The 110,419-nt window shown below is 53.8% G+C and carries 109 protein-coding genes and 2 tRNA genes; 61 read left to right on the forward strand and 50 right to left on the reverse strand.

The window, feature by feature from the left end; all coding sequences use genetic code 11:
• From EJE49_RS06945 to EJE49_RS06965, 4 genes are all read right to left on the reverse strand, one after another.
• On the reverse strand, window positions 1-1,104 hold a 1,104-nt coding region (locus EJE49_RS06945; protein WP_133313957.1), incomplete at its 3' end, for a pyridoxal-phosphate-dependent aminotransferase family protein.
• 86 nt (window positions 1,105-1,190) lie between these two features.
• Window positions 1,191-2,534 carry a UDP-N-acetylmuramate:L-alanyl-gamma-D-glutamyl-meso-diaminopimelate ligase gene (gene mpl, locus EJE49_RS06950; RefSeq protein ID WP_124949675.1) on the reverse strand — a complete coding sequence of 448 codons (1,344 nt, stop codon included), beginning with the start codon at window positions 2,532-2,534 and terminating at the stop codon, window positions 1,191-1,193.
• 46 nt (window positions 2,535-2,580) lie between these two features.
• Window positions 2,581-3,015, reverse strand: coding sequence for a hypothetical protein (locus tag EJE49_RS06955; RefSeq protein ID WP_124949676.1), 435 nt, complete (start codon window positions 3,013-3,015; stop codon window positions 2,581-2,583).
• Window positions 3,016-3,246: 231 nt separating this feature from the next.
• Entirely contained in the window at window positions 3,247-4,194 is a 948-nt protein-coding gene (locus EJE49_RS06965) for an AEC family transporter (RefSeq protein ID WP_124949678.1), read from the reverse strand.
• Window positions 4,195-4,330: 136 nt separating this feature from the next.
• Here EJE49_RS06965 and EJE49_RS06970 point away from each other — a divergent pair, with 136 nt between their 5' ends.
• Window positions 4,331-4,711 carry a hypothetical protein gene (locus EJE49_RS06970; RefSeq protein WP_124949679.1) on the forward strand — a complete coding sequence of 127 codons (381 nt, stop codon included), beginning with the start codon at window positions 4,331-4,333 and terminating at the stop codon, window positions 4,709-4,711.
• Window positions 4,712-4,725: 14 nt separating this feature from the next.
• On the opposite strand, the gene EJE49_RS06975 is transcribed toward EJE49_RS06970, so the two are convergent.
• The 6 genes from EJE49_RS06975 to EJE49_RS07000 are packed head-to-tail and all read right to left on the reverse strand — an operon-like array spanning window position 4,726 to window position 13,413.
• The gene (locus EJE49_RS06975; protein ID WP_124949680.1) at window positions 4,726-6,006 is read right to left on the reverse strand and encodes a nucleotide sugar dehydrogenase; all 1,281 of its coding nucleotides are present in this window, start codon (window positions 6,004-6,006) and stop codon (window positions 4,726-4,728) included.
• Between the two features lie 10 nt (window positions 6,007-6,016).
• On the reverse strand, window positions 6,017-7,084 hold the full coding sequence (locus EJE49_RS06980) for an endo-1,4-beta-xylanase (RefSeq protein ID WP_124949681.1): 1,068 nt from the start codon (window positions 7,082-7,084) through the stop codon (window positions 6,017-6,019).
• Complete coding sequence (locus tag EJE49_RS06985) at window positions 7,084-8,169, reverse strand: polysaccharide deacetylase family protein (protein WP_124949682.1); 1,086 nt, start codon at window positions 8,167-8,169, stop codon at window positions 7,084-7,086. Before EJE49_RS06985 ends, EJE49_RS06980 begins: the two co-directional genes overlap by 1 nt.
• Window positions 8,170-8,184: 15 nt before the next feature.
• Window positions 8,185-11,049, reverse strand: coding sequence for a tetratricopeptide repeat protein (locus EJE49_RS06990; protein ID WP_124949683.1), 2,865 nt, complete (start codon window positions 11,047-11,049; stop codon window positions 8,185-8,187).
• A complete protein-coding gene (locus EJE49_RS06995; protein ID WP_124949684.1) occupies window positions 11,016-12,407 on the reverse strand; it encodes a glycosyltransferase family 2 protein in 1,392 nt (463 codons plus the stop codon). The genes EJE49_RS06990 and EJE49_RS06995 overlap by 34 nt, the downstream gene beginning before the upstream one ends.
• A gap of 7 nt (window positions 12,408-12,414) precedes the next feature.
• Window positions 12,415-13,413: an NAD-dependent epimerase/dehydratase family protein gene (locus tag EJE49_RS07000; protein WP_124949685.1), complete on the reverse strand. Its 999-nt coding sequence runs from the start codon at window positions 13,411-13,413 to the stop codon at window positions 12,415-12,417.
• A 261-nt stretch (window positions 13,414-13,674) separates the two neighbouring features.
• Here EJE49_RS07000 and EJE49_RS07005 point away from each other — a divergent pair, with 261 nt between their 5' ends.
• The 4 genes from EJE49_RS07005 to EJE49_RS07020 all read left to right on the forward strand — a co-directional run bounded on the left by EJE49_RS07005 (window position 13,675) and on the right by EJE49_RS07020 (window position 17,397).
• Window positions 13,675-14,346: an NUDIX hydrolase gene (locus tag EJE49_RS07005; protein ID WP_124949686.1), complete on the forward strand. Its 672-nt coding sequence runs from the start codon at window positions 13,675-13,677 to the stop codon at window positions 14,344-14,346.
• Window positions 14,347-14,356: 10 nt separating this feature from the next.
• On the forward strand, window positions 14,357-15,400 hold the full coding sequence (gene nadA / locus EJE49_RS07010) for a quinolinate synthase NadA (protein WP_370685819.1): 1,044 nt from the start codon (window positions 14,357-14,359) through the stop codon (window positions 15,398-15,400).
• A gap of 25 nt (window positions 15,401-15,425) precedes the next feature.
• Window positions 15,426-16,925 carry an apolipoprotein N-acyltransferase gene (lnt, locus tag EJE49_RS07015; RefSeq protein ID WP_124949795.1) on the forward strand — a complete coding sequence of 500 codons (1,500 nt, stop codon included), beginning with the start codon at window positions 15,426-15,428 and terminating at the stop codon, window positions 16,923-16,925.
• 79 nt (window positions 16,926-17,004) lie between these two features.
• On the forward strand, window positions 17,005-17,397 hold the full coding sequence (locus EJE49_RS07020) for a PilZ domain-containing protein (RefSeq protein WP_124949687.1): 393 nt from the start codon (window positions 17,005-17,007) through the stop codon (window positions 17,395-17,397).
• Here EJE49_RS07020 and dut read toward each other — a convergent pair whose 3' ends face one another.
• Both dut and coaBC read right to left on the reverse strand, forming a co-directional pair.
• The gene (gene dut / locus EJE49_RS07025; RefSeq protein ID WP_124949688.1) at window positions 17,398-17,847 is read right to left on the reverse strand and encodes a dUTP diphosphatase; all 450 of its coding nucleotides are present in this window, start codon (window positions 17,845-17,847) and stop codon (window positions 17,398-17,400) included.
• Window positions 17,848-17,855: 8 nt separating this feature from the next.
• Window positions 17,856-19,049 carry a bifunctional phosphopantothenoylcysteine decarboxylase/phosphopantothenate--cysteine ligase CoaBC gene (coaBC, locus tag EJE49_RS07030; RefSeq protein WP_124949689.1) on the reverse strand — a complete coding sequence of 398 codons (1,194 nt, stop codon included), beginning with the start codon at window positions 19,047-19,049 and terminating at the stop codon, window positions 17,856-17,858.
• An 89-nt stretch (window positions 19,050-19,138) separates the two neighbouring features.
• On the opposite strand from coaBC, the gene radC reads away from it, so the two are divergent.
• The 3 genes from radC to rpmG are packed head-to-tail and all read left to right on the forward strand — an operon-like array spanning window position 19,139 to window position 20,286.
• The gene (gene radC / locus EJE49_RS07035) at window positions 19,139-19,813 is read left to right on the forward strand and encodes a RadC family protein (protein ID WP_124949690.1); all 675 of its coding nucleotides are present in this window, start codon (window positions 19,139-19,141) and stop codon (window positions 19,811-19,813) included.
• 58 nt (window positions 19,814-19,871) lie between these two features.
• Window positions 19,872-20,108: a 50S ribosomal protein L28 gene (gene rpmB / locus EJE49_RS07040; RefSeq protein ID WP_124949691.1), complete on the forward strand. Its 237-nt coding sequence runs from the start codon at window positions 19,872-19,874 to the stop codon at window positions 20,106-20,108.
• 10 nt (window positions 20,109-20,118) lie between these two features.
• On the forward strand, window positions 20,119-20,286 hold the full coding sequence (gene rpmG / locus EJE49_RS07045; protein WP_087445827.1) for a 50S ribosomal protein L33: 168 nt from the start codon (window positions 20,119-20,121) through the stop codon (window positions 20,284-20,286).
• A gap of 113 nt (window positions 20,287-20,399) precedes the next feature.
• On the opposite strand, the gene argB is transcribed toward rpmG, so the two are convergent.
• Window positions 20,400-21,287 carry an acetylglutamate kinase gene (gene argB, locus EJE49_RS07050; protein ID WP_124949692.1) on the reverse strand — a complete coding sequence of 296 codons (888 nt, stop codon included), beginning with the start codon at window positions 21,285-21,287 and terminating at the stop codon, window positions 20,400-20,402.
• 122 nt (window positions 21,288-21,409) lie between these two features.
• On the opposite strand from argB, the gene purE reads away from it, so the two are divergent.
• Both purE and EJE49_RS07060 read left to right on the forward strand, forming a co-directional pair.
• On the forward strand, window positions 21,410-21,901 hold the full coding sequence (gene purE, locus EJE49_RS07055) for a 5-(carboxyamino)imidazole ribonucleotide mutase (protein ID WP_124949693.1): 492 nt from the start codon (window positions 21,410-21,412) through the stop codon (window positions 21,899-21,901).
• Window positions 21,902-21,919: 18 nt separating this feature from the next.
• Window positions 21,920-23,041: a 5-(carboxyamino)imidazole ribonucleotide synthase gene (locus EJE49_RS07060; protein WP_124949796.1), complete on the forward strand. Its 1,122-nt coding sequence runs from the start codon at window positions 21,920-21,922 to the stop codon at window positions 23,039-23,041.
• 12 nt (window positions 23,042-23,053) lie between these two features.
• Here EJE49_RS07060 and EJE49_RS07065 read toward each other — a convergent pair whose 3' ends face one another.
• Genes EJE49_RS07065 through EJE49_RS07095 form a run of 7 tightly spaced genes read right to left on the reverse strand, consistent with a single transcriptional unit; the run spans window position 23,054 to window position 31,729 of the window.
• A complete protein-coding gene (locus EJE49_RS07065) occupies window positions 23,054-24,112 on the reverse strand; it encodes a DUF3108 domain-containing protein (protein WP_124949694.1) in 1,059 nt (352 codons plus the stop codon).
• Window positions 24,113-24,745, reverse strand: coding sequence for a phosphoribosylglycinamide formyltransferase (purN, locus tag EJE49_RS07070; RefSeq protein ID WP_124949695.1), 633 nt, complete (start codon window positions 24,743-24,745; stop codon window positions 24,113-24,115). It lies immediately after the preceding gene.
• Window positions 24,745-26,340 carry an ABC-F family ATPase gene (locus tag EJE49_RS07075; RefSeq protein ID WP_124949696.1) on the reverse strand — a complete coding sequence of 532 codons (1,596 nt, stop codon included), beginning with the start codon at window positions 26,338-26,340 and terminating at the stop codon, window positions 24,745-24,747. Before EJE49_RS07075 ends, purN begins: the two co-directional genes overlap by 1 nt.
• Window positions 26,341-26,373: 33 nt before the next feature.
• Window positions 26,374-28,788: an EAL domain-containing protein gene (locus EJE49_RS07080; protein WP_124949697.1), complete on the reverse strand. Its 2,415-nt coding sequence runs from the start codon at window positions 28,786-28,788 to the stop codon at window positions 26,374-26,376.
• A complete protein-coding gene (locus tag EJE49_RS07085; RefSeq protein WP_124949698.1) occupies window positions 28,785-29,630 on the reverse strand; it encodes a phosphate/phosphite/phosphonate ABC transporter substrate-binding protein in 846 nt (281 codons plus the stop codon). Before EJE49_RS07085 ends, EJE49_RS07080 begins: the two co-directional genes overlap by 4 nt.
• A complete protein-coding gene (gene argA / locus EJE49_RS07090; protein WP_124949699.1) occupies window positions 29,627-30,946 on the reverse strand; it encodes an amino-acid N-acetyltransferase in 1,320 nt (439 codons plus the stop codon). The genes EJE49_RS07085 and argA overlap by 4 nt, the downstream gene beginning before the upstream one ends.
• A gap of 57 nt (window positions 30,947-31,003) precedes the next feature.
• Complete coding sequence (locus tag EJE49_RS07095; RefSeq protein ID WP_124949700.1) at window positions 31,004-31,729, reverse strand: 16S rRNA (uracil(1498)-N(3))-methyltransferase; 726 nt, start codon at window positions 31,727-31,729, stop codon at window positions 31,004-31,006.
• Between the two features lie 72 nt (window positions 31,730-31,801).
• On the opposite strand from EJE49_RS07095, the gene EJE49_RS07100 reads away from it, so the two are divergent.
• The 7 genes from EJE49_RS07100 to fba all read left to right on the forward strand — a co-directional run bounded on the left by EJE49_RS07100 (window position 31,802) and on the right by fba (window position 40,287).
• Entirely contained in the window at window positions 31,802-32,359 is a 558-nt protein-coding gene (locus tag EJE49_RS07100; RefSeq protein WP_124949701.1) for a thioredoxin family protein, read from the forward strand.
• A gap of 9 nt (window positions 32,360-32,368) precedes the next feature.
• Complete coding sequence (locus EJE49_RS07105; RefSeq protein ID WP_124949702.1) at window positions 32,369-33,172, forward strand: inositol monophosphatase family protein; 804 nt, start codon at window positions 32,369-32,371, stop codon at window positions 33,170-33,172.
• 136 nt (window positions 33,173-33,308) lie between these two features.
• Window positions 33,309-35,294 (forward strand): transketolase, encoded by a 1,986-nt coding sequence (gene tkt, locus EJE49_RS07110; protein WP_124949703.1) that lies wholly within the window; start codon window positions 33,309-33,311, stop codon window positions 35,292-35,294.
• Window positions 35,295-35,377: 83 nt separating this feature from the next.
• A complete protein-coding gene (gene gap, locus EJE49_RS07115; RefSeq protein WP_124949704.1) occupies window positions 35,378-36,376 on the forward strand; it encodes a type I glyceraldehyde-3-phosphate dehydrogenase in 999 nt (332 codons plus the stop codon).
• Window positions 36,377-36,504: 128 nt separating this feature from the next.
• On the forward strand, window positions 36,505-37,689 hold the full coding sequence (locus tag EJE49_RS07120) for a phosphoglycerate kinase (RefSeq protein ID WP_124949705.1): 1,185 nt from the start codon (window positions 36,505-36,507) through the stop codon (window positions 37,687-37,689).
• Between the two features lie 59 nt (window positions 37,690-37,748).
• Entirely contained in the window at window positions 37,749-39,191 is a 1,443-nt protein-coding gene (pyk, locus tag EJE49_RS07125; protein ID WP_124949706.1) for a pyruvate kinase, read from the forward strand.
• A 31-nt stretch (window positions 39,192-39,222) separates the two neighbouring features.
• Window positions 39,223-40,287: a class II fructose-bisphosphate aldolase gene (fba, locus tag EJE49_RS07130; protein ID WP_124949707.1), complete on the forward strand. Its 1,065-nt coding sequence runs from the start codon at window positions 39,223-39,225 to the stop codon at window positions 40,285-40,287.
• Window positions 40,288-40,346: 59 nt separating this feature from the next.
• Here fba and EJE49_RS07135 read toward each other — a convergent pair whose 3' ends face one another.
• The 5 genes from EJE49_RS07135 to EJE49_RS07155 form a co-directional block, all read right to left on the reverse strand.
• Window positions 40,347-41,180: a CorC family transporter gene (locus tag EJE49_RS07135; RefSeq protein ID WP_124949708.1), complete on the reverse strand. Its 834-nt coding sequence runs from the start codon at window positions 41,178-41,180 to the stop codon at window positions 40,347-40,349.
• Window positions 41,173-41,679, reverse strand: a complete 507-nt coding sequence (ybeY, locus tag EJE49_RS07140) for an rRNA maturation RNase YbeY (protein ID WP_124949709.1) — start codon at window positions 41,677-41,679, stop codon at window positions 41,173-41,175. The genes EJE49_RS07135 and ybeY overlap by 8 nt, the downstream gene beginning before the upstream one ends.
• Window positions 41,654-42,592, reverse strand: a complete 939-nt coding sequence (locus EJE49_RS07145; RefSeq protein WP_124949710.1) for a PhoH family protein — start codon at window positions 42,590-42,592, stop codon at window positions 41,654-41,656. The genes ybeY and EJE49_RS07145 overlap by 26 nt, the downstream gene beginning before the upstream one ends.
• Window positions 42,592-43,920, reverse strand: a complete 1,329-nt coding sequence (gene miaB / locus EJE49_RS07150; RefSeq protein WP_124949711.1) for a tRNA (N6-isopentenyl adenosine(37)-C2)-methylthiotransferase MiaB — start codon at window positions 43,918-43,920, stop codon at window positions 42,592-42,594. The genes EJE49_RS07145 and miaB overlap by 1 nt, the downstream gene beginning before the upstream one ends.
• Before the next feature lie 97 nt (window positions 43,921-44,017).
• Window positions 44,018-44,917 carry a LysR family transcriptional regulator gene (locus EJE49_RS07155; RefSeq protein WP_124949712.1) on the reverse strand — a complete coding sequence of 300 codons (900 nt, stop codon included), beginning with the start codon at window positions 44,915-44,917 and terminating at the stop codon, window positions 44,018-44,020.
• A 173-nt stretch (window positions 44,918-45,090) separates the two neighbouring features.
• Between EJE49_RS07155 and EJE49_RS07160 the strand changes: the two genes are divergently transcribed.
• The 3 genes from EJE49_RS07160 (at window position 45,091) to EJE49_RS07170 (ending at window position 46,892) form a co-directional block, all read left to right on the forward strand.
• The gene (locus EJE49_RS07160) at window positions 45,091-45,666 is read left to right on the forward strand and encodes a pyridoxamine 5'-phosphate oxidase family protein (protein ID WP_189941750.1); all 576 of its coding nucleotides are present in this window, start codon (window positions 45,091-45,093) and stop codon (window positions 45,664-45,666) included.
• Between the two features lie 38 nt (window positions 45,667-45,704).
• Window positions 45,705-46,319, forward strand: a complete 615-nt coding sequence (locus EJE49_RS07165) for a glutathione S-transferase family protein (RefSeq protein ID WP_124949713.1) — start codon at window positions 45,705-45,707, stop codon at window positions 46,317-46,319.
• 207 nt (window positions 46,320-46,526) lie between these two features.
• The gene (locus EJE49_RS07170; RefSeq protein ID WP_124949714.1) at window positions 46,527-46,892 is read left to right on the forward strand and encodes a cyclic nucleotide-binding domain-containing protein; all 366 of its coding nucleotides are present in this window, start codon (window positions 46,527-46,529) and stop codon (window positions 46,890-46,892) included.
• Here the strand turns inward: EJE49_RS07170 and EJE49_RS07175 are convergent.
• Window positions 46,889-47,443: a CDP-alcohol phosphatidyltransferase family protein gene (locus tag EJE49_RS07175; RefSeq protein ID WP_124949715.1), complete on the reverse strand. Its 555-nt coding sequence runs from the start codon at window positions 47,441-47,443 to the stop codon at window positions 46,889-46,891. The genes EJE49_RS07170 and EJE49_RS07175 overlap by 4 nt on opposite strands.
• A 68-nt stretch (window positions 47,444-47,511) precedes the next feature.
• Window positions 47,512-47,943 (reverse strand): copper chaperone PCu(A)C, encoded by a 432-nt coding sequence (locus EJE49_RS07180; protein ID WP_124949716.1) that lies wholly within the window; start codon window positions 47,941-47,943, stop codon window positions 47,512-47,514.
• 118 nt (window positions 47,944-48,061) lie between these two features.
• Here EJE49_RS07180 and EJE49_RS07185 point away from each other — a divergent pair, with 118 nt between their 5' ends.
• Together EJE49_RS07185 and EJE49_RS07190 are read left to right on the forward strand one after the other, a co-directional pair.
• On the forward strand, window positions 48,062-49,240 hold the full coding sequence (locus EJE49_RS07185; RefSeq protein WP_223246783.1) for a histidine kinase dimerization/phospho-acceptor domain-containing protein: 1,179 nt from the start codon (window positions 48,062-48,064) through the stop codon (window positions 49,238-49,240).
• On the forward strand, window positions 49,237-49,776 hold the full coding sequence (locus EJE49_RS07190; protein WP_124949717.1) for a response regulator transcription factor: 540 nt from the start codon (window positions 49,237-49,239) through the stop codon (window positions 49,774-49,776). Before EJE49_RS07185 ends, EJE49_RS07190 begins: the two co-directional genes overlap by 4 nt.
• Window positions 49,777-49,790: 14 nt before the next feature.
• On the opposite strand, the gene EJE49_RS07195 is transcribed toward EJE49_RS07190, so the two are convergent.
• The 3 genes from EJE49_RS07195 to purM form a co-directional block, all read right to left on the reverse strand.
• The gene (locus EJE49_RS07195) at window positions 49,791-50,117 is read right to left on the reverse strand and encodes a hypothetical protein (RefSeq protein WP_124949718.1); all 327 of its coding nucleotides are present in this window, start codon (window positions 50,115-50,117) and stop codon (window positions 49,791-49,793) included.
• A 225-nt stretch (window positions 50,118-50,342) separates the two neighbouring features.
• Window positions 50,343-50,615: an oxidative damage protection protein gene (locus EJE49_RS07200; protein ID WP_124949719.1), complete on the reverse strand. Its 273-nt coding sequence runs from the start codon at window positions 50,613-50,615 to the stop codon at window positions 50,343-50,345.
• Between the two features lie 22 nt (window positions 50,616-50,637).
• Window positions 50,638-51,699 (reverse strand): phosphoribosylformylglycinamidine cyclo-ligase, encoded by a 1,062-nt coding sequence (gene purM, locus EJE49_RS07205; RefSeq protein ID WP_124949720.1) that lies wholly within the window; start codon window positions 51,697-51,699, stop codon window positions 50,638-50,640.
• 45 nt (window positions 51,700-51,744) lie between these two features.
• Between purM and EJE49_RS07210 the strand changes: the two genes are divergently transcribed.
• Both EJE49_RS07210 and EJE49_RS07215 read left to right on the forward strand, forming a co-directional pair.
• On the forward strand, window positions 51,745-52,812 hold the full coding sequence (locus EJE49_RS07210) for an AI-2E family transporter (protein ID WP_124949721.1): 1,068 nt from the start codon (window positions 51,745-51,747) through the stop codon (window positions 52,810-52,812).
• A 31-nt stretch (window positions 52,813-52,843) separates the two neighbouring features.
• Window positions 52,844-53,725, forward strand: a complete 882-nt coding sequence (locus EJE49_RS07215; RefSeq protein WP_124949722.1) for a phosphoribosylaminoimidazolesuccinocarboxamide synthase — start codon at window positions 52,844-52,846, stop codon at window positions 53,723-53,725.
• Window positions 53,726-53,788: 63 nt separating this feature from the next.
• On the opposite strand, the gene ntrC is transcribed toward EJE49_RS07215, so the two are convergent.
• From ntrC to glnA, 4 genes are all read right to left on the reverse strand, one after another.
• The gene (gene ntrC / locus EJE49_RS07220; protein ID WP_124949723.1) at window positions 53,789-55,189 is read right to left on the reverse strand and encodes a nitrogen regulation protein NR(I); all 1,401 of its coding nucleotides are present in this window, start codon (window positions 55,187-55,189) and stop codon (window positions 53,789-53,791) included.
• A gap of 13 nt (window positions 55,190-55,202) precedes the next feature.
• On the reverse strand, window positions 55,203-56,258 hold the full coding sequence (gene glnL, locus EJE49_RS07225; RefSeq protein ID WP_223246784.1) for a nitrogen regulation protein NR(II): 1,056 nt from the start codon (window positions 56,256-56,258) through the stop codon (window positions 55,203-55,205).
• Between the two features lie 106 nt (window positions 56,259-56,364).
• A complete protein-coding gene (locus tag EJE49_RS07230; protein ID WP_124949724.1) occupies window positions 56,365-56,841 on the reverse strand; it encodes a DUF4124 domain-containing protein in 477 nt (158 codons plus the stop codon).
• Between the two features lie 108 nt (window positions 56,842-56,949).
• Window positions 56,950-58,359, reverse strand: a complete 1,410-nt coding sequence (gene glnA / locus EJE49_RS07235) for a glutamate--ammonia ligase (protein WP_124949725.1) — start codon at window positions 58,357-58,359, stop codon at window positions 56,950-56,952.
• Window positions 58,360-58,675: 316 nt separating this feature from the next.
• Here glnA and EJE49_RS07240 point away from each other — a divergent pair, with 316 nt between their 5' ends.
• From EJE49_RS07240 to EJE49_RS07255, 4 genes are all read left to right on the forward strand, one after another.
• Window positions 58,676-59,128, forward strand: a complete 453-nt coding sequence (locus EJE49_RS07240; RefSeq protein WP_124949726.1) for a rhodanese-like domain-containing protein — start codon at window positions 58,676-58,678, stop codon at window positions 59,126-59,128.
• A gap of 56 nt (window positions 59,129-59,184) precedes the next feature.
• A complete protein-coding gene (gene aroE, locus EJE49_RS07245) occupies window positions 59,185-60,000 on the forward strand; it encodes a shikimate dehydrogenase (protein WP_124949727.1) in 816 nt (271 codons plus the stop codon).
• On the forward strand, window positions 59,997-60,689 hold the full coding sequence (gene mtgA, locus EJE49_RS07250; protein ID WP_124949728.1) for a monofunctional biosynthetic peptidoglycan transglycosylase: 693 nt from the start codon (window positions 59,997-59,999) through the stop codon (window positions 60,687-60,689). The genes aroE and mtgA overlap by 4 nt, the downstream gene beginning before the upstream one ends.
• A 48-nt stretch (window positions 60,690-60,737) precedes the next feature.
• A tRNA-Phe gene (locus EJE49_RS07255) sits at window positions 60,738-60,813 on the forward strand.
• 62 nt (window positions 60,814-60,875) lie between these two features.
• On the opposite strand, the gene EJE49_RS07260 is transcribed toward EJE49_RS07255, so the two are convergent.
• Both EJE49_RS07260 and EJE49_RS07265 read right to left on the reverse strand, forming a co-directional pair.
• A complete protein-coding gene (locus EJE49_RS07260; protein WP_223246785.1) occupies window positions 60,876-61,250 on the reverse strand; it encodes a diacylglycerol kinase in 375 nt (124 codons plus the stop codon).
• Between the two features lie 121 nt (window positions 61,251-61,371).
• Window positions 61,372-61,448 (reverse strand) — tRNA-Met (locus tag EJE49_RS07265).
• A gap of 164 nt (window positions 61,449-61,612) precedes the next feature.
• On the opposite strand from EJE49_RS07265, the gene rpmE reads away from it, so the two are divergent.
• The 5 genes from rpmE to EJE49_RS07290 all read left to right on the forward strand — a co-directional run bounded on the left by rpmE (window position 61,613) and on the right by EJE49_RS07290 (window position 67,548).
• On the forward strand, window positions 61,613-61,816 hold the full coding sequence (gene rpmE, locus EJE49_RS07270; protein ID WP_087445706.1) for a 50S ribosomal protein L31: 204 nt from the start codon (window positions 61,613-61,615) through the stop codon (window positions 61,814-61,816).
• Window positions 61,817-61,915: 99 nt separating this feature from the next.
• Window positions 61,916-63,574 carry an ArnT family glycosyltransferase gene (locus tag EJE49_RS07275; RefSeq protein ID WP_124949729.1) on the forward strand — a complete coding sequence of 553 codons (1,659 nt, stop codon included), beginning with the start codon at window positions 61,916-61,918 and terminating at the stop codon, window positions 63,572-63,574.
• A complete protein-coding gene (mobA, locus tag EJE49_RS07280) occupies window positions 63,567-64,142 on the forward strand; it encodes a molybdenum cofactor guanylyltransferase MobA (RefSeq protein WP_124949730.1) in 576 nt (191 codons plus the stop codon). Before EJE49_RS07275 ends, mobA begins: the two co-directional genes overlap by 8 nt.
• Window positions 64,123-66,516 (forward strand): heavy metal translocating P-type ATPase, encoded by a 2,394-nt coding sequence (locus tag EJE49_RS07285; RefSeq protein WP_124949731.1) that lies wholly within the window; start codon window positions 64,123-64,125, stop codon window positions 66,514-66,516. The genes mobA and EJE49_RS07285 overlap by 20 nt, the downstream gene beginning before the upstream one ends.
• Window positions 66,517-66,588: 72 nt before the next feature.
• A complete protein-coding gene (locus EJE49_RS07290) occupies window positions 66,589-67,548 on the forward strand; it encodes a TonB-dependent receptor (protein ID WP_124949732.1) in 960 nt (319 codons plus the stop codon).
• Window positions 67,549-67,611: 63 nt separating this feature from the next.
• Here EJE49_RS07290 and EJE49_RS07295 read toward each other — a convergent pair whose 3' ends face one another.
• Entirely contained in the window at window positions 67,612-69,918 is a 2,307-nt protein-coding gene (locus EJE49_RS07295; RefSeq protein WP_124949733.1) for an efflux RND transporter permease subunit, read from the reverse strand.
• A gap of 142 nt (window positions 69,919-70,060) precedes the next feature.
• Window positions 70,061-70,972, reverse strand: coding sequence for a transcriptional activator NhaR (gene nhaR, locus EJE49_RS07300; RefSeq protein WP_124949734.1), 912 nt, complete (start codon window positions 70,970-70,972; stop codon window positions 70,061-70,063).
• A 108-nt stretch (window positions 70,973-71,080) separates the two neighbouring features.
• Between nhaR and htpX the strand changes: the two genes are divergently transcribed.
• The 13 genes from htpX to EJE49_RS07365 all read left to right on the forward strand — a co-directional run bounded on the left by htpX (window position 71,081) and on the right by EJE49_RS07365 (window position 87,208).
• Window positions 71,081-71,962, forward strand: coding sequence for a protease HtpX (htpX, locus tag EJE49_RS07305; RefSeq protein ID WP_124949735.1), 882 nt, complete (start codon window positions 71,081-71,083; stop codon window positions 71,960-71,962).
• Window positions 71,943-73,205, forward strand: a complete 1,263-nt coding sequence (locus tag EJE49_RS07310; protein WP_124949736.1) for a TolC family protein — start codon at window positions 71,943-71,945, stop codon at window positions 73,203-73,205. The genes htpX and EJE49_RS07310 overlap by 20 nt, the downstream gene beginning before the upstream one ends.
• Window positions 73,202-74,374, forward strand: a complete 1,173-nt coding sequence (locus tag EJE49_RS07315) for an efflux RND transporter periplasmic adaptor subunit (protein WP_145962015.1) — start codon at window positions 73,202-73,204, stop codon at window positions 74,372-74,374. The genes EJE49_RS07310 and EJE49_RS07315 overlap by 4 nt, the downstream gene beginning before the upstream one ends.
• Before the next feature lie 2 nt (window positions 74,375-74,376).
• Window positions 74,377-77,475: an efflux RND transporter permease subunit gene (locus EJE49_RS07320; RefSeq protein ID WP_124949737.1), complete on the forward strand. Its 3,099-nt coding sequence runs from the start codon at window positions 74,377-74,379 to the stop codon at window positions 77,473-77,475.
• Window positions 77,476-77,484: 9 nt separating this feature from the next.
• A complete protein-coding gene (locus EJE49_RS07325; protein WP_124949738.1) occupies window positions 77,485-77,862 on the forward strand; it encodes a P-II family nitrogen regulator in 378 nt (125 codons plus the stop codon).
• 591 nt (window positions 77,863-78,453) lie between these two features.
• On the forward strand, window positions 78,454-79,956 hold the full coding sequence (locus tag EJE49_RS07330) for an ABC transporter substrate-binding protein (RefSeq protein WP_223246786.1): 1,503 nt from the start codon (window positions 78,454-78,456) through the stop codon (window positions 79,954-79,956).
• Between the two features lie 62 nt (window positions 79,957-80,018).
• Window positions 80,019-80,972, forward strand: a complete 954-nt coding sequence (locus EJE49_RS07335; RefSeq protein ID WP_124949740.1) for an ABC transporter permease — start codon at window positions 80,019-80,021, stop codon at window positions 80,970-80,972.
• An 8-nt stretch (window positions 80,973-80,980) separates the two neighbouring features.
• On the forward strand, window positions 80,981-81,868 hold the full coding sequence (locus EJE49_RS07340) for an ABC transporter permease (RefSeq protein WP_189941752.1): 888 nt from the start codon (window positions 80,981-80,983) through the stop codon (window positions 81,866-81,868).
• Entirely contained in the window at window positions 81,865-82,917 is a 1,053-nt protein-coding gene (locus EJE49_RS07345) for an ABC transporter ATP-binding protein (RefSeq protein WP_124949742.1), read from the forward strand. Before EJE49_RS07340 ends, EJE49_RS07345 begins: the two co-directional genes overlap by 4 nt.
• Window positions 82,914-83,888, forward strand: coding sequence for an ABC transporter ATP-binding protein (locus tag EJE49_RS07350; protein WP_223246787.1), 975 nt, complete (start codon window positions 82,914-82,916; stop codon window positions 83,886-83,888). Before EJE49_RS07345 ends, EJE49_RS07350 begins: the two co-directional genes overlap by 4 nt.
• Window positions 83,885-84,583: a GntR family transcriptional regulator gene (locus EJE49_RS07355; protein WP_124949743.1), complete on the forward strand. Its 699-nt coding sequence runs from the start codon at window positions 83,885-83,887 to the stop codon at window positions 84,581-84,583. The genes EJE49_RS07350 and EJE49_RS07355 overlap by 4 nt, the downstream gene beginning before the upstream one ends.
• A 23-nt stretch (window positions 84,584-84,606) precedes the next feature.
• Window positions 84,607-86,196 carry a gamma-glutamyltransferase family protein gene (locus EJE49_RS07360; RefSeq protein WP_124949744.1) on the forward strand — a complete coding sequence of 530 codons (1,590 nt, stop codon included), beginning with the start codon at window positions 84,607-84,609 and terminating at the stop codon, window positions 86,194-86,196.
• 37 nt (window positions 86,197-86,233) lie between these two features.
• Window positions 86,234-87,208, forward strand: coding sequence for a bile acid:sodium symporter family protein (locus tag EJE49_RS07365; protein WP_124949745.1), 975 nt, complete (start codon window positions 86,234-86,236; stop codon window positions 87,206-87,208).
• A 543-nt stretch (window positions 87,209-87,751) separates the two neighbouring features.
• On the opposite strand, the gene EJE49_RS14100 is transcribed toward EJE49_RS07365, so the two are convergent.
• Complete coding sequence (locus tag EJE49_RS14100; RefSeq protein WP_189941754.1) at window positions 87,752-88,933, reverse strand: hypothetical protein; 1,182 nt, start codon at window positions 88,931-88,933, stop codon at window positions 87,752-87,754.
• Window positions 88,934-89,272: 339 nt separating this feature from the next.
• Here EJE49_RS14100 and trxA point away from each other — a divergent pair, with 339 nt between their 5' ends.
• A complete protein-coding gene (gene trxA / locus EJE49_RS07380) occupies window positions 89,273-89,653 on the forward strand; it encodes a thioredoxin (RefSeq protein ID WP_124949746.1) in 381 nt (126 codons plus the stop codon).
• A 66-nt stretch (window positions 89,654-89,719) separates the two neighbouring features.
• Here trxA and EJE49_RS07385 read toward each other — a convergent pair whose 3' ends face one another.
• The 5 genes from EJE49_RS07385 to lgt form a co-directional block, all read right to left on the reverse strand.
• Complete coding sequence (locus EJE49_RS07385; RefSeq protein ID WP_124949747.1) at window positions 89,720-90,871, reverse strand: FAD-dependent oxidoreductase; 1,152 nt, start codon at window positions 90,869-90,871, stop codon at window positions 89,720-89,722.
• A gap of 118 nt (window positions 90,872-90,989) precedes the next feature.
• Window positions 90,990-91,154 carry a rubredoxin gene (locus EJE49_RS07390; protein WP_124949748.1) on the reverse strand — a complete coding sequence of 55 codons (165 nt, stop codon included), beginning with the start codon at window positions 91,152-91,154 and terminating at the stop codon, window positions 90,990-90,992.
• Between the two features lie 30 nt (window positions 91,155-91,184).
• Window positions 91,185-91,664: a rubrerythrin family protein gene (locus EJE49_RS07395; RefSeq protein WP_223246788.1), complete on the reverse strand. Its 480-nt coding sequence runs from the start codon at window positions 91,662-91,664 to the stop codon at window positions 91,185-91,187.
• 169 nt (window positions 91,665-91,833) lie between these two features.
• Window positions 91,834-92,775 carry a hydrogen peroxide-inducible genes activator gene (locus EJE49_RS07400; RefSeq protein ID WP_124949749.1) on the reverse strand — a complete coding sequence of 314 codons (942 nt, stop codon included), beginning with the start codon at window positions 92,773-92,775 and terminating at the stop codon, window positions 91,834-91,836.
• 17 nt (window positions 92,776-92,792) lie between these two features.
• Window positions 92,793-93,587, reverse strand: coding sequence for a prolipoprotein diacylglyceryl transferase (gene lgt, locus EJE49_RS07405; protein WP_124949750.1), 795 nt, complete (start codon window positions 93,585-93,587; stop codon window positions 92,793-92,795).
• Between the two features lie 57 nt (window positions 93,588-93,644).
• Here lgt and ilvD point away from each other — a divergent pair, with 57 nt between their 5' ends.
• The 13 genes from ilvD (at window position 93,645) to EJE49_RS07470 (ending at window position 104,977) form a co-directional block, all read left to right on the forward strand.
• Window positions 93,645-95,501 carry a dihydroxy-acid dehydratase gene (gene ilvD, locus EJE49_RS07410; RefSeq protein WP_124949751.1) on the forward strand — a complete coding sequence of 619 codons (1,857 nt, stop codon included), beginning with the start codon at window positions 93,645-93,647 and terminating at the stop codon, window positions 95,499-95,501.
• Window positions 95,502-95,525: 24 nt separating this feature from the next.
• Window positions 95,526-96,143, forward strand: coding sequence for a nucleotide-binding protein (locus tag EJE49_RS07415; RefSeq protein ID WP_124949752.1), 618 nt, complete (start codon window positions 95,526-95,528; stop codon window positions 96,141-96,143).
• 94 nt (window positions 96,144-96,237) lie between these two features.
• Entirely contained in the window at window positions 96,238-96,561 is a 324-nt protein-coding gene (locus EJE49_RS07420; RefSeq protein ID WP_124949753.1) for a c-type cytochrome, read from the forward strand.
• Between the two features lie 139 nt (window positions 96,562-96,700).
• Window positions 96,701-97,852 carry a branched-chain amino acid ABC transporter substrate-binding protein gene (locus EJE49_RS07425; RefSeq protein ID WP_124949804.1) on the forward strand — a complete coding sequence of 384 codons (1,152 nt, stop codon included), beginning with the start codon at window positions 96,701-96,703 and terminating at the stop codon, window positions 97,850-97,852.
• A gap of 8 nt (window positions 97,853-97,860) precedes the next feature.
• The gene (locus tag EJE49_RS07430; protein WP_124949754.1) at window positions 97,861-98,790 is read left to right on the forward strand and encodes a branched-chain amino acid ABC transporter permease; all 930 of its coding nucleotides are present in this window, start codon (window positions 97,861-97,863) and stop codon (window positions 98,788-98,790) included.
• Entirely contained in the window at window positions 98,790-99,845 is a 1,056-nt protein-coding gene (locus EJE49_RS07435; protein WP_124949755.1) for an ABC transporter permease subunit, read from the forward strand. The genes EJE49_RS07430 and EJE49_RS07435 overlap by 1 nt, the downstream gene beginning before the upstream one ends.
• A complete protein-coding gene (locus tag EJE49_RS07440; protein WP_124949756.1) occupies window positions 99,835-100,605 on the forward strand; it encodes an ABC transporter ATP-binding protein in 771 nt (256 codons plus the stop codon). Before EJE49_RS07435 ends, EJE49_RS07440 begins: the two co-directional genes overlap by 11 nt.
• The gene (locus EJE49_RS07445; RefSeq protein WP_124949757.1) at window positions 100,602-101,315 is read left to right on the forward strand and encodes an ABC transporter ATP-binding protein; all 714 of its coding nucleotides are present in this window, start codon (window positions 100,602-100,604) and stop codon (window positions 101,313-101,315) included. The genes EJE49_RS07440 and EJE49_RS07445 overlap by 4 nt, the downstream gene beginning before the upstream one ends.
• A 216-nt stretch (window positions 101,316-101,531) precedes the next feature.
• Entirely contained in the window at window positions 101,532-101,681 is a 150-nt protein-coding gene (locus EJE49_RS07450) for a DUF3096 domain-containing protein (protein WP_124949758.1), read from the forward strand.
• Window positions 101,682-101,725: 44 nt separating this feature from the next.
• Complete coding sequence (locus EJE49_RS07455; RefSeq protein ID WP_124949759.1) at window positions 101,726-102,379, forward strand: YiaD family glycine zipper/OmpA-like lipoprotein; 654 nt, start codon at window positions 101,726-101,728, stop codon at window positions 102,377-102,379.
• A 19-nt stretch (window positions 102,380-102,398) separates the two neighbouring features.
• Entirely contained in the window at window positions 102,399-103,016 is a 618-nt protein-coding gene (gene trhA / locus EJE49_RS07460) for a PAQR family membrane homeostasis protein TrhA (protein ID WP_124949760.1), read from the forward strand.
• Between the two features lie 180 nt (window positions 103,017-103,196).
• Window positions 103,197-103,706: a hypothetical protein gene (locus EJE49_RS07465; protein WP_124949761.1), complete on the forward strand. Its 510-nt coding sequence runs from the start codon at window positions 103,197-103,199 to the stop codon at window positions 103,704-103,706.
• Between the two features lie 119 nt (window positions 103,707-103,825).
• Window positions 103,826-104,977, forward strand: a complete 1,152-nt coding sequence (locus tag EJE49_RS07470) for a TGL-type protein-glutamine gamma-glutamyltransferase (protein ID WP_189941756.1) — start codon at window positions 103,826-103,828, stop codon at window positions 104,975-104,977.
• Here the strand turns inward: EJE49_RS07470 and EJE49_RS07475 are convergent.
• The 5 genes from EJE49_RS07475 to lptM form a co-directional block, all read right to left on the reverse strand.
• Window positions 104,974-106,413, reverse strand: a complete 1,440-nt coding sequence (locus tag EJE49_RS07475) for a cryptochrome/photolyase family protein (RefSeq protein WP_124949762.1) — start codon at window positions 106,411-106,413, stop codon at window positions 104,974-104,976. The genes EJE49_RS07470 and EJE49_RS07475 overlap by 4 nt on opposite strands.
• Before the next feature lie 3 nt (window positions 106,414-106,416).
• Window positions 106,417-107,010: a protein-methionine-sulfoxide reductase heme-binding subunit MsrQ gene (msrQ, locus tag EJE49_RS07480; protein WP_124949763.1), complete on the reverse strand. Its 594-nt coding sequence runs from the start codon at window positions 107,008-107,010 to the stop codon at window positions 106,417-106,419.
• Window positions 107,010-107,942, reverse strand: a complete 933-nt coding sequence (gene msrP, locus EJE49_RS07485) for a protein-methionine-sulfoxide reductase catalytic subunit MsrP (protein WP_124949764.1) — start codon at window positions 107,940-107,942, stop codon at window positions 107,010-107,012. Before msrP ends, msrQ begins: the two co-directional genes overlap by 1 nt.
• 212 nt (window positions 107,943-108,154) lie before the next feature.
• Complete coding sequence (gene lysA / locus EJE49_RS07490) at window positions 108,155-109,387, reverse strand: diaminopimelate decarboxylase (RefSeq protein ID WP_124949765.1); 1,233 nt, start codon at window positions 109,385-109,387, stop codon at window positions 108,155-108,157.
• Entirely contained in the window at window positions 109,384-109,545 is a 162-nt protein-coding gene (gene lptM, locus EJE49_RS14420) for an LPS translocon maturation chaperone LptM (protein ID WP_370685820.1), read from the reverse strand. Before lptM ends, lysA begins: the two co-directional genes overlap by 4 nt.
• Window positions 109,546-109,572: 27 nt before the next feature.
• Here lptM and cyaY point away from each other — a divergent pair, with 27 nt between their 5' ends.
• Window positions 109,573-109,890 (forward strand): iron donor protein CyaY, encoded by a 318-nt coding sequence (gene cyaY / locus EJE49_RS07500; protein WP_124949767.1) that lies wholly within the window; start codon window positions 109,573-109,575, stop codon window positions 109,888-109,890.
• A gap of 317 nt (window positions 109,891-110,207) precedes the next feature.
• Here cyaY and EJE49_RS14210 read toward each other — a convergent pair.
• Window positions 110,208-110,419, reverse strand: a 212-nt coding sequence (locus EJE49_RS14210; RefSeq protein ID WP_223246789.1) for a hypothetical protein, incomplete at its 5' end; no start/stop codon positions are given.

Genomic DNA, 110,419 nt, shown 5'->3' on the forward strand with positions numbered 1-110,419 from the left:
CGACAGGCAGAAATCAATATTCTCCGGACGGCTGGAGTGGCCCATCAGACCGATACGCCATACCTTACCAGCCAGATCACCGAGACCGGCACCGATTTCCAGATCAAATTCGTTCAGCAGTCGCGCCCGCACCGCTGCATCGTCGACGCCTTCCGGGATGGTGACGGTATTCAGTTGCGGCAGGCGGTAATCCTTGTCCACCACAAACTGCAAGCCCAGCGCTTCCAGTCCGTCACGCAGCATTTCATGGTTGCGCGCATGACGGGCCCAGCTATTTTCCAGACCTTCTTCAGTCATTAATATCAGCGACTCGTGCAGGCCATACAGCGTATTGACCGGTGCGGTATGGTGATAAGTACGTTTACCGGCACTACCCCAGTAACCCAGTACCAGATTCAAATCCAGAAACCAGCTTTGCACGGGTGATTTACGTGATTTCAGTTTCGCGATGGCGCGCTCGTTGAAGGTCACGGGTGACAGACCCGGTGTGCAGGACAGACATTTCTGGCTGCCGGAATACACCGCATCCAGTTCCCATTCATCCACCAGCAGCGGAATGCCTGCCAGCGAAGTAACAGCATCCACGATCACCAGCGCGCCATGCTGATGCGCCAGCGCCGCCAGAAATTGCGCATCCGAACGTGCACCAGTTGAAGTTTCCGCATGCACAAAAGCCAGCACCTTGGTATCAGGATGCTGCTCAAAAGCTTCTGCAACTTTTTCCACACTCACCGGTGCACCCCAGGCATCTTCAATCACTATCGGAATACCACCGCAACGCTTGACGTTTTCCAGCATGCGCCCGCCAAACACGCCGTTTTTACACACGATGACTTTATCACCCGGCTCGACCAGATTCACAAAACACATCTCCATCCCGGCAGAACCTGGCGCAGAAACCGGCATCGTCAATGAATTCTCGGTCTGGAAAGCATAGCGCAGCAACACTTTCATTTCTTCCATCATATTGACGAAGGCAGGGTCAAGGTGGCCAATAGTCGGACGCGCCATCGCATCCAGTATGCGTTGTGGCACATCGGAAGGCCCCGGGCCCATTAATGTACGATGAGGTGGCATGAAAGAAGTGAAATTCGGCTTTTCCATAAGTATCCTGAGTGAGTAACGAAAAAAGATTTTAGCTTGGTTGCGCGCAAATAAATACCCTGACAAATACAGGGTTATTTATCACATTAAGACGCGGCTAACGCACGCAACAATTTGTCATGAATACCACCGAAGCCGCCATTGCTCATCACCAGGACCTGATCACCGGGACGCGCCTCGGCAACAATAGCGGCAACCAGTGCATCCAGATCCTCATGCACGTGTGCCACAGCGCCCATTTCGGCAAATACGGCATACGCATCCCAGCCCAGATTGGCGGCGTAGCAGAATACCGCATCGGCGTCACGCAAGCTGGCGGGCAAGGCGTTTTTCATCGCCCCCTGCTTCATGGTATTAGAGCGCGGCTCCAGTACAGCCAGTATCCGTGCTGCTCCGACCTTGCGCCGCAAACCACCTAGCGTAGTGGCAATCGCAGTCGGGTGATGGGCAAAGTCGTCATACACCGTGACGCCTTTCACCACGCCACGCACTTCCATGCGCCGCTTCACATTTTCAAATCGTCCCAGCGCCTCGCACGCTACCGCTGCCGATACACCGGCATGCCGTGCCGCAGCGATGGCCGCCAGCGCGTTATGCACGTTATGTGCGCCCATCAATGACCACGACACATCACCTTGCCTGACGCCGTTAAAATACACAGCAAATTCAGATTCACCACCCTGCGCAGTCCAGCCATCGCCCACCCCCAACCATTCCACCGGTGTCCAGCAGCCGCGCGCAATTACCCGCCGCAGACTGTCTTCGCTACCATTGGCAATCACCAGACCTTCGCCGGGCACGGTACGCACCAGATGATGAAACTGGGTTTCGATCGCCGACAGATCCGGGAAAATGTCGGCGTGATCAAATTCCAGATTATTCAGGATCGCCGTGCGCGGATGATAATGCACAAACTTGGAACGCTTATCGAAGAACGCCGTGTCGTATTCATCTGCTTCGATGACAAAGAATGGTAGCTCGGTCAGCCGCGCCGAAATACCGAAATTTTGCGGAATGCCACCCACCAGAAATCCTGGATGCAAACCCGCATCTTCCAGTATCCATGCCAGCATCGACGTCGTCGTGGTTTTGCCATGCGTACCCGCCACTGCCAGCACCCATTTATCATGCAACACGTTTTCCGCCAGCCATTGCGGGCCGGAGATATACGGCAAACCACGATTCAGGATCGCCTCCATCAGCGGATTGCCACGCGTCACCACGTTGCCGATAACAAAGACATCGGGCTTTAACTCAAGCTGCTCCGGGTCGAAACCTTCGATCAGCTCTATCCCCAACTCACGCAACTGATCGGACATGGGCGGGTAAACGTTGGCATCACACCCTGTCACCTTGTGCCCGGCTGCACGTGCAATCGCCGCAATGCCGCCCATGAAAGTGCCACAAATGCCTAAAATATGTAAATGCATAATATCGTCTACGGATGAATTGGAATGATGGTTATACGAACCCGGTTCAGTTAAATCCGGCTCCATCGCTGACCGTACCTTTGGCAAGGTCGACCAGAATATTGCGCCCCGGGATCAGTGTCGCGACCGCCAGCAGGAAAATCTCGATAAAGTCCTTACGCTCACTTTCGGGCAATGTGCTGGTGCGGTTAAACGTGCCAAACATGGAATCATGGAATGCCGCAATATAGAGTATCTGCTTCTTGATCTCGGGAATATTATTGGAATCAACCGTATCATCCAGCTTTGCAATAACCACTTCCCCGAGCTTTTCCTTGATCGATTTGTACAGATGATCAAGATACTCCGCCGCGCTGGGGCGGCCATTTTCATCCTGCAGCGTGTACTCCACGCTCACCATCTCGCCTACTTTGGTTTTCAGGGTAACGCGCTTGTCGACTGGCTCACTGGCTGCCGAATTAGGCTGAATAATCAGGCTCATGACTGGTTCCTTAAAATGATAGTCTGCTCAAAAACGGGGAATATCCGGATTCAACAATCCTCGGGCATAGAATACTGGCTTAACCGCGTGAAACCGCGAAATTTCCGCAGCGTTGAATTGTACACACATTTGGTCGGGCTTTTCGACTCCGGCCCCATGCCCGACACATAACGCCGGGTTGCGTACGCCGGGCCGCAGCGGAGAAAGCAATAACAGCAAAAACACGCGCCATCAAATAAGGATCAGCAACCACAACGGCAGGGTAAACAGAAACAGCACAGTACTCCAGGCAATAGTCAGCGCCACCATTTCCACATCCAGCTGGTAACGGTCAGCCACACTCAATGCCATCAGCATGGTGGGCACCCCAGTCTCGATCACCGCTGCAATTTGGGCATCGCGCAAGGTACCGAACCAGGACCAGGACACCAGCAGAGCGGTAAATGGCAATACCAGCAGCTTGAACATGGCCACGCTCAGCACGGCACGATTCGGCGCCAACCGGCTCCAGGGGATGGACAAGCCCAGCATCAGCAACATTACCGGTACGGTAGGCTGGCCAATAAAATGCGAGGCGCTGATAATCGGCTTGACTTCCCAGCCCATCAGGCTCACCACAATACCGGCCATGAACGACCATACCGGCGGCAGCATCAGCCATGCCTTGACCGGGTTACCCTGATGCGCGACCTGCCCGCCAAAACGTATCGCTATCCATACGCCGAGACTCCATAACAACGGTGTGGCTGCGCCCATATCGGCGAACGCCGCATAGCGGCCACCTTCGTCACCGAACAGAAAATGCAGCAAGGGAAAACCCATGAACAGCACATTGCCAAAAATGCCGCACAGCAACAGTCCGGCCCGGGTAGTCGCTGCCAGATTCGCGCCGATGCGGGTATGGAACAGCACAAAATACAGTACGCCAAACCCGAACAGGACACTCAGCCCCAGCAATAGCGGAACCGACAATAACTCTGTGGTGATATCCGCACTTGCCGCTGCTGCGAACAGCAACGCGGGTGCAAACAGATTGATGGTAATGGTCGAGATGTAACCGCGCACCAGTTTCACCCCATTTTCGCCCAGGCTACGTCGCCATGCAGCACCGGCTGCAACCAGCAAGACCATGGGCAACATCACTTCAAGCAGAAGTTTAATATAGTAGGCGAGAGACATGGAACGCAAACACAAATAAGGACAGTATGATAATAACGCAGATTCTCTCGTTCAGCGCAAAGCAATTCGCGCCAAACTTTGCCATTCACGCATTAAAACCAGTATCATTCCATGACACCAACCGAGGTATGCAATCATGGACTGGGCCCACACCATTACCCCCGAAATTCCCGTTGCCACCATCCTGCAGCAATGCACGCTGGAAAATCTGCCGCAACTGAGCGAAGACGTTTACAGCGTCGACCACATCTCTGCCGATGGCTCAACGGCGAACGCAGAATGTATGTGGGGCGTATTTGAAGTGGAGTGTCGTCCGGTCAGGAACGGCGTGCGCTATGCACTGACCAGCTGCCCTAACGCTTTTCAATGGACCATCACCAGCCGCCATGGCGAAACCGTCGTGCATGGCAGCATCAATCAAATGTCGCCAGACCCTGAATTTGCTGAATCCATTGAGGAATTCTTGCGCCATTTCTGTAGCGGGCTGGAACAGCCGCCCCACCCTCCAACAGCTTAATCAACAGCCGGCAATTACAAACGCCATACCGTCAAACCTTCAGCCTGCAAAGCCGTCGCGTCAAAGCGACACTTAACATCGATAAAGCAGCCATTGGGAACCAGTTTGGTAAGTAAATCGGACACGGGTTTGTCCAGAAACTGCTGATGGGCAACGGCCACCACCATCGCATCCGCAACCGGCAATTCATCCCATGCCAGCAAATTCAGCCCATATTTATGGACTGCGTCAACGCTATCAGCAACGGGATCATGCACAAAAACCTTCACCCCGAATGATTCCAACTCCCGAATCAGATCCATCACCTTGGAATTGCGCAAATCCGCTATATTTTCCTTGAAAGTCAGTCCCAGCACATTGACTTTCACCCCTCTCATGGGACTGCCATTTTTGATGAGCAGCTTGATGACCTGATCCGCAATAAACTTGCCCATGCCATCGTTAATGCGCCGCCCAGCCAGAATCACGTCCGGGTGATAACCCAGCATTTCTGCCTTGCTGGTCAGGTAATACGGATCCACCCCGATACAATGCCCACCCACCAATCCCGGCTGAAATGGCAGGAAATTCCATTTGGTGCCCGCAGCTTCCAGCACCTCCTGCGAATCGATACCGACCAGATGAAAAATGATCGCCAGTTCATTCATCAACGCGATATTCAAGTCGCGCTGCGTGTTCTCTATCACTTTTGCAGCTTCTGCCACCTTGATACAGGACACGCGATGCACGCCCACTGTGACGATAGAAGCATACAACCCAGCCACAAGCGCCAGAGTCGCTGCGCTGTCTCCGGAAACAATTTTGACTACGTTACTCAGCGTATGCCGCTTATCACCAGGATTAATACGTTCCGGCGAATAGCCGACGTGAAAATCATGCTGCCATTTCAAACCGGATGCCTGCTCAAGCTGAGGCACGCAAATCTCTTCCGTTGCCCCGGGATACACCGTAGATTCATAAATTACAATCGCACCACGTTTCATGTGCTGACCTACAGTACGGCTAGCATCAATGAGCGGAGTGAAATCAGGCTGATGGGCAGCATCCACGGGGGTAGGCACGGCAATAATAATAAAATCCGCCTCCGCCAGCAGCACCGGATCATCCGTAAATGTCAGTTGTTCAGCCGCACGCAATTCACTGCTTTCTACATCAGACCCCGCTACAACATAACGGCGAAAATCCTCCACCTTACTGCGGGTATGACTAAAACCTATCGTAGGCATGATCTTGCCGAACGCCACGGCAAGGGGCAGGCCAACATATCCCAGGCCAACGATTGCTACAGTACTCATATCCAACCTTTCAAGGCGATTTGATAGTAGAAGTGGACAATGCATCCATTAATGCACGGTATGACGGTTTGGGCTGCATCTGCTCATCAAATATCAGCGCCGCGCCGTTACCCGGAAAAAAAGTCGGTATCCACGAATGGCGGTCGGTAAACCCCCACAACGTAAAATGATGACAGTTCCTGGCGGATAAACATGTGTTCAATACATCGCGATATATATCAGCCTGCGCCTGCAGTTTGGCTGGCGTCACCGGAAGCTTGATCATGACATCCATTTCAGTGATAAAGACATTGAGCCCAAGGCTGTTTAATCGCGCCATATTTGCACTTACTGCCTGTATATCAGGCGCAGCCTCGACACTGGTATGCATTTGCAAACCGACTGCATTAACCGGAACACCTTGCGCACGCAACCCCTGCAACAGTTTATAGATGGCATCCGCCTTGGGGCCACCGCCCTCACCGCCATAATCGTTATACAGCAGCACAGCTTCAGGATCGGCCTCATGCGCCCATTGAAAAGCCAGCGCGATATAATCCGGGCCGATACCTTGTGACCAGAAAGTCTGCCGCATCGCGCCATTATCATCAATTGCCTCACTCACCACATCCCATATTTTGATGTGCTCGCGGTAATGCCCGACTACTCGAAAAATGTATTCGCGCAAAATCATGCGTAACTGCGCCTGCGTCCAGTGCCCATTGATCAGCCAGGCTGGCAACTGTTCATGCCAGACCAGAACATGGCCATGCACTTGCATATTATGCTGCTCGGCAAAATCAACCACCGCATCACCACCGGCAAACTCATAATGAAACGGCGCAGGATGCAAAGCGTCAAATTTCATGCTGTTTTCAGGAGTGAGGCTATTAAATTCGCGCGCGAGTGTGGCAGCGTATTCCGCATCATCCCGCAATGCATCTTCATCGACGCTCGCACCAATCTGTACGCCGCGCATCTGGGCTGATCCGCGCAAAGTGCCCGCCATCGATTCAAGGGCTGGCGCCGCACTTGCCGTCGCCACCCATGCAGAGAACAGTACAAAAACAAGCCGTCTGCAGATACGCTTCATCGTCATTAATAACCCTGGTAGGTGACTACCGGCAGACCGGCCAAGCCTCTGACGAACGGCGGCACTGCCTCATCTTTCTTTGTTGTCAGCCCAACGGAAAGCGCCCATTGATCAAGCCAGGAAAAACCTACCTGGCCAGCATACGTATTAAGCGAGGCATAGGCCTTGTCTTGCAAGGCGTCTGCCAAGGTAATGAACACATACCCACGCCGTTTCATCATTTCAACCAGCTCGCCAAAGTGATCGGCATTCAATGCATTGGCATGCAATAACAATACCTGCTTATTTTCGCGCCCGAAAATATCCACCGAGCGTTTCTCGGCATCTATAAAAACCTTTTCCATATAAGGAATATAGGCCTCTGCCACCCGCTGCATCCCTGCCTGATTACCCTGTTGCGCAGCCTTGTCATAAGCAGCAGCAAATACCCATTCGGCGTGATTGATCGTCACGGGCGCAACCGTGTAGCCATGCTCCGTAAGGAATTTTTCAAATGCTGATCGGCTGGCAGCATCATTACCAACCTGCAAATAGGGGTGGCGGAAATAGCGTAACTGCATGCCCCGCGCTGCCAGCAGCGGTTTCGTTACCGCTTCGCCGCGCAGCACATCCTGCTCGAACTGCTCCAGCGGTATACGGCTCAGCGATAGATGAGAAAAGGTGTGATTGCCCAACTCCAATCCGGCGTTCAGCCAGTCGTTGAGTATGGCCAGACTTTGCTCATTCAACTGCCCCTGCACGTAGAGCTTGGATTCATTTACGAACCCGACTGCCGGGATATGGTTGGCTGTGATCTGATGTAAAAGCTGATCCGACTTGCCGCGCAACACCGTCCAGTTATCGCTGTAGCCCGCCACAAAAGGAAGATCATCGAACGTCACGGCGACTTCGCGGTGCGGCATCTGCACAACAAATGTCTCCGCATGCGACACAGCGCCCGAAGTGCCAAACAGCACTCCGAGCAAGGCAAACCATTTCACCATTTTCTTCATCATTTTTCCCGGTTGCATTGTATGGATTAGGCGCTGCTGCGCCACTGCAGCAAACACATGCTGTAACGCATCATTCGCTGCCGTGCCATACCATGTCAACGAACCGTACCGGTATCAGAAACGCCGGGTCAGGATTAATTCAAACAACCTTGAACGGTAGGCACCCGTTGCACCGGCACCATAAGATGAAAGCGAGGCCCGTGCATCCAGCATCCAGTCGCGGTAAAGCCCGAACACGCCCTCCACAACCAGATCCCCGCCGGTACGGTAGCCATCCATGGTGTTATCCTTGTAAGGCCCGGCACTGGCAGTAACACTAATGCCGTTATCATCACTCAGCTTCCAGTAACTGTAAGCCGTCACCGAATAACGCCGATACATATTCGGCGCATAGTAGCCATTACCTGGATCTTCCTTGTAGCTGAACCAGCGTCCGCCTACGCCCAAATCCAGATTGAGATATTGACTGCGCACCACAGCACGCCGCGGTGCCAAATTAGCTTCCCAACGTGTATTTCCATCCGAGAACGTGTCATAAGATAACAAGCTGTCTACGGTATAACGTAAATCCGGCTGCCAACTGGCGGTTAGCGTATTGGCGCGCCGCTCTATGCCAAGTGAGGCTGCCCGCGGTGAAACCACAAACAAATCCTGTCGCCTGGACACACGCATACTGAGATTATCTTTAAGCTGCAAGTCCGCGCCCACTTCATAAATAAAATTCTGCGCACCTGAAGTCGTGCCACCACCTACTTGCGCATCCACCGATATTTTCGGGGTGAACAAATGGCGTGCGCCAATCCAGTTGCGGTTATATTCAGTACTTGTCTCGCCACTGACAGTCTCGTAACCACTGCCTGCCGCGGCATTCAGCCACTGTTTGTCAGATCCGGCAAACAATCGGGTTTCTGGCGATAGCACATACTCGCCATTCACACCCAATTGCTTGATCGTGATGTCATCCGAGCTGGCCATGTAACCGAACATAAAATTGATATTGGAACGCAGCGGCGTTTTAATAACACGCGTAGTGTCTGCCGTTTCTTTGCTGTCCGGCTCCAGACGGGTCAATTCGCTTAAACTTCCCACAGCCTCACGCGGGCGATGCGCCCCGGCCAGCGCTATTGTATGCGTAGTGGCCAGCTCATAATCGTTCGGCATAGTCGGGTGCAAACCATGCACAATAGCCAGCGACGGTGTAGGCCGTTCCGCCCAGGCCAGAACCCGCGCCTTCTGCTTCAGATAGGGTGCAGTTTCACCGTATTGCTGCCGATATTTTTCCAGCAGTTCCATTGCCAAAGCGTAGTTGCCCCGCTCGGCCTCAACCTCGATATATTCTATCCATACGACCTGAACTTGCGGATACTTGGCCAGATAGGCTTTGTAAGATTTTGCCGATTTGTCGGTATCGCCTTTCCAAGCCCGAATACGTGCTATGCCCAGCATCGCACCGGGATCGTCAGGCGCAATGGCCAATATGCGATCGTAGCTATCCAGTGCGGTCGCATAATCCGAACCCCATCCCGCCAGATCGGCACGGGCACGTAAAAACTCCAGGTTTTTCGGCTCCAGCTGCACCGCGCGCTCTATCGCTGCAGATGCATTTTTCACATCCTTGAGCTCAGGGTAGGTTTGCGATAAACGGTAGAACAGATTGGCATCGTTCTGGGCGAAGCGCGTCGCTTGCCGGATAGCCTCTGCCGAAGCCCGGTCGTCGCCTGCCAGAGCCTCGATATCGGCCATACGCAGCCAGTATTCCCTGCTTTCCCCAAAGCGCTGACGGTAAATCTCACCATACTCTTTGACGACAGCCGCATTGCCGCGCGTAGCTTCATCTTCCATGTACTCCATCATCGCAATTTTGTCCTGAGGATGCTTCTCAAGATAGGCGCGATAGAGCTTGATTGCTTTATCCGCATCACCTCTTTGTGAATAGGAATGCGCCAAGCCCAAGGTCGCCGCAGCATCATCGGGTGCTATTGCCAACACACGGGAGTAACTATCGCCAGCCATGACATAATCTGCATTCCATGTCGCCAGTACGCCACGGGCACGCAGATATTCAAGATTATTTGGCTCCAATTGCACCGCATGATTAATCGCCGTCAGCGCAGATTTGCCATCTTGAGTAACGGCATAGGTCTGAGAAAGACGAAGGTAGAGTTTGCCATCCGCTGGCGCATACTTTGTGGCCTGCTCCAGCGCGGCAGCAGCACCTTTAGGATTGCCCGCCGCCGCTTCTATATCTGACGTTTGCATCCAGGACCCCAAATCCGCGCCAAACCGCTGACGGGAGGTATTGAGCAGATCCAGCGCACTCTCATATTGCTTGCGCCTGGTTTCTACGTTGATATATTCCTTAAGCGCAGCCTGATCAGCGGGGTGTCCATCAACATAACGCTTGTAATTAGCGGCAGCCTGTTCCAGATTACCTTGCCACACCTGAGTACGCGCCATGCCTAATACCGCATCGGGTGAGTCGGGTGCAAGCGCCAGAATCCGGCTATAACTATCGGCTGATTTTGCGTAATCTTGCGCCCAGCTTGCCAGACTGGCTCGCGCCTGCAGGTATTTCAGATTTTTGGGTTCCAGCGCGACCGCCTGATCAATCGCAGCCAAAGCCGCTTTAGGATTCTTGGCAGCCGCATGCACCTCGGATAGCTTGGCGTAAAGGCCCGCATCCGCAGGCGCATAACGGGTAGCTTCATTCAGCGCAGCGGCGCTGGCTCCAAGATCGCCAAGACGCGCTTGAATATCGGCAATGCGTTGCCATAAATGGGGCTGATTCGGATTATTTTTAAGTGACTGCTGATAAATCTTAACTGCTTCCGTCCATTGCCCCTTACCCTCGGCGGCAATTCCTGCTTCGGGTATTTGTTCCGCACTCTGCGCCAATACGGGTACTGACAGGCATAATGCTGTCATGCCAACTGAAAGATACTTATTCATTTGCGCCACCGCCTGTTTCTGAAGATCCATAAATCTGCTGCAAAACGCACCATCGTGATGAGGTCAAACAAAATCACGGCGTAACGTAATGGCGTCACCAATATCGCTTTGAGGAAGTACTCAAGCCGCTGCCCCTTGGCAATGATCGTCAGGATACTGACTGACACCACACTTTCAGCCAGCAGAGTGATCGCCAACGGCTCCCACATCTTCAGGATGATCATGATAGTCAGGGCGGCAGGGAATGCTATTTTCTCGAGTGCCGACATCAACAACACCCAGCCAATCGGCCGGCCGTATTTGAGGGTGTAATCCATGCCAAACGGCTGGCGGTATTGTTCCAGAATTTTCCGCTTGGTTGCAATGTCCGCCCCCATGTCTTCCTGCTCTTTGCGATGATGCCAGTAACGCTTTAACGCCTTGAACGGGCTGCGCATCAACTCATCAAAATAATAGCAGCTTTGCAGGAATGACGATGACCACAGATACAGTTGATGCGGAACCTTGCTTACTTCCGGCTCTTGCGAGCGCGCATAGACGTCGGTTAGCTGAATATTTCTGAAGCCATTGTCGTTCAACGCAAAACCAATGAAGATATCTTCCGAGTTGGTCAGGTCATCACCTAACAACGGCTCATAATGATCGAAAATCATGGTTTTCAGCAAATCGCGGCGATAGGCCACGGCACAGCCTACCGGATTCAGAATACTGCCGAAAAACACCATCTGGCCGTGGTACACGAATTTTTGCAGGTAAAAATACAGCACATCGCGGTACAGGTTGGTAATGCCACGCTGCAGATGTCGCATCCACCCGACTTTCGGGTAAATGGATGCCTCTGGTTTTGCCGCCAGAAACTGCTGTAGCGGTGCGGTATCAATCATCGCGTGTCGGTCACGGTCACGCAGTGGCAAAATAGTGCCGCAGGCACTGGCGATCCCGGCACCTTTGTACAGCTCTTCTACGACCCGCTCGATGTAGTTATCGGACTCAAGCACCGTATCACCGTCCAGAATAAACTCGACATCCGAATCGAATTCGCGGGACTGGCGTTTCAGGGTCGGGGTTTTGCCGATAGGTTCTTTACGGTGAATGACGATTAATTCCATGCCATTCTGTTCGGCAAAGGTATTCGCATATTCTATGGTCTTGTCCGTGCTGCCATCATCGACAAGAATAATGCGCTTCGGTCGCTTGGTCTGCCGTGCTATCGAAGCCAGACAGATTGCAATATTGCTTTCCTCATTCAACGCCGGAATAACCACATCAACTGACGCCGTGTGCCAATCTTCGGCTGGGGTAGGCACCGTTTCATCGGGCCCATGAAGTAAGCCGATAATACTGAGCACAGTATTCGGACTTAATACGAAAAAGGGAGTTGTAGCCATAGCATCCTTACCCAGTAGTGGTTTCGTTAACCGGTATTTCGTGAGTGCGAGCCCGGAGGATTAAATCATCTATCGTATTTACCAATGTCCATTGCGGCTCAAAGCCGGTTAGTTCACGTAACTTCGTTAAATCCGGCCGACGATGGGATACATCTTCAAAGGCAACACCATAAGCCTCTTCGTAACTGAGAAAACGTATCGGCGATGCACTTTTCGCGCGATCAACAACCAATTGCGCCAAGTCTTTGATGGTAATTTCCTGATCATTGCCGACATTGACGATTTCGCCTCTGGCAGCAGGTGCGGAGGCCAACAGATCCAGTGCCGTTACCGTATCGCGTACATCACAGAATGATCGGGTTTGATTACCGTCGCCGTATACGGTAATGGATTGATGATTGACAGCCTGTTTGACGAACGTCGGGGCCACCATGCCATATTGCCCGATCTGACGCGGGCCAATGGTGTTGAATAAACGGGCAATTGTGATATTGAGCCCATATTTCTGGGCATAGGCATAGCCGAATGACTCATCCGCAAGTTTAGTCACGGCATAACACCATCGTAACCGGCTGCCAGAATGAAATACCACATCATCCGTTTCTGCAAAGCTGGATTTATCGTTAAAGCCGTACACCTCTGAACTTGAGGCAACCACTAACTGGGGGTTCCATTTTCCTTGATGCATCGCCCGCATTACCCGCTCGGTGCCTGCGATATTGGTGGCCATGACGCTTACCGGGTCTTCCAGCACTTTTTTCACACCGACCACAGCGGCCATATGATAAATACGATCAGCCCAGCCGACGGCTTTATCCAGACCCGCCCAGGTAACGATATCCGCCTCATCAAAACGAAACAAGGGATGCGCGAGCATGGGTTTGATATTGTTATACAAGCCTGTATTGAAGTTATCCACAACATGCACGCTATCGTTTCGCGCAAGATGATATTCAGCCAGATGCGAACCGATAAAACCCGCTCCACCTGTAATTAATATATGCATACCCCTCCCTGTTCACTATTGTTACTTATCTCGAGGCCAGCCAGTACATTGCGTACTTGTATATATTTTTATATGCAATTTCATCTTGGCAGAAAAATTTAAAAGTGCCAAGGTGTATTTTCTATTTCCTCTCAGTAGAGCATATCCGCAATCATTGCTATGAATCCAGCCTTAGATAATTGACTCTTTATTATCTCTGCCAGTTGACATAGTGTTCAACAAACACTATCGTACGAGTGTATCTTTTACACTTTAGAAATCATGGCAAAGTTTTGTTACGATTACCCACATCCGGCATTAACCACTGATATAGCGTTGTTCACCATACGCGATGAACAATTGGCCATACTATTGATACGCCGCGGCGGCGAGCCTTTTCAGGGCTGCTGGGCACTGCCCGGCGGATTCGTCGACCCGGATGAATGCCTGGAAGAGTGCGCCTTACGGGAGCTGGAAGAAGAAACCGGCATCACCGGCGTGTATCTGGAACAACTGTATACGTTTGGCAAACCCGATCGTGACCCGCGCGAGCGCATCATCAGCGTGGCCTATTACGCGCTGGCCCCATGCGAGGTACTCACCCCGGTTGCCGGATCTGACGCAGCCGAGGTGGACTGGTTCAATCTTGATGAACTGCCGGCACTGGCCTTTGATCACCAGGACATTATCCAGCTGGCCCAGCAACGCCTGCGTGCCAAACTCGATTACTCCACGGTGGCATTTGGCCTGATGGCCGAAACATTTACTCTGGGCGAGCTGCAAAAGGTTTATGAAACCATACGCGGCGAAGCACTGGATAAACGCAACTTTCGCAAGCATATACTGACACTGGACATACTGGCTGAAACAGGCGCCACGCGCCGCGTAGGCAACCATCGCCCTGCCAAACTCTATCGCGTCGCTCATCCCGGCGCAGTACACTACATCCGTTAACGAGGCCACCATGACCATACAGACCTTAGTTCACATGCCTGTCCTGCCTAAAATCATCGCCCCGCCGATGATTGAAGAAAGCCTGACCGATGCTGAGCGCAGCACTTTGCTTGCTCGCATCAAAACCCTGATGGCGCAGCAGAATGCTGTGCTGGTTGCCCACTATTACACTTCAGCCGATTTGCAGGATCTGGCTGAAGATACCGGCGGCTGCGTTTCGGATTCGCTGGAAATGGCACGTTTTGGTCATGCTCACCCGGCCAAAACCATCATTGTGGCCGGGGTCAAATTCATGGGCGAAACGGCAAAAATCCTTAATCCGGAAAAGCGTGTGCTGATGCCCGACCTGAATGCAAATTGCTCGCTGGACATGGCGTGCCCGGCTGATGCGTTTGCCGCATTCTGCGACCAGCATCCGGATCGCGTGGTCGTGGTATATGCAAACACCTCGGCAGCCGTCAAAGCACGTGCTGACTGGGTAGTCACTTCCGGCACTGCGGTTAAAATCGTCGAGCACTTGCATAAACAAGGCAAAAAAATCCTGTGGGCTCCCGATAAGCACCTGGGTGAATATGTACGCACCACCACCGGTGCCGACATGCTGTTATGGCAAGGTTCCTGCGTTGTGCACGAGGCATTCAAGGCAAAAGAGCTGGCTGCAATGAAACTCACACATCCGGATGCTGCCGTGCTGGTTCACCCCGAATCACCGGAGGAAGTCATCGCTCTGGCTGATGTGGTGGGCTCTACCACGCAGATTATCCGCGCCGCACAGAATCTGCCCAATCGTGAATTCATTGTGGCAACAGACAATGGCATTTTTCACAAGATGCGTGCTGCGGCACCCGGCAAAATATTCCTCGAAGCGCCTACCGCCGGCGTGGGCGCGACTTGCAAGAGCTGCGCCCACTGCCCATGGATGGCGATGAACGGCTTGCGTAATCTCCTGCATGTGCTGGAAACCGGCGCCAATGAAATTCTCATAGACGAACCGGTACGCCAACGCGCCGTGCTGTCGATCCAACGGATGCTGGATTTTGCCGCGCAACGATGATTTGTTGCGCCAGCCAGCATTATTAATGCTGGCTGCATTCGCCCTTGGCGCAGCCAGCGTACTCGGCTTCGCGCCATTTGGCTGGTTTGCAGTGCCGTTGTTCACCCTGGCCGGCCTGTTCTGGCTTTGGCACCGCCAGCCCGGTATCAGCGCCTGGTTAGCTTTCGCGTTTGGTTTAGGCTATTTTGGCGCGGGGGTGTCGTGGATCTATATCAGCCTGCATACTTATGGTGAAATGCCATGGCTGCTGGCCGCCACCGCGACCTTTCTGTTTGCCGCATTCCTCGCCTTGTTTCCTGCCGCTGTCGGCTATGTCTACCAGCGCAGCGGTCGCGTTGCCATCCTTGCCATACCCGCTGCCTGGATGCTGTCGGAATGGGTACGCGGCTGGATATTCACCGGCTTCCCCTGGCTGGCTGTCGGCTATTCACAAGCGCCCGTCAGCCCGCTGGCCGGTTATGCACCCATTGTTGGCGTGTTCGGCGTATCGCTGATACTGGCATGGTCCTCAGCCATATTGGCATGGCAACTACGGCGCTATGGCTGGCTAGTAGCCATCATCTGGATCGCAGGCGCAGGCTTGAAACAGGTCAGCTGGACGCAACCGCTAGGCGCTCCATTCAGCGTCAGTCTGATTCAGGGCAATATCAGCCAGTCCATTAAATGGCAACCGGAACAAGTACTGATTACGCTGCGCGAATACCTCAACATGGTGGCTAACAGCCATGCGCGCCTGACGGTATTACCGGAAACCGCAATACCGTTATTTTACGATCAGGTTCCGAAATCCTATTTCGACGATCTCGCCACTTATGCGCGTATCAATGGCGGTGATGTTTTATTCGGCATTCCTGAACGCCATGCTGATGGCAGTTATTACAACAGCGTGATGAATGTGGGCACAGCCGTTACCCAGTTTTACCGCAAATCGCACTTGGTGCCATTTGGTGAATACATCCCGCTCAAATCCGTATTCGCGCCCATCACCGAGGTGCTGCATATCCCGCTGTCCGACTTCTCGCGCGGCGCGCTGACACAAACGCCATTCAGCATTGCGGGGCAGCATGTCGCCGCCAATGTCTGCTATGAGGACGTATTCGGTGATGAAATCATCAGACCATTGCCTGCTGCCAGCATACTGGTCAACGTCACCAATGACGCATGGTTTGGCGACAGTATCGCACCCTGGCAACACCTGCAGATCTCGCAAATGCGAGCACTGGAAAGTGGCCGGCAAATGCTGCGCGCCACCAATACTGGCGCAACTGCCATCATCGGCATTAATGGTGTCGTACAACAAGTGCTGCCACTCTTCACCCGCGGCACGCTGAAGACCACAGCACAAGGTTATCAGGGCGCTACACCATTCAGCCACTGGGGCAACAACCTGACACTGCTGATAGCCGGAGGAATGTTATTAAGCGCCGCATGGCTCAGCAGAAAACGTGCATTACTTCACAAGCAAAGCAAAGCAAAGCTTGACAATCCATACAATTCGCTTAAATATACTCAAAAACAACAATAAAGAAACACTTCAACTACTTTAAAAAATAAACAGCATACAACCATAAACAATAGAGCTGCATATAGTTTGGAGTAAATCTATGTCCTCATCAGAAGCACTTAATCTGCTGAATGCACACGCCTGTGGCGCAGATCGTCGGCAGCACCCGCGCATCTATGTAAACTGGCGCACGGCGGTCATGTTTAAAACCGGCCATGAAACCGTACGCGTATTTGGCAGAACCCGGGATGCCTCAGCTTCCGGAGTCTGCATTGAATGTGAGCAGACTATCATCACTGCGGCACCGGTGGTCGTCATGATAGAACTCCCCTCCAAAGCCGCTCACGTGCCGTCCGACATTATTCAATTCAACGCACAGATTAGAAACTGCATACTGGCCAGCGACAAGTATCGAATGGGGCTGCAAATTATCGGGTTTCACGGCCATTCCGAGCAGAATATGCTTAGGCACCTGCGCACGATCGGTGCCTGATTACCGCCCGGTACTACCAAACCCGCCCTCACCACGCTCCGAAGCAGCGAAATCTTCCACCACATTAAACTGCACCTGCACCACCGGCACCATGACCAGTTGCGCAATGCGCTCCAGCGGATTGATGGTAAAACTGGCGTGGCCCCGATTCCACATGGAGACAAACAACTGCCCCTGATAATCGGAATCGATCAGACCCACCAGATTACCCAGCACAATGCCATGCTTATGCCCGAGCCCTGAACGCGGCAGGATCATCGCCGCCAGATCAGGCGTGCCGATATGGATAGCCATACCCGTCGGAATCAGGATAGTTTGTGCTGGCGCCAGCTCGATCGGGGCATCAATACAGGCGCGCAGGTCTATGCCTGCCGCACCCGGCGTGGCGTAGCTGGGTGGATGTTCATGCAAGCGGGCATCGAGAATTTTGACATCTATGGTACGGGCCATGGTTTTTCCTAACGTGAACGAGTGTATAAATCAGCAATATGCGTAATCAGCTGCCGCGCCAGCGTGAGCTTGTCAGCCTTGGCCAACGGATGCACACCATTGTCATCCAGCAAAATCAATTCATTATCATCACTACCCAGCGCATCCTGAGCACGATTAACCGCAAGTAGCGGCAGGTGTTTGCGCTTACGCTTAGCCTCACCGTATTCCAGCAACTGCTCGGTTTCAGCGGCAAAACCCACGCAGAACGGTGGATTCGGCAACTGCGCCACCTGCCCCAGAATATCCACATTGGGCACCAGGGTAAGGGTAAGCGTAGCATCGGATTTTTTCAGTTTGTTGACATGGGATTGCTGCGGACGATAATCCGCTACCGCAGCGACGCTGATAAAAATATCCGCATCTGGCACCTGCTGATTCACCGCCTGCAGCATCTCCGCTGCGCTCTCGACATGAATCACCCGAGCCGCAGCAGGTGGCGCAATACAAGTCGGCCCGCTGATCAGTGTTACGGTGGCGCCTGCTTCTATTGCGGCCTGCGCCACGGCATACCCCATCTTGCCGGAACTCATGTTGGTCAGCGCGCGCACCGGATCCAGCTTTTCCAGCGTCGGTCCTGCCGTAATCAGTACGTGCTGGTTCGCCAACAACGCAGGCGTGAATTGGGCAACGATTGCGTTATATAAACCGACGGGTTCCAGCATGCGCCCCTCACCCACCTCTCCGCAGGCCTGCTCACCGGCGTCCGGCCCCAGCACTGCAACACCATCCTCCCTCATTTGCCGGACATTACGCTGCGTCGCAGGATGTGCCCACATTTGCCGGTTCATCGCTGGCGCCAGAACTAATGGACAGCTACGCGCCAGGCACAAGGTAGATAACATATCGCCAGCCAGCCCATGCGCCAGCCTGGCGATGAAATCGGCTGTAGCCGGCGCCACCACGACCAGATCGCTCTCGCGGCTGAGCTGGATATGCGCCATGCCATTCGCACTGGCATCGTCCCACAAGTCGGTAATTACCGGCTGACCCGACAGCGCCTGAAAAGTCTTCGCACCGACAAACTGTGTTGCCGCCTGCGTCATCACCACCTGCACTCGCGCGCCGGCCTTGATCAGCAGACGCGTTAATTCGGCAGCTTTATAGGCGGCAATGCCTCCTGTGACCCCCAGCAAGATGCGTTTATTCTGCAATTCCGGCATGATTATGTCTGTGCGCGTAAAAAGCGCATTTTACCTTATAAAATCAATACGCAGAATTTACATAGTCAAAAACAACAAAGGGGGAGTGCATGGCAATTACCGACTGGCCGGAGGACGAGCGTCCACGCGAAAAGTTACTATTACGCGGCGCGGCAGCATTGAGCGATGCAGAGCTACTGGCGATTTTCCTGCGCACCGGGATACCCGGCAAAAGCGCGGTAGACATGGCACGAGAACTGATCAACGAATTCAAAAGCCTGACTCGATTGTTTGCCGCCAGCCATCAGGAGTTTTGTGCATTCCCCGGTCTGGGAGATGCCAAATATGCGCAATTGCAGGCCGTGCTGGAAATGGCACGTCGCGCACTGTCCGAAGAGATGCGCCAGACCGACACACTCAACTCACCCGCAGCGGTGCGCGACTACTTACGCCTGGCATTGGCTGGTAAAGCCCATGAAGTATTTTGCGCGGTATTTCTGGATAGCCAGAATCGAGTACTGGCTATCGAAGAATTATTTCAAGGCACCTTGAATCAGGCGAGCGTCTATCCACGCGAAGTGGTCAAACGCGCCCTGGCGCATAATGCTGCAGCACTGATTCTGGCACACAACCATCCGTCCGGCGTAGCCGAACCTAGCCAGGCCGATGAAAATTTAACTCAAGCCCTTAAAAAGGCGTTGGCGCTAGTAGACGTGCGTGTTCTAGACCATTTCATTATAGGCTGTAGTGCAACAATTTCTTTTTCCGAACGTGGATTACTTTGACTTTTACTATAAAAACATGGTATAAATCGCGTTTTTCCGAATTCCGTGGGAGGTCGCTATGGCCCGTGTATGTCAAATTACTGGCAAATCGCCAATGTCTGGGAACAATGTTTCCCACGCTAACAACAAAACTAAACGTCGTTTTTTGCCTAACCTGCAATCACGTCGTTTCTGGCTAGAAGAAGAGAACCGTTTTATCCGTTTGCGCGTCAGCACCGCTGCACTGCGCACTATCGATAAAAACGGTATTGAAGCTGTGTTAGAAAAAATGCGCGCCAACGGCGAGAAGATCTAAGGGGTAGAACATGGCTAGCAAAATCCGCGAAAAAATCAAGTTAGAGTCTACCGCAGGTACCGGACACTTCTACACCACCAGCAAAAACAAGCGTACTACGCCTGAAAAACTGGAGTTCATGAAGTTCGATCCTAAGGCTCGCAAGCACGTGCTGTACAAAGAAATCAAGCTGAAGTAATTCAGCCCGCCGGGTATGTAGACCGGACAATAAAAAACCCGCTGCCATAGCGGGTTTTTTATTGCCTGTCGAAAGCGATGTCTCCTGTAACGACGGAGACACCCCGCTATCGCTTAGCCACGCTTAATCAGTGTACCAACGCCGTCTTTCGTCAGCACTTCCAGCAACAACGCATGCTCAACCCGGCCATCAATAATATGTGCAGTTTGCACACCATTCTTGACCGCCTCCAGTGCACAATTAATTTTTGGCAGCATGCCACCGTAAATGGTACCGTCTGCTATCAACTCATCCACTCGACGCGCCGACAAGCCAGTCAACAAACCACCTTCTTTATCCAGCACACCCGGAATATTGGTCATCAAGATCAGCTTTTCCGCACGCAAGGTTTCCGCCAGCTTACCCGCTACCAAATCGGCATTGATATTGTAAGATTCGCCCTGCTCGCCCACCCCTACAGGCGCAATCACCGGAATGAAATCGCGAGTGTCCAGCAACTGAACCAGTTGCGGATCTATCCCCAGCACCTCACCGACCAAACCGATATCCAGCTTGTTACCGGGATTTTCGCGATCGTCGATCAGCATCTTCTTGGCGCGGATCATGCCACCATCTTTACCGGTTAATCCTACTGCTTTGCCGCCGTGCTGATTGATCAGGTTAACGATTTCCTTATTCACCAGGCCGCCCAGTACCATTTCCACCACATCCATGGTTTCCTGGTCCGTCACGCGCATCCCTTGTATGAATTCACTCTGCTTGCCTACGCGCTTCAGCAGCTCGCCAATTTGCGGTCCGCCACCGTGTACGATCACAGGATTCATCCCCACCAGCTTCAGCAACACCACATCGCGCGCAAACCCTTCTTTAAGTTTGTCATCCGTCATGGCATTACCGCCGTATTTGATCACGATAGTCTTATCAAAAAAACGCTGGATATAAGGTAGCGCCTCAGACAGGATATTTGCTTTGTCGCCGGGGGTAAACTGGGTGGTGGGCATATTCGACCTTTCAAACAAGATGGTGAATTTTAACTCAATTGGCTGCGCTCGTTATTCTGTGTTGCCGTGTTTTTACAAAAATCAGCTAAAATAGCGCTTTCGCTTACTTACCACTTATCGACATGAGCACACCACAAATCGGCATCGTCATGGGCAGCAACAGTGATTGGGAAGTCATGCAGCATGCAGCGCTGATGTTGAAGTCGCTGGGAGTAGCATTCGAAGCGCGTGTCGTATCCGCGCACCGCACCCCCGATTTGCTGTTTGAATACGCTGCCAGCGCGCACGCACGCGGCTTACGCGCGATCATTGCCGGTGCGGGCGGTGCCGCCCACTTGCCGGGCATGCTCGCCGCCAAAACCACTGTGCCCGTGCTCGGCGTGCCCGTACCGTCAAAATATCTTAAAGGCATGGATTCACTGCTGTCTATCGTGCAGATGCCCAAAGGCATTCCTGTCGCTACCTTTGCCATCGGCGAAGCCGGCGCCGCCAACGCCGCCTTATTTGCCGCAGCCATGCTGGCAAGCGGCGATCCGGCACTGGCTGAAAAACTCGAGACATTCCGCACCAATCAATCCGACACCGTGCTCAGCATGAGCTTACCTGACGCATAAAGCCCCACTATGAGCAAAATGATACTCCCCGGCGCAACACTCGGCATGTTAGGAGGCGGCCAGCTTGGTCGCATGTTCACGATCGCTGCGCGCACCATGGGTTATCACGTCATGGTGCTGGACCCTGATCCGCTCAGCCCGGCTGGCCAATTTGCCGATACGCATGTATGTGCCGACTATCAGGACGCGCAAGCTTTGGCACAAATGGCGCAAACGTGTGCTGCCATCACCACCGAATTCGAGAACGTTCCTGCCGACACATTACGCAATCTGGCTGCGCACTGCCCGGTCAAACCCAGCGCAGAAGCCGTGGAAATTGCACAAAACCGGGTCGCGGAAAAATCCTGGCTACGTCAGCATGGTTTTGCCACAGCACCGTTTGCCGTCATCAGCACGGCAGCGGATCTGACCGATGCGTGCGCCAGCGTTGGATTTCCGGCTGTCCTCAAAGTATCGCGCTTCGGCTATGACGGCAAAGGTCAGGCTCGCGTAGCGGATTTAGCCCAGGCACAGGCGGCTTTTGCCAGCATGGGTGGCGAGGTCTGCGTGCTGGAAAAAATGCTCAATCTGGAATGCGAGTTATCGGTGGTACTGGGCCGCAACGAAGCTGGCGGAATCGCCCTCTACCCAGTTTCAGAAAACATCCATGAAGCTGGCATACTGGATATCAGCATCGTGCCCGCTCGCGTTTCCGCGGCGCTGGCAACTCAGGCGCGCGATGCCGCCATGGCCATTGCTCAGCAGCTTGATTACTGCGGCGTCATGGCAGTGGAATTTTTTGTGGTTGATGGCGACCAGCTCGTGGTCAACGAAATCGCGCCGCGTCCGCATAATAGTGGCCACTATACGCTGGATGCCTGCCTCTCCAGCCAGTTTGAGATGCAGGTGCGCGCCTTGTGCAACCTGCCCTTGGGCGCTACTGCGCAACATACTCCGGCAGTCATGGTCAATTTGCTAGGTGATATCTGGGGAGACAGCCAACCTAACTGGGCAGCATTATTGCGTTACCCGCAAGCCAAGCTGCATTTGTATGGTAAACAAAGCGCGCGCCCGGGACGTAAGATGGGGCACTACACCTGCCTGGACAATACACTGGAAACCGCGTTGGCGCTGGCCAAACAAATCCGCGCTGCGTTATAACTATCCGTCCGCTTAATTAACCTGCATACCGGTGATCAGCTGCTCGATCACGCCATATTTGCTGTGGTTAACGCGGATTTTCACCGGCACGTAGTTGTAATCCACCGCCAGCCAGACGTCCATAGCATCTTCATCCTCCTCAGCCGGGCGGGACAGATGCATGGTTTTCAACTGACCTAGCGCCGTAGGAATGATTTCTTCGCCGACCACCATCGCATGATAGGGCTTCAGGCTTTTGCCGGTGGTGACATGGAGCAACATCTCATCGGGTATCGGTGAGCGTACCGCCAGCTGGAATATCACACTGAGCACATCCTGAGCGTTATCCAGCATAGGCACCGAAAACGCACGATTGTTTTTAGTAATCGTCACCGCCTGATGCGCATAATCAAAATGGGCGGCGGTAGTCTTGTCCGGTGTAGCGCGCCCACGCTGTATCCAGAAATCGTCCGGCGCCAGTCCTGACTGGGTAATTTTACCCTGACTGATCTGCACCAGCTTGCCCGGCTGCAACAACGAGAAAATACCGCTGCCCTCGGTAATGCTGGTCAGCGTATATTGCCCATCCTTGGCGACCCAGAGATAACTGGCTTTACCAATCCCAAAACCATCAATACCCTTTACCACCTTATATTGAATCTCAACTTTATCCGGCAGCGTATTCAATGCAGGGTTGGTCGTTGCTGAGCCAGGCTCAGTCTGAGTAACATCGGGTTGGGCATCTGCAGGCATTACTGTGCCCGGTTCTAGAGGTGACGGCGCAGGCATACCGGGTTCAAGCGGCTGCGCCTGGGGTGCAGGAACATCTATGGGTGGCGCGACAAGCGGGTGTGCAGGGGCCGGGCGGGATTTTGGTTTGGGGGGACGGACTGGTTCCGGTTTTTTCTTGATTGCTACCGGAGCAGGCTTGGCCGCAGGTACAGGTAACGGCATCAGCCGGGCTTCAATCACGCTGGAATCCGCGTCATCATGGCTGGGTAAAGTAAATCTCACCCCGGTTAGCAACACCACGTGTATCAACAACGAAATCAGCAACGCAATGATGAAAATGCGTTTGGCGTGTTGTTGCATTTATGCCCCCAGGTAAAACACCGACTGTTCGGACCCTTCGCCGTTCAACAAGTTTACTTTACCGCATGCATCTACCGCCAGTCTATTTTCGACAAACCAGCGGATAGCCAGCGGATAAATCCGATGCTCAGCCTCCAGCACGCGAGCTCCCAGAGTTTCGGCAGTATCATCACTGCGCACGGCAACTGCCGCCTGGACAATGACCGGCCCGTGATCCAGCGTAGGGGTCACCAGATGCACGGTGCAGCCGTGAATTTTAACGCCATCTGCCAACGCTCGCGCATGGGTGTTTAAACCGGTATAGCTCGGCAATAGTGACGGATGGATATTAATCAGACGACCCGCATAATGCTGCACAAATTCGTCAGTCAAAATGCGCATATAGCCCGCCAATACCACTAAATCAGGGGCATAATTGTCTATCAACTGCAGCATTGCCTGATCGAACTCGGCCCGACTGGCAAAACCGGTATGCGCCAGTGCATGAGTAGCAATCCCGTGCGCCTCAGCCAGCCGTAAGCCCTCTGCAGATTCACGGTTACTCAGCACTGCCACTACCTCTGCAGGCAAACCGGCATCGAGTATCGCCTGCAGATTAGAACCGCGGCCAGAAATAAGTACGACTAATTTCATCAAGCGATGCCGCGACTAGCCAGATACTCCTCGTAGTTACCGTTGAAGATTTCAGCCCGCTGATCACGGATTTCAATTAAGCGTGTGGCCAGCGAAGATACGAATGAACGGTCATGCGAAACGAATATCACAGTGCCCTTGAACAACTCCACCGCGGTATTGATGGATTCAATGGACTCCATATCCAGGTGATTGGTCGGCTCGTCCAGCACCAGCACATTGGCCTTGGTCAGCGTCAGCTTGCCGAACATCATGCGGCCTTGCTCACCACCGGAGAGGACACGTACGGATTTCTTCACATCATCGCCGGAGAACAGCAATTTACCCAGCACGCTGCGAATGGCCTGATCATCCTCACCCGCATCCGCCCACTGTTTCATCCAGTCAAACAGATTGAGATCGCTATCAAAATCAGCAGCATGATCCTGCGCATAGTAACCAATCTTGGCGTTTTCCGACCATTTTATTTTACCGTCCAGGGCCGGCATTTCGCCAATCAGGGTTTTCACCAGCGTGGTTTTACCGGCACCGTTTTCACCGATAATGGCGATGCGCTCACCGGCTTCTACAATCACGCTGAATTTTGAGAACAGAGACTGATCGTAACCGATAGCAAGGTCCGTCACTTCCACCACATTCCGGTGTAATGGTTTTTCCTGCTCGAAACGAATGTAGGGATACTGACGCGAAGAAGGTTTGATTACGCCCATATCCTGTTTGAGCTTGTCGATCTGCTTGACACGTGACGTCGCCTGACGCGCCTTGGAGGCATTCGCGGAGAAACGTGATACGAAAGTTTGCAGCTCGGCAATTTTATCCTTGGCTCGGGCATTAGCTGCCTGCAAGCCTTCACGTGCCTGCGCCGCAGCGGTCATGTACTCATCATAATTGCCCGGGAACAACTGGATCTTGCCGTAATCCAGATCGGCCATGTGTGTACAGATCGAATTCAGGAAGTGACGGTCATGAGAAATAATAATCATGGTGCAGGAACGCTGATCGAGTATGTTTTCCAGCCAGCGAATCGCATTGATGTCCAGGTTATTGGTTGGCTCATCCAGCAGCAGAATATCCGGATTACCGAACAGGGATTGCGCCAGCAACACACGCAACTTCCAGCCCGGCGCGACTTCTTTCATCGGCCCATTATGCTGCGCACTAGGGATGCCCAGACCCAGCAATAACTCACCGGCGCGCGCTTCAGCGGAATAACCATCCAGCTCGGCGAACTTGCCTTCCAACTCCGCCGCCCGCATGTAATCATCTTCAGTGGATTCAGGGTTAGCGTAAATCGCATCTTTTTCGTGCTTGACTGCCCATAAATCAGCATCACCCTGCATCACCACATCCAGCACAATCTGGTCTTCATAGCCAAATTGATCCTGACGCAACCAGCCCAGCTTATCACCTGTATCCAGAGCCACATGGCCGGAAGTAGGCGCTAACTGACCCGCCAGTATCTTCATGAAAGTGGATTTGCCGCAGCCATTCGCGCCGATCAAACCATAACGGTTACCGTCGCCGAATTTAACTGTAACGTTTTCGAATAAGGGCTTGGCCCCGAACTGAATGGTGAGATTTTGGGTAGCAATCACGATAACAACCTAACAAACTGATAACGCGCTATTCTACACCGAACGCAGGTGTTTAGACGAGAAGACTATGGCCGGACCGGGTCGGTCGAAATAGTATCCCTGCACCATATCCACCCCCAGTTTTTTAACCATATCAAACACATCCTGGGTCTCGACACACTCAGCCACGGTGATTTTTCCCAAACCACGCGCTACATCAACAATAGCCTTCACGAAAATCTGATTATCCATCTCATCGCAGATATTCTGTATAAACATCCCATCGATTTTAAGCATGTTGGCGTTCAGGTATTTCAGATAAGCGAATGATGAAAAACCGTTGCCAAAATCATCCAGGCTGACCATGCACCCCATTTCCCGCAACGCCTCAATGAAACGCTGCGCGTCCTGCAAATCAGACAGCGCGGCCGTTTCGGTAATTTCGAACATCAAACGCCGATGATCGACCTGATACAGTTCAAGCTGCTCGGCAATAAAATCAATCAAGCCGGCATCATCCAGTGAGCGCCCGGACAGATTGACCGCCAACGCCGGCACCTCAGGGTGCTTGGCCAGCATTTGCAAACTTTCAGTTAGCACCCAGCGATCTATCGCCAGTATCTGCCCGGATTGCTCGGCAATCGCCACAAAAAGACCCGGCATGGCAAACTCTGTGGAATCAGCACTCTCCCGCATCCTGATCAGCACTTCGTAGTGTGACAACAGCCCGGTGGCAACTATGTACACCCCCTGAAAATGCAGTTCGAACAATTGTTCGTTCAGCGCCTGATCGATGCGCTGGCTCCACTGCATACGCGACACCATCTCGCGCGAGCTGTCCAGATTCTCCTGATAACTGCGCCAGCTGTTTTTACCAGCCTGCTTGGCCTGGTACATGGCCGCATCGGCTCTAGCCACCAACTGATCCGGGTCGTTGGCGTGCACGGGATAAAGCGCAATACCAACACTGGACGTCAGGCGCAGATCGCGCTCTTCAAAGCGGAAAGGTATCTGCGCAATGGCATTAACCACGCGTGTCGCCAGTGCCTGCGCATCCGTGTCACTGACATTCGGCATCAGGATCGCAAACTCATCCCCACCCAACCGGTACAAAACCTCTCCTTGCCTGACCAAGGCAGCAATCACACCTGACACACGAATCAACATGGCATCTCCGGCACGATGTCCAAACGTATCATTGATATATTTAAAACCATCCAGATCAATAAACAGCAGGGCACCCTTCTGCTCCTGACGCGCATTGGATCTGAAAATGCCGGACAATGCATTTTCGAAGCTACGCCGGTTATATAATCCGGTCAGCGCATCTCGCTCCGCCAGGTACAGCAATTGCGCAGCAGTCTGGCGTTCGCGGGTAACATCCTCAAATATCCATAACGACCCCAGAACCTGACCATCATCAGCCAGCACCGAACGCGTTACCTGCGTAACCAGACGGCCGCCCACCATTTCAATTTCAAATTCGGTCATGCCGCTACCCGCCCGCATCATCCGCACCATATACTCGGAAAAGTGCGCAGGATTGACCAGTACGGCATTCGAATGCTGCAACAAATCCAGCGCCGATTTCCCGATGATCTGCTCACGATCGCGCAATCCCCAAATCTGCTCGAAGGCGGGATTGCAGTAGATGACACGTCCAGCTTTATCGACAAACACGATACCCAGCGTCATTGCAGACAACAACGCCACCAGGCGCGCCTCTTCTTCGCGCACATACTCCAGGGCTTCACGCTGTCTGGTTTCGGCATCCTGCAACGCGCCTATCCGCTGCTGCAGACTTTCTGCCATCGCATTAAATGCCGCATTGAGCTGGCCTACCTCATCATCGGTATTGACCGGCAATTTGATATGCTCACCCCCTGCCGCCAGACTCTGGCTGGCGGCCGCCAACTGCCGCAAATGGCGCGTCAACCAGATACTCATCACCAGCAATAGCAGGAACGCAATAATTTCAGTGACACTCGCCACCAGAAACCCCTGCTCTATCAAACGCTGCTTTGCGCGCTCAGCCAATTCCGTAGACAAGCCAAAATGCAGAGTGCCATACCGAATGCCACCGATTTCCACCGGCAATTCATTATCAATAATCCCGGACATTACTGGTTTAACCTGGGGCACAGCCTGGAACGCAGCAGGCACTTGTCCTGCCGCGGCAATAAACTTGCCATCTGCGTCAACCAGCCACAAGTAGCTGATTCCCTGCTTACGCTGCACTGCACGCAGCAAAGTGCGGATCCCGGCAAGATCCCGCTGAAATAGCGCGCCCGACAAGTTCGCATTCAACAATGGACGTAACTCGTTCACCCGTACCTCATTTTGCTGAAGCAAAGCCTGATTGAGTAAAGTAATACTGGTGTAACCCAACGCCAGCAGCACCAGCAACTGCACTGTTAGCGCAGCCCCCAGAATTTTGAGCCATAACGGGAAATGGACTGCTTTTATCACTCACCCCCCTGACTTAACAGCGCCCGGGTAACCAGGGCATAAGGCTGTATCGGTACAAGTGCGTTCGCATCAGCGGCAACCATCATTCCCGAGTGCTGAGCCTTAATAAAGGTAGCACCCGACGGGGCACGGGGAAACGCCACCAGCGCGGCCCGAACACGCTCGCTTAACACCATCGACATGCGCGAACTCGCCATCACGAACTGACTGGGCACAGACTGTGTTTCCCCGATGATTTGCAATTTGCCCTGTACTTCAGCCACCATTTGCTGGAACGGCAATTTACCCACTACACCACAGTCGGCTTTAGCTATCATGACGGCCAAAGCGGCATCTGCGTGATTACGGAAATTGCTTACCCGATAATCCGTATTCGCTGTCAGACCTGCCGCCTTGAAATAGCCCAGCCCCAACTGGCTGACTATCGCTAACGAATCAACCATGGCAACGGACTTGCCACGGCAACTTTTAGGATCCGTAATTTCGCTGCCCTGTTTAACAACAATGACTCCGGTCACGGAATGGGAGAATGTCACCAGGGGACGCCAGCCGGATTCAGACATTGCCAGCCAGGCCAAATGCGGTGCGGTCACCACGAGATCAAACTGATTATCACGTGTCGCCTGATAAAACGTTTTGAAATCCCGGGCAGAAAATAGCCGCACCTGGCAACCCAGCAGCTGCGCCAGATAAGTTGCCAGCGGCTGATATAGCTCAATCAATCTATGCGCGGGCAAATTGGGAAATAAGCCTATGGTTAACGTTGCCGACTCAGCTCGCCCCGCAATGGGCAAAGCCGTCAGCGCAAGTGCCGCACACAAGCGACGACGCGTTACATTCATAAGGTTTTCACAAACACCTTGGAACGCCGCTGATAATTGTACAGCGCCTGTTTCTGCATCGGCAGTTCACTCACATTCGCACTGTCAAAGCCACGTTCGACAAACCAGTGCGCGGTATGCGTAGTCAGTACAAACAAACGTTCCAGCCTGGCCTGCCGCGCAGCCTTTTCGGCCGCCTCAAGCAGCACGTCACCCCGTGCGTTACCACGATAATCCGGGTGCACGGCCAGACATGCCAGTTCGCCAGCACGCTCATCAACAAATGGGTACAGTGCAGCACATCCGATCAACAGACCATCATGCTCCAGCACAATAAACCGCTCTATTTCCATCTCCAGACGCTCGCGCGAACGCCGCACCAGCATGCCTTCCTCTTCGAGGGGATGAATCAGCTGCAGAATACCGCCCACGTCATCTATCGTGGCTGTGCGCAGCGTTTCCAGTCGCGCCGGCGTCAGCATCGTACCCACGCCTTCGTGCGTAAACAATTCCGTGAGCAGTGCACCATCCACGTGGCGACTGATCATATGCACGCGCCCCACCCCTTGCTGACACGCATCGATAGCACACGGCAGGTAATACCCCACATCGTCCGCCAGGTCTGCATGTTGTTCGAGTATGCGCTGCGCCTCTGGCACGGTCAGAATATGCAGCAGCTCACCCTCGGCATCCTGCACGCCATCCGTTTCCATCAGAAAAATCAGCTTATCGGCAGCCAGCGCCTGCGCTGCGGCAGTTGCCACGTCCTCCAGGGACAGATTGAAAATCTCGCCGGTCGGCGAATAGCCCAGTGGGGACAGCAGCACCATGTCGTTATCATCCAGCCGCTGGCGGATGGCAGCTGCGTTAATTTTCCGCACCGCGCCAGTATGCTGCAGATCCACCCCCTGCCGCACGCCCAGTGGCCGCGCGGTGACGAAATTGCCGGAGGCGACACGGATGTCGGCATTCGCCATAGGACTGTTAGGCAAACCCATCGACAGCAACGCCTCTATTTCAACCCGCACCTCGCCCACGGCCTCCTTCACGCAGGCCAGCGCATCCGCATCCGTCACCCGCAAACCGTCCACATAACGAATTGCCGCCTGGCGCTCGGTCAAATGCGCTTCGACCTGCGGCCGCACGCCATGCACCAGCACCAGCCGCACACCCAGACTGTTGAGCAGATTCAAATCATGCGCCAAGCGGGTAAACTGACCGTCGGTCAGCACTTCACCGCCAAACGCGAGTACGAAGGTCTTGCCGCGAAACGCATGAATATAAGGCGTAGCAGCACGAAACCAGTGAACAAAGGAATTGAGTGGCATAGTAGGCATTTATTATTAGGCGATTTTTCCCGGGAAAGTCACAGTGTATACCAAAAATAAAACAGCTTAAAAATCGCCCCACAGCACCTGCATCGCACTCAGCGCCGCCAGTGCGGCAGTCTCGGTACGCAACACCCGTGGCCCTAGTCGCACCGGGACAAAACCGGCGGCTATAGCCAGGCGATGTTCTTCCGCATTAAAGCCGCCTTCAGGCCCCGCCAGAATTTCTACGCTGGATGCCGGTTTAGTCAAGGTATGCAAAGTGGCATCGGCGTCCGGCGCAAACATGATGCGCAATGACGCGGCAGACGGCTTATTCAGCCAGGCTGACGGAGACTCCACCGCAGCCACCTCCGGCACCAGGTTACGTCCGCACTGCTCACATGCCGCGATCACCAGATTTTGCCAATGGCTGCGGCGCTTATCTGCACGCTCACCGGCCAGCTTGACCACACTGCGCGCACACGCCAATGGCTGGATATGCGCCACACCCAGCTCCACGGCTTTCTGCAAGGTATAATCCATACGGTCGCCGCTGGAAATACCCTGCACCAGCGTCACCGACAACGATGATTCGCGGCTGATTTCCAGATGCTTATCCACCATGACTTCAACATCACGTTTATCTATGTAATGGATGCTCGCCACCCACTCACAACCTGAGCCGTCAAATAACGCGACAACATCACCTACACTCAGGCGCAACACACGTGCGGCATGATGCGCAGCTGCTTCCGGCAGCTTCAGTAACGTACCGCTAACAGGGGGGTAGGGAATGTAAAAACGCGGCATATCAACATGATCCAGAATGAGCTTACATGGTATGATAACCCGTAATTAATCAGATTTTTCAGCGGAGCAGAAATGGTCAGTTTACAAACCCCGGTTTGCCAATTCGGCTGGCAAGCCCCCGATTTCGATTTACCCGGCATCGACGGCAAACGTTATTCCCTCTCATCCGCCATGGGTCCAAATGGCCTGCTGGTCATGTTTATCTGCAATCACTGCCCTTACGTGCAATCAATCCGGCCGCGCCTGGTGCGCGATTGCCGCGAATTGCGCGACCAGCACGGTATTAACAGCATAGCCATCATGTCCAACGATCCGGCAGATTACGCCGAAGACTCATTCGACAACATGATCAAAGTGGCAGATGAATTCGATTTTCCATTTCCCTACGTTTTCGATGAAACGCAGGCCGTTGCCCGCAGTTACGATGCGGTATGCACACCGGACTTTTTTGGCTTTAACCGCGCAGGCGAGTTGCAATATCGTGGCCGATTTGACGCATCGCGCAAAGAAACCGCGCCGGAAGGGGTGCCACGCGACCTGTTTGAAGCCATGAAAATGGTCGCCACCACCCAAAAAGGCCCGCTAGAGCAAATCCCCAGCATGGGTTGTTCGATTAAATGGAAAGACTAACGCCCAGCTATGCTTAATCAAGTTATCGCAATCGTCAAACAGGTTGCTCAGACCGAAGTCATGCCGCGCTATCTCAAGGTCGCACACAGCCATAAAACCGATGGTAGTATGTGTACCGAGGCGGATTTAGCCTGCCAGCACGCACTCACCACCGAGTTGCGCAAACTCGCGCCTTACCCGGTATTGGGTGAAGAGATGACCGAGGACGAGCAAATCCAGCAGTGGGAAGCGGGTAGCGAAGGTTTATGGTGCATCGACCCGATCGACGGCACCTCCAATTTCGTTAACGGTATTCCCTATTTCGGCATCTCCGTCGCGCTGATGCGTAATGGCCGCAGCGAGCTGGGAGTGATTTACGATCCGGTTGCCGACGAGGTTTTTTATGCTGAACGCGGCAAAGGCGCCTTTCTCAATGGCGAAAGCCTGCCCATCCGTACGCGCGCTCCTGACTTGCGCCACAGCCTGGCTGCCGTTGAATTGAAACGCATCAATGACAATATTACCGCGCAAATCGCCCTGCATCCGCCCTACACGTCGCAGCGCAATTTTGGCGCGAGCACGCTGGATTGGTGCTATGTCGCGGCCGGCCGGTTTGATGTCTACCTGCACGGCGGACAAAAACTGTGGGATTACGCTGCAGGATGCCTGATCATGGAAGAGGCAGGGGGGCATTGCTGCACGCTGACCCATGATGATTTCTGGGCTGACAGCCCTTGGCAGCGCTCGGTCATAGCAGCGCTCGGCAGCGACCTGTTTACAGAGTGGCATGAATGGATCAAACAGGCCAACCTCAAACCAGCGCCTAACGTTTGAATTAGCACACTATTTTTACGGGCGCCGATGAATTTAGGCGCTCAGTATACTTGCCGAAATTTGCCATGTCGGCGATAATCGGGAACTTTCAGCTTCTCAGCGCTACCTCATTTATTTATTTTCTAAGGAAAAAGCAATGGCAACTCGTAACGAACTCGCAAACGCCATCCGCGCGCTAGCTATGGATGCCGTGGAAAAAGCCAAATCAGGCCATCCTGGTGCGCCTATGGGCATGGCCGAAATCGCGGAAGTAGTGTGGAACCATCACCTGCGCCACAACCCGATCAATCCACACTGGGCTGACCGTGACCGCTTCGTGCTGTCCAATGGCCATGGCTCCATGCTGATTTATGCGTTACTGCATTTAACCGGTTACGATTTGCCGATCGAAGAATTGAAAAACTTCCGCCAATTGCATTCCAAGACCCCTGGTCACCCGGAACTGGGCTATACCCCTGGTGTTGAAACCACCACCGGCCCATTAGGCCAGGGTATTACCAACGCGGTTGGTATGGCAATGGCAGAAAAGCTGCTGGCTGCTGAATTCAACAAACCTGACCACGAAATTGTTAATCACCACACTTACGTATTCCTCGGCGACGGTTGCCTGATGGAAGGTATTTCCCATGAAGCTTGCGCACTGGCTGGCACCTGGGGTCTGGGCAAATTGATTGCATTCTGGGATGACAACGGCATTTCCATCGACGGTCACGTTGAAGGCTGGTTTACCGACGACACGCCTAAGCGCTTTGAGTCCTACGGCTGGCACGTCATTGCCGGAGTGGATGGCCATAACGCGGAAGCGATTGAAGCCGCTGTACAAGCTGCCAAAGCCGTTACCGACAAGCCAACCATGATTTGCTGCAAAACCATCATCGGTAAAGGCTCTCCTAACAAGGAAGGCACTCACGACGTCCACGGTGCAGCACTGGGCGCGCAAGAAATCGCTGACACCCGTAAAAATCTTGGCTGGAATCACGCTCCATTTGAAATCCCTGCTGACGTCTACGAAGGCTGGGATGCAAAAACCAAGGGCGCCGGACTGGAAAGCCTGTGGAACAACAAATTCGCAGAATACGCTGCAGCCTATCCAGCCGAAGCTGCCGAATTCACCCGCCGCATGGCAGGTGAATTGCCAGCCAACTGGAACGAGTTCCTGGCCAACGCAATTGCTACCATCAATGCCAAAGCAGAAACCGTTGCCACACGCAAAGCATCGCAAATTGCAATCAACGCACTGGCTCCAGCGCTGCCTGAATTCCTGGGCGGCTCTGCTGACTTGACGGGTTCCAACCTGACCAACTGGACAGGTTGCCACCATGTTCATGGCAAGAAGGTCGGTAACTACATCTCTTACGGCGTGCGCGAGTTCGGCATGAGCCATATCATGAACGGCATGTCCCTGCACGGCGGCCTGTTGCCATTCGGCGGCACCTTCCTGATGTTCTCGGAATATGCACGCAATGCACTGCGCATGTCCGCACTGATGAAGAAACGCGTGATCTATGTATTCACTCACGACTCCATCGGCCTAGGTGAAGACGGCCCGACCCATCAACCGGTTGAGCAGACCTCTACCTTACGCATGATCCCGAACATGGATGTATGGCGTCCTTGCGACACCCTGGAAACCATTGTTGCCTGGGGTAACGGTGTTGGCCGCACCACTGGACCAACCAGCCTAATCCTGAGCCGTCAGAACCTGCCATTTATGGCACGTGACGAAGCGACTATCGCTAACGTTGCCCGCGGTGGTTATGTGCTCAAAGATGTTGCCAACCCTAAAGTAGTTCTGATCTCCACCGGTTCTGAAATAGAACTGGCTGTAAATGCTCAAGCTGCACTGGCTGAACAAGGCATCGCTGCTCGCGTGGTCTCCATGCCATCGACCAACGTATTTGATCGTCAGGATGCTGCTTATAAAGCCAGCGTATTGCCTAAAGGCATCGTGCGTGTCGCGATCGAAGCCGGTGTTTCCGACTTCTGGCGCAAATATGTCGGCCTGGAAGGCGCTGTGGTTGGTATGGATACATTTGGCGAATCAGCACCAGCACCCGAACTGTTCAAGCACTTTGGCTTCACCGTCGACAACGTGGTGAACACCGTCAAAGGCGTATTGTAATTCAGCATAAACCATCATCACAGCGCGCTTCCGCGCTGTGATGATGGCAGCTACCGTTTTTTTATCGCTAAGGAGCAGCAACAATGGCAATTAAAGTTGGTATTAACGGCTTTGGCCGTATTGGCCGTATGGCATTCCGTGCTATCGCCAAGGATTTCCCGAATATTGAAGTGGTCGCTATCAACGACTTGCTTGACCCGGAATATTTGGCATACATGCTCAAATACGATTCCGTACATGGCCGTTTCAATGGCGATGTGTCCGTAGAAGGCAACAACATGATCGTGAACGGCAAAAAAATCCGCCTGAGCGCTGAACGTGACCCTTCCAATCTGAAGTGGAATGAAGTCGGCGCAGACATCATCATCGAATCTACCGGTTTCTTCCTGACCAAAGAGTCTTGCCAGGCACACATCAACGCTGGCGCGAAGAAAGTGGTACAAAGCGCACCGTCCAAAGATGACACCCCAATGTTCGTTTACGGTGTTAACCACGAGACTTATGCTGGCGAAGCAATTGTTTCTGCTGCTTCCTGCACCACCAACTGCCTGGCACCTGTTGCTAAAGTACTGAACGACAATTTCGGTATCAAGCGCGGTCTGATGAGCACAGTGCATGCGGCTACAGCTACCCAGAAAACTGTTGACGGCCCATCCAGCAAAGACTGGCGTGGTGGTCGTGGTATTCTGGAAAACATCATTCCATCTTCTACCGGCGCTGCTAAGGCCGTAGGCGTGGTAATTCCTGAGCTGAACAAGAAGCTGACTGGCATGGCATTCCGTGTACCAACTTCTGACGTATCAGTAGTTGACTTGACCGTAGAACTGATCAAGGAAACCACATACGAGCAGATCTGCGCTGCCATGAAGGCTGCTTCTGAAGGCTCCATGAAAGGTGTGCTGGGTTACACCGCAGACAAGGTTGTTTCTACTGACTTCCGTGGCAACACATGCCCATCCATCTTCGATGCTGAAGCCGGTATGGCACTGGACTCTACCTTTGTTAAGGTAGTTGCCTGGTACGACAACGAATACGGTTATACCTGCAACATGTTGCGCGTTGTAGAAACTGTAGCTAAGTAATTAGCTGGCTATAATGGACGGTGGGTAGGGTCTTACGACCTACCTGCCGTTTATCACTTAGCACCGTGAGCTTTAAGGACTGGCCTGCGCCAACCCTTAAACCTTACTTTTAATCTGGAGAATACAATATGGCTGTCATCCGAGTTACTGATCTCGACCTCAAAGGTAAACGCGTTTTTATCCGTGCAGATATGAACGTGCCAGTTAAAGACGGCAAAGTTACTTCCGATGCACGCATCACTGCATCCATGCGTACCATTGAGTACTGCTTGAAAGCCGGCGCCAAGGTAATGGTAACGTCCCATCTGGGTCGCCCGACCGAAGGTGAATATTCTGAAGAGAATTCGCTGAAGCCAGTAGCCGATGTGTTGGCTGCAAAACTGGGTAAGCCAGTACGCCTGATCAAAGACTGGATCAATGGCGGTTTTGATGTTGCCGAAGGCGAACTGGTATTGCTCGAAAACGTGCGCTTCAATATTGGCGAAAAGAAAAACCTGGATGAAACCGCACAGAAATACGCCGCGTTATGCGATGTGTTTGTGATGGATGCATTCGGTACGGCCCACCGCGCAGAAGCTTCAACTCATGGCGTTGCCAAATTCGCACCAATAGCAGCGGCCGGCATCCTGTTGACGGAAGAGCTTGAGGCATTGACCAAAGCCCTGTTGAGCCCGGCACGCCCTATGGTTGCCATTGTTGGCGGCTCCAAGGTATCTACCAAGCTGACCGTGCTTGAAGCATTATCAGAAAAAGTTGACCAAATGGTAGTGGGTGGTGGTATTGCCAACACCTTTATCAAAGCGACTGGCAAGAACGTGGGTAAATCACTGTGCGAAGATGATCTGGTACCAGTAGCACAAGCGCTGATGACAAAAATGACCGCGCGCGGCGCAACCATCCCAGTTGCTGTAGACGTAGTTTGCGGCAAGAAATTCGACGCTAATGAGCCTGCTGTATTAAAAGATGCCGGCAACGTTGAAGATGACGACATGATTTTCGATATCGGTCCTAAGTCAGCACAAGAACTGGCCGACATCATCATGAAGGCCGGCACCGTAGTATGGAACGGCCCGGTAGGTGTATTTGAGTTCGATCAGTTCGGCGCCGGCACCAAAACCATCGCCGACGCTATCGCCAACACCAGTGCATTCACGCTGGCTGGCGGCGGCGATACCATTGCTGCAATCCAAAAATATGACATTTACGATAAAGTGTCTTATATTTCTACCGCTGGTGGTGCCTTCCTTGAATTCCTCGAAGGCAAAAAGCTTCCGGCCGTAGAAATTCTGGAACAACGTGCAGCAGCAAAATAAGCAGGATCATGGGTGCACTGGCACCCATTTTCGTTGAGTCACAAACCGGTAAATAGTCAATGATACGCAGAACCAAAATTGTCGCCACATTAGGCCCATCGTCTAACGATGCAAAAGTTTTAGATAAAATGATGGAAGCCGGACTGGATGTAGTCCGTCTGAACTTCTCGCACGGTACTGCTCAAGACCATATCGACCGCGCTGAACTGGTACGTTCTTTAGCGCGCGCGCGTGGCCGCGCCATCGGCGTTTTAGCCGATCTGCAAGGTCCTAAAATTCGCGTAGGCAAATTTGCCGACACCAAAATCACACTGGCAGCTGGCGATCAGTTCATCCTCGATGCCAATTGCACACTGGGTAACCAGGAACGCGTTGGCCTCGACTACAAAGATCTGCCTAAGGATCTGGAACGTGGCGCAACGTTGCTACTCGACGACGGCCGCATCGAAATGTGGGTTGAAGAAGTCAAAGGCGCAGAAATTATCTGTAAAGTCATCCAGGGTGGCGTGCTCTCCAACAACAAGGGCATTAACCGTAAAGGTGGCGGCCTGTCTGCAGCGGCATTGACCGAAAAAGACATGGAAGACCTGAAAACAGCAGCTGCACTGCAGGCTGATTACATTGCCATCTCATTCCCGCGCTCAGCGGACGACATGCACCTGGCACGCCGACTGCTGAAAGAAGCCGGTGGTCATGGCATGCTGGTTGCCAAAATCGAGCGTGCCGAAGCTATCGAAGCGCTGGAAGAAATCGTCATGGCATCGGATGCCATCATGGTAGCGCGTGGCGACCTGGGCGTGGAAGTCGGCGATGCTGCGGTACCAGCACTGCAGAAAAGAATGATCCGCATCGCCAGCAAACACAACAAACCTGTCATTACTGCCACGCAAATGATGGAATCGATGATTCAGAATCCGATTCCAACCCGCGCGGAAGTTTCCGACGTTGCCAATGCTGTACTGGATGGTACCGACGCGGTAATGCTTTCTGCAGAAACTGCAGCTGGCCTGTACCCGGTTGAAGCCATTGCTGCAATGCATCGTGTGTGTATTGAAGCCGAAAAGGATCAGGAACAGGAATTTAGCAGTAACAAACTCGACCAGGCCGTTTCCCGTGCCGATGAATCCGTGGCGTTGGCTGCGATTTTCACAGCAACCCATCTGGACAATGTAAAGGCGATTGCCGCATTAACCCAATCCGGCTCAACCTGCTTATGGATGTCACGCATCAGTACTGCGGTGCCTATCTACGCACTGACACCAGAAGTTTCTACCCGTCGCAAAGTAACCTTATACCGCGGCGTTTACCCTATCAATTTCAAAGTTGATTCCAAAGATCGTGACGCCCTGCTGATCGAAGCGGAGGAAGAACTCCGCCGCCGTGGCGCAGTACGTGAAGGCGATCTGATAGTACTCACCATCGGCGAGCCTATCGGTGAAGCTGGTGGTACCAACACCATGAAAATTGTAAAAGTGGGCGAATACAAACACCGTACCAACTAATTCATTTAATTTACTTACCAAGGAGATCACCATGGCACTCGTTTCATTACGTCAATTGCTGGACCATGCAGCTGAAAACGGTTACGGTTTACCGGCTTTCAACGTTAACAACCTAGAGCAAGTGCACGCTATCATGCAAGCAGCCGATGCATGCGGCAGCCCTGTTATCATGCAAGCTTCGGCTGGTGCCCGCAAATACGCAGGTGCAAGCTTCTTGCGCCACCTGATTACTGCTGCTGTTGAAGCCTATCCACACATTCCTGTTGTCATGCACCAGGATCACGGTGCCAGCATGCCAGTTTGCGTACGCTCCATCACTGACGGTTTCTCCTCAGTGATGATGGATGGTTCATTGCAAGAAGATGGCAAGACACCAGCTACCTACGAATACAACGTTGAAATCACCCGTAAGGTTGTTGAAATCGCCCATTCTGTCGGCGTATCCGTCGAAGGTGAATTAGGTTGTCTGGGTTCTTTGGAAACCGGCATGGCCGGTGAAGAAGATGGCCAGGGCGCTGAAGGCGTGCTTGATCATTCACAACTATTAACCGATCCGGAAGAAGCTGCGGATTTCGTCAAGAAAACCGGCGTAGATGCTCTGGCTATCGCTATCGGCACATCGCACGGCGCGTACAAATTCACCCGTCCACCTACGGGCGACATTCTGGCGATCAGCCGCATCAAGGAAATCCATGCGCGCATCCCTAACACCCACCTAGTAATGCACGGTTCTTCTTCCGTGCCACAGGAATGGCTGAAAATCATTAACGATTTCGGCGGCGACATGGGCGAAACTTATGGCGTGCCAGTTGAAGAAATCGTTGAAGGTATCAAGCACGGTGTGCGTAAAGTTAACATCGATACCGACCTGCGTATGGCTTCTACCGGTGCAGTGCGTAAATTCCTGGCGGAAAACCGTTCAGAATTCGATCCACGTAAATTCCTGATTGCTTCTACAAAAGCTATGCAGGAAATTTGCAGATTGCGTTATGAAGCTTTCGGTTCTGCTGGTCAGGCTAGCAAAATCAAGCCGGTTGATCTGGAAAAGATGGCCGCTAAATACGCTAAAGGCGAATTGGCTGCGATTATCAAGTAATCCAGCTTTACCCAATAAAAAAGGCAGCCTCGGCTGCCTTTTTTATTGAACAAAATACGTTAAACAGCTTCGATGGGTGCCTTTTTTTCCACCAGCAACGTGTGTACGCGTCGTGTATCCGCGCGCAACACTTCGAATTTCAAGCCATCAAACATTATGGTTTCACCACGTTTTGGCAGATGACCGAAACGGTTTACCACCAGCCCCGCAATAGTGTCGTAGTCGGTATCATCCAACTCGGTGCCCATGACCTCATTGAAATCGGCAATCTCAGTCACTGCCTTGACGCGGAAACGTCCGCCTTTGTCCTGGATAATATTATCTTCAGTTTCATCAAAGTCATACTCGTCTTCAATATCACCGACGATCTGTTCCAGCACGTCTTCAATCGTCACCAGCCCGGCCACGCCGCCATATTCGTCAACCACGATCGCCATATGATTACGGCTGGCACGAAACTCTTTCAACAGCACATTCAGGCGCTTGGATTCTGGAATAAAAACCGCCGGGCGCAACATTTCGCGTACATGGAAGCTGGACTCGGCGTAATAACGAAGCAGGTCCTTGGCCAGCAAAATGCCGATGATGTCGTCTTTGTTTTTATCAAACACCGGAAAGCGCGAGTGAGCGGTGTCGATCACTACTGGAATAAACACTTCAGGCGGGTCATTGATATCAATCACGTCCATTTGTGCACGCGGAATCATGATATCGCGCACCTGAATTTCCGAGACTTGCAATACACCTTCTATCATCGCCAACGCATCGGAATCGAGCAAATTATGCTGATAAGCGCCTTGCAGTATATCCAGCAGCTCATCACGTGTTTCCGGCTCATGCGTAAGCAAAGCGCCTAACCGTTCAAACCAGCTTAGTTTAGATGGCTCATCCATGTTGCAGCGACTCCATTTCTAAATAGGGATTAGCAAATCCCAGCAGCGTGACAATTTCAATTTCGCGCGCTTCCATTACACTGGCATCCGCATCATTTTCATGATCATAGCCATGTAAATGCATCACCCCGTGCACAATTAGGTGCGCATAATGCGCAAGTGGGGATTTTCCCTGTTCCAATGCCTCACGCGTCACGACCGGCGCGCATAGCACTAGATCTCCATGCACCATAGGCTCGGTTTCATAAACAAACGATAGCACATTGGTAGCATAATCTTTATGACGGAAGTCATGGTTAAGCTGTTTACCTTCAGCTTCGTTAACAATACGAATGGTAATTTCAGCATCACGTTCCAGCGCGGCACGCGCAAACTGGATGATCTGGGTACGACTAGGTGCGTCATTGGCCCGCATCGCGCGCTGTACCGAAATGGTTAAGCGCGGTTGCGGGATACGACTTCGGGGGGAGGGTTCAGCGGGCTTGGTCACGTTTTTCATATGCGTTAACGATGCGAGCGACCAATGGATGGCGCACCACATCTTCGGATTGGAAATGAGTAAATGCAATACCACGGACGTCCTGCAGCACTTCGCTGGCATCGACTAATCCGCTTTTCTGGTGGCGCGCCAGGTCGACCTGAGTCACGTCGCCAGTAACCACGGCTTTGGAACCAAAGCCGATACGGGTCAGGAACATCTTCATCTGTTCGGGGGTAGTGTTTTGCGCTTCATCCAGAATGATGAACGCCTGATTGAGGGTACGCCCGCGCATGTAAGCCAGCGGTGCGATTTCTATCGTGCCTCGTTCAAATAATTTGCCCATTTTATCGGAACCCATCAGATCATATAGCGCATCATACAACGGTCGCAAATAGGGATCGATCTTTTGTGCCAGATCACCGGGCAAAAAGCCCAGTCGTTCACCTGCCTCAACTGCAGGACGGGTAAGAATAATGCGTTTTACCAGATCGCGCTCGAGGGCATCCACTGCGCTGGCTACTGCCAGATATGTCTTACCAGTACCGGCCGGCCCAACGCCAAAGGTAATGTCATGCGCCTGAATTTGCGTCAGATAAGTATTTTGCCGTGGTGTGCGTCCGCGCAAATCACTGCGCCGGGTGAGCAGGGCAGGGGCATTGTCGCTACCTGCCAGATCCTGCTGATGTTGCACTTCTACCAGTGCCAGCTGAATATCTTCCACATTAACCGGCTCAGCCGCCTTGCGGTAAAAACTCTCCAGCAAGCTGGCCGCGCGGCGCATGGGAATAGTTTTACCGGTAATATGGAAATGCTCACCTCGCCGATTAATCGTGACATCCAGCGCAATCTCGATCTGGCGCAAATTTTCTTCCAGCGTACCGCACAGATTCGCCAGCTTGATATTATCTACAGGAGAAAATGTCACTTCCATTAGTGCAGCACCAGTTCGCCGCGCAAACTATGTGTTTTAGCGTGCGTAATCTTCACGGTTACAAATTGCCCAACCAGGCGCGAATGACCCGGGAAATGCACGCCACGGTTATTATCGGTTCGACCACTTAATTCGGAGCTATCCTTAGTAGCTATCCCGGTTACCAGCACGCGCTGTTCAGTGCCCAGCATAGCCTGGCTGACTTCATGGGTATATGCTTCGATAGCGGCCTGCACGCGCGCCAGCCGCGCCTGTTTCACGCTGTGCGGCACGTCATCAGGCAAGTCCGCAGCCGGCGTACCGGGACGTTTGCTGTAAATAAAGCTGTAGGAATTATCAAACCCGACCGCTGCAATCAGCTCCATGGTCGCCTCAAAATCCGCATCCGTTTCACCCGGAAAGCCAATGATAAAATCTGACGATACCACAAGATCAGGCCGTACTTCGCGTAACCGGCGAATAATCGACTTGTATTCCAGCGCTGTGTAACCGCGCTTCATCGCCGCCAGGATACGATCCGAGCCCGACTGTACCGGCAAATGCAACAGCGAAACCAGCTTGGGCAGCCGCGCATAACTATCGATCAGGCGTGGTGTAAATTCGCGCGGGTGGCTGGTGGTGTAACGCAAACGTTCAATACCCGGCATCTCGTGGATGTATTCCAGCAACAGCGCAAAATCCGCCATTTCCCCATCCGCCATCTGGCCGCGATAGGCATTCACATTCTGTCCAAGCAGATTGACTTCCTTCACACCTTGCGCAGTCAGGCCGGCAATTTCGGTCAAAATATCATCAAACGGTCGTGACACTTCTTCGCCGCGCGTATATGGCACGACACAGAACGAACAGTATTTTGAACAACCTTCCATGATCGACACATAGGCTGCCGCGCCGTCGACCTTAGCCGCCGGCAAATGATCGAATTTTTCAATTTCCGGAAAGGAAATATCCATCTGCGCACGGCCACTGGCACGGCGTTTGGCGATCAGCTCAGGTAAGCGATGCAAGGTTTGCGGACCGAATACCACGTCTACATAAGGCGCGCGCGAAATAATGGTCGCGCCTTCCTGACTGGCAACACAGCCGCCAACACCAATGATCAGGTCAGGATTCGCCAGTTTCAACTCGCGCACCCGCCCCAGATCTGAAAACACTTTCTCCTGCGCTTTTTCACGCACTGAACAGGTGTTGAACAGAATCACATCGGCCTCAGCCGGGTCATCCGTAGGCGTCAAGCCTTCAGATGCGTGCATCACATCTGCCATCTTGTCCGAGTCATACTCGTTCATCTGGCAGCCAAACGTCTTGATATAGATTTTTTTCACAATATACGCCGTACAGCGAACACTAAAATGCTAAATTTAACACCCTGCATTTTAGCATTTTTACGCACCATCGGCGAATAAGGCTGACGGCCGACGTAGCTCAGTGCAACGTGCTGTCATCTTGCAACCGCATCACCATCATATCGACAAAAGTCCTGACTTTAGCTGATGCATGCCGCCCCTCCCGGTAAATCACATGAATAGGCATCGCCGGCGGCTCATAGTCACTCAACACTGGCGCTAATACACCCGTCTCAAACAAGCCCGCAACCTGATAAGACAAAATGCGCGCTATGCCAAAGCCTTGCATGGCCGCTTCTATGGCAGCATCATTGGTGGTAACTGACAATCTCGGCCTGACATGCACAGTCATTGCATTGGTCGCATGCCCAAACTTCCATTCACACCCGGCACCCATATTGTTGGTATTGATAATGCGATGTTGCAACAGTGCGTCCGGGGTAAGCGGCGTGCCATGCGCCTGAAGATAGCACGGTGAGGCGCAGACCACGCGACGTACCTGGCCGACACGAATCGCCGTCATGCTCGAATCCGGCAGTTCACCTATCCTCACCCCCACATCAACGCCTTCCTCCAGCATGTTCACCACCCTGTCCAGCAAGAGCGCCGACACCTCCATCGCTGGATGGCGCTGCAAAAACTCAACGATACCAGGCAGCACAAACATCTTGCCAAACAGGCTCGGCGCAGTCACCGTCAAATGCCCACGCGGTTCAGCATTGATGCCCGCCGCAGCTTCATCTGCCTCAGTCACCGCACCCAGTATGCGCCGCGCATCGTCAAGGTAACGCTGCCCTGCATCAGTTACCCGCACATGACGGGTAGTGCGGGTTAACAGCTTTACCCCCAACTCATGTTCCAGCATGGCAATAGCCCGCGTCACTGATGGCGGTGATATACCTAATCGCCGCGCACTCACAGCAAAACTCTGGGCCTCAGCCACCGCAACGTAGACCGTCATCAAATGCAGTTTATCCATAATACACTCCTGAAACGCGATAATTGCCGAGCAATTATTGCAACAAAAATGATCAATGCCAAATTTTATCTGCCATTATTTCATTTTTTGGAATAGAAAATTGCTTGCCGTGGATATTCTGCCCGTACCTGAATTCAGGCAAAGTAACACCCACGCAGAGAGGAAACATCACCATGACCCACTTCACAGATAACCGGAAAATCCCATCTGACACGCCACTGCACGCTGGCGAACTGGCGGCGCAACAACGCTTTGGTGCCGGAGGCATCTGGGATGCGCACAGACTTAGCAACATGTTCCATGAGGACATTCCACCCAGCCTTGCCGAGTTTATCGAAAATTTGCCATTTTTCTTCATCGCCACGTCAAATACCACGGGCGAATGCGATTGCAGCTTTCGCGGTCGCGAATACGATGTTGCGGGGCAGCCCTATCCTCTGGTTAAAACACTGGACAGCAGGACGCTGGTGTTCCCGGATTATCGCGGCAACAAACTCTATAACTCGCTGGGCAACATCATTGTCAATGGCCACATCGGTATGCTGTTCATCGACTTTCAGTCGCGCAGGCGCGTACGCCTGAACGGACGGGCGGAAATCCTGGAGGCGCAAACGGCGTATGCCGATGTGTGGCCGCTGGCGCAACGCTATGTCCGCGTTACCACAGAACAAGTCTATGGCAACTGCAAATCCAGAATCCCGCACATGCAGCTCGTACCACTTGCTGACAGCGAACTGCATGATAACTAACGGCACAGAACACCTCTCAACCTGCAGGAGAAAACCGCATGAAACTGTATGAATTCCCGCTATCCGGACACAGCCACAAGGCCAGACTGATGTTGTCTTTACTCGGCCAGAAATACGAAAGCGTAATTCTGAACGGACAGCAACACGATCAGAAATCCGCGCCGTTCCTGGCTAGAAATCCGTTTGGGCAAGTACCGGTGCTGGAAGACGGCGACACAATGATCCGCGACAGCCAGGCCATACTGGTCTATCTGGCCAGACAATACGGCGCCGAACACTGGCTGCCGCTGGCACCCGCAGCCATGGCGCAAGTGATGGCATGGCTATCCACCGCTGCCAATGAAGTCACGCGCGGGCCAAATGCATTACGTCTGCATCACAAATTTGGCCGCGATATCAACGTGGTTGAAGCGCAGCAGATCACCACAACCGTGCTCAACATCCTGCAAGCGCAACTTGCCCGCCAGCTCTGGCTGGCAGGCGAACAAATCAGTATTGCGGATATTGCCATGTATCCCTACCTGGCGCTGGCTCCTGAAGGCGGAGTGGATCTGCAGCCGTATCCTGCCGTTACCGACTGGCTGAGCCGCATTCAGTCGCTGGAACGTTATGTGGGGATGCCCGCTATGTGGACTCCCGATTCTGCAGCCTGATTACTTACCCGCAAGAAAACCCATGCGCACAGCCACGCCCATACGGTCAACGAGATGATTGGAGGCGAATCGCACCCGCACCGGAGTATGTCTGAATAAAATTATTTGATGAAAGCCTGCGCGCCTCAGTGGTAAGCGCATTTACACATTGCCCTACTATGAACATGGCCTATATAATCAGCGCTCTCAACCTCATATAGCCACGCCATGAAATTCGAATCCGAAAAGCTCTTCCACCACGAAACAGATTTGCTCATGGTGACTGCCGGTCATACCCTGTTCACAGAAGGTGAGCCAGGCGAGGTGATGTACGTGCTTATGTCCGGTACGGTCGAGATTTCGGTAAACGGCAAGGTGGTGGAGACGGCAGAGAAGGGCGCGCTGCTCGGCGAAATGTCACTGGTGGAAGAAACTGCCCAACGCTCGGCAAGCGCTACCGCACTATCTGATTGCGCGCTGGTGACGATTGATGCGCCACGCTTCCATTTTCTTATTCAGAACACGCCAAATTTTGCGGTTCACGTCATGCGCGTCATTGCATCCCGCTTGCGCAACACCAACAAATTACTTTAATGCGCTTTGCCGGCCAGGGAGTCGGCGGCTTTGCGCCCCCATATCCATATGTACTGGCCACCTGACAGCACTGCCGTAGAACATACCAGCACAAACAGGTACGGCAGCCAGTTCGCAACAGCGATAATGGCTGCCGCATGCGCCAGCACCACGCACAACATTCCGAATTCCATGAAGATATGGGTTTTTCCCAGCATAGTCGGGGTTATATCCACATGGCCAACCACACGCCGATACGCGATTGCACCGAATACGATTACCATATCGCGCACCAGCAAGGATAATGTCAGCCAGAGTGGTATCCACCCCAGCCAGGTCAGCATCAGCAGACACGCTAAAATAATCAGCTTGTCCGCCACCGGGTCCATCATCGCGCCGAAGCGGGTACGCAAGTCATAATGCCGGGCTATCCAGCCATCAATGCCATCGCTTACGCTCGCCAGCAGAAATACTGCCAGCGCATACGCATAAGCTGACTGCGCGAGCAGATAGATCACTGCGGGTACCAATAACAGGCGTAACAGACTAATCGTATTCGGCACATTCAGCATGTTGCTCCATTCGCTATATGTCTGACAGAGTTCAGATGCTACGCCTAATCTGGCACATACTGAATAATTTAATGCCCACCCAGATCGCGTACTTCTACTTTCACCTCAATTTTTTCATGATGCCTGGCTGAAGTCGCCACATCCAGCGTCATCGGCACCACATCTCCCGGCTTCATCGTCTGTTTAAGATCAAACAGCATGATATGCAGCCCGCCCGGCGCCAATTTCACCGTTTTATTTTTGGGCAGCGCGATCTCTTTCATCTCGTGCATTTCCATCACCCCCTGATTCATGCTCATGGTGTGCAACTGCACCGTGCCGGCAGCCGGACTGCTCACACCCACTAACCTGGCATCAACTGCGCTGGTAATATTCAGATATGCACCAGCCACTTCCTGCCCCGGGGCCGTTGCCCGCATCCAGGCTTGCTCGACCTTCACATCCGCTGCCACCGCCACCTGAGTGAGCAGCATACCAACCAATATCGCCCAGCGTTTCATGTACTATCCTTTCAAAATAAAGCAGAAATGGCTATTGTTGCCTGTAAACCAAGCACTTGAAATGCGACAAATTGTCGCACCTGAACGGTTACACTAGGAACACAGGTAGAATATCAGCATGATCATTCCTGTTCAAACCCTCACCACTGTGCCTGTAGAAGGCATGCTGCGCAACCTGTTCGTGTTGCGTCTGTATGCTATTGGCGGACAATTGCTGGCACTAGGGGCGGCGTATTATGGGCTCAACATTGCCCTGCCGTTACCTGCCATGCTTGGCATCGTCGCCATGCTGGCGATATTGAACCTAGCCACCTGGTTGCGCCTTGCGCAGCCGTGGCCGGTCACCACGCTGGAATTTTTTACCCAATTACTGGCAGACATGGCCGCACTTACCATGTTGCTGTACTACAGTGGCGGCGCCAGCAATCCATTCGTGTCACTGTATTTACTGCCCATCATCATCGCTGCAACTACACTGCCAGCGGCTTACGCCTGGGCCACGACCATCCTCAGCATCATCGCCTATTCGCTGCTGACCCAACTGTTTGTCCCCCTGAGCCTGCCCCCGGGTGAAGTGGAATTCTCTCTGCATCTGGCCGGAATGTGGCTGAACTTCATCGTCAGCGCCGTAATGATTGCGTATTTCATCGGCAAGATGGCAAGCTCGATTCGTCAGCGTGACCAGGCGCTGGCGCGTATCCGCGAGACACGTCTGCGTGACGAACAAATTGTAGCGCTGGGCAGCCTGGCCGCGGGCGCTGCCCACGAACTATCAACCCCGCTGGCGACCATGAACATCGTCGCCAGCGAATTGCAACACGACTATCCCAATGACCCCGAGCTCAGCCAATCACTGCAAATTCTGCGCAATCAGGTAACTGTCTGCAAAACCATACTCACGCGCCTGACCACGGTAGGTGAAAGTGGCCGCGCAGAAAGCGGCTCAGCCGTAAATATCGACGTGTGGCTGAACCAGTTGCTGGAACAATGGCAACTGATGCGCCCGCAAGTGCAGGTAACGACACGCTGGCTGGGCACATTACCGATCCCCGGCCTCATCGCTGAAGACACCCTGAATCAGGCTTTGCTCAATCTGTGCAACAACGCTGCCGATGCCGCCGGCAATCAGGTTGAAATTGAAGTGGACTGGGACGAGCAGGGCGGCTATGGTATCGGCCTGTTTCTGGCTAACACCAGCATAGAGCGTCATGGCGGCAGTGTCGCATTACTCAGCCGCGAGGGTGGCGGGGCGCACGTGGCGGTACGCCTGCCCCTGCATAACCGGCACCCGTCATGAACAACAACGCGCCCAGCTTATTATTGGTAGATGATGATGCGACTTTCTGTGCTGTGCTGGCGCGCGCCCTGACCCGGCGCGGCTATGCCGTCCACAGCGTGCATAACGTCGCCACCGCAGTCGAATATGCCACAGCAAACCCGCCAGAATATGCCGTGATTGATTTGAAAATGCCGGGAGAAACCGGACTGCGCCTGATAGAGCAACTCAAACAGCTGGACCAGCACACGCGTATCGTCATGCTTACCGGCTACGCCAGCATTGCCACAGCGATTGAAGCCATCAAACTCGGTGCAACCCACTATCTGGCCAAACCGGCTGAAGTCGATGAAATTGTCGCGGCATTACATAAGGACAGCGGCGATGCCAACATAGCCACCGAGATCCGCCCGCCTTCGATTGAACGGCTGGAATGGGAGCACATCCAGCGCGTACTCAATGAACACGACGGCAACATCTCCGCCACCGCCCGCGCACTGAATATGCACCGCCGTACCTTGCAACGTAAATTGTTCAAACACCCGGTACGGGATTAAACCGCATTTACCCGTTATTTTTCCGGTGCTGCCGGAACGGCAGGTTTGGCCTCGGAACTGCCGTGCAGTTTATCGCCTACACGATTTAACGCATGCCCGGTTGCCTCTACACCGCGCTCAACACCGTGTGCCGCCGCCTTACCACCACGCTGAACACCACTCGCCGCCGCCTTGGCACCGCGCTTAACCCCCTTGACCGTCGCATCAGCGCCACGCTTGACGGCGTGCTCTACCTTACTCACGACACCGGGTTCGCTGGCCGGTTTATCTTCTGCGGCCGCGTAGTTCAGCATCAGGCATGCCAGGGTCAGCGTCATTGCGGTTTTCTGTATCATCTTCATTGCAGCTCCTTTGTCTCGGTTATCACGTCACAAGAATACCAGTCTAACTGCTTACACTGTCAGCTGCCTGAAGCTTGCAAGTACTGACACCACGTTACAAGCAACTGGAAAATACAAAAATGGAGAGTGGTGCTGGAAATAACAATACGTAACCCATCTGGCACGACTGAACAAACTACCTCAACGCAAAATCACATTCCGACTTTGCGTTGAGCACAAACAATATCAATTACTAGGTGGTACATAGCCTTGCACTTGATCAGCACCTTCACCGAAGAAGTACTTTTCAACTTGTTCCATCAGGTATTTGCGTGCTTTGATATCGGCCAGATTTAGGCGATTTTCATTCACCAGCATGGTTTGCTGACGCAACCAGCCAGCCCAGGCTTCCTTGGAGACATTGGCGTACAGACGCTGTCCCATTTCACCTGGTAACGGTGGAAAATCCAGACCTTCAGCCTCACGACCCAATTTGATGCAATTAACCATTCTAGCCATGTTTCATTACTCCAATTATTAATTAAATATTGACGATGGTTTGGTCTTCACCTTCACCACGCGTGCGAATTGTGCCAATACGATGCACGGTTTCACCGGCTGCGTTCAACTGTTGCATCGCCGCATCGGCGTGCTCAGCGGCAACAATGACAACCATGCCGATACCGCAGTTAAAGGTACGGTGCATTTCCGCATCGACCACACCACCTTGCTCTTGCAACCAGCGGAAAATGGCAGGCATTTCCCAGCTGTTAGCGTCTATCTCGGCAGTCAAATTCTCCGCCAGGATGCGCGGCACGTTACCCGTCAGCCCGCCGCCAGTAATATGCGCCATACCTTTGACCGGCATACTCGCCATCAGTGCCAGCAACGGCTTCACATAAATACGCGTCGGCGTCATCAGCACATCCGCCATTTTGCGGCCATGGAAGTCAGCATTTACATCGACTCCACTGACTTCGATAATTTTACGAATCAGCGAATAGCCATTGGAATGGGGGCCGCTCGAGGCCAGACCCAGCACCACATCGCCAGGGCAAATGGTGCTGCCGTCAATGATGGCATCACGCTCCACTACGCCAACCGCGAATCCGGCCAGATCATACTCACCGGCAGGGTACATGCCCGGCATCTCTGCCGTTTCGCCGCCAATCAGGGCACAACCGGCTTGCTCACAACCCAGCGCAATGCCTTTGATAACCTGTTCGGCCACATCCACATCCAGTTTGCCGCAGGCAAAATAATCGAGGAAAAATAACGATTCGGCGCCCTGCACCAGAATATCGTTGACGCTCATACCCACCAGGTCAATACCCACGGTGTCATGCTTGTTGAGCATGAATGCCAGCTTGAGCTTGGTGCCGACACCATCCGTACCGGAGACCAGCACCGGATTTTTGTACTTGGTTGGCAAACCCATCAACGCGCCGAATCCGCCGATACCGCCCATCACTTCAGGACGCATGGTGCGTTTAGCCCATGGCTTGATACGATCGACCAGCGCATCACCTGCGTCGATATCGACACCAGCATCACGATAGGAAAGGGAAGGGGTGTTTGGGCTAGTTTTATTTGGGCCAGTCACGATAAGCTCATTTCGTTTAAGGTAATTTGTGGTATTTTACCGCAAATGAACGCATCCCGATTAAACACTGAATGGATTTGGGCAATTATTGCCATCATTGTCTTCACCGGCACCCTGTATTTGCTTGCGCCGATTCTGACACCATTCCTGATTGCGGCCATTCTGGCGTACATTTGCGACCCGCTGGCGGACAGGCTGGAACGTTATAAATTTTCCCGCACCCTTGCCACTACGTTTGTTTTCTTCGGTTTGTTATTAACATTTCTGCTGCTGGGGCTGATTTTATTTCCGGTAGTGCAAAATGAAACCCTGCATTTTGTGCAACGCCTGCCCGACTATCTGGTGTGGATCCAGACCCGACTGGCACCATTGCTGCATGACCGTTTCGGCGTGACCTTGCCCGATGCCGCCAATTTGCAACAGATGGTACGCGACCACCTGCAGGGGGTAGGTAGCGCCGCCGGCATGTTACTGCCTACCCTCAAAGACAGTACGCTGACCGCACTCGGCATCCTCACCAACTTGCTGCTGATTCCGGTGGTGCTGTTCTACATGCTGCGCGACTGGGACAGTTTTGTGCTGAAACTGGACGAACTGGTACCGCGGCGCTGGCATAAAAAAACGCAGACCATCGCCCGTGAAATCGATGTGGTTTTGGCTGAATTTCTGCGCGGCCAGCTCACCGTGATGCTGATCATGGCCGCGTTTTATGCGACATCATTGTGGGCAGTGGGTCTGGACTATGCACTGCCGATAGGCTTGCTCGCTGGCTTGCTGGTATTTGTGCCGTATCTGGGTGTCATCCTCGGCCTGGGACTGGCATCGCTGGCCGGCCTGGTACAGTTTGCCGAGCTCTCCGATTTGATTCCGATCTGGGTGGTATTCGGCATCGGCCAGGTGATAGAGAGCATGGGGGTCACCCCCTGGCTGGTCGGTGAACGTATCGGATTGCACCCGCTGGCGGTAATATTTGCCTTGCTGGCTTTCGGCCAGATTTTTGGATTTTTCGGAATTCTTCTGGCATTGCCGGTATCCGCCGCATTACTGGTGGGTTTACGTCATATCAAACAGGCTTATCAACAAAGCAGCCTATACCAGCATCCAAATGTATAATATAACTTTCCGCTATTAGAAGCCGCTCAACATGACTACCGCGCTACTCGAATCGAATATTCCCTCACTCAAACTGCTGTCGCGCGGCAAAGTCCGCGATCTGTACGCAGTTGACGAACACCGTTTGCTGATCGTAGCAACTGACCGTTTGTCCGCATTCGACGTAGTATTGCCCACGCCGATTCCCGGCAAAGGCGCGGTACTCACCGAAATTTCACATTTCTGGTTCAAGCAACTGGCAGACATCATCCCCAATCATCTCACTGGCGACGCCCCGGAATCCGTAGTGCAACCCAATGAACGCGATCAGGTCAGTGGCCGTGCCATGGTCGTAAAACGTCTCAAGCCATTGCCGGTGGAAGCCATCGTGCGTGGATATCTGGTCGGCTCCGGCTGGAAGGAATATCAGAGCACCGGCAGCGTCTGTGGCATCGCGCTGCCTGCCGGTCTGGCGCAGGCAGCACAACTGCCGCAACCGTTATTTACTCCATCAACCAAAGCCGAAGTCGGCGCACATGATGAAAATATCGACTTCGCACGCGCTGAGGAATTGCTGGGTGCCGACATTGCCGCCCAGGTGCGTGATGCCAGCATCGCGCTCTATTCCCGTGCTGCCGCTTACGCACTGACACGCGGCATCATTATTGCCGATACCAAATTCGAATTCGGGCTGGATGCCAGTGGTAAACTGTACGTAATCGACGAAGTGCTGACACCGGATTCATCACGGTTCTGGCCTGCCGATGAATACCAGACCGGCCGCAACCCAGCTAGCTTCGATAAACAGTTTGTCCGCGACTGGCTGGAAAATTCGGGCTGGAACAAGCAACCGCCGGCACCGGAATTGCCCGCAGACGTGGCACAGAAAACCGGTGAAAAATACCGTGAAGCCGTAGCGCGCTTAATGGCCTGAGCTTGCTTTACAGCAACTAAGGTTCACGTGCTGGTGTGCGCCGTGAACCTTATTCAGCTAGCCTTACTCTGCCGCCAACCCCAGTTCCTGAATTTTACGGGTCAGGGTATTGCGCCCCAATCCGAGCAAATTAGCCGCTTCGATACGACGCCCGCCGGTGTGCTTAAGGGCAATATTAATCAGGGTTTTTTCAAAATCATGAGTTAATCCCTCGATAATACCTACCTCACCGCGACTGAGCGCCGCATCTGCGGTATGCGCCAAAGCCTGCAACCAGTCACCGCTGACATGTTCAGATGGGCTGGCATTCAGAATTTCCGGTGGCAAATCCGACACATCCACGTTATTACCCGGCGCCATCACCGTCAACCAATGGCAGACGTTCTCCAGCTGGCGGACGTTACCGCTCCAGCTGAACTGGCTTAAATGCCGGATCGCGGCCTCGGACAGCTTCTTGGCATCCACCCCTTGTTCTTGCGCGCTTTTCTGCAAAAAATGCTTGGCCAGCAGCGCAATGTCTTCGCTGCGCTCACGCAACGCCGGCAAACGCAAACGAATCACGTTAAGACGATGGTACAGATCTTCGCGAAACAGGCCTTCTTTCACCCGGGTTTCCAGGTCCTGATGCGTAGCGGCAATGACGCGGACATTGACCTTGATCGGCTGATGCCCACCCACACGGTAAAACTGGCCGTCAGCCAGCACGCGTAATAAGCGTGTCTGCAATTCTGCCGGCATATCGCCGATCTCATCCAGAAAAAGGGTGCCGCCGTCAGCTTGCTCAAAGCGTCCGCGACGCTGCACTGCCGCGCCGGTAAAAGCCCCGCGCTCATGCCCGAACAACTCGGACTCCAGCAGATCCTTGGGGATCGCCGCGGTATTCAGCGCAATAAACGGCTTACTGGCGCGCGGACTATGGCGATGCAATGCTGATGCCACCAGCTCCTTACCGGTACCGGATTCACCTGTAATCAGCACCGTGGTATGCGATTGCGAAAGCCGGCCTATGGCGCGAAACACTTCCTGCATGGCCGGTGCCTGACCCAGTATCTCCGGCACACCTTCTATCTGCACCGCAGCCGCCGCCTCGTCTACTCGCATGCTTTCATCTACGGCACGGCGAATCAGTTCAATGGCATGATCCACATCAAACGGTTTGGGCAGGTATTCAAATGCGCCCCCCTGAAATGCTGCTACCGCGGATTCCAGATCGGAATAGGCGGTCATGATAATCACCGGCAGCTTGGGGAAACGCGATTTCAACTGCTGCAGCAGATCCAGACCTGAGCCGCCTGGCATGTGGATATCACTCACCACCACCTGCGGCTTACTGTGCTCTAGCGCCGCCTCAACTTCAGGGACGGAAGTAAAGCTGACGAAGTCTATGCCTTCGCGCTGCAGCGCCTTTTCAAACACCCAACGGATGGAGCGATCGTCGTCAATAATCCAAACTGGTTTTGTCATGATAATTCCATCATCAATATGCGGGGGGCTGCCCTAACGGCAGCAATAAAGTAAAACAGGTGCGTCCGGGCTGACTTTCCACTTCAATAGTGCCATGGTGCTGATGCACAAAAGTCTGCGCCAATGTTAATCCCAGGCCGCTGCCACCTTCGCGCGCCGAGACCAGGGGGAAAAAAATTCGATCACGTACCGATTCAGGGATACCTGGACCATTATCAATAATCTGTATTTGTGCCGCCAGCGGATAACGCTTCATCGCCAGCGTCACTTGTCGCGCAATGCGCGTTCGCAGATAGATTTCGCCTTTGCCTTGCAATGCCTGCACCGCATTACGCACGATATTCAATACCACCTGTATCAGCTGCTCGCGATCCCCCACAATATCAGGGATGCTGGTGTCGTAATCACGCCGAATTACCAAACCTTTCGGGGTTTCGGCCAAGGTTACGCTACGCACCCGCTCCAGCACTTCATGAATATTAAGGGCATTGATCTGCGGCAAACGATGCGGTGTCAGCAGTCTATCCATTAGTGACTGCAGGCGGTCAGATTCCTGAATAATGACTTGCGTGTACTCGCGCGTCTCCGTTGACAGCTCGTGCTCCAGCAATTGCGCCGCTCCACGTATGCCACCCAGCGGATTTTTGATCTCATGTGCCAAGTTTCGCACCAACTCGCGATTAGCCTGTTGCTGCAGTAACATATGCTCGTCCCGAGCAATTTTCAACTGCTGATCCATCGCGTGAAATTCGAGCATGAACGCAGCCGCGGGGCTTTCGACCGGGGTAAACGTTGCGCTCACCTGCAACGAGATGTCACCGACTTGCAGATGCAATTCATGTTCAGTGAAGCTGGCATTATGCGCAATCGCATAATCCAGTGCGGCATTCAGCTGAGCAGGCTGCCGAAAAATATCATTTAATGGCATGCCTTTTACTTGCACCACACTCAAGCCCAGCAAATTCTCTGCAGCCGGATTGATATAGCGCACACAACGATGTTCATCCAGAGCCAAAACCGCTGTCGCCAACCACTCCAAACCTACAAAATAAGGATTCATGTATTCCATGCCATTGTACTGCGAGGGATAAAATGAAACGGCGCACCAAAACAAGGCGCCGCTATCGCTAAATAGTTAATTCAATTCTTATTAAGCAATTTGTAAGCCAGGAATGTTATTTGACGCTGCTCAGCTCTCTCCTGAGCGCATTAATATTGTCACGATGCAATTTAATGTTGTTATCCAGCTTATCTGTGCGGGTGATATAAGCAGGGCTGCTGATTTTTTCGCCGGGTCGCAACACTTCACCGTCTCTTTTGGCTGCGACGGCATCTGCCAGGGCCTGCTCTTCATTACGCAATTCGTCTTCCAGCACATTACGGCGCACGTTATCGCGCTTACGCTGGACATCCGTGTCTACCCGCGGGAAACTAATCGGCGTAGGATTTGCTGTTTCTCTTTTACGCGGCGTATTAGCCCCATTTACCGTATGCATCACTGGCGTGGCCGCCGGCTCCAGATCCAAACGCTTAGCCCCCTTTACCGGACGATCGGTATAGGTAACCTGACCTGAAGCATCAATATGTTTATAAATATCAGCTTGCGCAGGCAACGCTACACACAAACCCAATATCAAAATTGAAAATTTCATTTGCGAACCAGATCAAAACGATGGTTTGAGTTTAGGGCAAGCCCAACAGGGATGCAACCCCAATAAAAAAAGGGGCGGAAATCCGCCCCTTTTTTACTGCAATTAAAATTACAGTGAGTAGTACATTTCAAACTCGATAGGATGAGTCGTCATGCGGAACTTGGTCACTTCTTCCATCTTCAATTCGATATAGGCATCGATCATTTCGTTGGAGAACACACCACCGCGGGTCAGGAACTCGCGATCCGCATCCAAAGCTTCCAATGCCATTTCCAGAGAGTGGCAAACTTTAGGAATCTTCGCTTCTTCTTCTGGTGGCAAATCATACAGGTTTTTATCTGCAGCATCGCCAGGATGAATCTTGTTCTGAATACCATCCAGACCAGCCATCATCAACGCGGTGAACGCGAGGTATGGGTTGGCAGAAGGATCAGGGAAACGCACTTCAATACGACGGCCTTTTTCGCTGGCGACGTGTGGAATACGAATCGAAGCAGAACGGTTTTTAGCTGAGTAAGCCAGCATCACTGGCGCCTCATAGCCTGGCACCAGACGCTTGTAGGAGTTGGTACCCGGGTTGGTAATCGCGTTCAATGCCTTAGCGTGCTTGATGATACCGCCGATGTAGTACAAAGCAGTTTCTGACAAACCAGCATAGCCATTTCCGGCAAACAGGTTTTTGCCATCTTTCCAGATGGACTGGTGTACGTGCATACCGGAACCGTTGTCACCAACGATAGGCTTAGGCATGAACGTTGCTGTCTTACCATAGGCATGAGCAACGTTATGAACCACGTATTTCAGTGTTTGGGTTTGATCAGCACGCTTAACCAAGGTATTGAATACAGTACCAATTTCGCATTGACCAGCAGTTGCCACCTCATGGTGGTGCACTTCAACAGGCACGCCCATATCTTCCAGTGCCAGACACATTGCTGAGCGGATATCATGCAGGCTGTCGACAGGAGGAACCGGGAAGTAACCACCTTTAATGCCTGGGCGGTGGCCCATATTGCCGCCTTCATACACTGCGTCTGAACTCCATGCAGCCTCTTCAGAATTGATCTTGACTGAAGTACCTGACATGTCAGTTTTCCAGCTCACAGAATCAAAAATAAAGAACTCTGGCTCAGGACCGAAGTAAGCAGTATCACCGATACCGGTAGATTTCAAATAAGCCTCGCCACGTTTAGCGATAGAGCGTGGATCACGGTCATAACCCTTCATGTCCGAAGGCTCAATTACGTCACAGGTCAGAATCAGGGTGGACTCATCCATGAATGGATCCATACGGGCGCTATCAGCATCCGGCATCAGGATCATGTCCGACGCTTGAATGCCTTTCCAGCCAGCGATGGAAGAACCGTCAAACGCATGACCATCGGTGAATTTGTCATTGGTAAACTGCTTAACAGGCACGGTCACGTGCTGTTCTTTACCACGGGTATCAGTAAAACGAAAATCAACGAATTTGACATCGTTGTCTTTAACCATTTGCATTACGTCGGCGACCGCCATTGAGTTCTCCTCGCTAAAAAGTAACATCCAGAATTAAATCAAAAATAAGGTTATCCGCCTAACCAAGCATGATATATGCCAAGACGAAGCTCAATCCGAGCAACCACACATTTTGAGATTATGCTTGCATAGGCCGGCCTGTGTAAAGAGCATAAGCCAACAAACCTATTTGGTGCAGAAGTTCGCGTTAGCACCAAATTGGTGCCTCTACTTTAATACCGCACCAAACAGGTGCAAAAATGTAACTTGCATTACCAAAATCAGAAACAGCATCTATACTACAAAGACATTACACAAGTAATTACGGGGTGACAAAATGCCTACGCTGAACAACATTCTCCATACCGCTCAACAACGCGCTCAGGATGCCAACTTACCTTATGTTGGCGCACTCACCCCGACCGAAGCATATTATCTCAGTCAGCATGCGCCCGGAGCCATACTGGTAGATGTACGCAGCCAGGCCGAGCGTGACCTGGTCGGCACCATTGAACCAGCCACCATAGTGGAATGGCAAACTTACCCAGGCTGGCAAGCCAATCCTTATTTTGTAGCGCAACTTAAAGCGTCTGTCGATCCCGAAGCCTTGGTCATGTTTATCTGCCGCAGCGGCAATCGCTCACATCAGGCCGCCATCAGCGCCCAGGCGGCTGGCTATAGTGAATCTTACAATATACTCGAAGGTTTCGAAGGCGACAAAAACAACTTCGGGCAACGCGGGCTGGTAAACGGATGGAAGTTTGCGGGCTTGCCCTGGCATCAGAAATAAAGGCAACGCCCATTTTTTGCAGTAGAATTCATTTTTTGCCTGAATCATGACTGCCCGTGACTGACCGCTACGCCGTTATCGGCAACCCGATTGCCCACTCCAAATCGCCACTTATTCATGCCGCATTTGCCAGCCAAACTGCACAGGATTTAAGTTATGAGCGCCTGCTGGCACCATTAACCGGTTTCGCCGAAACCTTGAAACAATTTCAGGCTACCGGCGGGCGTGGTGTCAACATCACCGTCCCCTTCAAAGAAGAGGCATGGCAGTTTGCCGACGAACTCACTCCACGCGCACGCCTAGCCCAGGCCGCTAACACTTTAGTGCTAAACGACACCCGCATTCTTGCCGACAATACCGATGGTGCCGGCTTAGTCACCGATATTCAGCACAACCTGGGCTATGCACTGGCGCGTCGCCGTGTCCTGGTAATGGGTGCCGGAGGTGCCGCACGCGGCGTCATCGCCCCACTACTTGCCGAACACCCCGCATTTCTGGTGATCGCCAATCGCACAGTGGGCCGCGCAATCACGCTGCAGCGTCAATTTTCGCCTTACGGCATAGTTGAAGCCTGCGATTACGCAGCATTACACGGCGTGCAATTCGATTGCATTATCAACGCCACATCCGCCAGCCTTTCCGGCGAACTAGCCCCCTTACCCAGCGACGTATTCGCGCCGGGCAGCCTGGCCTACGACATGATGTACGGCGCAGAGCCCACCCCGTTCCTGCGTTACGCCCAGGAACACGGCGCAGGACATTGCGCAGACGGCCTCGGTATGCTGGTCGAACAAGCCGCAGTAGCATTTCACCTGTGGCGCGGCATACGCCCCGACACTCTCTCTGTTATCAACCAATTACGCTCAATATGATTTTAAAATGGATCAAACGCGGGGTACTGACCCTGCTGGCCGTCATCGTACTTTATCAAGGCTGGCTATTTGCCCACGTCTGGTGGTGGGTCGATCACAACCCCGCGAATAGCGCGTTCATGGACGAACGCCTGGACATCCTGCAACAAAAGAATCCGGACGCGCAGCTACGTTTCAAGTGGGTGCCATACAACCAGATTTCCGGCAACCTCAAGCGCGCCCTGGTAGCGGCTGAAGACGCCAAATTCTTAAGCCATGACGGCTTCGACTGGGAAGGTATCCAGAATGCTGCCGAGAAAAACCTGAAAAAAGGCAAAATCGTCGCAGGCGGCTCAACCATCAGCCAGCAACTGGCCAAAAATCTGTTTCTGTCCGGACAGCGCACCCCGTGGCGCAAAATTGAAGAAGCCATCATCACCGTCATGCTGGAAAAAATGATGAGCAAACGCCGCATTCTGGAAATCTATATGAATGTCATCGAGTGGGGCAACGGCGTATTCGGCGCGCAAGCAGCATCGTATTACTATTACCGCACCTCGCCCGCCAATCTGTCCGCCGGACAGGCCGCCAAGCTCGCCGCCATGGTGCCCAACCCGCGCTACTATGATAGCCACCGTAACGCCCGCGGATTAATGCATCGCACGGCCACCATCCAGGCCCGCATGTACCAGGTTGCCGTGCCCAGATGAAAAATCCTTGACCGAATTCCATTTTTAGAGTCTAATAGCGGGCTTCGTGGCTGGATAGCTCAGTTGGTAGAGCAGCGGATTGAAAATCCGCGTGTCGCAGGTTCGATTCCCGCTCCAGCCACCAAATAAACAAGGCTTCCAATATGGAAGCCTTTTTTATTGCCTGAATCAGCCCATTACAAGCTCTTATTTGCCAAACAGTATCAACCCCCACACCACACACACATTCAGCAATGCCACCAGCACGGCAGCACTGCCCATGTCCTTGGCGCGTTTGATCAGATGATGATGCTCGAAGGAAATACGATCAACGGCCGCCTCTACTGCGGAGTTTAGCAATTCCACAATCAGCACCAGCAATACCGAACCAATCATCAGCGCACGACCGAGCGCACCAGGCTCCAGAAAAATCGCCAGCGGAATCAAAATCACAGCCAGCAACATCTCCTGACGAAATGCATCTTCATGGCGCAGCGCGGCTTTCATGCCATCTATGGAATAAAAAAATGCGTTGAGCACGCGCTTGGGACCGGTTTTACCTTTGAATGGAGACTCTTGCACGGCGAACTACCCTCAAAAACCTTGAGCATAGCTGAGGCATACCCAACTTGAACAGCAATACCGCATTAAGTTTTTGCGACAAATTGATGACAGCAAAGGAAAATCGAGAGGGGAAAAAGAATGGTGGTGATGGGCGGAATCGAACCGCCGACCTATGGGTTATGAATCCATCGCTCTAACCGTCTGAGCTACATCACCAACTTGAAACGAAGCCCAGCATTATCCTAGTTTAATACACGACCTGTCAAGACAACAATTCCCGTATCAATAACAATATTATACTGGCACCTTGCGCTGACCGATTTTTTGCTGGATAATGACGTCCTTTCTGCGTACACGCCGCAGCACCTTAGGAAAAAATCATGAAAACTGATATTCACCCAAAATACGAAGACATCAACGTTACTTGCAGCTGTGGCAATAAATTTGTCACCCGCTCAACCATGATCAAAGATCTTCACGTTGAAGTTTGCTCAGAATGCCACCCATTCTATACCGGCAAGCAGAAGATTGTTGACACCGCTGGTCGCGTTGAGAAATTCCGTCAAAAATACGGCATGAAATAATATTTCATCCGATTTGAGATAGCAAAAAGGCAGCCGAGGCTGCCTTTTTTGTTTTTTGGAGTAAAATCAACTGTCACGTTTATAACTACTAGGCGCTTCGTGTCCAATCTATTCGCAATTCGCCCATATCGCTTTGTCCCCAGCCTGCTGACAGTCGTGCTGTGTCTGGCATGGCTGCTGCCTGGCCTCATCGGTCATGAACCATGGAAAGGTGATGAAGCCGAAACCATGGGCCTGATTCACAGCATCCTGTCAGGCGCACCCACCGCGGTACCTACTCTGGCAGGCGAACCCTGGCTGGGCGCACCGCCTTTATACAGCCTGATAGCCGCGAGCTTCGCCCAGCTATTCTCTCCCTGGTTAGCCGCTCATGACGGCGCGCGCTTGGCCGGCGGTTTTTTCATCCTGCTGACCCTGTTTTTCACCGGCTTTGCCGGACGTGAACTCTACGGCAGCGAACATGGCCGTCTTGCGGCACTGGTGCTCATAGGTAGCGTAGGGCTATGGGTACGCGCGCACGAATCCATACCGCAGACCGCTTTATTAGCTGGCATAGCCATGGCAGGTTATGGTGCCGCACTAACTGTACGGCGTGCTTATGTCGGCGGTGCCCTTACCGGTACCGGACTCGGCATCATTTTCATGAGCATCGGTGTCGCCGAAACCCTGGCGATGGGCTTGGCCTTGCTCGCGCTACCCGTATTCAGCCCCACCTGGCGACACACCAACACATTAAAAGCAGCTGCAATGACCGTGCTATTCGCTGCACCGTGGCTGCTGATCTGGCCACTGGCGTTGTATCAGATCGCACCCGGTCTGCTTACAGATTGGTGGCATAGTCAGATACAGGCACGCTTTGTGTTCTGGTCAACACCCCCCGGCATGGGCACTTTGTATTACTTCAAATTTTTACCCTGGTTCGCCTGGCCAGCCTTACCGCTGGCGTTATGGACCGTATGGCGGGCTAGACGCGGGCAACTGACCACAACCGGCATTGTATTGCCAATGGCGATGTGGCTAAGCCTGTCCATCGTGCTTAGCTTCACCACCGAATCCAGCCCGGATCAGGGTCTGCCGCTGCTAATCCCGCTGGCCTGGCTGGCTGCCGGCAGTACCTACACCTTACGCCGCGGTGCAGCTAACGCACTGTACTGGTTTGCGGTGATGACCTTTGCCGTCGTTGCCGCTACCGCCTGGGTATACTGGAGCGCACTGGATCTGGGCGTGCCAGCCAAGCTGTCCCAGCATTTACATGCCATACAACCTGGCTATGAGGGGGCATTTCATCCCTTCATGGTCGGTATGGCGGTGCTGTACTGCCTGGCATGGGGGTTATTGGTGATACGCATGAAGCGCTCGCCACAACGCCCGCTGATCGCCTGGGCCGCAGGCATGACGCTGGCCTGGGGACTGGCTGCCAGTCTGTTCGAGCGCCCCATGGATGAGCGCATGAGTTATGAAGCCATGATGAAGTCCATGCAACCCCATTTACCCGCAACAGCCTGCATTACCAGTCGTGGTGTGGCCGATGGCACCCGCGCCATGCTCGATTACTATCTGGGGGTACAGACCCTGCGCGAGGAAAATACCAAAACCACAAGTTGCCCAGTCCTCCTCGTCGAGGATCAAAGCGAGAGCAGCACCTTGCCCAAGCTGGATGGCTGGCGCATCACCTGGAGCGGCAATCGCCCGGGAAGTCATACGGAACGCTACATACTGTATCGACGTCTAAAACACACCTCCCTGAGACATGATTAGTGGCGTGATTCTGGCGGGTGGCGAATCGCGCCGCATGGGTGGGCAAGACAAAGGCCTGCTGGAATTTGCCGGACAACCGCTGGTGCAGCACGCCATCCAGCGTATTGCACCGCAAGTCGATGAACTGATCATTAGCGCCAATCGCAATCTGGCCGCTTACGCTGCATTCGGCTATGCGTTGGTGAGCGATGACAGCGCCGGTTTTCTCGGGCCATTGGCGGGCATGCTCGCTGGCATGCGGGCAGCACAGTATGAATGGGTACTTACCGTACCATGCGATACTCCCTTTCTGCCCGGCGACTTAGTCAGTCGACTCTATCAGGCAACGGAGGGCGTAGATATGGTCGTCGCCAGCGCGGCACGCATTCATGCCACGGTAATGTTATGCCGGCGCAGCCTGGCAGCGAATCTGGCCGAAGCGCTGGCACAAGGTGAGCGCAAGGTACAGCGCTGGCAGGCCATGCAACGCCGTGCCATAGTCGAATTTGAAGATGAATCCGCTTTTGCCAACCTCAATACGCCGCAACAATTGACGGGAGCCAGACACGATGGACAGCAATCCGACTGAGCATAAACTTAAAATCGAGGGCATGACCTGCGCCTCGTGTGTCAACCGGCTGGAAAAGGCACTACGCAAAGTCGACGGTGTAGAAGATGCCAGTGTCAATCTGGCCACTGAATTTGCCACCTTGCACACTCGGCCTGACGTCAAAGCCGAATCGCTGGTTAAAGCAGTAAAACTGGCCGGCTTCGATGTCGCACAACAACCGATCGATGTCGGCATCGAAGGCATGACCTGCGCCTCCTGCGTCGCACGTGTGGAAAAAGCCCTGACTAAAGTGCCGGGAGTAAGCTCGGTCGCCGTCAACCTTGCCACAGAGCGCGCCCATATCGAAGCTGCGCCCACGGTCAGCATGGCGGATCTGCAACAAGCCATCACTGCCGCGGGGTATACCCTGATACCCGTTACCAGCGCTGCCACCACCCAACCCGCCAAAGCAAAGCGCCCGGACTGGATTCCCGTCGCGCTAGCGGCCATGTTCAGCATCCCGTTGGCCATCCCCATGTTTGCAATGCTGTTTGGTATCGACATCAGCCTGCCCGGCTGGCTGCAATGGTTGCTGGCGACACCGGTACAGTTCTGGCTCGGCGCACGCTTTTACCGGGCGGGCTGGAGCGCGGTAAAAGCCGGTGCTGGCAATATGGATTTGCTGGTAGCACTGGGTACTTCTGCCGCCTATGGTCTGTCCCTGTATTTACTGGTGCAGGGTGAGACCCACCATTTGTATTTTGAAGCATCTACCGCCGTCATCACTCTGGTTTTGCTGGGCAAATGGCTGGAAACTCGTGCCAAACGGGAAACCACTGCTGCCATCCGCGCACTGGGCGCACTGCGGCCGGACATCGCCCGCGTCAGGCGCAACGGCACTGACAGTGATGTGGCATTAGCCGAAGTCCGTATTGGCGATAGCGTGGTGGTGCGTCCAGGCGAACGCATTGCCGTCGACGGCACAGTGCACGAAGGCCAGAGTCAGGTTGATGAATCCATGATTACCGGAGAAAGCGTGCCGGTACACAAGACCGTAGGCGATCATGTCATCGGCGGCGCAGTGAATTATGACGGCCTGCTCATCGTCGAAACCACGGCTATCGGCAGCGAAACCACGCTCGCCCGCATCATCCATCTGGTCGAAAATGCACAAGCCGCCAAAGCACCCATTCAGCATCTAGTCGACAAAGTCAGCGCCGTATTCGTGCCAGTGGTACTGGTCATTGCGTTGCTGACTTTGCTGGCATGGGGGCTGATAGGCGGCAACTGGCAAGTTGCCATCCTCAATGCCGTGGCGGTGCTGGTGATTGCCTGCCCTTGCGCGCTCGGGCTGGCCACCCCCACCGCGATCATGGCCGGCACCGGTGTTGCCGCACGCTTCGGCATCCTCATCAAGGACGCTGAAGCGCTGGAAGTTGCCCACAGCGTCAACTGTGTTGCCTTTGATAAAACCGGCACACTCACCATCGGCCATCCGATACTACTCGCCAGTGTGCCGCTGCAAATCACCGAGCCAGCCCTGTTACAGCTTGCTGCCAGCGTACAGCAGGGCAGCGAGCACCCGCTGGCACGTGCAGTCATGCAGGCACAGGCGGCCACAACAGCAAACCTGGCACCGAGCGTTGTCAGCAACGTACAGGCGCTACCGGGACGAGGTATTTCAGCACAGCTAGGTGATGCCACCCTGTATCTGGGCAATGACGCCCTGATGCAGGAACAGTCCATCGCCACAGATGCGCTGCTTGACGCTGCGACACCCTACATGCAGCAGGGCCGCACCATTTCCTGGCTGGCACGCGAACACAACGGACAACGCGAGCTGCTCGGCATGCTGGCATTCGGCGATGAGATCAAACCCACTGCGGCAGCGGCAATTGCGCAACTGCATAGCCAGGGCGTGCGTACGGTGATGCTCACTGGCGATAATCCAGGCAGCGCGGCCGCGGTAGCCAAGGTGCTGGGCATCGATGAATACCACGCTGAAATCCTGCCGGCGGACAAAGCCGCCAAGATACTCAGCCTCAAGCATAGCGGCGCCATAGTCGCCATGGTCGGTGACGGCATCAATGATGCGCCCGCACTGGCTGCCGCCGATGTCGGCATCGCCATGTCCACCGGTACCGATGTGGCGATGCATGCCGCAGGCGTGACGCTGATGCGCGGTGACCCGATGCTGATCGCAGATGCCATTTCCATCTCGCGCCGCACCTATAACAAGATACGCCAGAATCTGTTCTGGGCGTTTATCTATAACCTCGTCGGCATCCCGCTCGCCGCGGCCGGTCTGCTCAACCCGGTGATTGCCGGCGCCGCCATGGCGTTCAGCAGCGTCAGCGTGGTGAGCAATGCGCTGCTGCTGAAACGCTGGCGGCCGCAACCGAACAGCAAATAGCTGCGACATTATGTCGCACGGTTACGGCAGGGTATTTAGGTAAAATCTCGCCACTTCATTAAGGGCGAGATCATGACTTCAACACGTTTACTCCTGGCCGCAACATTGCTGATTCCCGTGCCGGCACTGGCATGTTCCAGTTGCGGCTGCACCTTGAGCCCGGTATGGGAAAATCAGGGCATGTCTACCCAAGCAGGGCTGCGCATGGATTTGCGCTACGACTATGTCAATCAGGATCAGATGCGCCACGGCAGCGGTGTTGCCAGCAGCGCCGATATTGCCACCGCCCTGGCTAATGGCACCGTGGGCGAAACCGAGCAGTACACCAAAAATCATTATTACACTCTGGGTGCCGATTACATGTTCAATCGCGACTGGGGCGTGAATCTGCAAGTGCCTTATATAGATCGCGACCACGGCACGCTCGGTGCCGGCGATACCGATACCAGCTACTCGCACACTCAGAGTCTGGGTGACATCAAGTTAATCGGACGTTATCAGGGTTTTTTTCCGGATGCTAAAACCGGCATGATGTTGGGATTGAAATTGCCTACCGGCAAGCAGGATTACAATTTCAGCAGCGGCCCCATGGCGGGCATGCCACTGGACCGCAGCCTGCAACCGGGTACCGGCAGCACTGACCTGATTGTGGGCGCCTATCATTTCGACACACTGACTCCAACGCTGGACTGGTTTGCTCAGGCGCTATATCAGACGGCCATGGACACCCGTAACGATTACCGCCCCGGCAACGCCCTCAACCTCAATCTGGGCGTACGCTATACCGGCTTCGGCAACATCATGCCGCAACTGCAGCTGAACGCCCAGACCCGCAGCAGCGACAGCGGCGCGAATGCCGATCCCGCCAATACCGGCGGCAAGCTGGCTTACCTTAGCCCCGGTGCCACCATCAAGGTCAGCGACAACATTAAAGTGTACGGATTTGTACAGCTGCCGGTCTATCAATACGTTGAAGGCCTGCAACTGGCGCCGCGCTGGAATGCGTCATTCGGTATCAATTTTGGCTTGTAGTGGCGCTACATATCGGCGACAGTGCAGACAAGCCATACTGTCACCGATATTTTCTACTGACGTTCAAATCTTCTTCTTGCGATCAACCAGCAGTATCAATCCCGGCAGCATGAAGGCTTCAGTCAACGCCGCAAAGGTAATGGTAATCGCGGTGACCAGACCGGTATCCGAGTTCATCGCGAAATGCGACGATGCCAGCACCAGAAAACCGCACACCAGCGTCAGCGTGGATATCCACATCGGGATACCCGCCATATCGAAGGCGTATCGCAATGCATCTTCCGGCGTACGTCCCATCTCTCGTCGCGCCGTCAGGTATTTGCTGAGAAAGTGCATGGTGTCGTCCACCACGATACCTAGCGAGATAATCCCGACCATGGCCACACCCATATTGATCTGACCTACCGCCATCCCCCATACCCCGTAGGCGAGCAGGGCAGGGGTGATGTTGGGAACCATACTGACTATACCCAGCTTGAATGATCGGATAGCCAGCATGATCAGCACGGAAATCTGCAAAATCTGGATCACTTCGCCTTCCAGCATGCTCTTGCCGTTCTCCTGACCGACATGCGCAAACATCAGGCCGGCACCCGTGCCGCCACTGGATTTGATAATGCCGTCACCATGCGCCTTGAGCCAGGCATTCGCCCGCTCTTCCAGCGCAATCATCTGCGTGGAGTGCACTGCATACAAAGTCGCTGTCAGCTTGGTCGCCGACTTGTCGATATTGATCTGGTTGGTAAGATCCAGACCATAAGGCAGCGACAGCTCGTACAGCAGCAGATACTGCGCCGCCAGCTCGCGCGATTCCGGCAACTTGTACTGAGCAGGATCGTCCGCATGCATGTTCTTGTTCAGCCGCTTCATGATGTCGGTGAAGGTATTGACGTGCAACACTTCGGGTTGCTGACGCAACCAGTTGGAGAACTCATCGGTCTTCTGCAGGAAAGCTGGTTCGTTGATGCCTCCAGGCTTGCTCGCTTCGATGGAGAAATCCATCAGATACACGCCCGTAAGATGCTGCAGCGTGAAATCGGTAGCCTGACGGAATTCGGTAGTCTTGTCGAAATACTCATGGAAGGAATCGTCAAATTTGTTTTGCGTGACAAACGAACCTACCACGGCCGTAAACAGCAGGCTGCCGAACAGCATCTTGTAACGGTGGTTGAGGAAAAAATTCTGATAGCGCTCCATCAGCTTGAATTTGCTCTCCTCCTGGGAATGCACTTTGCCGCCCGGCAATATCAGCATCAGCGCCGGCACCAGCCCCACCGTAATGAAAAATGCCACCATGATACCGAAAGCGACCACATTGCCCAGCGTCTGAAACGGCGGCACATCCGACATATTCATGGTCAGATATCCCAGCGCAGAAGTGACGTTGGTAAACAGCATGGGCGCAAAATTGGACTGGATGCTTTCTTTCATTGCCTCCACTCTGGACACGCCATGGCGCACATTATGGCCATAGTGCGACAACATGTGCACGCCATCGGCAATCGCCATGATCAGGATAGTCAGCGGTGCGGTAGCAACCGGCGCAGACAGGATCACGTCAGTCCAGCCCGCAACGCCCATCGCAGCAGCTATCGACAGCACGATACTGAGAAAAATCAGGCCGGTGGCCTGGAAACTGCGCAGCGAGATTACCAATAACAAAGCCAGTATCCCCATCATGTAGGGCACCAGATGTTTCATGTCATTGCGGGTGGCTTCCAGAAACGCATAATTCATCATCACCACGCCGGTCATGTAAATTTTGATGTCCGGATGTCTGGTTTCGAATTTGGCTTTCAGCGCATTGGCGAATTTCACTGCCTGCTGAATTTCCTTGACCTTATTTTTACCCGGCATCTGCAGCGTGATATTAATGCCGGTCACCTGACCATTTTCTGCAATCAGACGTTTGGCTAATAGCGGATCATGAACGGCGATATTGCGGATTCTCGCCAGATCAGCAGCAGTCAGTGTTTGCGGATGTTTGACCAGGTCATCCACATGCAGCGTGTCACCATCGGCCACAGAATTCTGATAGTTGCTGATCGAATCGACACGAATGGAAAAAGGGGTTTGCCAGGCCGCATCGGTTAATTCGATTACCGCTGCCAGATTGTTGCGGGTGAAGACATTTTTGTCAGCGGGCGCCAGTGTCAGCAGGATATTGTCGCTCTTGGTATAGGCTTTTTGCATAGCCTCGAACGCCTGCAACTGGGGGTTATCCGGCTTGAAAAAAATACGGTAATCGCCACTCATGGTGAGGCGTTTGGCGCCCAGCGCCATCGCGACTATCATCGCCAGCGTCAGCAACGTGACCAGCCATTTATGGGTCACGACCCAATTGGCGTATTGGCGTGTAAAGTTATTCACCCTGCGAACTCCCCTGCAAACAAATTGTATAAGTTTCCGGCTGGCGCAGGGCAGACACAGCGCACCATTATAGTTACAGCCTCTGTCTTACAATATCACCTAGAAACTTACAATTTGCTTACTTGCAGATATCCCGCCCTGCTTACTTACCCTCCACAAACATCGCCTGCCGCGCCGCCTGACTGATCGCCACGACAGCCGGATGGGTTAAGCGCCGCTCCGTGGAAATCGCATAAAACTGCTCAATCACGGCATTGGTGGTGCCCAGCAGCACACTGCCGGAGCGCTGCTGTACCCATTTGGCAATCGCCGTAGGCACCGGATACACGCCTACCCCCTCCTGACCGAAAGCATTGAGCAACGCGCTGTCATCAAATTCGCCAACGATATTGGGACGGATATGCAGACTGTCCAGCCAGCGCATCAGCTTCGGCCGCACTGCGGCATCCTCTCCCGGCAACAACAACGGTACCTCTGCCAATAACGCAGGGAAGCTGGTCGACTTGAAACTCGCCACCAGCGCCGGGCTGGCCAGAAAGCTGATGCCGCACTCCCCGAGCAAGTGACTGAATCCGCGCACATTGAGATTGCCGGGCATGGCGCGATCAGCAATGACCAGATCCAGCTTATGCACGGCCAGGTCGCCAAGCAGAGCGGCCAGCCGCCCCTCCCGGCACAGCATTTTTGGTTGTTCGTCCATGTGAATGGCAGGTTCCAGCAACTGGTACGCCATGGTCTTGGGCACCACGTCGGCGATCCCCACCTTGAATTGCAATGCACGCCTGGCCGGATGCTGATGCAAGGCATCCAGCATTTCTTCACCGAGCACGAAAATTGCTTCTGCATAACCAAGCACCAGACGGCCCGTATCGGTCAGTTCCAGTTTGCGACCACTTTTGCGAAATAGCTGCACACCTAGCGATTCTTCCAGCAGACCGAGCTGGCTACTGATGGATTGCGGGGTGAGGTGGAGCTGTTCAGCGGCCTTGCCAACCCCGCCAGCTTTGGCAACCACCCAGAAATAATGCAAATGTTTGTAATTTATCTGGCGCATGATAATCAGTTTTTATCGAATAATTATTCAATTATAATCGAATATTAATTCGCAATACGAAACTATAGAATGGTGGTATCGAAATTCTCTACGCAAGGAACAAGTATCATGGGTAAGCGCATTTTCTTATTTTTATTAACCAACCTGGGCATCATGCTGGTGCTGTCGCTAGCCGTGCAAGTGCTGGGATTGAACCGTTACCTGGATGCCAGCGGCCTGCATCTGGGTGGCTTGCTCGGTTTCGCTGCGGTAATGGGTATGGGTGGCGCCTTTATTTCGCTGGCCATTTCCAAATGGAGCGCGCTGCGCATGGTCGGCGGGCAGGTCATCAGCTCACCGCAAAACACGACTGAAGCGTGGCTGCTGGCCACCGTACAGATGTACGCCAAAGAAGCAGGCATCGGCATGCCGCAAGTGGCGATTTATGACTCGCCCGACGTCAATGCCTTCGCTACCGGCATGAATCGCAATAAGGCACTGGTTGCTGTCTCCACCGGACTGTTGCAGCAACTGCGCCGCGAAGAAGCAGAAGCCGTCATCGGCCATGAAATTGCCCACGTTGCCAATGGCGACATGGTGACACTGGCACTGATACAAGGCGTAGTGAATACCTTCGTGATCTTTCTGGCACGCATAGTTGGCTATGCGGTCGATAAATTCATCTTTAAAAATGAAAACGAGCAGGGCACAGCCTATTTTGTGACCTACTTCATCGCGGAAATGGTGTTGGGCGTGCTAGCATCCACCATCGTCATGTGGTTCTCCCGCCAGCGCGAATTCCGTGCTGATGCAGGCGGCGCGCAACTGGCCGGACGCCACAACATGATCGCCGCGCTGGAAGCGTTGCGCCGTACCCATGAGCCAGCCGCATTACCGGAAAAAATGGCGGCCTTTGGTATCGCCGGCGGTAACGGCGTATCAGGGCTGCGCCGTTTGTTCATGACTCACCCGCCATTAGAGGAGCGCATACATGCATTACGCCAGGGATAAAATCCGCTCACTTACTACCATCGCACTCACTGCACTGCTGCTCCCGCTCGGTGCGCTCGCTGATGCAACACCAACATATAGCGTTGAGCAGTTGATTGATTTAGGCATGACTCACAATCAAACCGTGCAGGCCGCCGAATCAGGCATTGCGGCCGCACAATCAGGTGTAGTCAGCGCCCGGGCTTACCCTAATCCGGAGCTGGAAACCTCAGTCGGCCGTGTACGTGCACGCCTGCCGGGCGCAGCGGAAGGCAGCGCACTCACGGTCGGGCTGATCCAGCGCCTGGATTTACCCAATGTGCGCAATGCGCGTGAGCGCGTTGCGCAATCCGGCGTAGCCCTAGCCGCCAGTGAAAAGGTCATCGTCACCAGCGAGTTGCGCTCCCGCATCAAACTAGCCTATTTTAATGTGTTGCGCCGCCAGGAAGAACTGAAAGCCGCTCGTGAAAACGACACCCTGATCCAGGAAATCTTCAATCGCGTCAAAGTCAGGGTATCAAGCGGCGAAGCGCCCCGTTACGAACTGATCAAGGCTGAAACCGAGCGACTCAACGTGCAGCGCGCACGGCAAGCTGCGGAATTACGCGTCGATCAAGCCAAGGCAGCGCTCAGCCGTGAAGTGGGTGGAGCATTGCCCGCCCACTTTAACGTGGCCGATTACAGTGTGCAACGGCTGGTACTCGCAGGTGCCGATCTGAAAGCCGCGATCGCCAAAAACAATCCTTATTTAGCCCTCTCGCAGGCAGAGCTGCAACGCGCACAACAGCAGCTGGCACTGGAACGCAGTTTGCGCACGCCGGAAGTCAGTGTTCGCGCCGACTGGGATCGTGAACCCGACATCAATGCGGCTCGCATCGGAGTGCAAGTTACGCTGCCTTTATGGAATCAGCGCCAGGGTCCAATCGGAGTAGCTGCCGCCCAGCTGGCGCAGGCGCGCAACCGCTATGACGCACTGGATTACAGCCTCAAACAAACGCTGGTCACTGCATTAGGCGAATATGAAATTGCTACCACGCAGGTATCCGCACTGGAAGAAGGCGTAATGCGCCAGGCCGAAGCCGCGCTGAAAGTCGCCGAAGCCGCTTATCGATTTGGTGAGCGCGGCATCCTCGACTACCTGGACGCACAACGGGTGTATCGCACTACCCGCAATGACTGGATTGCCGCCCGCTATGAACAAGGTGCCGCATTGGTCGAACTAGAGCGTTATACCGCATTAAATTTAGAAGGAAACGCACCATGAATACGCCATCATCCATAACAACCCTATGCATGGCCGGCCTGATTACGCTGAGTCTGAGTGGCTGCGGAGACGAAAAAGAACCGACTGCCGCACCCGCTGCTGCACCAGCCGCCGTTGCCGACCCCACGCTGGTCACGCCACCGCCTGCCGTCGTAGCGCGGATCACTGTCGCCCCGCTCAGCAACCACCCCATCACGGATATATTACGTGTTGCCGGACAGGTGGATTTTGATGAACAGCGCATTGCCCGGATAGGCTCGACAGTCACCGGGCGTGTCGTTGAGGTCAAGCGGCATTTAGGCGAAAGCGTACATGCCGGCGACGTGCTGGCTGTCCTGAACAGTGCCGAACTGGGCCAGGCGCAACTGGCTTACCTCAAGGCGCGCTCGCAGGCCGCGCTGGAACAACGCAATGTCGAACGCGCGAAACTGTTGCTGACCGCCGATGTAATCGGTACAGCCGAGTTACAGCGCCGTGAAAATGCACTGGAAATGGCGCAGGCTGAACACCGGGCTGCCACCGATCAGTTAAAAGTGCTGGGCATGAGCGATGCGGCGCTGCGACGCATCGCACAAACCGGCAACATTGACTCATTGAAACCGCTTACCGCCACCAGCTCCGGCGTCGTGGTTGAACGCAACGTCACTCAGGGCCAGGTCGTCACGCCTTCCGAACCGATGTTCACTATCGCCGATCTGTCGCATTTATGGGTAGTGGCAGAAGTGCCTGAACAGCAAGCTGCTGGCGCCAAACTCGGCCAGGATGTCGCAATCGAAATTCCGGCACTGGGTGGCGAACAGGTCAGCGGGCGTCTGGTTTACATCAGCGACACGGTCAATCCACAGACACGCACTGTTCTGGTACGGACCGCTGTGGAAAATAAGCAGCGCCGCCTCAAACCTGCCATGCTCGCCACCATGCTTATTGCCACCGAAGCAGTGCCTCGCCTGGCCGTTCCTGCGGCCGCCATTGTGCGTGAAAACAATCAGGATTACGTATTCATGCAGATCAAGCCCGGCCAGTTCAAATTGACCGAAGTACGCCTTGCTCCTGAAGTGAATGGGTTGCGTCCGGTGATTTCCGGCGTCAAGCTGGGCGATCCAGTGGTGATCGATGGTGCGTTCCACCTCAATAACGAACGCAATCGTCAAGCCCTGGAAGGAGCATAGTCGTGATTGAATCACTGATTAAAAGTGCGCTGGCGCAACGCCTGGTCATTGTCGTCATCGCTGTAGTCATGCTGCTGTTCGGCCTGGATGCCACCCGTAAACTCTCGGTCGACGCTTTCCCCGACGTTACCAACGTGCAGGTACAGATCGCCACCGAGGCCACCGGGCGCTCACCGGAAGAAGTCGAGCGGGGCATTACCGTGCCGCTGGAAGTGATCATGACCGGCCTGCCTGGTCTTACCGAAATGCGTTCCCTGAACAAGCCAGGTTTGTCGCTGATTACCCTGGTATTTACCGAAGAAACCGATGTGTTCTTTGCGCGTCAACTGGTGATGGAACGGCTACTGGAAGTCCAACCAAAAATGCCGCAAGGCATCACCCCGGTGCTGGGGCCGGTTTCCACCGGACTGGGTGAAGTCTATCAGTACACGCTGGAACGCCCTGACGATGGCAAGCGGGCGCTTACTATTGCCGAATTAACCGAACGTCGCATTGCACAAGACTGGGTAGTACGACCACTGCTGCGCTCCATCCCCGGCGTGGCTGAAATCAATTCGCAGGGCGGTTACATCAAGGAATACCAGATTCGGGTCAATCCAGACCGATTACGCCACTACAATTTGAGCATTGCCGACATTTACCAGGCGGTGGCACGCAACAACGCCAACGCCAGTGGCGGCATACTGCCGCAACGCGCCGAGCAATATTTAATCCGCGGCATCGGCCTGGTGAAGAACCTCGATGACATCCGCGCCATTGTGGTCAAGGAAAAAGACGGCGTACCGGTATTCTTACGTGAAGTAGCCGAAGTCAAGATAGGCCACGAAGTACGCTATGGCGCAGTCGTTAAAAACGGCACCACCGAATCGGTGGGCGGAATCGTCATCATGGCACGGGGCGGCAATGCCAAGGAAGTGGTAACCCGGGTAAAGGCGCGCGTTGCTGAAATCAATGCCAAAGGCATGTTGCCGGGCGGCATTAAAATCGTACCGTATTATGACCGCTCGGAACTGGTCGATGCCGCGTTAGGCACCGTAACCAAGGTGCTCATCGAGGGCGTGGTACTGGTAGTTATCATATTATTCCTGTTCCTGGGTGATGTACGCTCCTCGCTGATCGTCGTCGCGTCACTGGTACTCACACCATTGCTGACTTTCTTAGCCATGAATCAGCTGGGCCTGTCTGCCAATCTGATGTCACTGGGCGGTCTGGCTATCGCCATCGGCCTGATGGTTGACGGCTCGGTAGTGATGGTGGAAAACGCTTTCGGCAAACTGGGCCATGCCAAGCCAAACGAAAGCAAGGTACGCATCATCCTCAATGCGTCACTGGAAGTGGCGACACCGGTAATATTCGGCGTCGGCATCATCATTCTGGTATTCCTGCCGCTGATGACCCTGCAAGGCATGGAAGGCAAAATGTTCGCGCCACTGGCGTTCACCATTTCGATTGCACTGGCCATTTCACTGGTACTGTCGCTCACGCTCACGCCCGTGTTGTCGTCTTACCTGCTCAAGGGCGGTGCCGAACACGACACGCGTCTCATCGCGGCCATCAAGCGCCCTTACCTGCACTTGCTTAATACTGCGCTGCTGCACAGACGCAAGACCCTGATTATCAGCATTGCCGCCTTTGCCGGCGCGATTTTGCTGGTACCGTTCCTGGGCAGCAGCTTCATCCCGGAAATGAAGGAAGGCTCCATCGTGCCCGGCATTAACCGCGTGCCTAACATTTCGCTGGAAGAGTCCGTGCGCATGGAACAGGAAGGTATGCGCCTGATTATGCAGGTACCCGGTGTGAAGTCAGTGGTATCCGGTGTTGGTCGCGGCGAAAGCCCGGCTGATTCGCAAGGCCCCAACGAATCCACCCCCATCGTCAGCCTAAAGCCGCGCGACGAATGGCCAAAAGGCTGGACTCAGGACAATATCGCTGAAGCCATCCGCACCAAGCTCGCAGCTTTACCCGGCGTGCAAATTGTGATGGCACAGCCGATTTCAGATCGGGTGGATGAATTGTTGACTGGCGTGCGCTCGGATATAGCCATCAAGGTGTTTGGCGATGATATGGACGAGCTCAAGCGCAAAGCCGATGCCATCGCCAAAGTTGCACGCACCGTGCCGGGGGCGCAGGATATCCGCGTCGATCGCGTTACCGGTCAGCAATATCTGGTCATCGACATTGATCGTCCGACCATCGCGCGTTATGGCATGAACGTGTCGGACGTGCAGGATCTGATCGAAACCGCCATCGGCGGCAAAGTGGCGACGGAGATTTTTGAAGGCGAACGCCGTTTCCAGGCCACGGTACGCTTGCCTGCGGCATTCCGCGACAATATTGAAACCATCCGCCATATTCTAATCACCACGCCATCCGGCGCACAGGTGAATTTGAGTGACTTGGCGCGCATCAATGTGGTGGAAGGCCCGGCCCAGATCAACCGCGAAATGGGCAAGCGCCGTATCGTGGTCGGCGTCAATGTGAAAGACCGCGATCTGGGCAGCTTTGTGGCCGAATTGCAGCAGAAGGTGGACAAACAGATTAAATTGCCGGAAGGCTACTATCTGGAGTGGGGTGGACAATTCCAGAACATGGAACGCGCCATGGGCCACTTGATGGTGATTATTCCGATTACCATTGCCGCCATATTCTTCCTGCTGTTCCTGCTGTTCGGCTCATTGCGTCTGGCTACCCTGATTATTCTGGTGCTGCCATTCGCCTCGATAGGTGGCGTCATCGGCCTGTTCATCAGCGGCGAATACCTGTCGGTCCCCGCGTCAGTCGGCTTCATCGCGCTGTGGGGCATGGCGGTATTGAACGGCGTAGTACTGGTATCCTATATCCGCTCACTCCGCGAACAGGGAAAATCCATCGCAGAAGCCGTTACTGAAGGTGCTGCGATGCGCTTCCGACCGGTAATGATGACTGCCACCGTGGCCATGCTCGGTCTGGTACCGTTTCTGTTCTCCACCGGGCCCGGATCGGAAATCCAGCGCCCGCTTGCTATCGTAGTAATTGGCGGCCTGATCACATCGACACTATTGACGCTGGTGGTGTTACCCGCACTGTATAAATGGTTCGATGAACCGCCTATTGAAGCCTAAGGAACGACGATGAAAGAAATTCGTGCCATTATTCGCCCCAAACGCCTGTCGCAATTACGTGAAGCACTACGCGACATTTCCCATTTCCCCGGCGTAACCATATTTCGGGGTGAAGGCTTTACTGCGCCCGAATCTATCGACCGCCGCAGTCTGCGTGCGGAGTTGACCGACTTCACCGATAAGGTGATGGTGTCGATCATTGCCCGTGATGAAATGGTCGATGCCATTACCGAAGTCATCATGCGCGAATGTCGCACTAGCCAGATTGGCGATGGGCTGATCTGGGTGATGCCGGTGGTCAGCGTGCAGCGTATCCGTGACGGCCACTGGCTGCAGGCCAGTGAAAACGGCATCGAATGCCCGTCCTCACAGAGTGATATTGTTTAATAGATCGCAGATTCAAGTTTGAAATACAATTTTCAGGCGAGGCTGGTCAAGCGAGTAGGGTGCGCTAGCATCCATGCTTTTTTTGACCAGCCAGTCGGAATTGCAAAAATTCACTACACACCCTACCCGGAAAAACGATATCAGATTTACATCTTGAAGAAAGCTGGATAAAAGCTTTGTCGAAAGCCTTTAATTCCATGCCTGAAATAAACCCTTCATCGACGAAATTTCCTCCTTGGCGTATTTATTCCGCGCCCTGGATTGGACACAATCCATCATCTTTATGCTCATAAAAAGTGCATTTGCATACAATGTTATCAGGTACTTTCAGCTGTTTTATATGTAAATAAATCACCTCACAATAAACATACACAAGATTATTCATCGTTTAACAACTGCTTATAAAATACATTTTCAAAAACATCATTTTTGGCACATTACATGCAATACCTCCTTATGTTTTTCACAACTTTGGAGATATTCATGAAACTTATCAGCAATAAAACATACCGGTGGCTTGCAGTTTTGCCATTTATTTTTTCCCTTAATGGTGGCTTACACGCCGAAACTATTGCACGTTATGGAATTTCCATGACCGATATTCCACTCACCACAGGGCAGCCTGACCGAGGGGCAGGTGCTTACCAGTTCACCGGCCATACTCTCTATGACCCATTGATTGCATGGGAAGCAAATATAAGCAATCATCCCGGCAAACTGGTACCAGGCTTGGCCACTAGCTGGAAAGTGGATGCCAAGGATCATAAAAAATGGCTGTTCACCCTTCGTCAGGGCGTAAAGTTCCATGACAGCTCGGAGTTCAAAGCAGATGCAGTGATCTGGAATCTGGATAAGGTACTGGCTGACAAATCGCCGCAATTCGATGCCAAGCAAAGCGCCCAAGTACGTCCACGCATCCCTTCCATCGCCTCTTATCGCAAGGTGAATGACTATACCGTGGAGATTACCACAAAGGACGTAGATGCCTTGTTTCCCTATCAACTACCCTGGTTTTTGATTTCCAGCCCTGCACAATGGGAAAAAATGGGCAAAGACTGGAGCCAAGTCGCTATTCATCCTTCCGGAACCGGCCCATTCAAGCTGGATAAGCTGGTGCCCAGAGAGCGCGCAGACCTGGTGAAGAACAAGGATTATTGGGATAAGACGCGCATAGCCAAAACTGATCGTATCGTGCTGATACCAATTCCCGATGCGATGACACGGGTCAACGCCTTACTGAATGGCCAGGTGGATATCATCGAGACACCACCGCCTGATGTTTTGCCACAACTCAAGAGTGCTGGTTTCAGGATTGTACAGAATATCACCCCACACGTCTGGCCCTATCATTTCTCAACATTACCCGGTTCACCCTGGGCCGACATCCGCGTGAGAAAAGCCGCCAATCTGGCCATCGACCGGGACGCAGTCGTCAAGCTGCTCAATGGTCTGGCGACCCCGGCCACAGGGCAAATGGATATCACCAGCCCTTGGTTCGGCAAACCCACGTTTAAAATACACTACGACCTCGCCGCTGCCCGTAAGCTGATGGCCGAGGCAGGTTACAGCAAAGAGCATCCACTGGTAGCAAAGGTAATCATCGCTCAGGGCGGCACAGGCCAGATGCTTTCATTACCCATGAACGAGTTCATCCAACAGAGTCTGGCAGAAGTGAATATTCAAGTAAGCTTCGAAGTAGTGGAACTGGAGAATCTGTACCTGCACTGGCGTAGCGGTGCTAAGGCCGACATGAATGCTGGCAAAGGAATCTCTGCTATCAACCTGGCCTACGTCACTGCCGACCCATTCTATGGCATCACCCGTTTCGTGGACAGTCACTATATTGCACCAAATGGTGTGAACTGGGGCGGGTACAACAACCCCAAGGTTGATGAGATGGTGGATAAAATTCGCACTTCCTTCGACACCAAAGTCCAAGACGGGTTGTTGGCCAAAGTGCACGAAACCATGGTGAATGATGCGCTGATGTTGTGGGTAGTTCATGATGTTAACCCGCACGCACTCTCACCCAAGGTTAAGGAATTTGTGCAGGCTCAGCACTGGTTTCAAGATCTGACCACCATTCGTATGTAATCCATCTGGCCGTGCTCCGCCGGCCTTTCACCGGCCGGTGGCGGAATTGAAGAAAGCGATTCATGTTAATTTATATACTCAAGCGTGTGCTGTATGCCATCCCCATCGCACTCAGCGTAACGGTGGTGTCCTTCATGCTGGTCTATCTGGCCCCGGGTGACCCTCTCAATGCGATCGCGCCAGCCGATGCGCCTGCAGATGTCATTGCAAGCTTAAAGAGCGCTTACGGCCTGGATCGGCCTGTTCCCGTTCAGTATGGTATGTGGCTACTGCGGGCTGTGCAGGGAGATCTCGGAACCTCTATTGCTTCAGGCCGATCAGTAACGGGTGAAGTCATGAGCGCAGTCAGTAACACATTGATGCTGGCAGGCTTTGCCTCCTTCGCGGGCGTGCTGGTGGGTTGCATTCTGGGTGCGCTGGCCGGGTACCATCGTGACAGCTGGATAGACCGGCTAGCTACGGCGCTTTCCGTGATCGGGGTGAGTATCCCGCATTACTGGCTGGGCCTTGTACTCACCATTATTTTCTCTATCTGGCTGGGCTGGTTGCCAGCGATGGGCGCAGGTCCCGGAGGTTCAGGTGAATGGTTGTGGGATTTCGAACATCTGCAATATCTGGTGCTACCGGCTTTGACGCTGTCGGTCATTCCCATGGGTATCATCACCCGCACCGTGCGTGCTCTGGTGTCTGATATGCTGGAGCAGGAATTTGTGATGGCCTTGCGGGCCAGGGGTTTATCTGGCCGCGCCGTCTTCCGCCATATCGCAAAGAATACGGCGCCCACTGTACTGGCTGTAGCCGGCCTGCAAATCGGCTACCTTATGGGCGGCTCGATTCTGGTAGAAACGGTCTTCGCCTGGCCGGGTACCGGTTTTTTGCTTAATACCGCAATCTTCCAGCGTGACATGCCTTTGCTTCAGGGCACACTTTTGGTGTTGTGCATGTTCTTCGTCGTCCTCAATCTGATCGTGGACATTGTGCAACCCATGATTGACCCGCGCATGGGTCGGAACTGAACGTGACCATGACAAATTCTCTCTCTATGCCACTATCCGCAGTGGCGGCAGCACGCAGTCGCAGTTACTGGGCCACAGTGTGGTATCAGTTGCTACACGACCCGATGGCACTGTTTACCGCCTTTATCCTGCTGCTGATTGTAGGTGCTGCCGTTTTTGCTCCCTGGCTCTCGCCCGCTGATCCCTACAAGGCCAGCATGCTGCACCGTCTGCTGCCGCTAGGCAGCGAGGGCCACCTGCTGGGTACCGACGAGCTTGGTCGGGATATGCTTTCCCGGCTAATGTACGGCGGGCGTATCTCATTGCTGATGGGTGTCATCCCGGTGTTAGTCGCCTTTGTCATAGGAACATCCATGGGTCTTTTTGCGGGTTACGCGGGCGGCTGGGTAAATATGGTCATCATGCGCGTGCTGGATGTATTCTATGCGTTTCCATCAGTACTGCTGGCGGTGGCGATTTCCGGCGCGCTGGGGCCAGGTATGAGCAACAGTCTGATTGCACTGAGCCTGATCTTCATTCCCCAGGTAGTGCGGGTAGCTGAGAGCGTGACTACGCAGGTACGCAAACTGGACTACATTGAAGCGGCCCGTATGAGCGGTGCGGGGACATTTTCCATTATCCGTGTCCATGTGCTGAGCAACGTACTGGGCCCGGTATTCGTCTATAGCACGGGGCTGTTGAGTGTCAGTATGATTCTTGCCTCAGGGTTATCTTTCCTGGGCCTGGGCGTAAAGCCGCCCGAGCCTGAGTGGGGTCTGATGCTCAATACCCTGCGATCGGCCATTTATATCAACCCCTGGTTGGCAGCTTTACCTGGCGTGCTGATTTTTATAACCTCAATCGCATTCAATCTGCTGGCAGATAGCGTGCGTACCGCAATGGACATTCGTCGATGAAGATCAATTTCCCTGTCACAGATCGTAGTGGTCCGGCCCAACCCCTGCTGATCGTACGTGATCTGAAAAAATATTTTCCGGTACGGGGCAGCCTGCTTACACGCAAGCGTCAATTCGTCCATGCTGTGGACGGCGTAAGCTTCTCCGTACCTAAGGGCAAGACACTGGGCATTGTCGGCGAATCCGGCTGCGGAAAATCCACTACGGCCCGCCTCATTGCTCGCCTGATGGCAGTGGATAGTGGCAGCATGATCTTCGACGGCGAAGGTGTGGATGAATACGGCGGCATTGAGCTCAAGGAGTTTCGCCGCAACCTGCAAATGGTGTTCCAAGATTCTTACGCCTCACTTAATCCGCGACTCAGCATCACTGAGACCATCGCCTATGGACCCCAAATCCATGGTGTTTCAGCAACACAAGCCAATCGAATCACGCGGGACCTTCTCGCCCGTGTCGGTCTGGAGCCTGATCAGTTTGGTGCCCGCTATCCCCACGAACTGTCCGGCGGGCAGCGGCAAAGGGTGAATATCGCCCGGGCGCTGGCCTTTGATCCCAGGATGGTAATACTCGACGAGGCGGTGGCGGCGCTGGATAAATCGGTTCAGGCCCAGGTTCTTAACTTGCTTCAGGAACTTAAGGATGAACGACAACTCACGTATCTGTTCATTTCTCACGATCTTCATGTGGTTCATTACCTGAGCGATCATGTGATGGTCATGTACCTGGGTGAAGTCGTAGAAACCGGGCCGGTAGAGAATATCTATGGTCAGGCTGCGCATCCGTATACGCTGGCATTGCTGTCCGCAGTGCCTTCCATGGATCCCGATCATCGCACTCAGGCCTCGCCTCTCATGGGCGACCCACCCAATCCAATCAATCCGCCCGGCGGCTGCCGATTCCGCGAGCGTTGCTCACATGCACATCAGGTCTGCGAAGCACAAACCCCGACCCTCATGACTGTGGGCGGAAATGAGCAACATCTGGTAGCTTGCCACATGAATAACAATCATTCAGGCCACCCGAAAAGCAATCAGGAGATTTCAGTATGAACATGGTCTCCCTGCAGGATCTCAGTGTGGAGTTTTGCGGCAACCGAACTGCCAGCGCCCTCAATCAGGTCAACCTCGAACTCGGGAAGGGCGAAGTGCTCGGATTGTTGGGCGAGTCAGGATCAGGTAAAAGCGTTACTTTACGCACCCTGCTGCGCCTGTATCCGACTCACAATACCCATATCAGCGGCCATATCCGTGTGGACGGTCGTGATGTGCTGGCGCTCAAGGGACGTGAGCTAGAGCTCTACCGGGGTGGCACCGTCTCGATGGTTTTTCAGGAGCCGGGACTGGCCTTTGATCCAGTCTATACGATCGGTCAGCAAATCACCGAGGCGATCCGCATACATGAAGCCATCGATGAGAAAACCGCCCGCCAGCAAGCGTTGAGTATGCTGGACAGGGTGCAGATTCCCCAGGCGAAACGACGTTTCGACGCCTATCCAAACGAGCTTTCCGGCGGTATGCGGCAGCGGGCCATGATCGCTCTGGCACTGGCCTGTAAGCCGAAATTGCTGCTGGCAGACGAACCGACCACTGCACTGGACGCTTCAGTGCAGATTCAGATATTGCTACTGCTACGTGAATTGCAGCAGGAAACGGGGATGTCTGTCATTTTCGTAACGCACGACATCGGTGCCGCAGTAGAAATAGCAGATCGCATTGCCGTGATGTATGCAGGGCGCGTTGTTGAGCAAGGGCAGGTAGCTCAGATCGTACGCCAGCCTCGGCATCCTTACACCGCCGGACTGCTGGCTTCCAGCGTGGGGATGGAAAATCGTGGAAAAGTCCTGATGGCCGTGCCCGGCTCGCCGCCGGATCTGGCATTCCTGCCACCGGGTTGCAGCTTTGCGCCCCGTTGCGCACGCAGCGACGCGCAATGTCAGCGCGAGCACCCGCCGACTGTCATTCGAGGCAGTGAATCTCTGGCCTGTTTCCATCCTATCCTGCCTTTCACGGAGGCCGCATGAGTCAGACTGAATCCCAGGAAAACACACGCAGCAGGGGTGGTCTGGCAGACGAAATTTGCCGAAAAATAGCCGACGAAATTGTACTGGGCAATTTTGCCCCGAGCACCCATCTGGATGAAGTAAGCCTAGCCGAGCGTTTTAATGTGTCACGTACGCCCGTACGCGAAGCCTTGAAGCAGTTGTCAATCATGGGCCTGGTAGAGTACCGTCCCAACCGCGGTTCGGTGGTGGCGGCCATGACCCCTGAACAGCTCGACCAGATGTTCGAGGCTATCGGAGAGTTGGAAGCAGCCTGTGCACGCCATGCCGCCCTGCGTATGACCGAAAACGAACGGGCTCAGCTTCGTGAGCTGCATGTTCAGGGGCGGTTGTCTATGCAGGCCGGGGATATGAACCGTTATGACGTGGTTAATCTTGAGCTGCACACCACCATCATTCAAGGTTGTCATAACCCGGTATTGATAGATCTGGCCATGAGCTTACGCCACCGCATATCCCCTTTTCGTCGCACCCAGTTTCGCAACATGGAGCGGATGGGCGAATCTTTTGAGGAGCATTCGGTCATCGTGGAAGCTATCCTGTCGCACGATGTGATTACGACCTACCGAGCCATGCGAACCCACCTGCTCTCCGCACGGAATGCCACGACCCGAGTCGCACCGGTCTGGGCCAACACGACTGCCGACAACAATTAAATAAAATGGAGATGCAGTACAATATGAATCCTATTCTTGGCAGCAGGGGCGCCGTTGTTGCCCCTCACTCTCTAGCATCCCAGGCGGGTCTCGATATTTTTCGTGAGGGCGGCAACGCCATCGAAGCGACTATTGCGGTAGCCGCCACACTGGCGGTTGTCTACCCGCACATGACCGGCATCGGAGGGGATGGCTTCTGGCTGTTGCATGCACCCGGGCAGGCCATGCAATCGATCGATGCCTGTGGCGCAACAGGCGCAGGCGTCACTCGCGCGATCTATGGCGACTGGAAAAGTATTCCATGGCGCGGCCCGCTGGCAGCGAATACGGTTGCCGGTACAGTGTCCGGTTGGGGGGCCGCCTATGAGTTCAGTCGTACCCGATGGGGCGGCCGTCTGCCATTCGCGCGTCTTCTGGAAAGTGCGATTTATTACGCTAGGGAAGGCTTCCCTGTTACACGCAGTCAGGAGGAGAACACACGCGCCAAATTAGCCGATCTGATTGCTCAACCCGGATTTGCTGATACCTTCCTGAATCAGAGACAGGTACCAAGCTATGGCCAGCGCCATTACTTCCCGGCACTGGCGGCTACTCTGGAACAGTTGGCCAGGGCAGGTACGGATGACTTCTACCGGGGTGAATTGGCACAACAAACGGGGATCGATCTGGCCACGATCGGCAGCCCCCTCACAACAAACGATCTAGCCCAGCATCAGGCACAGATAAAACCACCTCTGCAATTGCGCTTATCCAATGCCACCGTATTCAACATGGCACCACCAACCCAGGGACTGGCTTCGCTGCTAATACTCGGCATCTACGACCGCATTCGCCAAACCGGATGGAGTCCAGATAACGTAGAGGGTATTCATGCGCTAGTGGAAGCCACCAAACGGGCATTTTTAGTGCGTGACAAGTATGTAACCGACCCCGCTCATATGCAGATTGACCCGGTTAACCTTTTGAACGGAAAAATGCTGGATGCCCTGGCCTCACGTGTACCACTGGAACATGCCAGCTCTTGGCCTGCTCCCGTCTCCGATGGCGATACCACCTGGATCGGTGCGGTAGATGCTGCGGGTCGGGCTGTGAGCATGATACAGAGTATCTACTTCGAGTTCGGCAGCGGTGTGGTACTGCCGGGCAGCGGTATCTGCTGGCAGAACCGGGGTTGCTCCTTTGACCTTCGTCCGGGGCAACTACGCAGCCTTGAACCTGGGCGAAAGCCGTTTCATACACTCAATCCGGCCATGGCCACCCTGGATGATGGGCGCCTGCTGGTTTATGGCACCATGGGCGGCGAAGGTCAACCACAGACTCAGGCGGCAGTATTTTCGCGCTATGTATGGGGCGATCACAACGTACGCTCTGCGGTAGCTGCACCCCGCTGGCTGCTGGGCAGAACCTGGGCAGAACAAAGCACGACGCTGAAACTGGAGTCACGTTATTCGCCAATCCTCATTCAGGCATTGCGTGAGCTAGGGCATCCCGTGGAAGTGGTGGCGGATTTCGACGAGCGTATGGGTCATGCTGGTGCGCTGGTGCGCCACCCAGAAGGCTGGATTGAGGGAGGCGAAGACCCCCGCAGCGATGGCAGTGTAGCCGCATGGTAATACTACCGAAAATCGAACTTGGTAAAGGTAATATGACATGAAATTCAAATTCGATTGGTTTCTCAAGGGTATGTTAATGGCTGTCGGCTTGGCTTTTCTGTGGCCGGCCCCCGGTGCCCACGGTGGCTTTCTTCATCCAGAGTTACTCAACAAAATGGGAATTGCCCTGATATTTTTTCTCAACGGCCTAGGGCTAAGCGTACTGGCTTTACGGGACGGTGCATTACGGTGGCAGGTACATCTTTTAATCCAGGCCAGCACGTTTCTAATTTTTCCATTGCTCGGATGGGGTCTCCTCAATCTTACCGGCAGCTGGATGTCGGCAGATTTGCAGACTGGATTTTTCTACCTTTGTGCACTGCCCTCTACTGTATCCTCTTCTGTGGCACTCACCGTAGCGGCGCGTGGCAACGTGTCCGTAGCAGTGTTCAACGCCACGCTTTCCAGTCTCATCGGTGTAGTACTGACTCCCTTGTGGATGGCATGGATACTGGGTCACAGCGGTAGCGACTTCTCAGTTGGACCGGTGATTATCGATTTGCTGTTGTGGTTGATTCTGCCCCTTACGCTGGGACAGCTCGCCCGCCCCCTCCTGCATCAATGGGCTAATCGCAACAGATCCAGGATACAAATGGTAGACCGGCTGACTATCCTGACACTGATTTATACGTCCTTCAGCGATTCAGTACAGCAACACATATGGTCACACTATGGCCCCATGGTGCTAGTGGAAACGCTCGTCGGCGCGGCTGTACTGTTCTTTGTTGTATTGCTACTGATCCGCATGTTGTCGAATCTGCTCGGGTTTTCTACGGAGGACCGCATCGCTGCCATCTTCTGCGGCTCCAAGAAGACTCTAGCTTCCGGGCTACCCATGGCACATCTGATATTCGGTGCCCATCCTGCATTAGGTCTTATCCTCATGCCAATTATGATTTATCACCCTTTACAACTGGCAATAGGTGGCGTCATTTCACAGCACTGGGCCAATCGGGAAAGTAGGGTGAAGTAAATCAAAAGAGGCACTCAAACGGATCTGCGATAACGATTCCAACATGTTGCAGCAGGATTGGCGACAGGGGGATTACCCTGATCCGCAAGGTCGAGCGCAAGACTACGCAGGCAGGGCGGTTCATAGACAGTTGGGCTGCTCTGCAACCTTATCGGCATAGAGTGCATGCCATCACTTCTGACAACGAACAGGAGTTCGCCGAGTACGACACCGTTACCAAACAGCTGATGACGGATTTTACTTCACACATTTCTATGCATCCCTGGGGGCGATACCAATGAAAACATCAGTGGTTTGATACGGTCGCATTTCCAAAAAATGCGGGACTTCACCACCATTGCGCAGCAGGGGATTGATATGGCGGTGGACTGCTTTAACCTTCGACCCAGAAAACCGCTTGGATATCAAACGCCTAATCAGGCATTCTTCGAACCAGATCAATCGCCTCAAACTTGAGTATGCGTATAGAAAAAATATGGTGAGCACTAACAAATTTGTTGATGTGTTAGCACTGACCACCCGGATGATTACAAACCGTCCAAATTACTGGCGATATTGATCTCGCTCTTCGTTCGGATTTTTCCACGATTTATCATGCGGCGCAGGAGTATTGTCCTGATCCGTGGCGTGAGGATTACCCTGTGAACGTTGTTGAGACTGATCCTGTTGCAGCTGTTGATTCTGTTGCCGCTGGTGGTCCTGTTGCCGCTGCAGATCTAGCTGGCGTTGCTGAGTTTGCTGCATTTGTTGACGCTGCTGGTCCAGTTGGCGTTGTTGCTCCTGCTGCCGCTGCTGACCTTGCTGGTGTTGCTGATCCTGTTGCCGCTGCTGATCTAGCTGACGCTGCTGGTCCTGCTGGCGTTGCTGTTCTTGCTGCCGTTGCTGACCTTGCTGGCGCTGCTGGTTCTGTTGCCGCTCCTGATCCAGTTGGCGTTGCTGATTTTGCTGTTCGCGCTGCCGCTGCTCAAGCTGCTGGTTTTGCTGCTCCTGTTGTCGCTGCTGACCCTGCTGGCGCTGTTGATCCTGTTGCCGCTGCTCATCCAGCTGGCGTTGTCGAACCTGTTGTTCCTGTTGATGTTGCTGCTCTTGCTGCCGTTGCTGAATTGGTTGCTCCTGGCGCTGAAAATACTGCTGCGTCACCGGCTCCCGCGGTTGATAGCGATAATGCTCAGATTGGAGCGAACGTTGTTGCTCGACTACATGAGGATATCGGTTTCCAGAATACTCGCGCTGGTAAACCGGTAATGGGGCAGGGGCGGGCACGGCACGGCGATCCCATTGATCCCAACCGCTTCGACGCTGCTCCCAGTCACGCCCCCAGTGCTTACCCCAGCGTGGCGGCGCATCATCGCGCCAGCCACGGAAATAGACGGGTGGCTGACGGTAGTAACGCACTGGCACACGCAACACATACAGCGGCACATAATCGTAGCCTATCCTGTCCCATGGCCCGTTGTACCAACTGCTGGCATACCAGTTGTCATCATAGAACACCCAGTACAAGCCATCGTAAAAGAAGTAATTCGAATTCGCATATGGGTCATAGTAGACGGGATAACCAGGCACCGGGACCAGCCGCGGGTACGCCGGCATATTAATGCCGATACTGACACCTGGAAAGGCGATACCCACCGCCATCTCGCTGGTCCGTTGTCCAGAGGCGCAAGCTGTGGTTATGGTAGTCATACCAAGCAGCATCGACAAAGCAATAAGTTTATAACGCATTTTTTATCCTCCTGATTGTTAATCGGCCGTAGTCATAGTGGTTATTTTGGCCAGTAACGCTACCCTGCCAGCACTCGGATACGGTATCCGACAGAATTTGAAACGGACACAGAAGACTTGTTTGAATGGGTTGAAATGGTAGCGCAGTGTTTAATGAAATTTAGCCATCTATTTCTAAACCATAAGTTCATTGTTGTTTTATGCATCAGCGCAGTCTGTGCGCTACCCAACATAGCCCGATTACTATGACATTTGCTTTGTATGATCAGGCCATCCTCACAAAGTGACATGATGTGAATCTCATGCTAATGTAACGGGACTTTTTATCAGGAGCATCACATGGCCGTACTAGAACTCAATCAGGAAAATTTCGAATCCACCGTACTCGATAATGATTTTGTCATTGTTGATTTCTGGGCACCGTGGTGTGGCCCTTGCCGCGCATTTGCACCAACGTTTGAAGCGGCTGCTGAAAAGCATACCGACATTACTTTTGCCAAGGTGAATACCGAAGTGGAACAAGGCATCGCTGCCAGTTTTCAGATCCGTTCCATACCTACGCTGATGATATTCCGCGAAAAAGTGATCATCTACTCGCAACCAGGTTCACTGCCAGCCTCCGGTCTGGATGAACTGATCGCTAAAGTCCGCGAACTGGACATGGCGCAAGTACACAAGGAAATTGCTGAAGAGCAAGCTGCACAAGCCGATAAAGCCTAAAGCAGCAGGCACAAAAAAGGCCGTACAGATCACTCTGTACGGCCTTTTTTATTGCCATTTAGCTGATCACTGCATTGCCAGGATCGGCGGCAACTGTTTCGCCAGTGCCTGACGCTGTTGCGTGGCTTTACCGGTCAGCGCAAAGCCTAGCAGTTGGCCCTGTGCATCCTGATATAACGCGCAGATGCCATCCTCCTGACAGTCCACCGCCCAGACTGCGCTGTCCGCGACACTCGGCGCCGCCACCGCGATAGGGTAGGCGGGCGTTTTCACCACGACAGGCATCGCCGGATACGCCACGCCGGTCAGCGTGCCGGACAATGTGGCAGCCAGCGCACGCGCTTGCGCCATCAATGGCAATACGTATGGCAGCACATGGCCTTCGACTTCTGCACAATCGCCCAGCGCATAGATATCAGGAACGCTGGTCTGCAATTGACGATTAACCCGGATACCACGCCCAGTCTGGATCCCCGCCTGCTGCGCCAGTTGAATGCGGGGGCGCAAACCGATGGCCGACAACACCGCATCCGTTTTGATAGTCGAACCATCATTCAGACTTACCAGCAGGCTATCACCCTGATGATCCACCGCGACCGTCATGCGCTGCAAATGCCAGACTACACCGATCTTTGCCAGGTTGTTTTTAAGCTCGACCCCTGCTGCCTCTGGCAACAAACGCTCCAGCGGGTAAGCATGAGGATGAACAATATCGACCTGATAACCGGCACCGGCCAGATCATTGGCAAATTCGCAGCCGATCAGGCCACCGCCCAGTATCGTTACCCGTTTGGCATTAACAATCGCAGCACGGAAGCGGGCATAATCCGTCAGATCATTCACTGACAGTACAGCACTGCCCGCATCGCCAGCCAGTTGCGGCCGTACCGGGTCTGCACCCAGCGCCAGCACCAGCTGGCTGTACGCCAGGGTCTGATCTTTTAAGTGCACTTGCTTAGCCGTAGGGTCGATTGCCTGTACCTGCTGATGGGTAAGGATTTGCGCGTTGAGCTGCTCACGCATGCTCTCCACTTTGGCATTGACCAGTTGATCCGGCATTTTGTTCTGCGCCAGCGCCGTCGACAGCATAGGTTTGCTATACGCATCGCCATCATCAGCCGTAATCACCGTTAATGGCATCTCTTTGTCGAGCTTGCGAAATTCACGCGCCAACGTATATGCCGCCATGCCGCTACCGATTATGATAATGGGTTGCATAAAAACCTCTGTATTTATAATTTCTGCAAAGATGCGGGAATCGCACGATTTTTCAGGATTCTCCCTGTTGAGTCAACCCTGTTATCGTGCGACCCGCGTTATCAACATTACCTGAAACTCAAACTTCTATCATCTCAAAATCCGCCTTGGCTACGCCGCAGTCCGGACAAGCCCAGTCTTCCGGAATGTCTTCCCAGCGTGTGCCTGGCGCAATGCCATCTTCAGGCAAACCCGCTTCTTCGTTATAGATAAAACCACATACGATACATTGCCATGCTTTCATTTTTTATCTCCTGATCAGTAAATTACTTAATTACGCAGCCTGGACTTTAGCCAAGGTGTCGCGGTAGTGATTAGCGTGTTTCTCTTCTACTCGGGCCAATGCAGCAAAGCGCTTGGCTGCTTTTTCCAGCATTGCCTGGAAGCGTTCGGCATGTTCTCTGGATTCGGCGATTTGCTCGTCCATTTCAGCCACCGCTGCATGATTGCCTTCTTCAACGGCTGCATGGCGGAAGTTAGGGTACATTTCGGTGTACTCGTAGGTTTCGCCTGCTATCGCCATGTCCAGGCAGCGTGCCGGGGTCATGGTGTCTTTAGGGTAGAGCAAATCCAGATGGCCGAAAGCATGCATGACTTCCTGCGCCGCAGTTTCTTCAAACACCTTGGCTGTTGCTTCATCGCCTGCAGCGCGGCACATTTTAGCGAAGTACATGTATTTGATATAAGCCATGGACTCGCCAGCAAAAGCGGCTTCGATATTCTTAACGGTAACTGATTCTGTGTTTGCCATCATGATTCTCCTGTTAGTTGGTTGGGAGCGTGTGCTCACAGTTGCTATCCTACGCAACACAACATAATTAATCTAATTGATTATAACGATAATATTGATAGCTAAAAACTATAATTATAGTTATACAGCATATAGCCAGCAACATAGTCTTCAGAAAAATAAGCGGCGGTAATTAAATTAGAGACAGCGATGGCACCCAGCTCACACACGGCAACTTGCATTGCAACATGGCCTGACGCAATGCCTCGATAGCCTCCATGCGCGGATAGCTTTTGCGCCATGCCAGTGCCACCGCACGATCCGGCACCGGTGCGGTAAACGGACGGAAACTGAGCAGACCCTGCTCGATGGGTGTCTGGGTAATCGCAGTACAGGGCATGACGGTAATACCCACACCGGAAGCCACCATATAACGTATGGTTTCCAGACTGCTCGATTCCAGCGTCTTCTGTATGCTGCCGGAAGGTGCGGAAGAACGGTTCAACGCGGGGCAGGCCTGCAGTACCTGATCGCGGAAACAGTGCCCGGAACCCAGCAGCAGCATATTTTCACTGGTCAGCTCATTCACATCGACACTGGCCTTGTCACGCCAGGGATGCTCAGATGGCAATGCAACTTGAAACGGCTCGTGATACAGCGTCAGTGTTTCCATGCCCGGCTCGTCGAATGGTAATGAAATAATGATGACGTCCAGCTCACCCTGCCTGAGTTTCTCCGTCAGTTTACGGGTGAAATTTTCCTCAAGCAGCAGCGGCATTTGCGGGGCCAACTTATGCAAGGCCGGGATCAGATGCGGCAGCACATACGGAGCAATAGTAAAAATGGCACCGAGACGCAAGCTGCCGATCAAGGGATTTTTACCCTGCTGGGCAATCTGCTTGAGGGTACCGGTCTGCTCCAGAATATGCGCGGCCTGTTCAACGATACGCGCACCGATAGGGGTGACACTGACTTCGTTGTTAGCGCGTTCGAATATGGCAATACCCAGCTCTTCTTCCAGCTTTTTGATCGCCACGCTCAATGTTGGCTGCGATACAAAACATGCCTCAGCCGCTCGTCCGAAATGATGCTCACGGGCAACAGCAACAATGTAACGGAGTTCGGTCAGTGTCATGATCTCGGCATCCTTATCTAATTGATCTTTCCTGCTTGCTTACGATACGCCCAGAACATGATGCCGATACCGGTAATAATCATCGGCACGGATAGCCATTGTCCCATGCTCAGCCCCATCGCCAGCAGACCGAGGAAATCATCCGGTTCACGCGAAAATTCCACCAGAAAGCGGAACGTGCCATAGCCGATCAGAAACAGTCCCGACACCGCGCCTACCGGGCGTGGCCGTGCTGAATACAGCCACACCAAGGCAAACAAGGCTAGGCCTTCCAGCCCGAATTCATAAAGCTGGGAAGGATGACGCGGCACCAGATCCACATTCGGGAACACCATGCCCCACGGCAAATCAGTCGGACGGCCCCATAATTCGCCGTTAATGAAATTACCGATACGCCCGGCACCCAGACCCAGCGGCACCAGCGGCGCGATAAAATCGGCTATGGCCAGCCAGGGCTTGCCCTCGCGGCGCGCAAACAGCCACAGCGCAAATGCCACGCCCAGAAAGCCGCCATGAAACGACATGCCACCTTGCCAGACATAAAAAATTTCTATCGGGTGCGCCAGATAGTAGCTGAATTTATAGAACAATACGTAACCCAGCCGCCCGCCCAGCACCACGCCCAGCACACCATAAAACAGCACATCGTCCAGCTGTTTGATGTTCCAGCCTGCATCTGGGTGCTGTTTGATGCGCAATCGCCCCAGCACCAGCAACAACATAAATGCGAGCAGATACATCAGTCCATACCAGCGTATGGCAAGGGGACCGATGGCAATAGCGACAGGATCAAATTGTGGATGAATAAGCATGGCTGTTGAGAATGGGATAAAATTAGCATTATTATCGCATTAGATTAAAGGTTAAGTATGCCCACTTATCGTTCACGCACCACAACCCAGGGTCGTAATATGGCTGGAGCCCGCGCATTATGGCGCGCTACCGGCATGAAAGACGGCGATTTCGAAAAACCGATTATTGCCATTGCCAACTCGTTTACCCAGTTTGTACCGGGCCATGTGCATTTAAAAGACATGGGCCAGCTAGTCGCGCGCGAAATTGAAAAAGCCGGCGGCGTCGCCAAGGAATTCAATACCATCGCCGTCGATGACGGTATCGCCATGGGTCACGGCGGCATGCTCTATTCGCTGCCTTCGCGCGAACTGATCGCCGACAGCGTGGAATACATGGTCAATGCCCATTGCGCCGATGCGCTGGTGTGCATTTCCAACTGCGACAAAATCACCCCCGGCATGCTGATGGCAGCAATGCGCCTGAATATCCCGGTGGTATTCGTTTCCGGCGGGCCGATGGAATCTGGCAAAACCACTATCCACGGCAAAGTGATGAAACTGGATCTGGTCGATGCCATGGTGTCCGCTGCCGACAACAAGGAAACCGACGCCGAAGTCGAACAGATTGAGCGTTCCGCCTGCCCGACCTGCGGTTCATGCTCTGGCATGTTTACCGCCAACTCCATGAACTGCCTGACTGAAGCGCTGGGTCTGAGCCTGCCGGGTAACGGTTCGACACTGGCTACCCACGCCGATCGCGAACAATTATTCCTGAAAGCGGGCCGTCTGATCGTCGATCTGGCCAAACGCCACTACGAGCAGGATGACTACACCGTGCTGCCACGCAGTATCGCCTCGTTTGGCGCGTTCGAAAACGCCATCGCGCTGGACATCGCCATGGGCGGTTCCACCAATACCGTGCTGCATCTGCTGGCATCGGCATTTGAAGGTGGCGTACCGTTCACCATGCATGACATCGACCGCATGAGCCGGCGCGTGCCCAACCTGTGCAAAGTCGCACCGGCTACCCAGCAGTTCCACATGGAAGACGTGCATCGCGCTGGCGGCGTAATGGGTATCCTCGGCGAACTCGATCGCGCCGGCCTGCTGCATCGCGATCTGCCTACCGTGCACAGCGCCAGCATGGCAGAAGCACTGGCAAAATACGACATCATGCAAACAGACGATGAAGAAGTGAAAAAATTCTTCCGTGCCGGCCCCGGAGGCGTACCCACCCAGGTTGCATTCAGCCAGGACAAACGCTGGGCAACCCTGGACACTGACCGCACAGCCGGCTGTATCCGCAGTCTGGAGCACGCTTATAGCAAAGAGGGTGGCCTGGCGGTACTGCATGGCAACATCGCCAAAGATGGCTGTATCGTCAAGACCGCCGGCGTGGATGAAAGCATTTTCAAATTCAGCGGTCCGGCACGTATTTTTGAATCACAGGACAGCGCTGTTGAAGCCATTTTGGCCGACCAGATCGTAGCCGGCGATATCGTGCTGATCCGCTATGAAGGGCCTAAGGGCGGCCCCGGTATGCAGGAAATGCTGTACCCGACCTCGTATATCAAATCCAAAGGTCTGGGCAAAGCCTGTGCGCTGATTACCGATGGCCGTTTTTCCGGCGGCACCTCGGGGCTGAGTATCGGCCACGTCTCGCCTGAAGCAGCCGAAGGCGGCACCATCGGTCTGGTAGAAGAAGGCGACATCATCGAAATCGATATCCCCAAGCGCAGCATCCATCTGGCAGTAAGCGATGAAGTGCTGGCCAGCCGCCGTATCGACATGGAGAATCGTGGCCACAAAGCCTGGCAGCCGGTTAATCGCAATCGCTCGGTGTCAGTCGCACTGCGTGCCTACGCGGCGATGACCACCTCGGCTGCCACCGGTGCGGTACGTGATGTGACCCAGATCGAACGCAAGAAATAAGGGTACATGGTGAGCAAATCCGGTATGCGCGCAATTCTGGTGGCCAATCCCAAGGGCGGCAGTGGCAAAACCACGCTGGCCGTCAGTCTTGCCGGTGCTTTAGCGGCTGCAGGGCAAAATGTGCGCCTGCTGGATCTGGACAAGCAGCAATCAGCGACAGTCTGGCTGGCACGCCGCGCAGCCGAGCTGCCACCGATCTGGCTGTTCGATCGGGCTCAGGGCACAACAGGGCGGGAAGGCTGGCTTATTATCGACTCGCCAGCCGGCTTGCACGGTAAAAACCTGGAACGTGCGCTGAAACTGGTGGAGCGGGTGATCGTGCCGATCGCGCCGTCGTTGTTCGACATAGAAGCCAGCCGCTCTTTTTTAAACGCGCTGCAGGAAGAAAAAGCCATACGCAAGGAACGCGCTTTCATAGGCATGGTCGGCATGCGCGTGGCGCCACGCACCCGCGCCGCGTCGATCCTCGAAACATTCCTGCTGGAAAACAACCTGCCGGTACTTGCCCATTTGCAGGAAACCCAGGCGTATATTAATGCCGCGTTTGAAGGCAAAAGCGTGTTTGATTTACCACCCAGACTGACCGAACGCGAGCGTGAGCAATGGCAACCTTTATTAGCCTGGCTCGACGCTGCACAGTAGGTATGTACTGTGCGGAACTAGCGCATCTATCTGCTATCATGCACCGAAATAGTATATACAATTCATTATCGCAATTAACTTTAAGGGGTAGCACATGAAACTGATTATTAACGCCGCAGCAATCGCGTTGGTGATGGTAGCCAGCCAAGCAAGCGCAGCTGACAATACTGGCCTGTCCTTGGCGCAAAAGAACGCCTGTATGACTTGCCACTCCGTTGACAAGAAAATCGTTGGCCCGGCTTACAAAGATGTCGCCGCCAAGTACAAAGGCGACAAAACTGCCGAAGCCCATCTGATGGACAAAGTTAAAAAGGGCGGTGCCGGTGTATGGGGTCAGATCCCTATGCCACCTAACCCGCAAGTTAAAGACGAAGACTTGCGTGTTATCGTCAAATGGATACTGGCATTGCAAAACTGATGTCATGCTGCACAATGACAGGCCGACAGTAATGTCGGCCTGTTTTTTTTGGGGCCTGGATTCACCTGCGTAAGGCTTTGTGGTATAACAAAAGCGTTTGTTACATTACGTTATTCTACGGAGCAGTCCCTTGAAGCCCATGCTACGCAACACCCTATTGGCCGCACTTGTCGCCACCCTCTTTGTCACTGGTTGCAGCAAGCAAAACCAGACCGCCGGCGGCGATAATATTATCAAAATCGGCTCCGCCTCACCGCTGACCGGGCCTCAGGCACACCTCGGCAAAGACAATGAAAATGGTGCACAGCTGGCCGTAGATGAAATCAACGCAGCAGGGCTCACGCTGGATGGCAAAAAAGTCCGCATCGACCTGATTGCAGAAGACGACCAGGCCGATCCTAAAGCCGCAACGACCGTGGCGCAGAAGCTGGTCGATGATGGCATCGTCGGTGTAATTGGTCATTTGAATTCCGGCGCCACGATACCCGCCTCAAAAATTTACTTTGATGCCGGCATCCCGCAAATTTCCCCGTCAGCCACCGCCGTCAGCTATACCGCTCAGGGCTACAACACCGCTTACCGGGTCATGACCAACGACAAACAGCAGGGTCAGGTACTGGGTCAATATGCAGTCAAACAGCTTGGTGCCAAAAATGTCGCCGTGATTGACGACCGCACCGCTTACGGTCAGGGTCTGGCTGATGAATTCGAAAAGGCGGTCAAAGCCGCTGGCGGCAGCGTAGTCGCCCGCGAATACACCACCGACAAATCCACCGATTTCATGGCGATTCTGACTTCGATCAAATCGCATAGTCCGCAAGTGGTGTTCTTCGGCGGCATGGATCCACAAGCTGCCCCGCTGGCGAAACAGATGAAGCAGCTAGGTCTGACCGCGCAGTTATTGGGTGGCGACGGCATGCAGACGCCTAAATTTATCAGCCTGGCTAATAGTGACGCGGAAGGCACCATTGCCTCCAACCCCGGCCTGCCACTCGACAGCATGCCCGGTGGCAAGTCATTCAAAGAGAAATTCAACGCCCGCTTCGGGGAAATTCAGAACTACGCACCCTATGCTTACGATGCGGTATATGTAATGGTTGCAGCAATGCAACGCGCACATAGCTCCGACCCGGCCAAATATCTGGCTGAGATGCCCAAAACAGACTATCAGGGCGTCACCGGACATATCCGTTTTGACAGCAAAGGCGATCTGACTGATGGCGCAGTCACCTTATACCAGGTTAAATCCGGTAAGTGGCAAACCCTGCAAACCATACAGAACAGTAAGTAGGCCGGCTGATGGATATTTTCGTGCAACAGCTGATCAACGGGCTGGTGCTGGGTAGCGTATACGCACTGGTTGCGCTGGGCTACACCATGGTCTACGGCATACTGGAGCTGATCAACTTTGCCCACGGCGAAGTCACCATGTTTGGCGCGATGATCGCATTGGCAGTGATTTCTGCCTTGATCGGTGCCGGAGTGGATTTACCCGGCGTTGTTGTTGCCTTACTCGGTCTGCTCGCCGCCATTCCCGCATGCATGGCACTGGGCTATACCATAGAGCGCGTGGCTTACCGGCCATTGCGTCATGCCCCGCGACTGGCACCGCTGATCACCGCCATCGGCGTGTCTATCGTACTGCAGAACGTCGCGATGCTGATCTGGGGCCGCCAATATATATCCTTTCCTCCCATCCTGCCGCAGGGCTATCATAATCTTCTGGGCGCACGCATCACGGATGTGCAAATTGTCATCCTGATCACCTCGGTGGTACTGATGATTGCACTGACGCTCTTGGTACAGCGCACCCGTCTCGGCCGCGCCATGCGTGCCACTGCACAATCGCCACAACTGGCCGGCCTGATGGGCGTAAACGCCAACACCGTTATCTCGCTCACCTTCATCATCGGCTCTGCGCTAGCCGCTGTTGCCGGCGTTATGGTAAGTGCTTACTACGGCCTGGCACACTATTACATGGGATTCCTGCTCGGTCTGAAAGCCTTCTCTGCAGCGGTCTTGGGTGGTATCGGCAACCTGGCCGGCGCCATGCTCGGCGGCTTGCTGCTGGGCGTAATCGAAAGCCTGGGTGCGGGTTATATCGGCGACATTACCGGTGGCTTCCTCGGCAGCAACTATCAGGATGTGTTCGCCTTTTTTGTGCTGATATTAGTGCTGATCATCCGGCCTTCCGGCTTGCTGGGCGAACGCGTCGGTGAGCGGGCCTGATGAAAACACGCAGTAAATCGGTATGGCTTACCTTTATCGTGCTCGCCGTAGGTCTGGCGCTGTTACCCATACTGGTACAGGCCGGGCTGGGTCGCTCGTGGGTACGAGTGATGGACCTGGCGCTACTGTACATCATGCTGGCAGTGGGGCTGAACATCGTGGTTGGTTATGCCGGCCTGCTGGATCTGGGCTATATCGCATTTTATGCAGTCGGCGCTTACTGTTACGCACTGCTGGCTTCGCCGCAGTTTGGTCTGCACTTGCCGTTCTGGGCATTGCTGCCCATCGGTGCTGCTGCCGCCGGACTGTTCGGGGTATTGCTGGGCGCGCCGACACTGCGGCTGCGCGGTGATTATCTGGCCATCGTCACCCTCGGCTTCGGCGAGATCATCCGCATCTTTCTCAACAACCTCAACGCGCCAGTCAACATTACCAATGGCCCGCAAGGCGTCAACCTGATCGACCCTATCCGCATCGCCGGCTTTTCGTTCGGCAAGACCCACCATCTGTTCGGGCTTACGCTGTCTTCGCCGCAACTGTATTACTATCTGTTTTTAGCACTCACCCTCGTCACTATTTTTATCGCGCTACGCCTGCAGGATTCCCGCATCGGCCGGGCCTGGGCAGCGATTCGCGAGGATGAGCTGGCCGCGCAGGCTACCGGCATTAACGTACGCAATATCAAGCTGCTGGCATTTGCGATGGGCGCGACCTTCGGCGGCGTGGCTGGCGGCCTGTTCGCCGGATTCCAGGGTTTCATCAGCCCAGAGAGCTTCAATCTGATGGAATCAGTCATGATCCTGTGCATGATCGTACTCGGCGGCATGGGTAATATTCCCGGCGTTGTGCTCGGCGCCATCCTGCTCACCGTGTTGCCAGAAGCCTTGCGCTACGTCGGCGACTGGCAACGTGCCTGGATCGGTCATGTGGTGATTGATCCCACCGACTTGCGCATGCTGCTGTTCGGCATGGCGCTGATCCTGATGATGCTGTTCCGTCCTGCAGGACTGCTGCCGTCCAATCGTCATAAGCGCGAGTATCACAATGAGTCCTGACATTATTCGCGTAGAAGGCATCAGCAAGCACTTCGGCGGTATCCGCGCCTTGCATGAAGTGTCGCTGTCGGTGCGTAAAGGCGAGATTCTCGGCCTGATTGGTCCCAATGGTGCCGGCAAAACCACGCTGTTCAACATCCTCACCGGGCTGTACACTGCCAGCAGCGGGCAATTATGGTTCAACAATCAGACTATGCTGGGCATGAAACCGCATCAGGTACTGCAACTCGGCATCGCCCGCACGTTTCAGAACATCCGCCTGTTTGCTGACATGAGCGTGCTGGAAAACGTCATGGTCGGCCGCCACGCCCGTACCCATGCCGGCATTATCGGCGCCATTTTGCGCAACCGCGGCACACGCATCGAAGAAGCCGCCATTCGCCAGCGTGCCCAGGAATTACTGGCACTGGTCGGCATTACCCGGCACAGCAACACGCTGGCAAAAAATCTGTCCTACGGCGACCAGCGCCGTCTGGAAATCGCCCGCGCACTGGCGACCGTCCCGCAAGTGCTGGCGTTGGATGAACCGGCAGCGGGCATGAACCCCGCCGAACGCGACACGCTGAAACAGCTGATCCGTACCCTGCGCGACCAGCTCGGCCTGACCCTGATCGTGATCGAACACGACGTCAAACTGATGATGAGCCTGTGTGACCGCATTGCGGTACTCGATTTTGGCGAAAAAATTGCCGAAGATGTGCCGGCACAGATCCGCACCAATCCGCGCGTCATCAGCGCTTATCTGGGGGCAGAAGCATGAGCGAACTGCTCAACATCCACGAATTACGCGTCGCTTACGGGCAAATCCATGCCGTACAAGGCGTCAGCCTGAGCGTAGCCGAAGGCGAACGCGTGTGCCTGATTGGTGCTAACGGCGCCGGTAAAACCACGCTGCTCAAGGCCATTGCCGGCATGCTGCCCAGCGCAGGCGGCAGCGTACATTTTGCCGGGAAGCCCATCACCCGCTTGCCCTCGTATCAGATCGTGCCGCTCGGTATCGCGCTGGTGCCGGAAGGGCGCGGCATCTTCTCCCGGCTCAGTGTTGCCGAAAATCTGGAAATGGGTGCCTATATCCGCCGCGACAGCGCCGCTGTCAGACAGGAAATCGACACCATTTATCAACGTTATCCGCGTCTGGGCGAACGCCGAGCACAGCCAGCCGGGCAACTCTCCGGCGGCGAACAGCAACTGCTCGCCATCAATCGAGCCCTGCTGTCGCGCCCGCGCCTGCTGCTGCTGGATGAACCGAGCATGGGCCTGGCGCCGCTGATGGTCAACGCCATCTTCGCCACCCTGCAGGAAGCACATCAGCAAGGTGTAGCGCTACTGCTGGTGGAACAAAATGCCCGTCTGGCACTGGCCCATAGTGATCGCGGCTACATTATCGAAACCGGTAAAATCACCCAGCAGGATATTGCTGCCGAACTTGCCGCCAACACGGATATCAAGAAAGCCTATTTCGGCGAATAAACCGGCAACAGAGCAACGCCTGCTGCCGCTTCAAGCTGATAACACTCTTAATAAATACTGCACTTTTCTGCCTGTGACACTCTGTTCCCTAGCGCACAGACTTACTTATTCAAAAAGAGTAATATCAAATTCCGAATCAGCAGAAACGTATCGCTGCTTCGAAAGCAATATCGAGCCGAATTTAACCATGACACTTCCAGAATAAGGACTCACACCATGAATCTGCACCTGACCATCGGCCCACTTGTTGCACTCATCGCCGGCATCCTTATTCTGATCATGCCCAGAATGCTGAATCTGATCGTGGCTATTTATCTGATCATCATTGGTCTGATTGGCCTGTTCGGTACCGGCAGCTTTCATTAATTAAGTACGTTAACTGTAACAGTCACCCCTCCTGGAGATTCAAAATGCGTAAATTACTCATCAGTACACTCGTAGCAAGCATTGCACTCACCGGCTGCGCCAATATGTCGGAAACACAAAAAGGCACAGCGACAGGTGCCGGAATAGGCGCCGGCCTCGGTGCGATCATCGGCGCCACAACAGCGGGGGGTGGCGGTAGCCGTGCAGCCACTGGCGCAGCCCTGGGTGGTATTGCCGGTGCAGTTGCCGGCAATATATGGTCGAAAAAAATGGAAGCGCAGAAACAGCAGATGGAGCAAGCTACCCAGGGAACTGGCGTACAAGTCAGCCAGACGCCGGATAACCGTTTGAAACTGGAGATTCCTAGCGACATTTCATTTGAAACCGGCCGTTCGGACATACAACCGAATTTCCGCGCGATTCTGGATAAATTCGCCAGCAGCCTCAATGACAACCCGGCCACTATGGTTACTATTGTCGGCCATACCGACAATACCGGCAGCGATGCGATTAACAATCCATTATCACAGGATCGCGCCGCGCGCACCCGTGATTACCTGACCACCCGTGGCGTTGCGCCGGCGCGTTTCACCATCAATGGCCGTGGTTCACATGAGCCGGTTGCGTCGAATGACACCAGCGCCGGCCGTGCCAAGAACCGTCGTGTGGAAATTTTTGTAGCACAGCCACAGCAGTAAACGCCAGCCGACGACCAGCATGTACCATGGCGAACGCTTCAATGCAATCAGCCATCTGGTTGGCGCCGTATTGGCGCTGGCTGGCGGGGTACTGCTGATCGTACTGGCTGCACTGCACGGCAATGCATTAAAGATAATCGGCATCTCCATTTACAGCACCACGCTGGTGTTGCTGTATACCATATCCACGCTCTATCATAGCTTGCGCGGTCGTGCTAAAGACGTGCTGCGCAAACTCGACTACCAGGCAATCTACCTCCTGATTGCGGGGAGTTACACGCCGTTCTGTCTGGTAACACTGCACGGCACCTGGGGCTGGACACTGCTCGCTATCGTATGGACGCTAGCCATACTGGGCATGCTGCAAGAGCTGCGTCCCAAAAACTCGGCCAGAATACTCTCCGTGGTGATCTACGTGCTCATGGGCTGGGTTGCGCTCGCCGCCATCAAGCCATTGATGCACGCATTAGGCACTGCCGGATTTATCTGGCTGGCCGCTGGCGGGCTGCTGTATACCGGCGGTATCATCTTTTATGCCTACGATTACAAATTCAAACACTGGCACGGCATCTGGCATCTGTTCGTCGTTGCTGGCAGTGCTGCGCATTATTTTACCATCCTGTTTTATGTTGTCTGATCCGCCAGTCGCTTAAAAACCCGCGCAATTCCGTACCTAATACGCCACCCTGAAATTCGGCCTGATAAGCCCGTATTTCCTGTTCAAAAGTCCTGCAATGTGAGTTAACAATTGTTGACAGTCGTCTTTTCAATTAGTCATTACAATGGAACCAACCGAACTCAATTGCAGGAGAAAACCATGAACAAGTTAGCCATTATCAATTGCTTGCGCGACAGTAAAAAAGCCCATAAGGCTTTGGTCAATCACGTTCACGCACTCATCGAAGGCCTATCACTGGATGAGCCTTTTGCCTATGCGCAAAGTCTGACGAATAATGCTGACCGCAGCTACTGTGCCGAACACCAGGCTTTATCGCAGCTCGCCTTGTTCCGCATGATGGAAGAATCCAAAGCTGCTTATTTGGAAATACGCACACACCTGAAAGTGCTCGACAAGGCAGAAAATACGTCCCTGCTTGGACGCTTGTTTGGCGGCGATAAAGTGCTGGAATTGGAAAAACTGCTAGCCAGCCATCAGGTTAACGAATTGCTGACCCAGATCAAAACCCAGACCAGACAGATTGTGAGCGACATCGATGCGCTTACCGATAAAATAGTCAAAATGAGCGATCTTGAACTGCAGGTGCTACTCGCACCGCAAACGGCCCTGACAGATGCTGCCCTCAATGACAACCGGCATGCCGCCTGAATTGCCGGGCTGGTGAATCCCGAGCATGAATAACAGAATAGAAAATGCTTAAGACGTAAGATAAATGTAAGCAACTGCATGATATTGTTGAAAATATCATGCTGCTTATGGAGACAAGCTTGCGCACCACCACCTCAATGCATCACCACCCTGAACAGGGTGGCATACTGATACAAAGCCCCACACTAGCGCACATAATCACCGCCCAGCAAGCTTTGCAGCAACAACTGGAAACTCTGAAGCTGCACCGTTTTGTACACACCATCCTGTCTGCAGAATCAGGCCGCTATAGCATACGTTTCCTGCTCCACGAGGAAATTGCAGGCGAGTGGGCGCCTGATTGCGACACCATGCAATTATGCACCCACCTGCAACTGGACACCCAAACCAGCAGCACAGACCTGACGCGAGAAATCCTGCTGGCCATGCTGCTGAGTCCGGTGGCTTTCGAATTTCCAAGTCATGACGAGCTGCAAGCGGCGGTGCGCATCCGCCACAACATAGTCACAGCCGGACGCAGCACCGCAATGGCGTTTGATACCGCAGCAGCAGAACGCCCTGCGGAATACTGGACCTACAGTGAAGAAAACGGTTTCACCGTATTGCCAGGCCAACCCCTGATCAAGGCACTGCAGAAAGCCACACAACCCGACGACTCCGGTAAGCTGTATTCATTCTCCTGTTACCGCGCCACCGAATACGTCATTCTGCTCGGTATCGCGCAAGAGCTCATGGCCAGCAACCCGGCGCTGCACCAGCAACTGCAACAACAATGGGAACAACAAGCCATTATGTCGGGCAAATTCCATGATGTATTTTTACGCGAATACGGCTCCATGGAAACGCCGTTACCACCCAAATACTATGTCCCCGGCGACCGCCTGTGGTTTCGCAATCCTGACCCGCATTCCTCGGATATCATGGGCTACGAAGGTTCATGGGTGTTCTATCTCGGCAACGGGTTATTCAGCAATTTCTGGAAACGCGACCAGCCCTACACCCTGACCAGCAAATGCCTGGAACTGTACCACTGGCGCAACGCGACTTATCATGATCTGGCCGGTGAATTGCAGCTCGACGAATCCGTAGTAGAAGCCCGGGTGAGCGAATCCATGCAAGACCCCGTCGAGGTCGAACGTATCCTGACGCAAATGCTGCGACTGCGCGAGCCTACAGGCGTCTATGTCGAGGGAGGCTGCATCGACACAACCCGCGAATATCCGCGCTGGGTGTGCCCGCACACGGCCGATCTGGGATTGTGTATAAGTTAATCCGGCGTGCCAGTTGATGCACTATGCGTCTTGAACAACGCCAGCGTCAACTCCCGTGCCTGCGCATGATTGACTACGGGCGCTGGGTAATCCTGCCCGATTTTCACCCCGAAATCCTGTTGCTGTGCTGCTGACAGTAGCCAGGGCGCATGAATTAATTTGGCTGGCACGGCGGCAAGCTCAGGCAGATAACGCTTGATGAATCGACCTTCAGCATCGAAGCGTTGTGACTGGGTGACGGGGTTAAAGATGCGGAACCACGGTTGCGCATCACAGCCAGTGGACGCGCACCACTGCCAGCCGCCATTGTTGGCGGCAAAGTCATAGTCAAGCAGCTGTTCAGCAAAATACGCCTCGCCCCAGCGCCAGTCCACATGCAGATCCTTCACCAGAAACGACGCGGCAATCATGCGCAGGCGGTTATGCATATAGCCAGTCTGGTTGAGCTGACGCATTGCGGCGTCGACGACAGGATAGCCAGTGCGCGCCTGACACCAGGCTTCAAAATGCCCGGGTGGATTCGGCCAGACGATAGCATCAAAGTCGGATTTATAGCTATGCCCTAACGCCAGTTCAGGATGATGGCATAATACCTGCTGATAAAACTCGCGCCAGATCAGCTCCGATAGCCAGGTCTGCGCCCCGGCACCGCCATGGTGATAGGCATAATTCACCAACTGGCGAATGGAAAGGGTACCAAAGCGTAAATGCACAGACAGATACGACGGCCCCTTAATGGCAGGGAAATCGCGGGCATCCTGATAGCGGTCGATACGCTCAACAAAATCCTCCCACAATTGTGCTGCACCATCCACACCGGTCTTGATACCCAGTTGCTGTAAATTGCTGCGCTCAAACCCAAGCTCAGCCAGCTCCGGCATGCTTTGCGGCAACAGCGGGGCGTAATCAGCCTCACTTGGATAGGGTTGCAGGTATAGTGGGGTGAGTTTTTTCAACCAGGCATTTTTGTACGGTGTGAATACGCCAAAAGGCTTACCGGTTTGCGTCAGCACCTCGTCGCATTCAAACACCACCTGATCCTTGTAGCTGTACAAATGCCGACCCACCGCCGTCAATTGCTCAGCCACCAGCGCATCACGCTGCAAAGCCAGTGGCTCGTAATCACGATTGCAGAATACCGCATCGGCATCATATTCTGCGGCCAGTTGCGGAATCAGCTCAACCGCCGAGCCATGGCGCACAACCAGACTGCTGCCACGCGCCTCCAGCGTCCGTTTTAATGCGCTGACACACTCCCAGATGAATTCCACCCGCCGGTCCTGCCGCGGCAAGTCTTGCAATATTTCGCTGTCAAAGATGAACACCACCACAACTTGCCCGGCAGCGATCGCCGCATGGTGCAGCGCGGCATGATCGTGCAGACGCAGATCACGGCGCAGCCAGAGCAGGGCAGTTTCGGGTTTATCGGTTTTCATCAATTAACGCCGCCGGTGCAACACGCGCCAGCCCAATAATACGGTCAGTACCGCCGCGTAGATCAGCGGCTGGGTCAGGTCCTTTTTCACCAGCCAGGCGTAGTGCAGCACACCGAGTATGGCAATCACATACACCAGCCGGTGCAGCAGTTGCCAGCGTCTGGCACCCAGACGCCGAATCATGTTATTGCTGGAAGTCAGCGCCAGCGGGATCAGCAACACAAAAGCACTGAATCCCACGGTAATGAACGGCCGCTTGTACACATCCTTGATGATCGCGGCAAAATCAAAGAACTGATCGAGCCAGATGTAGGTAATGAAATGCAGACAGGCATAAAAAAATGAAAACAGGCCGAGCATGCGTCGCACCCGCAGCAGGCTGTTCCAGCCGCTCAGTTGCCGTAACGGCGTCACCGTCAGCGTCAGCATCAGGCCAACCAGCGTCCAGGTGCCGCTGGAACGGGTAATGAATTCGATGGGATTGGTGCCGAGGCCATCCGTCACCCCGAGGAAAATCAGACGCAGCAGGGGATAACATGCCAGCACAAACACCCCGATCTTGAGCCAGCGTAGCTGTGCCGCCGATGCCACCGCCATTAATAGTATTTCCGCAGATCCATGCCGCGATACAGCTGTGCCACCTGATCGCCGTAACCGTTAAACGCCAGCGTGTCGCGCTTGAAGAATTCGCCGATACGGCGCTCCTTGGCCTGACTCCAGCGCGGATGATCGACCGCAGGGTTCACGTTCGAGTAGAAGCCGTATTCACTCGGCGCGCTGCGTCCCCATGCTGTTGCCGGCTGCTGCTCGGTAAAGCGGATACGCACGATGGCCTTGGCACTCTTGAAACCGTATTTCCACGGCACAACCAATCGTATCGGCGCGCCGTTCTGGTTGGGCAGGGTCTGCCCGTACAAACCCACCGCCAGTATGGTCAGCGGATGCATCGCCTCGTCCAGACGCAGGCCTTCGATATACGGCCAGTCCAGCACTGCGCGGCGCTGCCCGGTCATTTGTGCCGGGTCGTGCAGCGTAGTAAATTCAACGTACTTGGCATTGCCGGTCGGCTCCACCTGCCGGATCAGACTCGCCAGCGGAATACCCACCCATGGAATCACCATCGACCAGCCTTCCACACAACGCATCCGGTAGATACGCTCTTCCAGCGGGAAAGCCTTGAGCAGCGCGTCGATATCCCACACCTTGGGATGTTTGACTTCGCCCTCGATGCTTACCGTCCACGGCCGGGTTTTCAGGTTTTGTGCGTTTTCGGCGGGGTCGGACTTGTCAGTACCGAATTCGTAATAGTTGTTGTAGGTAGTGACGTCCTTGTACGGCGTCTGCTTCTCCGGCGTGCTATAGCGGTTATTCACCACCGCCGCCAATCGCACACTGGCCTCGCTCACCCCTGGCAACAATGCTCCGGCAGCGACGACCGCCCCAGCCTGCATGAACTGACGGCGGCGCAGATACACCGCCTCCGGGGTAATTTCAGAGGACGGAATATCCTTGGTAGAACGTATGAGCATGGCGCATCTCCTGATTATTTACATATGTTGCCGGCTGTCCACGAACCACACGAAAAGCACGAAAATAAACCACAGACTCTTCAATTCTTATGCTAACAGGCAACCACCACGGTCAAATCATGCTTAAGTGCATTTGTTTCGTTTTTGCATTTTTTCGTGCTTTTCGTGTCTTTAGTGGACAATGCCTTTCGCCCAAGGTTCACGCTAACGCATCAGCCCAGCACCCGCTCCAGCGCAAACAGTGCCAGTATCGCTTCGCGTTCCCGCACCAGCGTTACCTTGCCATCATGCACCATCACTTCGGCAGCACGCGGGCGGGTATTGTAGTTCGAGCTCATCGACATGCCGTAAGCGCCGGCGGATTTGATCGCCAGCAGGTCGCCCTCGGCCAGCGCCAAAGGCCGTTCGTGGCCAAGGAAATCGCCACTTTCGCACACTGGTCCGACAATTTCATAAACCTCGGTGGCGTCATCGCGCGGATTGACCGGCACGATAGCGTGATAAGCGTCATACAGGGCAGGGCGCATCAGATCGTTCATCGCCGCGTCGACGATAGCGAAATTTTTCTCGGTGCCCTGTTTCAGGTATTCCACCCGCGTCAGCAGCACGCCGGCATTGCCCACCAGCGCCCGACCCGGCTCCACCAGTATGGTCTGCTTGCGGCCTTCGAGTTTCTGCAGCAGCGCGCCAAGATAATCCTGCACCAGCGGCGGGGTTTCATCCTGATAACAGATACCCAGACCACCGCCCAGATCCAGATGGTGCAACTCGATACCTTCCAGCGCGAGCTGATCGACTAATGCCAGCACGCGATCCAGCGCATCGGCAAACGGTCGGGTTTCGGTGAGTTGCGAACCGATATGGCAGTCGATACCGGTAATTTCCAGATGCGGCAACGCCGCAGCCAGACGATACAGACGCAGCGCATCTTCATGCGCCACGCCGAATTTGTTGCCTTTCAGCCCGGTAGAGATATACGGGTGGGTCTTGGCATCTACATCGGGATTAACGCGCAAGCTGATCGGCGCGATCCGGCCCATCTCGCCCGCGACTTCGTTGAGACGGTACAGCTCGCTCTCCGATTCCACGTTAAAGCACAAAATACCGTGCGCCAGTGCCAGCCGCATCTCGTCGCTGGTTTTACCCACACCGGAAAACACCACCTTGGCCGCATCGCCACCCGCGGCCAGCACACGCTGCAGCTCGCCGCCGGACACGATATCAAAGCCCGCGCCGAGGCGGGCAAAAGTGTTCAGAATCGCCAGCGTAGGGTTGGCTTTCACCGCGTAACACACCAGATGAGGCCGCGACTGCAAAGCCTGATCGAAAGCATGGTATGCCGCCTCCAGCGTGGCGTGGTCGTAGACATAACAAGGCGTACTGTAAGTTTCCGCGATATGGTTTAAATCAGCGGCGTTAAAAGGGGATAAATCAGTCACATTCATGGTTGAGTCGCTTGCGTTTGAGTCGGTTTTTGGGGAAGATACAATGCGCCTTTGGTGCCGCAGCCTGTCAGCGATAACAGTGCGGCGCACAATATGGCCTGAATAATGTAAGTAAAAGCACGGCGTTGCATATCAATGTCTTTTAAGTAAACGAACATGAACGAAGTCTATCATGAGGGACCACCATGACCGAAACCGAATTTAACCAACTCACCGACGAAACCTTCCGCCAGATCGAATCCGCCCTGGAAAACGCCGACGGCGATGTCGACTTCGAACTCGCCGCCGGCAATGTTCTCGAAATTGACTGCGGCGCAGGCGGCAAGATCATCGTCAACCGCCAGGCCGCCATGCATGAAATGTGGGTCGCCGCCAAATCCGGTGGCTTTCATTACAAATGGGAAGACAACGCCTGGCGCAACTCGCGCGATGGCAGCGAAATGTTTGCCAGCCTGGCGCAGATGATAGCGCAGCAGGGTGGGGGTAGGGTTGAGTTTGGTTAATTGCTATTTCGATCTGTTTTATTAATTTTAATCGGCACCAAACAGGTGTCTAAATAACGTTAGATGACGCCTTATGGAAATAATCGCAAAAGTTTTCCTCCTTATAATCGCCATAATGGCAGTTGGCGTTTATTTGATCATTTGGGCAATCGCATACCAACACGTGGTTGGCATAGAGAAATGGTCAAAGCAGTACGCCATCCTATCCCCAGCCTGGGTGTTTAATAACAACTTACTGCCACCAGAGCATGATTATTTAAGAAAACAAGCATTGTTGTGCGTGGTGGTGTATTCGTGTGCTGGGGGTGTTTTATGGCTTATGCCGTAGCAGAAACGCTGTTCACATCTAACATTGCAGTCAAGTGGGACTGGCCGTTATGCAGCTTCGGTTGGGCTTGTGGTATTGTTTTGCTTTCCGGGCTACGTTGCGCTCCAGACGTGGCCAGCCCCTTACTTTTATACATGGACGCCCACTTTTTTGCCAAGCCCCCAATCAATAATTTTGAGTATAGGTAAAGATTGCAGCCAT

Source organism: Sulfuriferula thiophila, assembly GCF_003864975.1.
Lineage (GTDB): Bacteria > Pseudomonadota > Gammaproteobacteria > Burkholderiales > Sulfuriferulaceae > Sulfuriferula > Sulfuriferula thiophila.

What these genes read in the sequence shown, in the direction of transcription:
- EJE49_RS07445 (WP_124949757.1), top strand. Translation starts at nt 100,602, where the DNA reads ATGAGCGAACTGCTCAACATCCACGAATTACGCGTCGCTTACGGGCAA.
- pyk (WP_124949706.1), top strand. Translation starts at nt 37,749, where the DNA reads ATGATACGCAGAACCAAAATTGTCGCCACATTAGGCCCATCGTCTAAC.
- EJE49_RS07100 (WP_124949701.1), top strand. Translation starts at nt 31,802, where the DNA reads ATGGTCAGTTTACAAACCCCGGTTTGCCAATTCGGCTGGCAAGCCCCC.
- lysA (WP_124949765.1), bottom strand. Translation starts at nt 109,387, where the DNA reads ATGAATGTGACTGATTTATCCCCTTTTAACGCCGCTGATTTAAACCAT.
- rpmB (WP_124949691.1), top strand. Translation starts at nt 19,872, where the DNA reads ATGGCCCGTGTATGTCAAATTACTGGCAAATCGCCAATGTCTGGGAAC.
- EJE49_RS07465 (WP_124949761.1), top strand. Translation starts at nt 103,197, where the DNA reads ATGAACAAGTTAGCCATTATCAATTGCTTGCGCGACAGTAAAAAAGCC.
- ilvD (WP_124949751.1), top strand. Translation starts at nt 93,645, where the DNA reads ATGCCCACTTATCGTTCACGCACCACAACCCAGGGTCGTAATATGGCT.
- EJE49_RS07085 (WP_124949698.1), bottom strand. Translation starts at nt 29,630, where the DNA reads ATGAATGTAACGCGTCGTCGCTTGTGTGCGGCACTTGCGCTGACGGCT.
- rpmE (WP_087445706.1), top strand. Translation starts at nt 61,613, where the DNA reads ATGAAAACTGATATTCACCCAAAATACGAAGACATCAACGTTACTTGC.
- EJE49_RS07005 (WP_124949686.1), top strand. Translation starts at nt 13,675, where the DNA reads ATGGCAAAGTTTTGTTACGATTACCCACATCCGGCATTAACCACTGAT.
- EJE49_RS07310 (WP_124949736.1), top strand. Translation starts at nt 71,943, where the DNA reads ATGCATTACGCCAGGGATAAAATCCGCTCACTTACTACCATCGCACTC.
- ntrC (WP_124949723.1), bottom strand. Translation starts at nt 55,189, where the DNA reads ATGACAAAACCAGTTTGGATTATTGACGACGATCGCTCCATCCGTTGG.
- trhA (WP_124949760.1), top strand. Translation starts at nt 102,399, where the DNA reads ATGTACCATGGCGAACGCTTCAATGCAATCAGCCATCTGGTTGGCGCC.
- EJE49_RS07170 (WP_124949714.1), top strand. Translation starts at nt 46,527, where the DNA reads ATGAAATTCGAATCCGAAAAGCTCTTCCACCACGAAACAGATTTGCTC.
- gap (WP_124949704.1), top strand. Translation starts at nt 35,378, where the DNA reads ATGGCAATTAAAGTTGGTATTAACGGCTTTGGCCGTATTGGCCGTATG.
- EJE49_RS07160 (WP_189941750.1), top strand. Translation starts at nt 45,091, where the DNA reads ATGACCCACTTCACAGATAACCGGAAAATCCCATCTGACACGCCACTG.
- EJE49_RS07200 (WP_124949719.1), bottom strand. Translation starts at nt 50,615, where the DNA reads ATGGCTAGAATGGTTAATTGCATCAAATTGGGTCGTGAGGCTGAAGGT.
- EJE49_RS07165 (WP_124949713.1), top strand. Translation starts at nt 45,705, where the DNA reads ATGAAACTGTATGAATTCCCGCTATCCGGACACAGCCACAAGGCCAGA.
- EJE49_RS07360 (WP_124949744.1), top strand. Translation starts at nt 84,607, where the DNA reads ATGAATCCTATTCTTGGCAGCAGGGGCGCCGTTGTTGCCCCTCACTCT.
- purN (WP_124949695.1), bottom strand. Translation starts at nt 24,745, where the DNA reads ATGAAATTAGTCGTACTTATTTCTGGCCGCGGTTCTAATCTGCAGGCG.
- EJE49_RS07240 (WP_124949726.1), top strand. Translation starts at nt 58,676, where the DNA reads ATGCCTACGCTGAACAACATTCTCCATACCGCTCAACAACGCGCTCAG.
- trxA (WP_124949746.1), top strand. Translation starts at nt 89,273, where the DNA reads ATGGCCGTACTAGAACTCAATCAGGAAAATTTCGAATCCACCGTACTC.
- EJE49_RS07020 (WP_124949687.1), top strand. Translation starts at nt 17,005, where the DNA reads ATGTCCTCATCAGAAGCACTTAATCTGCTGAATGCACACGCCTGTGGC.
- EJE49_RS07430 (WP_124949754.1), top strand. Translation starts at nt 97,861, where the DNA reads ATGGATATTTTCGTGCAACAGCTGATCAACGGGCTGGTGCTGGGTAGC.
- EJE49_RS07060 (WP_124949796.1), top strand. Translation starts at nt 21,920, where the DNA reads ATGATACTCCCCGGCGCAACACTCGGCATGTTAGGAGGCGGCCAGCTT.
- ybeY (WP_124949709.1), bottom strand. Translation starts at nt 41,679, where the DNA reads ATGAAAAACGTGACCAAGCCCGCTGAACCCTCCCCCCGAAGTCGTATC.
- EJE49_RS07330 (WP_223246786.1), top strand. Translation starts at nt 78,454, where the DNA reads ATGACCGATATTCCACTCACCACAGGGCAGCCTGACCGAGGGGCAGGT.
- tkt (WP_124949703.1), top strand. Translation starts at nt 33,309, where the DNA reads ATGGCAACTCGTAACGAACTCGCAAACGCCATCCGCGCGCTAGCTATG.
- EJE49_RS14100 (WP_189941754.1), bottom strand. Translation starts at nt 88,933, where the DNA reads ATGCGTTATAAACTTATTGCTTTGTCGATGCTGCTTGGTATGACTACC.
- EJE49_RS07155 (WP_124949712.1), bottom strand. Translation starts at nt 44,917, where the DNA reads ATGGATAAACTGCATTTGATGACGGTCTACGTTGCGGTGGCTGAGGCC.
- EJE49_RS07000 (WP_124949685.1), bottom strand. Translation starts at nt 13,413, where the DNA reads ATGCATATATTAATTACAGGTGGAGCGGGTTTTATCGGTTCGCATCTG.
- nhaR (WP_124949734.1), bottom strand. Translation starts at nt 70,972, where the DNA reads ATGCGCCAGATAAATTACAAACATTTGCATTATTTCTGGGTGGTTGCC.
- EJE49_RS07455 (WP_124949759.1), top strand. Translation starts at nt 101,726, where the DNA reads ATGCGTAAATTACTCATCAGTACACTCGTAGCAAGCATTGCACTCACC.
- EJE49_RS07435 (WP_124949755.1), top strand. Translation starts at nt 98,790, where the DNA reads ATGAAAACACGCAGTAAATCGGTATGGCTTACCTTTATCGTGCTCGCC.
- EJE49_RS07345 (WP_124949742.1), top strand. Translation starts at nt 81,865, where the DNA reads ATGAAGATCAATTTCCCTGTCACAGATCGTAGTGGTCCGGCCCAACCC.
- fba (WP_124949707.1), top strand. Translation starts at nt 39,223, where the DNA reads ATGGCACTCGTTTCATTACGTCAATTGCTGGACCATGCAGCTGAAAAC.
- cyaY (WP_124949767.1), top strand. Translation starts at nt 109,573, where the DNA reads ATGACCGAAACCGAATTTAACCAACTCACCGACGAAACCTTCCGCCAG.
- EJE49_RS07390 (WP_124949748.1), bottom strand. Translation starts at nt 91,154, where the DNA reads ATGAAAGCATGGCAATGTATCGTATGTGGTTTTATCTATAACGAAGAA.
- EJE49_RS07120 (WP_124949705.1), top strand. Translation starts at nt 36,505, where the DNA reads ATGGCTGTCATCCGAGTTACTGATCTCGACCTCAAAGGTAAACGCGTT.
- EJE49_RS07285 (WP_124949731.1), top strand. Translation starts at nt 64,123, where the DNA reads ATGGACAGCAATCCGACTGAGCATAAACTTAAAATCGAGGGCATGACC.
- glnL (WP_223246784.1), bottom strand. Translation starts at nt 56,258, where the DNA reads ATGGAATACATGAATCCTTATTTTGTAGGTTTGGAGTGGTTGGCGACA.
- glnA (WP_124949725.1), bottom strand. Translation starts at nt 58,359, where the DNA reads ATGGCGGTCGCCGACGTAATGCAAATGGTTAAAGACAACGATGTCAAA.
- EJE49_RS07195 (WP_124949718.1), bottom strand. Translation starts at nt 50,117, where the DNA reads ATGAAGATGATACAGAAAACCGCAATGACGCTGACCCTGGCATGCCTG.
- coaBC (WP_124949689.1), bottom strand. Translation starts at nt 19,049, where the DNA reads ATGCCGGAATTGCAGAATAAACGCATCTTGCTGGGGGTCACAGGAGGC.
- EJE49_RS07340 (WP_189941752.1), top strand. Translation starts at nt 80,981, where the DNA reads ATGACAAATTCTCTCTCTATGCCACTATCCGCAGTGGCGGCAGCACGC.
- EJE49_RS07180 (WP_124949716.1), bottom strand. Translation starts at nt 47,943, where the DNA reads ATGAAACGCTGGGCGATATTGGTTGGTATGCTGCTCACTCAGGTGGCG.
- EJE49_RS07350 (WP_223246787.1), top strand. Translation starts at nt 82,914, where the DNA reads ATGAACATGGTCTCCCTGCAGGATCTCAGTGTGGAGTTTTGCGGCAAC.
- EJE49_RS07145 (WP_124949710.1), bottom strand. Translation starts at nt 42,592, where the DNA reads ATGGAAGTGACATTTTCTCCTGTAGATAATATCAAGCTGGCGAATCTG.
- EJE49_RS06955 (WP_124949676.1), bottom strand. Translation starts at nt 3,015, where the DNA reads ATGAGCCTGATTATTCAGCCTAATTCGGCAGCCAGTGAGCCAGTCGAC.
- EJE49_RS07095 (WP_124949700.1), bottom strand. Translation starts at nt 31,729, where the DNA reads ATGCCGCGTTTTTACATTCCCTACCCCCCTGTTAGCGGTACGTTACTG.
- msrQ (WP_124949763.1), bottom strand. Translation starts at nt 107,010, where the DNA reads ATGGCGGTGGCATCGGCGGCACAGCTACGCTGGCTCAAGATCGGGGTG.
- EJE49_RS07420 (WP_124949753.1), top strand. Translation starts at nt 96,238, where the DNA reads ATGAAACTGATTATTAACGCCGCAGCAATCGCGTTGGTGATGGTAGCC.
- EJE49_RS07215 (WP_124949722.1), top strand. Translation starts at nt 52,844, where the DNA reads ATGACTACCGCGCTACTCGAATCGAATATTCCCTCACTCAAACTGCTG.
- EJE49_RS06975 (WP_124949680.1), bottom strand. Translation starts at nt 6,006, where the DNA reads ATGAGTACTGTAGCAATCGTTGGCCTGGGATATGTTGGCCTGCCCCTT.
- argB (WP_124949692.1), bottom strand. Translation starts at nt 21,287, where the DNA reads ATGCCCACCACCCAGTTTACCCCCGGCGACAAAGCAAATATCCTGTCT.
- EJE49_RS07355 (WP_124949743.1), top strand. Translation starts at nt 83,885, where the DNA reads ATGAGTCAGACTGAATCCCAGGAAAACACACGCAGCAGGGGTGGTCTG.
- EJE49_RS07065 (WP_124949694.1), bottom strand. Translation starts at nt 24,112, where the DNA reads ATGCAACAACACGCCAAACGCATTTTCATCATTGCGTTGCTGATTTCG.
- radC (WP_124949690.1), top strand. Translation starts at nt 19,139, where the DNA reads ATGGCAATTACCGACTGGCCGGAGGACGAGCGTCCACGCGAAAAGTTA.
- EJE49_RS07210 (WP_124949721.1), top strand. Translation starts at nt 51,745, where the DNA reads ATGAACGCATCCCGATTAAACACTGAATGGATTTGGGCAATTATTGCC.
- rpmG (WP_087445827.1), top strand. Translation starts at nt 20,119, where the DNA reads ATGGCTAGCAAAATCCGCGAAAAAATCAAGTTAGAGTCTACCGCAGGT.
- EJE49_RS07440 (WP_124949756.1), top strand. Translation starts at nt 99,835, where the DNA reads ATGAGTCCTGACATTATTCGCGTAGAAGGCATCAGCAAGCACTTCGGC.
- EJE49_RS07135 (WP_124949708.1), bottom strand. Translation starts at nt 41,180, where the DNA reads ATGGATGAGCCATCTAAACTAAGCTGGTTTGAACGGTTAGGCGCTTTG.
- EJE49_RS06990 (WP_124949683.1), bottom strand. Translation starts at nt 11,049, where the DNA reads ATGGATCTTCAGAAACAGGCGGTGGCGCAAATGAATAAGTATCTTTCA.
- argA (WP_124949699.1), bottom strand. Translation starts at nt 30,946, where the DNA reads ATGCCTACTATGCCACTCAATTCCTTTGTTCACTGGTTTCGTGCTGCT.
- EJE49_RS06965 (WP_124949678.1), bottom strand. Translation starts at nt 4,194, where the DNA reads ATGTCTCTCGCCTACTATATTAAACTTCTGCTTGAAGTGATGTTGCCC.
- EJE49_RS07425 (WP_124949804.1), top strand. Translation starts at nt 96,701, where the DNA reads ATGCTACGCAACACCCTATTGGCCGCACTTGTCGCCACCCTCTTTGTC.
- mtgA (WP_124949728.1), top strand. Translation starts at nt 59,997, where the DNA reads ATGATTTTAAAATGGATCAAACGCGGGGTACTGACCCTGCTGGCCGTC.
- mpl (WP_124949675.1), bottom strand. Translation starts at nt 2,534, where the DNA reads ATGCATTTACATATTTTAGGCATTTGTGGCACTTTCATGGGCGGCATT.
- EJE49_RS07335 (WP_124949740.1), top strand. Translation starts at nt 80,019, where the DNA reads ATGTTAATTTATATACTCAAGCGTGTGCTGTATGCCATCCCCATCGCA.
- EJE49_RS07175 (WP_124949715.1), bottom strand. Translation starts at nt 47,443, where the DNA reads ATGCTGAATGTGCCGAATACGATTAGTCTGTTACGCCTGTTATTGGTA.
- EJE49_RS07230 (WP_124949724.1), bottom strand. Translation starts at nt 56,841, where the DNA reads ATGAAATTTTCAATTTTGATATTGGGTTTGTGTGTAGCGTTGCCTGCG.
- EJE49_RS06995 (WP_124949684.1), bottom strand. Translation starts at nt 12,407, where the DNA reads ATGGCTACAACTCCCTTTTTCGTATTAAGTCCGAATACTGTGCTCAGT.
- EJE49_RS07385 (WP_124949747.1), bottom strand. Translation starts at nt 90,871, where the DNA reads ATGCAACCCATTATCATAATCGGTAGCGGCATGGCGGCATATACGTTG.
- EJE49_RS07365 (WP_124949745.1), top strand. Translation starts at nt 86,234, where the DNA reads ATGAAATTCAAATTCGATTGGTTTCTCAAGGGTATGTTAATGGCTGTC.
- EJE49_RS07290 (WP_124949732.1), top strand. Translation starts at nt 66,589, where the DNA reads ATGACTTCAACACGTTTACTCCTGGCCGCAACATTGCTGATTCCCGTG.
- msrP (WP_124949764.1), bottom strand. Translation starts at nt 107,942, where the DNA reads ATGCTCATACGTTCTACCAAGGATATTCCGTCCTCTGAAATTACCCCG.
- dut (WP_124949688.1), bottom strand. Translation starts at nt 17,847, where the DNA reads ATGGCCCGTACCATAGATGTCAAAATTCTCGATGCCCGCTTGCATGAA.
- EJE49_RS06970 (WP_124949679.1), top strand. Translation starts at nt 4,331, where the DNA reads ATGGACTGGGCCCACACCATTACCCCCGAAATTCCCGTTGCCACCATC.
- EJE49_RS07315 (WP_145962015.1), top strand. Translation starts at nt 73,202, where the DNA reads ATGAATACGCCATCATCCATAACAACCCTATGCATGGCCGGCCTGATT.
- htpX (WP_124949735.1), top strand. Translation starts at nt 71,081, where the DNA reads ATGGGTAAGCGCATTTTCTTATTTTTATTAACCAACCTGGGCATCATG.
- lptM (WP_370685820.1), bottom strand. Translation starts at nt 109,545, where the DNA reads ATGTTCGTTTACTTAAAAGACATTGATATGCAACGCCGTGCTTTTACT.
- EJE49_RS06980 (WP_124949681.1), bottom strand. Translation starts at nt 7,084, where the DNA reads ATGACGATGAAGCGTATCTGCAGACGGCTTGTTTTTGTACTGTTCTCT.
- EJE49_RS07395 (WP_223246788.1), bottom strand. Translation starts at nt 91,664, where the DNA reads ATGATGGCAAACACAGAATCAGTTACCGTTAAGAATATCGAAGCCGCT.
- EJE49_RS07185 (WP_223246783.1), top strand. Translation starts at nt 48,062, where the DNA reads ATGATCATTCCTGTTCAAACCCTCACCACTGTGCCTGTAGAAGGCATG.
- mobA (WP_124949730.1), top strand. Translation starts at nt 63,567, where the DNA reads ATGATTAGTGGCGTGATTCTGGCGGGTGGCGAATCGCGCCGCATGGGT.
- EJE49_RS07105 (WP_124949702.1), top strand. Translation starts at nt 32,369, where the DNA reads ATGCTTAATCAAGTTATCGCAATCGTCAAACAGGTTGCTCAGACCGAA.
- EJE49_RS07190 (WP_124949717.1), top strand. Translation starts at nt 49,237, where the DNA reads ATGAACAACAACGCGCCCAGCTTATTATTGGTAGATGATGATGCGACT.
- EJE49_RS07415 (WP_124949752.1), top strand. Translation starts at nt 95,526, where the DNA reads ATGCGCGCAATTCTGGTGGCCAATCCCAAGGGCGGCAGTGGCAAAACC.
- EJE49_RS07450 (WP_124949758.1), top strand. Translation starts at nt 101,532, where the DNA reads ATGAATCTGCACCTGACCATCGGCCCACTTGTTGCACTCATCGCCGGC.
- EJE49_RS07400 (WP_124949749.1), bottom strand. Translation starts at nt 92,775, where the DNA reads ATGACACTGACCGAACTCCGTTACATTGTTGCTGTTGCCCGTGAGCAT.
- lnt (WP_124949795.1), top strand. Translation starts at nt 15,426, where the DNA reads ATGCTGGCTGCATTCGCCCTTGGCGCAGCCAGCGTACTCGGCTTCGCG.
- lgt (WP_124949750.1), bottom strand. Translation starts at nt 93,587, where the DNA reads ATGCTTATTCATCCACAATTTGATCCTGTCGCTATTGCCATCGGTCCC.
- purE (WP_124949693.1), top strand. Translation starts at nt 21,410, where the DNA reads ATGAGCACACCACAAATCGGCATCGTCATGGGCAGCAACAGTGATTGG.
- EJE49_RS07325 (WP_124949738.1), top strand. Translation starts at nt 77,485, where the DNA reads ATGAAAGAAATTCGTGCCATTATTCGCCCCAAACGCCTGTCGCAATTA.
- EJE49_RS07475 (WP_124949762.1), bottom strand. Translation starts at nt 106,413, where the DNA reads ATGAAAACCGATAAACCCGAAACTGCCCTGCTCTGGCTGCGCCGTGAT.
- nadA (WP_370685819.1), top strand. Translation starts at nt 14,357, where the DNA reads ATGACCATACAGACCTTAGTTCACATGCCTGTCCTGCCTAAAATCATC.